Here is a 115,055-nt window from a genome sequence, read left to right on the forward strand (position 1 = left end):
TCGAACCGCCGACCCCCTCCTTGTAAGGGAGGTGCTCTCCCAGCTGAGCTAATCACCCCCGCTGTGTGGAGTCGCATTATAGGGAGAGTTGAAAATGAGTCAACGCCTTTTCTAAATAATTTGTTTGTTCGTCGTAAAATTAAACAAAACGATCGCAATGTCATCTATGGCGCATGATTTATAAACAAAAAGGGTAAAGCTTGACGTTGAAACGGTAACAACATTGAGGAATCAGCCCACGGTGTTAGAATATTCCTCCATAAAATCCAACGAACACTGCCGCATGTCGGCACCTTTATCAAACGTAAGGCCACTTCATGAAAATCAAAACTCGCTTCGCGCCCAGCCCGACAGGCTATCTGCACGTTGGCGGCGCGCGTACTGCTCTCTATTCCTGGCTTTTTGCACGTAACCACGGCGGTGAGTTTGTGCTGCGTATTGAAGATACCGATCTTGAGCGCTCCACGCCGGAGGCCATTGAAGCCATCATGGATGGTATGAACTGGCTGAGCCTGGAATGGGATGAGGGTCCGTACTTCCAGACCAAGCGTTTTGATCGCTATAACGCCGTCATTGATGAAATGCTGGAGGCGGGCACGGCCTATAAATGCTATTGCTCTAAAGAGCGTCTGGAAGCGCTGCGTGAAGAACAAATGGCAAAAGGCGAAAAGCCGCGTTATGACGGTCGCTGCCGCCATGGTCACGAACATCATGCTGATGATGAACCTTGCGTTGTTCGTTTTGCCAACCCGGAAGAGGGGTCCGTTGTTTTTGACGACCAGATCCGCGGTCCGATCGAATTCAGCAACCATGAGCTGGACGATCTGATTATTCGCCGTACCGATGGTTCTCCAACCTATAACTTCTGCGTCGTGGTTGACGACTGGGATATGGAAATCACCCACGTTATTCGTGGTGAAGACCATATCAACAATACACCGCGCCAGATTAACATCCTGAAAGCGCTGAATGCGCCTGTGCCGGTTTACGCCCACGTTTCGATGATTAACGGCGATGACGGTAAAAAATTATCCAAGCGTCACGGCGCGGTCAGCGTTATGCAGTATCGCGACGACGGCTACCTGCCGGAAGCGCTGCTGAACTATCTGGTGCGTCTGGGATGGTCAAGCGGCGACCAGGAAATTTTCTCTCGCGAAGAGATGATTAAGCTGTTTAGCTTGGGAGCGGTGAGCAAATCTGCGAGCGCGTTCAACACCGAAAAACTGCAGTGGCTGAACCATCACTATATCAACTCGCTGGCCCCGGAATATGTGGCAACGCATTTACAGTGGCACATTGAGCAGGAAAATATCGACACCCGTAACGGCCCGCAGCTGGCTGAGCTGGTTAAGCTGCTGGGCGAACGCTGCAAAACGCTGAAAGAGATGGCGGCGAGCTGCCGTTATTTCTATGAAGATTTTGCCGAGTTTGATGCCGATGCGGCGAAAAAGCACCTGCGTCCTGTTGCTCGTCAGCCGCTGGAAGTGGTACGCGATAAATTAGCCGCTATCAGTGACTGGACAGCGGAAAATGTTCATTACGCGATTCAGGCGACGGCTGATGAACTGGAAGTCGGGATGGGCAAAGTCGGGATGCCGCTGCGAGTTGCCGTAACCGGCGCAGGCCAGTCTCCGGCGCTTGATGTGACCGTGCATGCAATTGGCAAATCCCGTAGCGTAGAACGTATCAATAAGGCGCTGGCCTTTATTGCTGAACGCGAAAGCCAACAATCCTGATACTTGAAACAGACATTGCAAAACGGTGGGGATAGCTAACCCCGCCGTTTTTTTTGCCTGCTACTTTGCATCAGTAATACCAAGCCGGGAGAGAAATCCGCTAATCCCCTCGCGCGCAAGAAGATCGCGCAGGTGTAACTGTTCAGTCGGGGTCATCAGGTGCATGGTTTCGACAATCTGCCGCCATATGGCGTCAGCATCATTCACAAAGTATTTGACGGGCTGTTCAGCCAGCTGATTATCTATCGCCAGATGCCGTAGCGCCGGAATATTGGCGAGGAAATCGATAACCGGCCTGTCGATGACGATAAGACGAGCGCGCCCCCCTTTGACTCCGGGTATCGGTTCCGTCCGCCATTTTTGTTCTCTGGCCCAGCGGTTTATGGTTTGTCGGGCGAGGTTAAGACTCTCGGCGAGCTCCGCTGGCGTCATTTTATCTTTAAGTTTCATCATGCTTTCACCGATCGCGGATACCCAGTCGGTTGAGTAATCCTGTGATCCCTTCACGCAACAGCAGCGACATCAGCAACTTTTGCTCACCCGGCGTCATCTCTTTGCACAGCGTAAGAAGCAGAGATTCCAGTTCGTTATCCGTTGCGGAGTAGGGGACCGGGTTTTCGGCCACGCGCTGCGCGCTGCGTATGAATTCGCGAACCTGCTCATTGACATGTACGAGGCGCGCTTTACCGCCCTGAACGCCGGGGCGCGGGGAGGTTTGCCACCCCTCTTTACGTACCCATTTGTTTATGGTTTGCCGACTGAAGCCAGTCAGATGCGCTATTTCTTCAGGTGTCATTCGTTCCTTGAGCATACTATTTCCTGAGTAAATATGTGGGAATTAGTTGCACATGTTATAGCATCCTTTTACAGGAAAGAGTGACATGTTTAGCTTCTGGCTGCGATAAGGCTCGCAATGTCAGCCGTTTGCCTGCTTTTTCAGCGATCAAATTGCGGGGATTCATTTTGCCGTTGACACCTGACGAAGGAATTCATATTATGCCGCCCGTCAACACGACACGCTTTACGTTACGGGGCTATAGCTCAGCTGGGAGAGCGCTTGCATGGCATGCAAGAGGTCAGCGGTTCGATCCCGCTTAGCTCCACCAAATTCCGAACCCTCGCTGCGGCGGGGGTTTTTGTTTTTATCAGGGAAATGTAAAGTACTTTCTGAATAAGTCAGTAAATCTCCGCGTTAAGTAATTTCAGATTTTTTCACTATTTAAAATCTTGCCTGCCTTTATTAAGCAACATAATATTTGCTGCCTAAATATATTTGTTGCCGCAGGAGTTTTAATTAACAATAATGATTGATCATTTTAACATTAAGATCAAAAAAACTCTGCTGGCCCTTCTGGTCTGCTTTATAGCCATTCCGCTGTCCAGATTTATTTCTCCTCAAACTATTATTGACGGAAATCAAATTTATCTGGCATGGCTGCCGTTGAGCTTAATGTATGCTGTGCTTTTTATTTTTGGCCGCTATGCCGTTGCTCCATTGGTAGTCGCGTTTGCGATTACCAATGCCTGGATAATCGATCTGACCTTCACTCAGGCGGTTATCCTGCTTTTTTGCCAGCTCTTCTCGGTATTCCTCTCCTGCGCTATTGTCCGTTATCAGCTTGGAAGGCGCTGGCGCGCCGGGCTGACGGCGAAACATATGGGCGTGAGGGTTTTCTGGGGCGGTTTCTTCGCGCCAATTCTGCTCAAGATCACAATGTATCTGGCGGGGCGCTTCTTTTCGTTTCCGCTGGCGATTTCCAGCTATTTCGGCAATATGTCGGTTATCTACACCGTTATCGATATACAGAGCCTGATTAGCGCTGCGTTAATTTTTACGACCTTCTTTTATTATCCGTTGCGGATGATTATCAGTCCGCGATATGCGCGAGTATTCTGGCGCAATCTTTGTCATTCATGGCAAGTGCGCGAGCAGCGAGTATTTACGCTGTACTGGTTTGTAGCGCTGGCGGCAATATTACTGGTGCTATGTACGCCTTATGATTCTGTTTTTATTGCTGGTTATTTAGTTCCTCTTATTTTCATTTTGTACTTTATTGGTATTAGTCGTCTGGCGCATACGCTGATTCGCATTTCGTGGTCCGTTTCAGCATTTTTACTCGTGGCCTATAACCAGAATTTTTTGCATGGGGTACAAAGTGAATATTCCCTGTCATTTGTGCTTTCGGTGCTAATTTGTTTCACTATCTGTCTGTTTTATATGGCGGATATCTACGCGCGCAGTGAAAGAATGAAGTTCAGATGGCGAGACCAGGCGGAAGAAGATCCGCTAACCGGTTTGCCCAATTTGCGTGCGCTGGAGAGTCATCTGCAGCGTAACCCCGCGGTTGCTATAAGCAGCCTGCGAATACAGAATCTGGATTTCCTTAGCCGCCATTACGGCATGATGATGAGGGTTGAGAGCAAACGGCAAATCGCCTGTAAGCTACAGCCGCTATTGTCTCAGGGCGAGCGGATTTTTCAGCTTCCCGGCAGCGAGCTATTGCTGGTGCTAAACGGCCCTGAACCTGAGGCGCGTTTAAATCATATCGTTTCCACGCTTAACCATAAAAAGTTTAGCTGGAACAACCAGACGTTGGATCTCGAGTTTGGCGCATCGTGGGGAGGCTATAGCGGTACCGAATCGGATATTCACCCGATGCTTGGTCAGCTTAGCTGGCTATCGGAGCAGGCCGGCGCGGCTCGTCGCGTGTTAGCGCTTGACGCCGCTCAGGAACAGATTTCCGATCAAACAAGCGAACAGGTCCGGCTGCTGGCGCAGATTAAGCAGGCGCTTAACGAGCGCGGTCTGGTACTGTATGCCCAGCCCATCCGCGATGCCGCAGGAAAGGGATACTATGAAGTTCTTTGCCGTATGCGCTGCGGTAATAACATCATTACGCCCGATAAGTTTATTCCGCCGATCGCGCAGTTTAATCTGAGCCAGCGCTTTGATATGCAGGTACTGGAAACGCTGTTCAGCTCGCTCAGGCACCATCAAGGGCAGCACTTCTCCGTGAATCTGCTGCCCTATACGCTGATGCAAAAGGATAGCGCGACGCAAATTATCTCGCTTTTTAAACGCTATAACCTGTCGGCGGAGGCGATTACGATTGAAGTCACCGAAGAGCAGGCGTTTTCCGATGTGGAAACCAGTATGTATAACATACAGCAGCTGCGAGAATTCGGCTGCGCTATCGCTATCGATGATTTTGGCACCGGCTACGCTAACTATGAGCGGCTGAAAAGCCTGCAGGCCGATATTTTAAAAATTGACGGTTGCTTCGTGCGGGATATCGAAACCGATCCGCTGGACGCCATTATGGTCAAATCGATTATCGAAATGGCTAAGGTTAAAAAGATGAAGGTGGTGGCGGAATACGTTGAAACGCCGGAGCAGCGGGAAAAACTTCTTCAGCTAGGGGTCGATTACCTCCAGGGGTATCTGGTGGGTAAACCGCAGCCGCTGAGCGAGCTGCGGACGTAAAAAAGCCGGGACTTGCCCGGCTTTCTCTCTAGCGAAGAGGGATTACAGTACCAGCGCGGCGATAGACGCAGAGAGCACGCTCACCAGAGTAGAACCGTAAACCAGCTTCAGGCCGAAGCGAGAAACCACGTTGCCTTGCTCTTCGTTCAGGCCTTTAATTGCGCCAGCGATAATGCCGATAGACGAGAAGTTAGCGAAGGAGACCAGGAAGATAGAGATGATACCTTCCGCACGCGGTGAGAGCGTGGCGGCCACTTTCTGCAGATCCATCATGGCGACGAATTCGTTAGAAACCAGCTTGGTTGCCATAATACTACCTACCTGCAGCGCTTCGCCTGCCGGTACGCCCATGACCCACGCCACCGGATAGAAGATATAGCCGAGGATCCCCTGGAAGGAGATGCTATAGCCAAACCAGCCGGTAACGGTGGCGAACAGGGCGTTCAGCGCGGAGATCAGGGCAATAAAGCCAATCAGCATGGCGGCCACGATAATCGCCACCTTAAAGCCCGCCAGGATATATTCACCCAGCATTTCGAAGAAGCTTTGGCCTTCATGCAGATTAGACATCTGCAGATTTTCTTCGCTTTCGTCAACGCGATACGGGTTAATCAGCGACAGAACGATAAAGGTACTGAACATGTTGAGTACCAGCGCCGCAACAACGTATTTCGGCTGCAGCATGGTCATGTACGCACCTACGATAGACATGGATACCGTAGACATCGCGGTCGCAGCCATGGTGTACATGCGGTTGCGGGACATTTTGCCAAGAATATCTTTATACGCGATGAAGTTTTCAGACTGACCCAGAATCAGCGAGCTGACTGCGTTAAAGGATTCCAGCTTGCCCATACCGTTGATTTTGGACAGTACGGTACCGATCGCGCGAATGACGATAGGCAGAATACGAATATGCTGCAAAATACCAATCAGCGCGGAAATGAAGACGATAGGGCACAGAACTTTCAGGAAGAAGAAAGCCAGGCCTTTGTCGTTCATGTTGCCGAAGACAAAGTTTGTCCCTTCATTGGCAAAGCCGAGGAGTTTTTCGAACATCTCGGAGAAGCCCTTCACAAAACCCAGACCAATGTCAGAGTTCAGGAAGAACCAGGCCAGCAGCACTTCAATGACAAGCAGCTGAATGACATAACGAATACGAATCTGCTTACGGTTGTGGCTGACCAACAGGGCCAGAATAGCCACCACTACGATCGCGAGAATAAAGTGCAAGACGCGGTCCATATTTGCTCCAAATATGAGGCAGGTTAAATTTCTGTGCACATTCTATGTAACAAGCGCAAAGAAAACGAGAGCCAGCACACACTATTGCAAGGATATGTGACTAATGGCAAAAATAGTGATCAACCATGCATTTTTGTTATGTTACGTAAAAGTTTTAAAAGTTGCGCTGTTGTACTATTCTGATGACTGATTAAGAGAATTTATCAGTTCCCCGGTTTTAAGTTACTGACCTGCTATCGTTCCCCCTATCACAGCAATCATTATCATCGCTCCAAATGAACTTGATAATCATTCGCATTTTGATAGCATAAAACATAGCAAAGGCTATATTTCCAGAGGCAGAAAATGACAAACAGTCGCGTTGAGAATAGCAGCGGTCGCGCAGCGCGCAAGATTAAGCTCGCCCTGATGGGGCCTGCGTTCATTGCTGCCATTGGCTATATCGATCCGGGTAATTTCGCCACTAACATCCAGGCCGGCGCCAGCTTTGGCTACCAACTGCTATGGGTGGTCGTGTGGGCAAACCTGATGGCGATGCTGATTCAGGTGATGTCGGCGAAGCTGGGTATCGCTACCGGTAAAAATCTGGCAGAGCAAATTCGCGACCACTACCCGCGTCCGGTGGTGTGGTTTTACTGGGTGCAGGCGGAAATTATCGCTATGGCGACCGACCTTGCAGAGTTTATTGGCGCAGCCATTGGATTTAAGCTGGTGCTCGGCGTGTCATTGCTGCAGGGCGCGGTATTGACGGGGATCGCGACGTTCCTGATCCTGATGCTACAGCGCCGCGGACAAAAACCGCTGGAAAAAGTCATCGGCGGACTGCTGCTGTTTGTTGCGGCGGCTTATGTCGTTGAACTTATCTTCTCCCAGCCGGCGCTGGCGCCGCTGGCGAAAGGCATGCTCGTACCGTCTCTGCCAACCAGCGAAGCGGTATTCCTTGCCGCCGGGGTATTGGGGGCGACCATCATGCCGCATGTTATCTATTTACACTCGTCGCTCACTCAGCACCTGCACGGGGGGACGCGCAAAGAGCGCTATAACGCCACGCGCTGGGATGTTGCCATCGCTATGACCATCGCAGGTTTTGTTAACCTGGCCATGATGGCGACCGCCGCCGCGGCCTTCCATTTCAATGGTCACACCGGCGTTGCCGATCTCGATCAGGCCTATCTGACGCTGGAGCCGTTGTTGAGCCACGCGGCAGCCACCATCTTTGGGCTGAGCCTGGTCGCCGCCGGTTTATCCTCCACGGTTGTAGGCACCCTGGCGGGGCAGGTCGTAATGCAGGGTTTTATTCGCTTTCATATCCCGCTGTGGTTTCGTCGGGCCATTACCATGCTGCCTTCATTCATTGTGATTTTGATGGGGCTTGATCCGACGCGTATTCTGGTGATGAGCCAGGTCTTGCTGAGCTTCGGTATCGCCCTGGCGCTGGTGCCGCTGCTCATCTTTACCAGCAATGCGCGGCTGATGGGGGATCTGGTTAATTCCCGGTGGGTGAAAGTGCTGGGGTGGGCGATTGTCGCGGTGGTTGTGGTGCTCAACGGCTGGCTGATTGTTGGAACGCTGGTCGGTTAAGCAGGTAATTAAAAAGGGAGCCGGATGGCTCCCTTTTGCGATTAATGATGCCCGTGACCATGGCCGCGGCCGCCATGGCCTCGTCCCCAGCCGCCGCGTCGGTCGTCGCGATCTTTCCAGCCTTCGCGATAGCCGCGTTCGTAGGCTTTACCTTTATCCCAGCCGCGATGCCAGCCGTTATCGTGACGACGCCAGCGGTTATCGCGCCATTCATAGTGTTTACGCCAGTAATCACGGTCGCGCCAGCCGCCACCGTCCCAGTAGTTACCATAATTGTCGCGATCGCCAATTTGTAATTTTATTGATGGCAACAGGGTGATTTCACCAGCGTTAGCGACCAATGGCGCTGAAGCCAGAAGCACTGCAGCCAAAATCAGTGACCTGAACATACTCTTCTCCTTCACGATCGGGGCCGTTGTCGGCCTGTTAACCCGATATTACGGGGCAGTAAAGCCCCGTCGCATCGGAGGAACTCCTAAATCGCCAGTGAGAGCACTTTTTGCTAAAGTAAAAATGAATTTACACCGCAAGGATTGCGTCAATCGTTGCCTGTTCTTCGGCGGTGAAACGGCGGTTTTCCAGCATGCCAATCGCATCGTCGAGCTGCGTGGTTTTGCTGGCGCCAATCAATACCGAAGTCACTTTCTCGTCGCGCAGCACCCAGGCCAGGGCCATCTGCGAGAGCTTCTGCCCGCGGGCTTCGGCCAGTGCGTCAAGTTGACGAATCTTTTCCAGTTTGCTTTCGGTAAGCTGATCCGGTTGCAGGAATTGACTGCCGCTGGCGGCGCGGGAATCCGCCGGAATGCCGTGCAGATAACGGTTAGTTAACTGGCCGCCGGCAAGCGGTGAAAACGCTATACTTCCCACTCCTGCGCTCTGCAGGAAATCGAGTAACCCCCCCTCGACCCAGCGTTCGAACATGGAATATTTAGGCTGATGAATCAGACACGGTGTGCCCAGCTCGTTAAGAATATTGACGGCTTCACGGGCCTGTTCGAGAGGATAATTCGATAATCCAACGTACAGGGCCTTCCCCTGGCGGACGAGATGGTCCAGCGCGCGCATGGTTTCCTGCAGCGGCGTTTCAGGATCGGGACGGTGGTGGTAGAAAATATCGACATAGTCGAGGCCCATTCGTTTAAGGCTTTGGTCGAGGCTGGCAATCAGATATTTGCGTGAGCCCCAGTCGCCATAGGGGCCGTCCCACATGGTGTAACCGGCTTTACTGGAGATAATCAGTTCATCGCGATAGTGCAAAAAGTCCTCTTTCAGGATGCGACCAAAATTGCTCTCCGCGGAACCCGGCGGTGGCCCGTAGTTGTTGGCCAGGTCGAAATGGGTGATGCCGAGATCGAATGCGTGACGCAGAAGCTGACGGCTGGTTTCCACCCGCGTTTCGTCGCCGAAATTATGCCAAAGCCCAAGAGAAATTGCCGGTAGCTTTAGCCCGCTATGACCGCAACGGCGGTATTCCATCGTTTGATATCGCGTGGTGTTTGCCTGGTAAACCATACTTCCTCCGCACTTAAACAGGGTTGTGTATACGTTTACACTAAAGAATGTTTGCCGGCGAGTATACTCCCGGAACGCGTAAATTTTGCTTTCCACCGTCTTTGTTGAGTGCAATCTGGACAGCGCAACTGCTTATTCAATACTCAACTTACCTGCACGAGAGGAGAGTAAGGATATGCAACCGACTTATACCATTGGCGATTATCTGCTGGAGCGTCTCGTAGATTGCGGCATAGACCGCTTGTTTGGCGTACCTGGTGATTACAATTTACAGTTTCTCGATAGCGTTATTGCGCAGCAGAATTTAGGGTGGGTAGGTTGCGCTAACGAGCTAAACGCGGCCTACGCCGCTGATGGCTATGCGCGTATCAAAGGCGCAGGCGCGCTGTTGACCACCTACGGCGTCGGCGAACTGAGCGCGCTTAACGGTATTGCCGGCAGCTACGCCGAACATGTTCCGGTTCTGCATATTGTCGGCGCACCCTCAACCGGCGCGCAGCAGCGCGGCGAGCTGCTGCACCATACGCTGGGCGACGGTGATTTCAGCCACTTCTCGCGCATGAGCGAGCAGATTACCTGCTCTCAGGCGGTACTGGCGGCGGGAAATGCCTGCCATGAAATCGACCGCGTACTCAGCGAGATGCTCACCCATCATCGCCCCGGTTATTTGATGCTGCCTGCCGATGTGGCGAAGGCAAAAGCGACACCCCCTGCACATCCTTTGCTTATTCCGAGTCTGCCTGCCGATGAGAACCAGCTGGCGGGATTCCGCGAGCACGCGGAGCGGATGCTCAGAAGTCGTCGTCGCGTATCGCTGCTGGCTGATTTTCTTGCTCAGCGCTATGGGCTACAAAATGTTCTCCGAAAATGGGTCGCCAGCGTGCCCGTCTCCTGCGCCACGATGCTAATGGGCAAAGGGCTTTTTGATGAGCAACAAAGCGGTTTTGTTGGCACTTACAGCGGGATTGCGAGCGCAGAGGAAACCCGCGAGGCCATTGAAAACGCTGACACCATTATTTGTATCGGCACCCGTTTTACCGACACCATTACCGCGGGCTTTACCCAGCATCTGCCGCAGGAAAAAACGATTGAAATTCAGCCGTTTGCCGTTCGGGTAGGCGACCACTGGTTCAGCCGGGTTCCGATGGATAAGGCGCTCGAAATAGTCATCGAGCTCTCCGCAAGTCTGGCGGGGGAATGGGTGCCGCCGAATATTCAGGCGCCCGGGGTGAGCGGCGCGCCTGAAGGAAGCCTGACGCAGAAAAACTTCTGGAGTACGGTGCAGGAACAGCTCCGTCCGGGAGACATTATTCTTGCCGATCAGGGAACCGCGGCTTTTGGCGCCGCCGCGCTTAAGCTGCCCACTGACGCAACGCTGATTGTCCAGCCGCTATGGGGATCGATAGGTTTCACCCTTCCGGCAGCCTACGGGGCGCAAATAGCAGCGGCGGACAGAAGGGTCGTGCTGATTGTCGGCGATGGCGCAGCGCAGTTAACTATTCAGGAACTGGGATCGATGCTCAGGGATAAGCAACGTCCGCTGATTCTGTTGCTCAATAACGAAGGCTATACGGTGGAGCGCGCGATTCATGGCCCCGAGCAGCGGTATAACGATATTGCGCTCTGGGACTGGAATCGTCTGCCTGATGCTTTTGCTCCCGATGTCCCGTCCCGATGCTGGCGCGTGACTCGCACGCATGAGCTGAGAGAAGCAATGAACAGCAGCGTCGCCTCAGACAGACTGACGCTGGTGGAGGTGATGCTGCCCAAAATGGATATCCCCGACTTTCTGCGCACGGTCACTCAGGCGCTGGAAGAGAGGAACAGTCGCGTTTAATCGCTATGCTTTCTGGCAATCATCAACGGCTTTCCGGCCAGCAGCAACCAGGCCGGAAGCATAACGATGCACAGTAGCGGCAGTAGCGTGGTATCCGACACGACCACTGCCGCCATAAACAGGCTCAGCCAGCCATCACGCGTCACTACCAGCGTCAGGCCGAGGATAGCGCAGGAAACCGTGATGGCTGCCGGCACGGCGGGAACGTGTGCATGCAGCATCAGACCGAGCGCGACGCCGACGAACACGGCAGGAAAAATACGCCCGCCGCGAAAACCGCAGGCGGCGGCAAGTATCAGCGCCGCAAGCTTGATCACGGCAATAAGCAGGTAATCATTGGCGCCAAGCGTCAGGCTTACCGGCAACTGCTGCATCTCATCAAGGCCTTTAAATAGCGTGATATGCCCGCCGATGACGCCCAGAATCCCTAATAAAAACCCGCCGACGCCCAGCGTAAGCACAGGATTTTTCAGACGATGCATCAGCGTGTGTAGACGCGGCAGGCACCAGACGGCGACCATGCCAACGGCAATCGCGATAAGCGTCACGATGGCGCCGCTAATAATGTCGACGAAGCGCAGCTCCGACAGATAAGGCAGCGGTAGCGAAAAATGGGGGTGAAAAAACAGGCTGGTGGTCAGGGAACCCGCTGCCGCCGCAAGCAGCGGAGCGAATAGCTTGTCCCACAGGGGAACATCGTTGCTGCCGTTCAGCGTTTGCGAAAATATCAACGCCGCCGCGACCGGAGTGCCAAATAGCGCGCCGATGGTGCCGGAGGCGGCGAGAATCGTCCAGTCCAGAGGGGTAATGCGTGGAAACAGGCGACTGCCCGCCGCAGCCGCCAGGGCGATATTTACGACCATAATAGGATGTTCCGGCCCCAGGCTAACGCCGCCCGCCAGGCCCACTATCAGCGCCGCAAGCAGACCCGGCAGCGCGCTGGTGCTGACCGGTGCGCCTATCAGCGACTCTGTTGCCGGGTCCGGTCCCGCGTGCCCGGGACTAAAGCGCACGATCAGCCCAACGGCGATGCCGGTTCCGGTGAGAATAGCCATCGTCCACAAAGGGCCATCGGCATTGATGCCTACGCTCGCAGGCAGGCTGGTCCACAGGATATTTTGCAAAACGGCGGCTATTTTCATCGCCACGATTAAAACCAGACTGCAAGCAATACCAATGATGACTGCGGGTATCGATAATAGGAGCATGGTTCTGGCGCGCGGGTGCAGCATGAAAATATCCTTCTGAGTATCCTTGGCACTAATTTGCATGGACTCGTAAAGAGCGTCGACGCAAATGGTGCTGAAACGATAAAGTAATGATGCAACCTGAAAATTGTAAGCGCCAGGATGCTCAATTTTTCATGAATTTCAGTTCAATTGTGACGCAGATCGCTAAACCAGGGGCGCTTATGCGTTGGTCGTTGTTGTTAGCGCTTCATGAATTTAGAGTGTGCCAAAAGAATTATTTTGACTTTAGCGGAGCCGTAACGGAATGACAAAATTTGCTTTAGTAGGGGACGTAGGCGGAACGAATGCTCGTCTGGCGTTGTGCGATCTGGCAAGCGGGGAGATCTCCCGTGCAAAGACCTATTCCGGGCTCGATTATCCCAGTCTTGAAGCTGTTGTTCAGGTCTATCTGGAAGAGCATAACGTCAAGGTTGAGGACGGCTGTATAGCCATCGCCTGTCCCATTACCGGCGATTGGGTGGCGATGACCAACCACACCTGGGCATTTTCTATCGCCGAGATGAAAAAAAATCTGGGGTTCTCGCATCTGGAAATCATTAATGATTTCACGGCGGTGTCGATGGCGATCCCGATGTTGAAAGCCGAACATCTGATTCAGTTTGGCGGCGCGAAGCCGATTGAAGGCAAGCCGATAGCCGTCTATGGCGCAGGTACCGGGTTGGGCGTTGCTCATCTGGTTCATGTCGATAAACGCTGGGTGAGCCTGCCGGGAGAGGGCGGGCACGTGGATTTTGCGCCTAACAGCGAAGAGGAAGGCATTATTCTGGAAGAGCTGCGTACCGAGCTGGGTCACGTCTCCGCCGAGCGCGTACTTTCAGGGCCCGGACTGGTGAACCTTTATCATGCGATCGTTAAATCTGACGGACGTCTGCCCGAAAATCTGCAGCCTAAGGATGTGACTGAACGTGCGCTGGCCGATACCTGCATCGATTGCCGTCGCGCGCTATCGCTATTTTGCGTCATTATGGGCCGCTTTGGCGGTAACCTGGCGCTGACGCTCGGTACTTTTGGCGGCGTGTATATCGCTGGCGGCATTGTGCCGCGCTTCCTCGATTTCTTTAAAGCTTCAGGTTTTCGCGGCGGTTTTGAAGATAAAGGTCGGTTTAAAGCCTTCGTGCAGGATATCCCGGTCTATCTGATCGTCCACGACAATCCGGGGCTACTGGGATCCGGGGCCCACCTGCGTCAGACTCTGGGACAGGTTCTTTAATCCTGACGTTAACCCGGATAAATCGCTTATCCGGGTAACTTTCCTACAGATGCATGAGCTGGCGAAACTCTTTGACCTTGCTGCGGCTGACCGGAACCTGGAACTCCAGATCGCGAAGCCGCAGAATATAGGTGTTGTTAAACCAGGGTTCGATTTCGCGAATTTTGTTCAGGTTGACGCAGTACGAGCGGTGACAGCGGAAAAAGTGCGCCGTCGGTAGCTTGTTGCAGAACTCCGTAATATTCATCGGCATCACAAATGACTCTCTTCGGGTATAAACAAAAGTCATCTTTTCATGCGCTTCCGCATAGTAAATATCGTGAATGCTGGTGACGATAATCCGCTCATCTTTAATCAGATTAATGATGTCATTTTCCCTGGCCGGATTAGGCATCGCACCGGCGCTCGGCTGCTGCTGTTGCTGCCAGGCGCTGGTCAGCTTTTGCAACATATTAATGATGCGCGATTCCTGATAGGGCTTCAGGATGTAATCAAAGGCTTCCAGCTCAAAGGCTTCCACCGCATGCTCTTTCCACGCGGTAATAAATACGATAAAGGGCTTATGCGCGAACTGGCTGATATTTTGCGCCAGTAGTACGCCATCCAGCGAAGGAATATTGATGTCGAGAAAAATGGCGTCGACTTTGTTGTGTTGTAAAAACTTCAGTACGTCCAGCCCGTCGTCAAAGGTGCCGACAATCTCCATCTCGCTATGGGTGTTAATCAACCAGGTGAGCTCTTGCTGCGCAAGGAACTCATCTTCAACAATGATGACTTTCATTTTATCTCCGCTCATGACAGCAGCGACTCCCTGGCCGCCTGGGGCGCGTGCTGGTGAGGCACATAGAAGGCGATTTCGGTCCCTGGCGTCAGGCGTCGGATATGCAGGCCTTCGCCGTACAACAGCTTGACCCGATGATGAACATTGAGCAGGCCAATTTTATTTCCCGGTATTTCGTCAGCCTCGACTCTCGCCACTACCGCAGGGTCAATACCGTTCCCCGTATCGCGAACGCTAATTCGTACCCGATTTCCGCACTCATTAATGCCGATGGTCACCACCCCTTTACCTTTGCAGGGCTGAATTCCGTGGACAATCGCATTCTCCACCAGCGGCTGAATAAGCAGGCTGGGGATCATAAAGCTGACTTCATCATCAATATCATAAATCACCGTCAGCTTGTCGCCGAAGCGAGCCTGTTCAATGGCGATGTAATCCTTGATTTGATACAGCTCCCTTTTGATGTCTATCTGTTCATCATCTTTTAATTCAATGTTGTAGCGGAGATAGCGCGACAGATTAAAAATCAACTGGCGCGCGGTGTCCGGATTCATGCGAATCGACGACGAAATCGCGTTCAGGGCATTGAATAAAAAGTGGGGGTTAATTTTGCTTTGCAGCGCGCGCAGTTCGGCTTTATTAGCCATTTCACGAAGCTGCTCTGCGCGGGAGACCTCTAGCTGAGTAGAGATGATTTGCGACAGGCCAATCGCCATTTCCTGTAGCGATGAGGTTATGCGGTGAGCGTGGCAATAATAGATTTTTAACGTACCGGTGACGATGCCTTTTTCCCATAGCGGAATGACCAGCATAGAGTGTATTTCCGGCGTCCGATGAGCTTCGTCATTGTTTTTAATGATGATTTTTCCATAGCGAATCGCCTGTTGCGTTGTCGGGCTGATAAAGTCGTCGTTATCCCGGTAGTTGATTTCCCCGACGCCGACGTAGGCCATCACATGTTGAGTATTGGTAATGGCGACGGCATCGGCATTAATATCGCGGCGGATAATATCGCATACCTGACGCAGGGACTCGCTATTGACGTGGCGAAACAAGGGGAGCGTTTTGTTAGCGATGTCGAGCGCCAGTTTCGCCTGACGCGCGGCGCTGGCCTCCTTTTCCCCTTCAACGCTCTGCACCAGCAAAACGATAAAACCGATGCATACGCTGCCAAGGATCATCGGAATACCGATTTTTGACACGATATCTATCCCCAGCGAGAACGATGGAGCCCACGCCACCACGAGTATCATGGTTAAGGTTTCGCACAGCATCCCGGCGAGGATCCCCGCTTTCCAGCGCTGCGCTTTAGGGACTTTACGACTGATTAACCCGGAGAGTAGACCGGCGACAATGCTGGTGATAAAGCAGGGGATGGCGGTGACGCCATCAATATCGATTAGATAGCGATGTACGCCGGCAATGGCGCCCACTATCGCGCCTACCCAGGGGCCGAAGAGGATCCCGCCGGACATGACTGCGATAATACGCACGTTGACCAGTGAACCTTCGACCGGTACGCCGGACCAGGTACTGAAAAGGGCAAAGAGGGAGAAAATGGCGGTAACGGCCAGCAGCTCTTTTGGCGTGTGCGCGGATTTATGCAGAAGTTCACGAAACAGGCGCAGGCGAATGAGGAAAAAGAGACAAATCAGCATTAATGCCGCGCGGTCAAAAACCGCCAGCAGCATAGTAAAAATTTCGTGCATGTGTGCGCCGTGTTAATCGCGAGAAAGCAATATGATAGAAAACCTCGTCGCAGAAGACCAGCCGAAGAGAGGAATGAGGAAAAGTAACACAAATAAAAGGGGATTAATGACGGTGCGCTGAGTTTCAATAGCGTCTGCGCAGGCGATGATTTTTGCGTAAAATTAAAGATATCAATATGTTAAATTTAATGAGGAGTGTGATATCAACGTCGCTTCTTTCTGCCGTATTTAGCTGAAATGATGCACGTTTTTAGCGTGAAAAATTTTTTTTAATCCACCTCTCGACAGGAAGAAAATATTCGGGTTATTTTCTAAACGTGCTGCGGTTGCAGCCGCGTCGCTCGGACGGTCCGGGCGCTAACGTTAATCCGAGGAATCTATGGCTGAATTCAGTCCTGAACGCCGTTTTACGCGTATCGATCGTCTCCCCCCGTACGTTTTTAATATTACTGCCGAACTCAAAATGGCTGCGCGACGCCGCGGCGAAGATATTATTGACTTCAGCATGGGTAACCCCGATGGCGCGACGCCGCCGCATATCGTTGAAAAGCTATGTACCGTTGCCCAGCGCCCCGATACGCACGGTTATTCCACCTCTCGCGGCATCCCGCGACTGCGCCGGGCGATTTCTCGCTGGTATCAGGATCGCTATGACGTAGAGATCGATCCGGAATCAGAAGCGATTGTGACCATCGGTTCAAAGGAGGGGCTGGCGCATCTGATGCTGGCGACGCTTGACCATGGCGACACCGTGCTGGTGCCGAATCCCAGCTATCCAATTCATATTTACGGTGCGGTGATTGCCGGAGCTCAGGTTCGTTCAGTTCCCCTCGTTGAAGGCGTGGATTTTTTTAACGAGCTTGAGCGCGCTATTCGTGAGAGCTATCCGAAGCCGAAAATGATGATCCTCGGTTTTCCATCCAATCCGACAGCGCAGTGCGTTGAACTGGAGTTCTTCGAGAAAGTCGTCGCGCTGGCGAAGCGTTATGACGTACTGGTCGTGCACGATTTGGCCTACGCCGATATTGTGTATGACGGTTGGAAAGCGCCTTCTATTATGCAGGTTCCCGGCGCGCGCGATGTGGCCGTCGAATTCTTTACGCTCTCAAAAAGCTACAATATGGCAGGCTGGCGTATTGGCTTTATGGTGGGTAACAAAACGTTGGTTAATGCGCTGGCGCGCATTAAAAGCTACCACGATTACGGCACTTTCACTCCTCTGCAGGTTGCGGCTATTGCTGCGCTTGAAGGCGATCAGCAGTGCGTTCGCGACATCGCCGAACAGTACAAACGCCGCCGGGACGTGCTGGTGAAAGGGTTACATGAGGCGGGCTGGATGGTGGAGTGCCCGAAGGCCTCGATGTACGTATGGGCTAAGATCCCTGAGCAGTACGCGGCCATGGGGTCCCTGGAGTTTGCTAAAAAGCTGCTGCAGGATGCTAAAGTCTGCGTTTCACCCGGCATCGGTTTTGGTGATTACGGTGATACTCACGTACGCTTCGCTTTAATCGAAAACCGCGATCGTATCCGCCAGGCCGTACGCGGTATTAAATCAATGTTCCGCGCCGACGGGCTGCTTCCGGCAGCGGCTAAGTTAACCAGCGAAAGCAACGAATAAAAAAAGGAGCCGAGAGGCTCCTTTTTTTAACACCGTTAAAGCTAGATCATCAGGGCGAAAGTACCGGCCCAAACGATGACCATAAAAGAAATGCCCATTAAGAAATATTTCACGACTCATCACTCCGCGCTCTCGGCGAGACGCCTTACATGAATTTGCTCTTCATTGCCTGCTCAGCTATCGCTAACTAAAACGACACTTTTTTAGCCGGCGGTAGCTGTAAATTCTGAGCGTAAACGGCTCCAGATGGCGCTAATGTACGCCTAAAAAATGAGGGAAACAAGAGCCATTTTTTTATTAATTTTTAGTTACTTACGAGTGTCGTGATTCGGCGACACATTAATTTCATTCGGTATTAAATTTCATTCTGGCGACGGTCGTTAACAATGGTTTTTGTAGGGATATAGTTACTTGATTTTGGGCTTTTTTCTGTCTGAATACGGGATGGGGTAACCATCCCGTAAGAGGATTCGACGGGTTTAGCGAGTGGCAGAGTTCTGATGTTGCCACTCTTGCGGATAGCGTGCCGGGGCAAAACGCAATGTGAGGAGCATTAACGCCAGGACGCAGGCGGCGTGAAACATCCAGCCCGGAAGGAAATTGCCGTTTAAGCTCCGCAGCAGCCCTGAAAGCCAGGGGGAAATACCTGCAATAATAAAGCCCACTCCTTGCATAAAGGCCACCAGGCGACCCGCGATAGCGGGGTGCTTCGCGTGATCGAGCGCCAGTACCAGGCAGAGCGGAAACGCGCCGCCAAGTCCAATACCGCAGCAGATAGCCCAGGCAAGCGGTAGCTGCTGCGGTAGCCAGATAAAGCCGCAGAAGCCGATGAGCTGCAGCGCCAGCGCCAGCATCAGAAGCTTTCGCCGATCTTCATGCCTGGCCAGAACAGGCAGAAGTAGCGCTCCGCCAGTCTGGCCGACGGTCATTAACGCCAACAGGGTACCGCTAAACTGCGCGCTATAGCCTGACTGCATATAGTAGGGGGGCAGCCAGGCGATCAAACTGGCGTAACCGCCGTTTATCAAACCAAAATAGAGGCTAAGTATCCACGCTCGACGATGGCGAAAAACAGAGAGCTGTATTGTCGATGGCGTCTGGACAGGTAACGTTCTGCTTAGCGGCCACCAGCAAAGGAGCGCTGCCGCTGCGGGTAGCGCCCACCACGCAAGCGCGTGATACCAGATAGCGCTGTGCTGCGCCAGCCACGGCGTAAATGCGGCTCCCAGACCGCCACCGCCCATCAGCGCCGCTGACCAGAGTCCCATCACCTGAGGCGTCCGACGATGAAACCGGCGTTTTATTACCGCAGGAATGAGCGCCTGGATAATACCAATGCCGATCCCGCCAAGAAGCGCGCTGCTGAGTAATAGCGCGCTCTGCGGCGCCAGTTCGCGAAGTAAAGCTCCGGCGGCGATGATTAACAGACTGAAGGCGATACTTTGACGTTCGCTGAATCGGCTGTTAATCCAGCCGCCGGCAAGCGCCAGCAGACCCATCGCGATCACCGGGAGCGCAGTGAGCAGGGAGGCAAGCGTGAAGCTCATACCACTTGCCTGCTGTATCTGGGGAAGGAGCGGGCCTGGCGATGTCAGCAGCGGACGCATATTCATTCCGATAAGCACCAACACCAGCAGCATGGCGCCGTTACGTTGCGTCTGATTCATTGCCGGGTGACCGTGGCGTGTTGAGCGCTGAAGTAAGGATGGGGGGAATTCATTGCGATCTCCTGGGGCTATCAGTCAAAAGGCGCAGGGAGAGTACGCCTGTTGTTTGATAAGTTAAAATACTTATTTATGATTGAGTTCATTTGAATTGCTTATGAGTGAATTCATGTTGCTGCGACATCTCAATTACTTCATTGCCGTTGCTGAACAAGGTAGTTTTACGCGGGCCGCAGCGATACTGCATATTTCGCAGCCGGCTTTATCGCAACAGATTCGCCAGCTGGAGGAGTCTCTGGGCGTACGGCTTTTTGATCGCAGCGGGCGTCATACTTGTCTGACGGATGCCGGGAAGGTGTGGTTGACGTACGCGCACAGGGCGCGGCAGGAGCTCGCTGAGGGGCAGCGTGCGCTTCATGATGTGGAGGACCTGCAGCGCGGTTCGCTACGTATTGCGATGATGCCTACCTTTACGACTTACTTTGTGGGGCCGCTGGTGGCTTCGTTCTATCAACGTTACCCAAATATTACGCTGGATTTGCAAGAGATGACCCAGGAGCGAATGGAGGCCATGTTGCTCAATGATGAGCTCGATATCGGCATTGCTTTTGAAGGCAACGATGCGCGAGATATTGTTTATCAGCCGCTGCTTTCGGAAACCCTGGCGCTGGTGGTAGGCCGGCGTCACCCTCTGGCGACGGCCGATCGCGTCAAGCTGGCTGCGCTCAGTCAGGAATCTCTGATTCTGCTCAGTCGCGCTTTCGCGACTCGCCAGCAAATCGAACGTTACTGCCGGCAGCGTAATATTCCACCGAAAGTTCAGATGGAGGCTAACTCGATTAGCGCTCTCCTGGCCGTGGTAGAACGCACATCGCTGGCAACCCTGCTTCCGGCGTCCATTATTCTGGCGCGTGACGATCTCACTGCCATTGAACTCACCCCACCGTTACTCGCGAGAACCGCATGTCTGCTACAGCGAAAGGGCGCCTGGCAAAGCGCCGCGGCCCGCGAATTTATACTGATGGCGCATCGGGCTGCGATGAAGATCAGTGAAGGTCTTACAGATACTGAATAAGCGAGCTTTGTTGTTATGTTGATTTATGTTTATATGAAATGACTTATTAGCAGACTGGTAATTCATAAAGTATGGTCTTATTATGAAGTCAGGTTCATATCTGAAATTATATTGAAGGCCATTTGACGTTTAAAACTGAGGTATGCGCCACCGCTTCATGGCGCCAGAAAGGGTTTTTATTCTAATGTTTAAATTCACGGTTAGTCATTTGAGCGTGTATTCTGATGCCGGGAGATTAATGCTGCCGTAGCTGGAGACCACGCCTTCTGCCCTTAGTCTATCCATTGCGATATTGAATATTTTATTTTTATTGTTTTCCGTTGCGTTTAGAATATTATCACCAAAGTGTGGGTTGGCTTGAATGATGTGATTGATGAATTCAATGAGCAGTTTATTTTGAAGAATAATTGAGGGATTATGCACCTCTTTATCCTCAATTATATTTAGCGGTTTTTCTGCAAATTCCAGAGGGCGGCTGCTGATGGTATGCTCATAAATTTTCTCAATCGCCTGATTAGTGATGTAAAGCTTATTCATCGTGATGGTTGGCTTCTCATCCTCATCGGGGATGAAGTGACAGAAGAGGACGTTTCTTGCCGGTGAAATGATGCTGATCCGCTGTTCAGTAATGATGCTATCGGGGTTTTCTAGTACTTCCGTTAAATTCCTCGTGTGGCTGTACCACAGGCCAGATACGGAAACCCGGAGTTTTAACTGGGTAACAGGCGTTCCATATTGGGCATCCAGGTTCGGTTCACTTTCATTGAATCTAAAAATTTTGTTTATTTTGGAGTGAGGGGACCACGATCTTTCGCTTCTGCTCAATTCATCAATATTTGATGTGTTAAAAAAATAGGGTTTGTTGCCGCCCTGCTGATGGCGGATAGCACTCTTTAACGTTCCGTTGGTTCTGCCTAATTTGATACAAAGGCTTATTGCACCAATATCATGCCAATGAAGCAGATCTTCTAATTCACAATTTAATAATTTTTGAGCGCGAGAGATTGAACAATATTCCAGTGGCGGAAGGTTGTTGAGTTTCCATATGTTCCGTTCTTTTCTTTCCATGGTCATTATTATCTTATGAAAAATAGGTTGGCTTTTGAGTTTCTTAAGCTGAATTTTGTCTACGTATTGATGATTGTATGATGTTTAATTCATGCTAAATAATTTATCAGAGATGATGTTGTATATCAATTGGTGAATCGGGTCAGACCGTTATCTGTCGTGCAGTCTATCACTTTTTCTGCAGTAATTAAATATATCGCTAATAGAAAATTATAATTGATAGCTATTATTACAGGGAATGATTTGCATTTAATTATTTATGTGGTGAATTGAATCCGGAGGTGTATATGACGTTAATGACAATACGGGAGCGTGTGCTTTAGCTGGAGGAGGGAATTCTCAGGACGTAAACTGTTCGATAAACGCGGTTAACGAGCGTAGCTGGAAGGTTGAACAGCGGGCTGCCATCGCCTGCATCAGGTCTGCAACACGAAAATATCTCTAAAGGTGGCGGGGTGTCAGGCAGGAATTTCCCGATGTAACAAGGCAGAATGTCCCCTGCAGGAATCGAACCTGCAACTAGCCCTTAGGAGGGGCTCGTTATATCCATTTAACTAAGGGGACATGGCGCCGGGATTATAGCGTTATTTTCGGCGCACGTTAAGCTTGCGCGGCCCAACTGCTTAATCTATAGCCATTTAGCGCTTTTTTCTCTCTTCAGCCGCACGGGCTTTCTTCTCGTGGCTCATATCATTACGGATCTGAGCATGGCTTAATAACGCGAAAATAAAGGTCCCACCGCAAATGTTTCCGGCAAGGGTCGGGAGCGCGAACGGCCAGATGAATTCCTGCCACGGCAGCGTGCCGTTGAACACCAGGTAGAAAATCTCGACGCTGCCCACCACAATATGCGTAGTGTCAGCCAGGGCGATAAGCCAGGTCATCAGGATGATGACGATAATTTTCGCGGAGCCTGCGGCGGGAAACATCCACACCATGGTTGCGACCAGCCAACCGGAGATAATCGCATTGGCAAACATCTCCAGCGGAGGGTTTTGCATCACCTTCAGGCTGATTTTAAGAAAGGCTTCGCGAGTCGGTTCATCGAACACGGGCATGACATCGAACGCCCATGCTGCGATAGCGGTTCCAATTAAGTTACCCGCCAGTACAACACCCCATAAACGTAACAGCAGGCCGATATTGCTGAGCGTGGGTTTATGCATAATCGGCAGGACGGCGGTGACGGTATTTTCGGTGAACAGCTGTTGCCGAGCGAGAATGACGATAACAAAGCCAAAGGTGTAGCCGAGATTTTCCAGCAAAAAACCGCCGGGCAGCTCGCTGAGATGGACATGGAATATGCCTTTGGCAACCAGCGAAGCCCCCATTGAGAGTCCTGCTGCAATCGCTGACCAGAGGAGCGCCATGGCATCGCGCTCAAGCTCTTTCTCTCCTTCCTGGCGAATCACTTCATGCGTAGCCATCGCCTGTGAAGGCAGGCGTTCTTCATCCACCTCAATTTCTTCACCATTCTGTTTTTCTTCACTTTCAACCTCAACATCTTCACTATCATGGTGAGTTTGCGGCTTCATAACTTTTCCTCAACGGCTGGTCTTTATTATAATCGTAGAGCGGTTTCGGTTATTTGGAGTGGATAAGCTCCTAAATTCTTTGTAATGACAAGATTAGCAATACGGAAATTGCAAAATGTGTATAGAATCGGGGGCATCAACAACGATGCCAAAAAAGGCTATGCTGAAAGCAGGCACATGCTTACGGGCGATATCTTAATGGAGGCGGCTGTCCTCGGATAACCCCCAGCGATAGCTAAAATTAACAGGGAGATACCTATGAATTTTCGCCTGTCGGCGCTTGCGCTTGGCGCCACATTGCTGGTGGGGTGCGCCAGTTCTGGTTCTGGCGATCTACCGCAGGGGCGTTCAGATCCGCTTGAAGGTTTTAACCGAACCATGTTCAACTTCAACTACAATGTTGTCGATCCTTATGTTCTTCGGCCTGTTGCCGTAGCGTGGCGAGATTATGTTCCGCAGCCGGCGCGTAATGGTCTGAGCAATTTTACCAGCAACCTTGAAGAACCTGCGGTAATGGTGAACTCCTTCCTGAAAGGCGATCCTTATAAAGGTATGGTGCACTTTACGCGTTTCTTCCTGAACACTCTCCTCGGGATGGGTGGGCTGGTTGATGTAGCGGGAATGGCGAATCCAAAACTGCAGCGCGTTGAGCCTGCCCGCTTCGGTAGCACCCTGGGTCACTATGGCGTGGGATACGGCCCCTATGTGCAGTTGCCTTTCTACGGTAGCTTTACGCTGCGTGATGAGGGCGGTGATATGGCTGATGACTTGTATCCGGTTCTTTCCTGGCTGACATGGCCGATGTCTATTGGTAAATGGATGGTAGAGGGAGTCGAAACCCGCGCGCAGCTGCTGGATTCCGATGGCTTGCTCCGTCAGTCCTCCGATCCGTATATCCTGATGCGTGAAGCTTACTTCCAGCGTCATGATTTTATCGCCAACGGCGGTAAACTTTCTCCGAATGAGAACCCCAACGCTCAGGCGATTGAAGGCGATCTCAAAGATATCGATTCACAGTAACCGTCGGGATGAAAGTAAAAAGGGTGAACATGATGTTCACCCTTTTTTGTTGCTGCTGTTGATTAGAAACGGTAGTTAAAGTTCGCGCCGTACAGCCAGGCTTTACCTTCTGATTTAAAGGTATACGGCCCTTCTGTAAATTCGACGTGCTGACCGTGCATATAGGACACACCGACGTCGACGGAAGCGTCTTTATTAAAGGCGTAAGTCGTACCGGCGCTGAGCCACAGACGATCCTGATCCGGGATAGAGATGGAACGATTGGAAGCCGGAACCGGGCTATCATCAAAGGCGATACCGGTACGGAAGGTCCAGTTATCGTCATGGTAATAGGTGGTACCCAGAGCGATACGATAGGAATCTTTAAAACCTTCGTCTTTATAGAACAGCGTTTCGCCGCCGCTGGTTTTGGTGGCTTTCAGCTCCTGGAACTGGCTCCAGCTGGTATAAGCCAGGCTGTAGTGAACGGCCCATTTTGGCGCTACGCGGTTATAACCTGATATTTCCCACATTTCGGGCAGATTCAGCGTCAGAGAACCGCCGATTGTCGAACCACCAGTGCCGTAAGGCAGTCCCAGACCGAGGGCAGAGTTAATAGGGTTGAGGGATGACGGCAGACTGCTCTTATAATCTCCGTCAAAATCAACTTTGACCTCAGAGCGGTAGGTTAAGCCGTAGCGGTTGTTTTTATCGACTTCATATAAAATGCCCGCATTCCAGCCGAAGCCCCACTCATCACCCTTCAGACGAGCGATTTGCGTATCGCGGCTGATACCGCCAGCCTGTTGACCAATTGCCGCGGCCTGGGCCGGAGAGAGTTTGCCGGCTTTCACCATTCCCGGTAGCTGCGCGCCGATAATATCCGGTAAATCGCCCGCGTAGCGCTCTAGTTTAGCTCTGGCATAGACGGCGTCAAAGCCTAAACCAAAGCTCCAGTGATCGTTGAGACGATAGGCGCCGCTCAGATTGAGGTTGAGGGTTTCGAGGTCGGTTGTACCGCCCATTGAGCCCGCGGCAAAATCATTGTTGAACTCGGTGGCTAAACCATAGTTAGACGTCAGAGAAGCCCCCCAGCCAAACTGGTCGTTAATCGGCGCCACAAAGTGCAGATTGGGTACCCATGCGGTTGGCGCGATATTGTCCTGGCTGGCGTCATTACCGATAACTGAACTGCCGGTGACGTTGACATCAGGATCGACAAAAATAGCGCCGCCCGAGAAAGTCGGACGGTCGAACATCATAATCAATGCCGGGTTACGGCTGACGTTTCCAGCATCGTCAGCAATAGCTCCTTCACCTGAATAGGCGCGACCAAGGCCCGATGAAGAGAATTCGTTTAACTGAAAGCCTGCCGACCAGGCCTGGCTTGAAACAAGTGCTACAGCCACTGCAAGGGCAGATTGGGTAAGGCGGGTTTTCTGGCTCATGCCCATAACCTCATAGAGTTATTTTTATTTAAACAATGTTACATGCTGTAACAGGAGCGCGAAGTGTAGGGTCTGCTTTACGACAGAGAAATCAGACCAGTGCGCTGAGTATAGGTCTGACCAGATGATATGTTGCAAGTTTGTTTATAAGTTTTTTCAATTGTGATCTAAGAAACGCGATCCAGTTGGCAAATTTGCCGGGGTACCCGCAATCCAAAGTAGGCACTTTTTGTTTTGGATCATTTTTAAGTGTGATTTCGGTCACTTATCTCCTTTGTCGCCATTAACGACTGGAGGCAGGCATGCCCCGGGCGTAAAATAAGCACATTATTTGTCTGGCACCTTGAGTGCATATACAGAGGAAATCTACGATGAGTAAATGCAGTGCTGATGAAACCCCGGTTTGCTGCTGTATGGATGTTGGTACCATCATGGACAACACCGATTGCACCGCATCTTATAGCCGCGTGTTTGCGAACCGCGCCGAAGCGGAAGAAATGCTTGCCGCATTGAGTGAAAGAGCGCGTAATGTTGAATCGGAGCCGTGCAAAATCACCCCGACCTTTACTGAAGTTGATGGCGGCGTGAAGCTGGATATCGATTTCGTGTTCAGCTGCGAAGCTGAAACCCTGATTTTCCAGCTCGGCCTGCGTTAATCCCTTCCCAAACGCTCCTCCTCGCAGGGGCGTTATCTTTTCTAATCAATGTGTTTTGGCTCGCACTTTTTCTGTTCCCCGATTGGCTTAATGTAAAATATTAGTTAAAACTGTTATCAGGTCAGACCACTTTGTTTTATTGGTTAACAGGGGAGCGTTATGAGTCAGGCATTACCGCTAGTTACCCGTCAGGGCGATCGTATCGCCATCGTCAGCGGTTTACGTACGCCGTTTGCCCGGCAGGCGACGGCTTTCCACGGCGTTCCAGCCGTTGATTTAGGTAAGCTGGTGGTCGGCGAAATGCTGGCTCGCAGCAATATCCCCGCGGATATAATAGACCTGCTGGTATTTGGTCAGGTGGTACAGATGCCGGAAGCACCGAACATCGCGCGGGAAATTGTGCTGGGTACCGGTATGAGCGTACATACTGATGCCTATAGCGTCAGTCGCGCCTGTGCGACCAGCTTTCAGGCGGTGGCCAACGTCGCGGAGAGCCTGATGGCGGGAACCATTCATGCAGGCATCGCCGGCGGGGCCGACTCCTCTTCCGTATTGCCCATTGGCGTGAGCAAAAAACTTGCCAGAACGCTTGTTGATGCCAACAAAGCCCGCACTTTGGGACAGCGCCTCAAGCTCTTTTCCCGGCTGCGTTTCCGCGATCTTCTCCCTGTGCCACCAGCTGTTGCCGAATATTCCACCGGTCTGCGGATGGGCGATACCGCTGAGCAGATGGCGAAAACGTGGGGTATCACGCGTGAGCGGCAGGATGCGCTGGCGCTTCGTTCGCACCAGCTTGCGGCGAGGGCCTGGGAGGAAGGGAAATTAACGACAGAAGTCATGACTGCCTACACGCCGCCGTTCCGTGAACCTCTGGAACAGGATAACAACATCCGTAAGAATTCAACGCTGGCAGATTACCAAAAGTTACGTCCGGCCTTCGATCGCAAACACGGTAGCGTGACCGCCGCTAACAGTACGCCGTTAACCGATGGGGCGGCGGCGGTGATCCTGATGACCGAATCCCGGGCTAAAGCGCTTGGGTTAATACCGCTGGGCTACCTGCGCAGCTACGCTTTTACCGCGATTGATGTTCGTCAGGATATGCTGCTGGGTCCGGCGTGGTCGACGCCGCTGGCGCTGGAAAGAGCCGGGCTGACGCTGGCCGATTTAACCCTGATTGATATGCATGAAGCCTTTGCTGCGCAAACGCTGGCGAATTTGCAATGCATGGCCAGCGATCGATTTGCCCGTGAGGTGCTTGGCCGCTCTCAGGCTATCGGCGAAGTCGATGAGAGCAAATTCAACGTGCTTGGCGGTTCGATTGCCTACGGCCATCCCTTTGCCGCCACCGGCGCGCGAATGATTACCCAAACGCTGCATGAACTGCGGCGTCGCGGCGGAGGGTTTGGGCTGGTTACCGCCTGCGCGGCGGGTGGGTTGGGTTCAGCTATGGTTCTGGAGGCCGAATGATGGAAACCGTGTCGGCATTTACGCTTGAGGTTCGCCCGGACAATATCGCTGTCATCACCATTGACGCGCCAGGTGAAAAAATGAACACCCTGAAAGCTGAGTTCGCCAGCGAGGTGCGGGGAATTATCCGTCAGCTCCGCGACAATAAAGAACTGCGCGGCGCGGTATTTATTTCCGCAAAAGCGGATAACTTTATCGCCGGGGCCGATATCAACATGATTGCCCGCTGTCATTCCGCTCAGGAAGCGGAGGCGCTGGCCCGTCAGGGGCAGCAAATCATGGCCGAGATCCACGGGCTCCCCATTCCAGTGATCGCCGCAATTCACGGCGCATGCCTGGGCGGAGGCCTGGAACTGGCGCTGGCCTGCCACGGGCGGGTATGCAGCGATGATAATAAAACCCGGCTTGGCCTGCCGGAAGTTCAGTTGGGCCTGCTGCCAGGTTCTGGCGGCACCCAGCGTTTACCGCGATTAATTGGCGTCAGCAGCGCGCTGGAGATGATCCTGACCGGCAAACAGCTTCGCCCGCGCCAGGCTCTGAAGGCGGGACTGGTCGATGAAGTGGTGCCACAGACCATCCTGCTACAAACCGCAGTTGAACGGGCTCTTAAAGGTCGTCCGGCAAGCCGTACCGTCCCGGCGCGCGAACGTATTCTCGCAGGACCTCTCGCCCGCAGCCTGCTGTTTCGTCTGGTAGCGAAAAAGACGCATCACAAAACCCAGGGCAACTACCCGGCAACTGAGCGCATTCTGCAGGTGATTGAGACCGGACTGGCGCAGGGCTGCAGCAGCGGATACGCAGAAGAAGCCCGCGCTTTTGGCGAGCTGGCGATGACGCCGCAATCGCAGGCGCTACGATCGATTTTTTTCGCCAGCACCGATCTTAAAAAAGATCGCGGTGCGGATGCGCAGCCCGTCGCGCTGCGTAGCGTAGGCATTCTTGGCGGAGGACTGATGGGGGGCGGCATCGCCTACGTCACCGCATGCAAAGGAGAATTGCCGGTCCGCATTAAGGACATTCAGCCGCGCGGGATAAATCATGCATTGAAATACAGTTGGGATCTGCTCGATAAACAGGTGCGCCGCCGCTATCTGCGCGCCAGCGAGCGCGATCGCCAGATGGGGTTGATTACCGGTTCGCTGGATTACCAGGGCTTTGCCCATCGCGATGTGGTGATCGAAGCGGTATTTGAAGATCTGGCGCTCAAGCAGAAAATGGTCAGCGAAGTGGAACAACACTGCCACCCGGAGACGATCTTTGCCTCTAATACGTCGTCTTTACCGATCGCAGAGATCGCGGCGCAAGCGAGCAGACCTCAGCGGGTTATCGGCCTGCACTTTTTTAGCCCGGTAGAAAAAATGCCGCTGGTCGAAGTGATTCCACATCGTGGTACCGATCGGCAGACTATTGCCACGGTGGTAAAGCTGGCGAAGCTGCAGGGGAAAACGCCGATTGTCGTCGCGGATAAAGCCGGATTTTATGTTAACCGAATTCTCGCGCCCTATATTAATGAAGCCATGCGCCTGTTAATAGAAGGGGAGCCGATCGATCACATTGATAAGTCGTTGGTTCAATTTGGCTTTCCGGTAGGGCCAATTCAGCTTCTTGATGAAGTGGGGATCGATACCGGCACTAAAATTATTCCCGTTCTGGAGGCGGCATGGGGAGAGCGTTTTAGCCCGCCTGCAAACATCATTAGCGCAATTCTGAATGACGATCGCAAAGGGAGAAAAAATAACCGGGGTTTCTATCTTTATGCGGCAAAAGGGCGTAAAAGCAAAAAACGGCCCGACCCGGCGATTTACAACCTGCTGGGTATCGCTTCTCCACAGGCGCGCTTGTCCGCGCAGCAGGTGGCGGAACGCTGCGTCATGATGATGCTCAACGAAGCGGCGCGCTGCTTCGATGAGCAGGTTATTCGCAACGCTCGCGATGGCGATATCGGCGCCGTGTTTGGCATTGGCTTTCCGCCGTTCCTTGGCGGCCCGTTCCGCTATATGGATAGATTGGGGGCGGGGGAAGTCGCAGCGATTTTGCAGCGTCTGGCTGCTCAATACGGCCCGCGTTTTACACCATGTGACACTTTGTTACACATGGCCGAGCAGGGGGCGACCTTTTGGTCCGCTGATGAACGTACGACCTAAGTTGTGGTCAAAGAAGGTAAATCCGTTTGTGAATGGCGCAGTGCTTTGGCGATTTTGTAAGCGATAGTTGACTATACTTACGCCATTGAGGTAAAAAACAGCGTTTCATTCGTTGAATGGATCAGGCACAATGCCCGGCCACCGGGTCACCTGCGTATCGTCTACGTGGGTAAGACCGCGGTGCTTCTGGTTAACAAAAGCGGTGCAATATGCAAGTTTTTATCATGCGTCACGGCGACGCTGCCCTCGATGCAGCCAGTGACTCGGTTCGTCCATTAACCGTCTGCGGTTGCGATGAGTCTCGTCAGATGGCAACCTGGCTGAAAGGTCAAAAAGTGGATATTGAGCGAGTTCTTGTCAGTCCCTACCTGCGTGCAGAACAGACGCTGGAAATCGTTGGGGAGTGCATGAATCTGCCAAAAGATGTCGACGTGATGCCGGAACTCACGCCGTGCGGCGATGTTGGCATGGTCAGCGCTTATCTCCAGGCGTTGGCGAATGAAGGTGTGGCGACGGCGCTGGTCGTGTCCCACCTCCCTCTGGTGGGGTACCTCGTCTCAGAGCTGTGCCCGGGGGAAACTCCCCCGATGTTCACCACTTCGGCGATTGCCTGCGTTACGCTTGATGCCAGCGGCAAAGGCGAGTTCAACTGGCAAATGAGCCCCTGCAATTTGAAGATGGCGAAAGCTATCTGATTTCCTCCGGAGCCGACGTTTTACGGAAGCTCCGGCGGTTGCCACTCTTCAACTTCAATCAGTACCAGCAGTGCGGCGTCACCGCCGTACTCTTTTGGTGCCTGATGAAACGCCATGATATGCGGGTGCTGAGCCAGCCATAGCGGCGTTTGCTGTTTGAGAATATGCTTCCCATGCCCGTGCATTACGCAGGCGCAAAATACGTGCTCGCGACGGCAGGCGGCAATCAACGCCCCCAGCTCCTGCTTGGCCTGCTGCTGGGTCAAACCGTGCAGATCGAGAAACAGCTCCGGCGAATAATCACCCCGACGCAGTTTTTTCAGCTCAAAGTGGCTGACGTCAGCACGCACATACTTCACCGATCCTTCGGTATTCAGCAACGGCTGAAACTCATCGGAAAAGTAGTGGCTGTTATCGGCCTGCTCCTGGAGCAGCCGCTTGGGCGGTACTTCAGCGATTTTTTTGCGCTGCGGACGGTGAACAATGGTGTCCTGCTTAATCTGACGAGTGCCGGTCATTAGCTGCCGGAACAATGCCTGATCCTCCTCGCTTAGCGTTGTTTTCTTTTTCATTACCTGGTCTCATTTTTTCTTTGCCGGTAGTTTACCCGACTCGCCACGCATCCAGGCAAGGAAAACCTCTTTTTCCCCCTCAGCGTGACGTAAGAATGCTGATTTATCCCCGTCTTCGTGGCAAACTAGCCGCCGAATTTATAGCAGAGCGTGCCCTGGGGGATAGCGTGGATAAAATTTTTGTTGATGAAGCCGTTAATGAGCTTCATACCATTCAGGACATGCTGCGTTGGGCGGTTAGTCGCTTCAGCGCTGCAAATATCTGGTACGGACACGGTACCGACAACCCGTGGGACGAAGCGGTGCAGCTGGTGATGCCGTCGCTGTATCTGCCGCTCGATATTCCGGAAGATATGCGCACCGCGCGCCTGACTTCCAGTGAGAAACACCGCATCGTTGAGCGCGTGATTCGCCGCATTAACGAACGCATTCCGGTCGCTTATCTGACCAACAAAGCCTGGTTCTGCGGACATGAGTTTTACGTCGATGAGCGCGTGCTGGTGCCGCGCTCGCCGATTGGCGAACTCATTAATAACCATTTTTCCGGCCTGATTGACCACTATCCGCAGCACATCCTCGATATGTGCACCGGCAGCGGCTGTATCGCTATCGCCTGCGCTTACGCTTTTCCGGAAGCGGAAGTCGATGCGGTCGATATTTCCCCTGATGCGCTGGCCGTTACCGAGCAGAACGTAGAAGACCATGGCTTAATTCACCACGTGACGCCAATTCGCTCCGATCTGTTCCGCGACCTGCCGAAGGTGCAATACGATCTGATCGTCACTAATCCGCCGTACGTCGATGAAGAAGATATGTCCGACCTGCCGGGTGAATATCGTCATGAACCGGTTCTCGGCCTGGCGTCCGGTAGCGATGGCCTGAAGCTAACTCGGCGGATCCTGGCCTGCGCGCCGGATTATCTCAGCGATGACGGTATCCTGATTTGTGAAGTCGGCAACAGCATGGTACATCTGATGGAACAGTATCCTGACGTTCCATTTACCTGGCTGGAGTTTGAAAACGGCGGCGATGGCGTCTTTATGCTGACTAAACCGCAGCTGATTGCCGCCCGCGCGCATTTCGGCATCTATAAAGACTAAAACAACACGCAAACATAACGACAAGAACGGAGCCGTGATGGCAGGAAACACAATTGGACAACTCTTTCGCGTCACGACGTTTGGCGAATCGCACGGCCTGGCGCTGGGCTGTATCGTCGACGGCGTACCGCCCGGCATTCCGCTAACCGAAGCCGATCTGCAGCACGATCTCGATCGCCGACGTCCGGGAACATCGCGCTATACTACCCAGCGCCGCGAACCGGACCAGGTTAAAATCCTCTCCGGCGTATTCGAGGGGGTGACTACCGGGACCAGCATTGGTCTGCTGATTGAGAATACCGATCAGCGTTCTCAGGATTACGGCGCGATTAAAGACGTTTTCCGCCCGGGTCACGCTGACTACACCTACGAACAGAAATATGGCCTGCGCGACTATCGCGGCGGCGGTCGTTCCTCTGCCCGTGAAACCGCTATGCGCGTGGCTGCCGGAGCGATTGCCAAGAAATTCCTCGCCGCGAAATTCGGGATTGTGATTCGCGGCTGCCTGACCCAGATGGGGGATATTCCTCTGGCTATCAAAGATTGGGAACAGGTTGAACAAAACCCGTTCTTCTGTCCGGATCCGGAGAAAATTGAAGCGCTCGATGAACTGATGCGCGGCCTGAAAAAAGAGGGCGACTCCATCGGAGCGAAAGTAACCGTGGTGGCCGATGGCGTTCCGCCGGGGCTCGGTGAGCCGGTATTTGACCGCCTCGATGCGGACATTGCGCACGCGCTGATGAGCATTAATGCGGTGAAGGGCGTGGAAATTGGCGATGGTTTTGAGGTGGTGAAGCTTCGCGGCAGCGAAAACCGCGATGAAATTACCAAAGCGGGTTTCCAGAGCAACCACGCGGGCGGCATTCTCGGTGGTATCAGCAGCGGTCAGCAGATCGTGGCGAACATTGCGCTGAAGCCTACCTCCAGTATTACCGTTCCGGGACATACGATTAATCGCTCTGGCGAAGAAGTCGAGATGATCACCAAAGGGCGTCACGATCCCTGCGTTGGCATTCGTGCGGTACCGATTGCCGAAGCGATGCTGGCGATCGTGCTTATGGATCACTTTATGCGTCAGCGCGCGCAAAATGGCGACGTGACGACATCAATTCCACGCTGGTAATAGATGAAAAAAACCGTTATCGCACTGCTGGCGCTTCTCGCCAGCGGTACCAGCCTGGCGGCAACGCCGTGGCAGAAAATCACCCAGCCCATCAGCGGCAGCCCGCAGTCGATCGGTGCATTTGCCAATGGCTGCATCGTTGGCGCGCAGGCGCTGCCGTTAAACGCCACCGGCTATCAGGTGATGCGTACCGATCAGCGCCGCTACTTCGGCCATCCGGATCTCGTGCAGTTTATTCAGCGTCTAAGCAACCAGGCGTATAACAGAGGTATGGGAACGGTACTGATTGGCGATATGGGGATGCCGGCCGGGGGGCGTTTCAACGGCGGTCATGCCAGCCATCAGTCCGGGCTTGACGTCGATATTTTTCTGCAGCTTCCGCAGGCGCGCTGGAGTTCAGCTCAGCTGCTGAAGCCGCAGGCGCTGGATCTGGTGGCCCGCGATGGTCAGCGCGTCGTGCCGTCGTTGTGGAGCCCGCAAATTAGCCAGCTGATTAAGATGGCGGCGGAAGATAGCGACGTCACGCGTATTTTCGTCAACCCGGCAATTAAGCAGCAGCTGTGCCTGGATGCCGGTAACGATCGCGACTGGCTACGAAAAGTTCGCCCATGGTTCCAGCACAGGGCGCATATGCACGTGCGCCTGCGCTGTCCGGCAGGCAGCCTTGAGTGCGAAGATCAGGCTCCGCCACCGGCCGGCGATGGCTGCGGTGCGGAATTACAAAGCTGGTTTGAACCCCCTAAACCAGGATCAACCCCACCTGTGAAGAAGACGCCGCCTCCGCTGCCCCCTTCCTGCCAGGCGCTACTGGATGAGCATGTTCTTTAATGGATAGTTTTATCGATCTTTTTATGGTGTCGCCGACGGTAATGGTGGTGCTGTTTTTCGTGGCCATTCTGGCGGGATTTATTGATTCCCTGGCGGGCGGCGGCGGGCTATTAACCGTCCCGGCCCTGATGGCGGCGGGTCTTCCTCCAGCGCAGGCGCTGGCAACGAATAAGCTGCAGGCCTGCGGCGGGTCGCTGTCCGCTTCGCTTTATTTCATCCGCCGCAAGGTAGTGAATCTGGCCGACCAGAAGCTCAATATTCTGATGACCTTTCTCGGCTCGACCGGCGGCGCGCTGCTGGTCCAGCACGTCCAGTCTAATGTTCTCAAACAGATACTGCCAATCCTGGTTATCGGCATTGGCCTCTATTTTCTGCTGATGCCGAAACTCGGCGAAGAGGACCGGCAGCGACGTCTGTACGGTCTGCCGTTTGCCCTGGTGGCTGGCGGCTGCGTCGGTTTTTACGATGGTTTCTTTGGCCCGGGCGCCGGATCCTTTTACGCACTGGCTTTCGTCACCCTGGCGGGGTTCAATCTGGCGAAATCGACCGCGCATGCAAAATTGCTTAACGCGACGTCCAACGTTGGCGGCCTGCTGCTGTTTATTATTGGCGGCAAGGTGATTTGGGCGACCGGCTTTGTGATGATGGCCGGGCAGTTTATCGGCGCTCGCGCGGGATCGCGACTGGTGCTGAGCAAAGGACAGTCACTGATTCGGCCAATGATCGTTGTGGTGTCGGCGGTGATGAGCGCGAAACTTCTTTATGATAGCCATGGACAGGAGATCCTCCGCTGGTTGGGGATGAACTAATGAACAGTACGCATAAATACGAACAGCTGATCGAAATCTTCGACGGCTGTTTTGCCGTTGATTTTAATACCCGTCTGATTAAAGGCGATGACGAACCGATCTATCTTCCAGCAGATGACGAGGTGCCCTACAACCGCATCGTCTTTGCCCACGGCTTTTATGCCAGCGCGCTGCACGAGATTTCGCACTGGTGCATTGCCGGAAAGGCGCGCCGCGAGCTGGTTGATTTCGGTTACTGGTACTGCCCGGACGGGCGCGACGCGATGACCCAGTCAAAATTTGAAGACGTCGAGGTGAAGCCTCAGGCGTTCGACTGGCTGTTTTGCGTGGCGGCGGGATATCCGTTTAACGTCAGCTGCGACAATCTGGAAGGGGATTTTGAACCCGATCGGATCGCTTTTCAGCGGCGGGTACATGCCCAGGTCATGATCTATCTGGAGCAAGGGATCCCTGAGCGTCCCGCGCGTTTTATCAAGGCGCTGCAAGAATATTACCAAACGCCGCCTTTGACGGCAGAACAGTTCCCGTGGCCGGAAGACCTGCACTAAGGCCACGCTTTACATAATATGAGGAAAGAAGATGATCGCGGAGTTTGAATCACGCATTCTGGCGTTAATTGACAATATGGTAGACCACGCCAGTGATGATGAACTGTTTGCCGGCGGTTATCTGCGCGGCCACCTGACGCTGGCGGTGGCCGAGCTGGAAGGAGAAGGGGAGCATACTGCGCAGGCGGTGCATGATAAAGTGACCCAAAGCCTGGAAAAAGCCATCAGCGCGGGCGAACTGTCGCCGCCGGATCAGATACTGGTGCAGGGAATGTGGGACAGTTTGTATCAGAAGGCGATGCAGGCGTAGTTCTGTAGCGCTTCCTTAAGCCGACGCCCGGCGTTCATCCCGCCGGGCACGGTTCCTCCGCTATTATTTCACCGCTCTCCCTTTCAGCAGTTTTCTTACCCATAGCCGGTTCGGATTCAGCGCAGCTAGCGTCTCTTGATCCATCGGTAATGGCTCATTGCTCATTTGCGCCGCGAGGATCTCTGCCGCGAGCGGGGCGGAGCAGAGGCCGCGCGAACCCAGCGCTCCCAGCATATAAAGATTGCGGTAAACCGGCGCTGCTTCGGCCTTATCCTGATGTTCAGCCAGCGAGGCATATTCACTTAAGGTCGCGTCATAATCAGGCACGCTGCCGACCATCGGCAAATGATCGCGCGTCGCACAGCGCACGCCGCTGCGGGACTCATTCGCGCTTACGTCAACCTTCCGCGTCCATTGCGCCTGCGGGAAACAGTCTATCAGACGCTGTCGATTCTGCTGCTGATCGTCGGCGCTAAACGCGGTATCCGTCTGTCCACGATGATAGCTGGCGCCGATGCAGTGCTGCTGGTTGTGCGGGTTTTGCGGCGTCAGGTAGCCGTTGTAGCACAGCACCTGGCGTAAAGACGATAGCCCTGGCGTTGTTGGTATATGGCTGACCTGGCCGGCGACGGGATACATCGGAAGATGCTCCGTCTGGCTGAAGCGGGTTACCTGATGGCCATTGGCCAGCACCACGACTTCATGAAACTGACGATCGTTTAATTGCCAGCCGGTATTGTCCGCGCAGATAGTCTCTACGGGGTAGCGGTAGTGAACCCGTAATCCGCGAGTGGCGGCGAGCGCCAACAGTTCTGCGGTTAACTGCTGGGGGCACAGCCAGCCTCCGGCAGGATAGGTTATTCCTCCGCAGCCGGTTTCCACTCCTGTTTGTTCCGCAGCGCTCTGCGCATTAACGGGGAGGGCGATTTCCGGCGGCAGATTAAGCTCAACCATCTGGGCAATTTTATGCGCGCTTTTTTCATCCCAGCCCAGCTGCGTCACCCCGCACCAGTCATGATCGAACATGACCGGCAGATCGTCGTAGAGGCGGCGAGCGAAAGTAAATGCAGCGGGGAAAAAGCGGGCCAGGGCGGGGTCGTGCTGGCTGAGCAGCGGATAGAGTGCTCCCTGGCGATTGCCGGATGCGCCTTGTGCCGGAGCGTCATCGGCGCAGTATAGTGTCACCTGCCACCCGCGCCGCAGCAGCGCCAGAGCGAGCAGGGCGCTGGCGATCCCTCCGCCAACAATCGCTGCATCGCGCTGTTCGGTGCCGCTGCGGGCAAACCACGGCGCACGCGCGGGAAAGTTGAGTCGTTGATTCATTTCCCCGATGAGCATTTCTCGCTTGCGGCCAAAGCCCTTGCGTTTCTGCATGCTGAAACCGGCTTCCTCCAGCCCGCGGCGCACAAAACCTGCGGAGGTAAAGGTGGCCAGAGTGCCGCCGGGTCTCGCCAGGCGAGCCATTGCCGCAAAGAGTTCCGCCGTCCACATGTCCGGGTTTTTGGCGGGCGCAAAGCCATCCAGAAACCAGGCGTCTACCTGCTGATTGAGCGAGTCGTCCAGCTCGTTGGTCAGTTGGTTAATATCGCCAAACCATAAATCCAGCGTGACGCGGCCCTCGTCCAGCAGCAGTCGATGACAGCCGGCAAACGGCAGCGGCCAACGGGCCTGCAGCTGCTCGGCCCAGGGCGCAAGCTCCGGCCAGTGCTGGTGAGCGAGGCGCAGATCGTCCGCGCGCAGCGGGAATTTTTCGAAACTGATGAAGTGTAATCTTTGCAGGGTAGCCTGAGGGTTATCGCGGCGAAAAACGTCAAACGCCTGCCACAGCGTCAGAAAGTTAAGGCCGGTACCGAACCCGCTTTCGGCAACCACAAATAACGGACGTGAGTGTGTTGAAAAACGTTCGTTGAGCCGGTTGCCGTCGAGGAAAACGTAGCGCGTCTCTTCCAGACCGTTGTCATTGGAAAAGTAGACATCGTCGAAATCTCGGGAAACAGGTGTACCCTCAGCGTTGAATTCCAGGTTGGCAGGTTGTATGGCGTTTTGTTTCACGTAAGTTACTCGAATCACAAGGCGTAGAACGATCTTAACGATGTGTGCCTGAGGGCGCAAATTTATACACAAATTGGCTGATCGGACTTGTTCGGCGTACAAGTGTACGCTATTGTGCGACTCGAAACTTAATATAGTGCGACTTACAGAGGTATTGAATGAAACGTGCAGTGATTACTGGCCTGGGCATCGTTTCCAGTATTGGTAATAACCAGCAGGAAGTCCTGGCATCTCTGCGTGAAGGACGCTCCGGGATCACTTTCTCTGAAGAGTTTAAAGATTCGGGAATGCGCAGCCACGTATGGGGCAACGTTAAACTGGATACAACCGGTTTGATCGACCGTAAAGTGGTTCGTTTCATGAACGATGCCTCTATCTATTCCTATCTCTCCATGCAGCAGGCGATTGAAGATGCAGGCCTGAAAGATGAGGTCTATCAGCAAAACCCGCGCGTGGGCCTGATTGCCGGTTCTGGCGGTTCTTCTAAGTCTCAGGTTTTTGGCGCTGATGCCATGCGCAGCCCACGCGGTCTGAAAGCTGTAGGTCCTTATGTGGTGACCAAGGCGATGGCATCCGCGGTCTCCGCTTGCCTTGCAACACCTTTCAAAATTTACGGTGTGAACTACTCCATCAGCTCCGCCTGCGCAACGTCTGCGCACTGCATCGGTAATGCTGTGGAACAAATCCAGCTGGGCAAACAGGATATCGTGTTTGCCGGTGGCGGCGAAGAGCTGTGCTGGGAGATGGCGTGTGAGTTCGACGCGATGGGCGCGCTGTCCACCAAATATAACGAAACGCCGGATAAAGCTTCCCGTACTTATGATACCCACCGTGATGGTTTCGTTATCGCTGGCGGCGGCGGTATGGTTGTGGTTGAAGAGCTGGAACATGCTCTGGCGCGCGGCGCGCACATCTATGCTGAAATCGTTGGCTACGGCGCAACTTCCGATGGCGCAGATATGGTTGCCCCGTCCGGTGAAGGTGCGGTTCGCTGCATGAAGATGGCGATGGAAGGCGTAGATACGCCGATTGACTATCTGAACTCCCACGGTACCTCTACGCCGGTAGGCGACGTGAAAGAGCTGGGGGCGATTCGCGAAGTCTTCGGCGATAACAGCCCGGCTATCTCCGCGACCAAAGCGATGACCGGTCACTCCCTGGGCGCCGCTGGCGTACAGGAGGCTATCTACTCTCTGCTGATGCTGGAACACGGCTTTATTGCCCCGAGCATCAACATTGAAGAGATGGACGAACAGGCAGCTGGTCTGAACATTGTGACCGAGCCGACCGAGCGTGCGCTGACTACCGTAATGTCTAACAGCTTCGGCTTTGGCGGTACTAACGCCACGCTGGTGATGCGTAAATACAGCGCATAACGAGCATGCTTTGCAAGGGGAGCCTGCCGGCTCCCCTTTTTTGTATTCTTGACAGACCCCTGGGTGTAAAGGCAAACTCCTGCCACAACATTATTCTCTCAGATAATGCGTAAGCGTTTAACGTCATCCAACGCGCCTTAAACCTGATAATCAGGTGGAGAGGGCGTGGCCATCACCTCGCCTTACTCTGCGAACTGGAGTAAAGCATGTCCGCAGTCACTGAAACAAAAAAAATGCCTTCAGCGAATGGTTCGCTGTTGCGGATCACTTTCGCCGTTTTTCTTACCTATATGACCGTTGGCCTGCCGCTGCCGGTTATCCCCTTGTTCGTTCATCAGGAACTGGGCTTCGGCAACACCATGGTTGGTATCGCTGTTGGTATCCAGTTTCTGGCGACCGTATTAACCCGCGGCTATGCAGGTCGCCTGGCGGACCAGTACGGCGCGAAACGCTCTGTGCTACAGGGGATGCTGGCCTGTGCGCTGGCTGGAGGTGCCTGGCTATGCGCCGCGCTGCTGCCGGTCCCCGTAATGGCGAAGTTTGGCCTGCTGGTGCTGGGCCGTCTGATCCTGGGGTTTGGTGAAAGCCAGCTGCTCACCGGCAATTTAAGCTGGGGAATGGGGCTGGTGGGCCCGATGCGCTCAGGTAAAGTGATGTCGTGGAACGGTATGGCGATTTACGGCTCGCTGGCGGCCGGAGCTCCGCTGGGGCTGCTGATCTACAGCCATTACGGCGTTGCAGCGCTGGCCGGCGTCACCATGGTGCTGCCGCTGGTGGCGTGGGCGATTAACGGCACGGTGCGTAAAATTCCCGCCCTCGGCGGCGAGCGTCCGTCGCTGTGGAGCGTGGTGGGAATGATCTGGCGGCCCGGTATTGGTCTTGGACTGCAGGGCGTCGGTTTCGCGGTGATAGGCACGTTCGTCTCCCTCTATTTCGCCAGCAACGGCTGGGCGATGGCCGGTTTTACCTTAACCGCGTTTGGTGGAGCATTTGTGCTGATGCGCGTGCTGTTTGGTTGGATGCCGGACCGCTTCGGTGGGGTGAAAGTGGCCATCGTTTCGCTGTTGATTGAGGCGGTAGGCCTGGCGCTGCTCTGGCAGGCGCCCAATGCCTGGGTCGCGCTGGCGGGCGCGGCGCTAACCGGCTGCGGTTGCTCGCTTATCTTCCCGGCGCTGGGCGTAGAGGTTGTGAAGCGGGTACCGCCGCAGGTTCGAGGAACGGCGCTTGGCGGCTACGCTGCGTTTCAGGATATCTCCTACGGCGTCACCGGCCCGCTTACCGGATTGCTTGCGACTTCTTTAGGCTATTCTTCCGTCTTCCTGGCGGCGGCAATATGCGCCGTGCTGGGGATCCTCATTACGCTGGTATCGCTGCGTAAATAGGCCTTTTGTTCGGCCCGGTATACGGGCCGAACAGGCGGTTAAATCACTAACCACAGCAAAATAAGCCCCGCGAGCAGCGTCAACGCGATAGCCCACGGCTTTTTAAACGCCAGCCACGGCGATGAAGGCGGCGCCTGAACCGGTGGGATCGCCAGCGTCTCTTGCGCTCTGGCGACCCTGAGCACGAAAATTTTGTTCAGCAGCGTCAGCAGCTGGGCTGCGCTTAGCGGCGTTTGCGCCGTTGCGTGCCAGCTGGTTTGCGCAAAATCCATCACTCTTTGCCACTCCGCGGCTTCAAGCGGCTGCTTCAAGGCGGCCTGCAATGACATCAGCGTCGGCGTAGCCTGCGTGCTGAGCGTTTGCCGCGCATGGAGCCAGTAAGAGAGGGGAGTGAAGTGGGTCGCCGGGATCAGTTCCCCGCTTTTGACGCCGCTTAGCTCCAGCATCGACTGCCAGATGAGCTTGCTGGACTCCCCGGTAGCTGCTGCCAGTTTGGTCACCTGTTGATTGAGCGTATTGTGCTCCGCTGGCAGCAGTGGACGATGAGTTGGCGGGCGCTGCTGCGGCTGAGGAATCGAGAGCTGGCCGCTTTGCAGCAGTTGCAAAACGTTCTCCAGCTGCGGCTGGGTGAGCGCATGCAGCGCGGTTTGACCGTCATGCTGACGAATATAATCGCTGACCGCCTGACGATTATTACCCTGGTTCAGCAGTTCGCTCAGCTGCGCCAGGATTTGCCGGCGGTGGTGATTCTGTTGGGCAAGGATTAAGCGCTGGTTCAGGCTGTGTTCGGCGGCCGCAAAATGGCTTGCCAACAGCGGGGCGTCGTTTTTCAGGCTCAGATCGTGCTTTACGCAGGCCCACACTTCCGCACTTTGCTGCGATGTTAACGCCACCAGGCGCGTAATGAGCCGCTCAAGCGCGGTGCGCTGCTGGGTAGTGAGCGGAGGTTCGCCTGTCCCCGGAGGGCGATCGGACATACCTGAAACGGGATGCGTCATGATTAATCCTTTGCGTAGTGCTGTACTAAATTACTGTACTCAGGGCCGGGTGGTGATGTTCCTGGCGGGCAGATTATGGCACACTTCCCCGGTTTACTCTCGCTCTCAGACAGGTACTGAACCGTGAAAATCCTCGTTGATGAAAATATGCCCTATGCGCGTGAGCTTTTTAGCCGCCTGGGGGAAGTGAAGGCCGTTGCGGGTCGTCCCGTTCCGGTCGAAGCGCTCAATGACGCTGATGCGCTGATGGTGCGATCCGTCACCAAAGTTAACGAAGCGCTGCTCTCCGGCAAGGCTATCAAATTTGTTGGCACCGCAACGGCAGGCACCGACCATGTCGATCAGGCGTGGCTGCAGCGGGCGGGAATCGGTTTTTCCGCGGCGCCGGGCTGTAACGCTATCGCGGTGGTGGAATATGTCTTTTCAGCGCTGCTCATGCTGGCTGAACGCGATGGCTTTGCGCTGCGCGACCGTACCGTCGGGATCGTGGGCGTCGGCAACGTGGGCGGGCGCCTGCACAAACGTCTCGAGGCGCTGGGAATTAAAACGCTGCTTTGCGATCCCCCGCGCGCCGATCGCGGCGATGAGGGCGACTTCCGTCCTCTTGACGAGCTGGTGCAGGAAGCCGATATTCTGACTTTCCATACGCCGCTCTATAAGGAAGGGCAGTACAAAACGCTGCACCTGGCGGATGAGGCGCTGATTCGCCGCCTGAAGCCGGGGACGATATTAATCAACGCCTGCCGTGGGGCAGTGGTGGATAACGCTGCGCTGCTTAAACGACTACAGGAAAATCAGCCGTTAAGCGTGGTGCTGGATGTCTGGGAGCCGGAGCCGGACCTGAATATCGAGCTGCTCAAGCGGGTGGATATTGGTACGCCGCATATTGCCGGCTACACCCTTGAAGGAAAAGCGCGCGGTACGACCCAGGTTTTTGAGGCCTACAGCGCGTTTATTGGCCACCCGCAGCAGGTGGCGCTGGACACGCTGCTACCGGCGCCGGAGTTTGGTCGCATTACGCAGCACGGGCCGCTCGATCAGGCAACGCTAAAACGGCTGGCGCATTTGGTGTATGATGTGCGCCGCGATGATGCGCCGCTGCGAAAAGTCGCGGGCGTTGCGGGCGAGTTCGATAGGCTGCGCAAGAATTACCAGGAACGTCGCGAATGGTCTTCGCTGTACGTGCAGTGTAGTGATGCCCAGGCGGCGACGCTGCTGCGCCAGCTTGGCTTTAACGCCGTACATCATCCTGTTCGTTAATATCATCTTAATGCTCCTGCTGGATAATCCGGCAGGGCCGCTTTTTTTCTGGAGTACACCACCATGTCTGAAGGCTGGAATATTGCCATACTGGGCGCAACGGGCGCCGTAGGCGAAGCCCTGCTCGAAACTCTTGCCGATCGTCAGTTCCCGGTGGGGGATATTTATGCCCTTGCGCGTAGCGACAGCGCCGGTGAACATCTGCGTTTTGCGGGCAAGTCGGTTCTCGTTCAGGATGCGGCGGAGTTCGACTGGACCCAGGCCCAGCTGGCATTTTTTGCCGCGGGTGTAGAAGCGACCGCAGCGTATGTCGAAGAGGCCACGAACGCGGGCTGCCTGGTGATTGACTTAAGCGGTCTGTTTGCCCTGGAGCCGGATGTGCCGCTGGTGGTGCCGGATGTTAACCCGTTCGTACTGGCGGATTACCGCAACCGTAACGTTATCGCGGTAGCGAATAGCCTGACAAGCCAGCTGCTGTCGGCGTTAAAACCGTTGATCGATCAGGGCGGCCTGTCGCGTATAAGCGTAACCAGCCTGCTTTCTGCTTCCGCTCACGGTAAAAAAGCGGTTGATGCGCTGGCGGGCCAGAGCGCTAAATTACTCAACGGTATGCCAATCGATGACGATGATTTCTTCGGCCGCCAGCTGGCGTTCAATATGCTACCGCTGCTGCCCGATCGTGAAGGAAGCGTGCGCGAAGAGCGACGTATCGTCGATGAAGCCCGCAAGATACTGCAGGATGACGGTCTGATGATCTCCGCTAACGTCGTGCAGTCGCCGGTGTTCTATGGCCACGCGCAGATGGTGAGCTTTGAAGCGCAGCGTCCACTGGCGGCCGAAGAGGCGCGCGATGCCTTTAGCCGCGGGGAAGATATCGAGCTGTCCGAAGAGGGCGAATTCCCGACGCAGGTCGGGGATGCTTCCGGCAACGCCCGCCTTTCCGTCGGCTGCGTGCATAACGACTATGGTATGCCTGAACAGGTGCAGTTCTGGTCAGTCGCCGATAACGTTCGTTTTGGCGGCGCGCTGATGGCGGTGAAAATCGCTGAGAAGCTGGTTCAGGAGTATTTGTACTGATGTCTGAGATGGAGCAGCCGCCGGTCTACAAAATCGCGCTGGGCATCGAATACGATGGCAGCAAGTACTACGGCTGGCAGCGGCAGAACGAAGTCCGCAGCGTGCAGGAGAAGCTGGAAAAGGCGCTCTCGCAGGTAGCGAACGAGCCTGTTAACGTTTTTTGCGCGGGCCGTACGGATGCCGGCGTGCACGGAACCGGTCAGGTCGTGCATTTTGAAACGCGCTCGCAGCGTCAGGATGCCGCATGGACCCTGGGCGTCAATGCCAATTTACCCGGCGATATCGCGGTTCGCTGGGTGAAGCGGGTTCCAGAGGATTTTCACGCCCGCTTCAGCGCCACCGCGCGCCGCTATCGTTATGTTATCTATAATCATCGTCTGCGGCCGGCGGTATTGAGCCGCGGCGTAACCCATTATTATCACCCGCTGGATGCAGAACGGATGCAGCGCGCCGCTCAGTGCCTGCTGGGAGAGAATGATTTCACCTCGTTTCGTGCGGTGCAGTGCCAGTCGCGCACGCCGTGGCGGAACGTGATGCACATTAACGTCACCCGTTATGGTGCATATGTGGTGGTGGACATCAAAGCGAATGCCTTTGTACATCATATGGTAAGGAATATTGTCGGCAGTCTGATGGAAGTAGGTGCCGGTAACCAGCCAGAGAGCTGGATTGCAGAACTTCTGGCGGCAAAAGACAGGACGCTTGCCGCCGCAACGGCAAAGGCGGAAGGATTGTATCTGGTGGCGGTGGATTACCCGGCGCGCTACGACCTCCCTGTCATGCCGATGGGCCCGCTGTTTTTGGCGGACTAACCTGGTCATTAAGGGCTAACGCAAATTATGGATCTGATTCACTTTTTAATCGATTTTATCCTGCACATTGATGTGCATCTGGCTGAGCTGGTCGCGGAGTACGGTATTTGGGTATACGCGATTTTGTTTTTGATTCTGTTCTGCGAAACCGGCCTGGTGGTCACGCCGTTTCTGCCGGGGGATTCTCTGCTGTTTGTGGCAGGAGCGCTCTCCGCGCTGCCGACTAACGATCTCAACGTCCATTTAATGGTGCTGCTGATGGTCATTGCGGCGATTGTTGGCGATGCGCTGAACTACACGATTGGCCGGCTGTTCGGTGAAAAGCTTTTCAGCAACCCCGATTCGAAAATATTCCGCCGCAGCTATCTGGATAAGACCCATAGCTTCTACGAACGCCATGGCGGCAAAACCATCATCCTGGCCCGTTTCGTGCCGATTGTCAGAACGTTTGCGCCGTTTGTTGCGGGAATGGGGCATATGTCCTATCGTCATTTTGCGATGTATAACGTCGTTGGCGCGCTGCTTTGGGTACTGTTATTTACCTATGCGGGTTATCTGTTTGGCGATTTGCCGATCGTACAGGAAAACCTTAAGCTGCTGATCGTCGCGATTATTGTTCTGTCCGTACTGCCTGGCGTCATTGAAGTCATCCGCCACAAGCGGGCGGCGGCGAAACAGGCGAAATAACGCGGCGACGATCTTCGGACGGTATGCCGCCGTCCGAAGAGTGAAGTGTGAGCGGTTCGACCACTTTTTTATCCCATGTTACGGGATGTTATGATTTAATGTGCAACATTCATGGTCTGTGAGGGGCAAAAATGGCATTATGCGCCCCTTGCGACAAAACTGGCATCGACCAGGTTCAGGTAGAAAGGTTATCAATGAGCTGGATTGAACGAATTAAAAGCAATATAACCCCCACCCGTAAGGCAAGTATCCCTGAAGGTGTATGGACCAAGTGCGACAGCTGCGGTCAGGTATTGTACCGCGCAGAGCTGGAGCGCAACCTGGAGGTTTGCCCTAAGTGCGATCACCACATGCGTATGTCGGCGCGCAACCGCCTGCATAGCCTGCTGGACGAAGGTTCCCTCGTGGAGCTGGGAAGCGAGCTCGAGCCGAAAGATGTGCTGAAGTTCCGCGATTCGAAAAAGTATAAAGACCGTCTGGCCTCAGCCCAGAAAGAGACTGGCGAAAAAGACGCGCTGGTGGTCATGAAAGGCACTCTGCATGCTATGCCGGTTGTTGCCGCAGCTTTCGAATTCTCCTTTATGGGCGGGTCAATGGGCTCTGTGGTCGGCGCGCGCTTTGTCCGCGCGGTTGAGCAGGCTCTGGAAGACAACTGCCCGCTGATTTGCTTCTCCGCATCCGGCGGCGCGCGTATGCAGGAAGCGCTGATGTCGCTGATGCAGATGGCGAAAACCTCCGCTGCGCTGGCGAAAATGCAGGAGCGCGGATTGCCGTATATCTCCGTGCTGACTGACCCCACCATGGGCGGTGTCTCGGCGAGCTTTGCGATGCTGGGCGATCTGAATATCGCCGAGCCGAAAGCGCTGATCGGCTTTGCCGGTCCCCGCGTTATCGAGCAGACCGTTCGCGAGAAACTGCCGGCAGGATTCCAGCGCAGTGAGTTCCTGATTGAGAAAGGGGCGATCGACATGATCGTACGCCGCCCGGAAATGCGTCTGAAGCTGGCCAGCATTCTGGCGAAGCTAATGAATCTTCCGGCGCCAAATCCGGAACCCGCTCACGAAGGTGAGGTGGTGCCACCGGTGCCGGATCAGGAACCAGAGGCCTGATAATGCAGAGGGCAGGCCTGACGGCGCTGCCCTTTTTTATACGCGTAGTTATCCTAACTCTTGCCGGACATCATGGAAAAACAACCTATTCCTCAGGCCACGTCGCCCCTGGCTACGTGGCTTTCTTATCTGGAACATCTGCACAGCAAAACTATCGATCTTGGGCTGGCGCGCGTCAGCGAGGTCGCGCAGCGGATGGCGGTAATAAAACCTGCGCCGTTTGTCTTTACGGTCGCAGGGACCAACGGCAAAGGCACCACCTGCCGTACCCTGGAATCGGTGCTGATGGCGGCGGGCTACAAGGTTGGCGTATACAGTTCGCCGCATCTGGTGCGCTACACCGAGCGGGTGCGCGTGCAGGGCGAAGAGCTGCCGGAACTCGCGCATACGACCTCTTTTGCCGAAATTGAAGCCGCGCGCGGCGAGATTTCCCTGAGCTATTTCGAGTTCGGTACTCTCTCTGCGCTGTGGTTGTTTCAGCAGGCGCGACTGGATGTGGTGATTCTTGAGGTGGGCCTGGGCGGCCGCCTTGATGCTACCAATATCGTCGATGCTGACGTGGCGGTGGTCACCAGTATTGCCCTCGATCATACTGACTGGCTGGGGCCCGATCGCGAAAGTATCGGTCGTGAAAAGGCGGGGATTTTCCGCTCAGGCAAACCGGCCATCGTCGGCGAACCCGATATGCCGTTGACCATCGCAGAGGTGGCGAGCGAAAAAGGGGCGCAGCTCCTGCGCCGTGGCGTTGACTGGCAGTACGACGCCAGTGAACAAGGCTGGTCCTTCCGCGATCGGCAGGGGACGTTAAACGATCTGCCGCTGCCGCAGGTACCGCTGCCGAATGCGGCAACCGCGCTCGCGGCCCTGCGCGCCAGCGGGCTTAAGGTGAAGGAGCAGGCGATGCGCGACGGCATTCAAAACGCGATGCTGCCTGGGCGTTTCCAGATAATCAGCGAAGCGCCGCGGACGATCCTTGACGTTGCTCATAACCCGCACGCGGCGGCCTATCTCGCCGGGCGTCTCAAAACCTTATCGAAAACGGGGCGCGTACTGGCGGTTGTTGGTATGCTGCATGATAAGGATATCGCAGGTACGCTGGCGAATTTGCAGGCGGAAGTTGACGACTGGTACTGCGCGCCGCTGGAAGGGCCGCGCGGAGCCACGGCGGAGCAGCTGCTGGAACATTTACGCGCAGGTAAAGTCTATACCAGCGTTGCGCAAGCGTGGCATGCGGCGATGGCGGATGCCAGACCTGAAGATACGGTGCTGGTCTGTGGTTCATTCCACACGGTGGCGCATGTAATGGAAGAAATAGACGCGGGGAGAACCGGTGGCAAGTAAGTTTCAGAACCGTTTAGTCGGGACGATTGTGCTGGTAGCGCTGGGGGTGATTATCCTGCCAGGGCTACTGGATGGTCAGAAAAAACATTATCAGGATGAGTTTGCCGCCATTCCTCTGGTGCCCAAACCAGGGGACCGCGATGAGCCGGATATGCTGCCAGCGGCGACTCAGGCGCTGCCTTCGCAGCCTCCGGAAGGGGCGGCGGAAGAGGTGAGAGCCGGTGACGCCGCGGCGCCATCGTTGGATCCGTCGCGCATACCGGTGAACAACAACAGTTTTGATGTGGTTCAGGAGCCGGTTGTCGCGCCAAAACCGCAGGCGCAGCCGAAACCTCAGCCGAAGCCGGTAGAGAAACCACAGCAGCAGCAGGTTGCGGCGCAGACGCCGCCGCCTAAGCCACAGCAGCAGGCTGAAATCCCGGCGCCGACCGGTAAAGCATACGTAGTGCAGCTGGGCGCGTTAAAGAACGCCGATAAGGTCAACGAAATTGTGGGCAAGCTGCGCGCTTCCGGTTTTAAGGTTTACACATCGCCTTCGACACCGGTGCAGGGTAAAATTACCCGTATTCTTGTGGGGCCGGATACCTCAAAGGATAAGCTTAAAGGCCAGCTTGGAGAACTGAAGCAGCTTTCAGGACTCAGCGGCGTGGTCATGGGCTACAGCCCGAACTAACTCTCTCTTTTTTAAAAAGTAGCGAGCTGAAACCCCTGTCTGACGTGCCCTGAAGAGGCGAAAGGCAGTATGGCGTTGAATGTTTTTTCAGCGCCATTTTTATTTATGTAGGGCACGGAAATCCCTACGCAAACGTTTTCTTTTTCTGTTAGAATGCGCCCCGAACCGGACGACAGGGCGTAAAATCGTGGGACGTATATGGTCTGGATTGATTACGCCATAATTGCGGTGATTGGTTTTTCCTCACTGGTTAGCCTGATCCGCGGCTTTGTTCGTGAAGCTTTATCGCTGGTAACCTGGGGATGTGCTTTCTTTGTTGCCAGTCATTACTACACTTACCTGGCTGTCTGGTTCACGGGCTTTGAAGACGAACTGGTCCGAAATGGGATTGCTATCGCGATACTGTTTATCGCAACGCTTATCGTCGGCGCTATCGTAAACTTTGTGATAGGTCAGCTGGTGGAGAAAACCGGCCTGTCGGGTACCGACAGGGTCTTAGGGATCTGCTTTGGCGCCCTGCGCGGTGTGCTAATCGTCTCAGCGATTCTGTTCTTTCTCGATAGCTTTACCGGTATGGCGAAAAGCGAAGACTGGCAAAAGTCTGAGCTTATCCCGCAGTTCAGTTTCGTTATCAGATGGTTCTTTGACTATCTGCAGAGCTCGTCAAGTTTCTTGCCCAAAGCATAAGCGTTGGGATGTAGCTTAACGAGGAAAAGACGTATGTGCGGTATTGTCGGTATCGCCGGTGTCATGCCGGTAAACCAGTCGATTTATGACGCGTTAACGGTGCTTCAGCATCGTGGCCAGGATGCCGCAGGCATCATCACCATTGATGCGAACAACTGTTTTCGTTTGCGTAAGGCGAACGGACTGGTGAGCGATGTTTTTGAAGCTCGCCATATGCAGCGTATGCAGGGCAATATGGGGATTGGTCACGTTCGTTACCCGACGGCTGGCAGCTCCAGCGCCTCTGAGGCTCAGCCTTTCTACGTCAACTCACCGTATGGTATTACGTTGGCGCACAACGGTAACCTGACCAACGCTCACGAGCTGCGTAAAAAGCTGTTTGAAGAAAAACGCCGCCACATCAACACCACCTCCGATTCCGAAATCCTGCTCAATATCTTTGCCAGCGAGCTGGACAACTTCCGCCACTACCCGCTGGAAGCCGACAATATTTTTGCGGCGATTGCCGCCACCAACCGCCAGATTCGCGGCGCTTACGCCTGCGTGGCGATGATTATCGGTCACGGCATGGTGGCCTTCCGCGACCCGAACGGCATCCGTCCGCTGGTGCTGGGCAAGCGCGATATTGGCGATGGCCGTACCGAGTATATGGTCGCTTCGGAAAGCGTGGCGCTCGATACGCTGGGCTTTGAGTTCCTGCGCGACGTGGCGCCTGGCGAAGCGGTGTATATCACCGAAAAAGGCCAGCTGTTTACTCGCCAGTGCGCGGAAAACCCGGTCAGCAACCCGTGCCTGTTCGAGTACGTGTACTTTGCGCGTCCGGACTCCTTCATCGACAAAATTTCCGTTTACAGCGCCCGCGTCAATATGGGCACGAAGCTGGGCGAGAAAATTGCCCGCGAGTGGGAAGATCTGGATATCGATGTGGTCATTCCCATTCCGGAAACCTCCTGCGATATCGCGCTGGAAATCGCCCGCATCCTCGACAAGCCGTACCGTCAGGGGTTTGTTAAAAACCGCTACGTAGGCCGAACCTTCATCATGCCGGGCCAGCAGCTGCGCCGGAAATCGGTGCGGCGTAAGCTTAACGCCAACCGCGCCGAGTTCCGCGATAAGAACGTGCTGTTGGTGGATGATTCCATCGTGCGCGGCACTACCTCTGAGCAGATTATTGAGATGGCGCGCGAAGCCGGGGCGAAGAAAGTCTACCTGGCTTCCGCTGCGCCGGAAATTCGTTTCCCGAACGTGTATGGCATCGATATGCCGACCGCCAATGAGCTGATTGCTCACGGGCGTGAAGTGGATGAGATTCGCCAGATCATCGGTGCGGATGGCCTGATTTTCCAGGATCTGGACGATCTGATTGACGCGGTGCGCGCTGAGAATCCGGATATCCAGCAGTTTGAATGTTCGGTCTTCAACGGTATCTACGTCACTAAAGATGTTGATCAGACCTATCTGGATTTCCTTGACTCTCTGCGCAACGACGACGCAAAAGCGGTTCAGCTGCAGAACGAAGTGGAAAACCTGGAGATGCACAACGAAGGGTAATGCCTTGATTCGCTGGAAGCCCGCGGTCCGAAGACTGCGGGCTTTTTGTTTTTAGAGGTCAGGCCTCGTTGATCCAAATTCGCATCTCGCCTTCGCCACGATTGGCCCAGCTAAACCATGGAATAAAGGTTAAGGTCTGTTTCTCTACCGCCGTCTGGCGATGGTCGAAGCTGTAGAGCGGCTTATCCTCCTGGGCGGTCAGTACCCGAAGCCCCTCCGCCTGCAGCACGATTTTTCCTTTTAGCACCCCGGTCCCTGGAATCTCGCGTATCTGACTCGCTTTGGGCAGCGACAGGTTGTGCAGTTCGGCGCCGTTATCAACCTCTTCCAGGCAGTAAACCAGCGGTCCGCGCTGAATGGCGACTTTACCGGCGTTATGGCGAACCAGTGGGTTGGCGTAGACCCGGCGGAGGGTCATCGGCAGGCGCAGCGTAATGATATCCCCCTGCTGCCATTGGCGCGTAATATGCAGATAGCCTTTCAGTTGTTCGCCCTGCGCGGCTTCGCCGTTGATGAGCACCTGCGGCGCTTCACACCATTCCGGCAGGCGCAGCGCCAGCGTATGCTGAACGGCCTGCGGGTGGCTGAAAGTGATGTTGACCTCCTCATCCCATGGATAGTTACCGCTGATTTTTAGCGCCAGCGGCTGGTCATTAATGGTGAACTGCGCTTCGCTTCCGGCGTAGAAATTGATAAACAGCGCATCCCGGCGCGGCGTGAACAGGTAGTGCCCGATAGCCACCAACGTGCGGGCGATATTTGGCGGGCAGCAGGCGCAGCCAAACCAGCGCTGGCGAACCGGTTTGATATGGTCGTAAATATGGTTATGCGGAATGCTTTTCGGATAGGTTTCCAGCGGGTTAACATAAAAGAAGTGTTTACCGTCCAGCGCCATCCCGCCGAGTACCGTATTGTAAAAAGCGCGTTCCATCACGTCGGCATAGTGCGCATCGCCTTCCATTTCCAGCATCCGACGGGCGAACATCATCAGGCCAATTGAAGCGCAGCTTTCACCGTAGGCGGTATCGTTGGGCAGATCGTAGTCGCTGGTAAAAGCTTCGCCGATCCCCTGAGAGCCGATTCCTCCGGTGATATACATCCGACGCTGCACCATGTTGTTCCAGATCCGCAGGCAGGTCTGACGTTTCTCTTCGTCATTTGTCATACGGGCGATATGCGCCAGGCCGGTCATCAGATAGACCGAACGTACGGCGTGGCCGACCGCTTCGTTCTGTTCAGCGAGCAGTTTGTGCGCATGGGTGTAAGTTTTGTCTTTGATCATTCCTGGCCAGGCGTCGCCCCAACCGATCCAGTGCCGGGTACCGCCGCGTTTTTCGAACTCGATATCGTAATAGTAGGGCTGCTTCCCACGTTCTTCGACGAAGAAGCAGGCCAACGCCTGATAGCGAGGTTCCCGGGTGACTTCATACAGGCGCATCAGCGCCAGTTCGATTTCCGGATGTCCCGGATAGCCGCGAAGCTGTCCGGGGTTAGGCCCGAAGACGGTATCAATGTGGTCGGCAAAGCGGCAGGAGATTTCCAACAGACGACGTTTACCGGTGGCGCGATAAAAAGCGACAGCTGCTTCAAAAAGATGCCCGGCACAGTACAGTTCATGACACTCTGCCAGGTTAGTCCAGCGCTGACCCGGTTCTTTTACGGTATACCAGGTATTGAGATAGCCGTCTTCACACTGCGCTTGCGCCAGCAGTTCGATCACTTCGTCAGCGGTTTGTTCGAGCGTCGCGTCAGGTTTTTGGCTTAACGACCAGGCGACCGCCTCAAGCCATTTGGTGACGTCGCTATCCTGAAAAACCATTCCGTAAAATTGGCCATCCTCTTGTCCCGCGGCAATGCGATAGTTGGCCAGCGCGTGGCTGGGCTCCGCATCGGGAATATTGTCGTTCAGCGCTTGCCACTGATAAGGAATGACGACATCACGAATCAAACGCTGATACTCTCCCAGGAAAGGATCGGTAACGGTAATTCTGTTCAGGTCGGCTTCAATTACATCGGACTGCATCATGTTTACCTCAGGAAATTTGGCTATGTCTTTGGTTAAGATCGGTGGAGATACGTTTCATCATTGGGCCGTCCAGCCGGCACTTCAGCAGACACAGGGCCAGCACCAGATGGAAAATTGCCGGTATTACGGTTTGCAGCAGGGTGATGCCCTGAATAGACGCGGCAGTTTGATTTTCCAGGCCTGGACGGTACGCGACCAGAATCAGCAACAGGCTGATAATGCCGCCGGATGAGGCCCAGGAGAGCTTGATAAAAAAGAGGTTAAAGGCGAAGTTCATACCGGAGGAACGCACGCCATTCTTCCATTCACCGTAATCATCGGCGAAGGCCATAATCGAGAAGTGCAGCGGCAGGGTGAAACCAAGCACAACGTTGTTGATCAGGATACAGACCAGCCATAGTGTCTGATGCTGCGGGCCGGTGGGCAGGAACCACATCGCCACGCCGAAAATAACCAGCACCAGGTTAGTGCGGAAGTACAGCGTAACCATGTCGACGCGGCGTGAAAGCGGGTTGACGATCACCGCGCCAATAATCGCAGCCACGGTGACGATGGCAAAAAACAGCGACATAAAGCCGGCGCTGCCCTGCAGCGCGTAGGAGATAAAGTACATGTAGCCGCCGCCGCGAATGCACAGAATATTCACCAGCAGGAAGGACATCACCAGCATCAGCAGTAATTGGTCGTTCTTACGCAGCCCTTGCAGATGCTGGCGCAGCGTGAATTTTCCGGCCAGCGACAGCGGAACCCGCTCTTTGACCCAGAAAAAGCAAAGTAAAAACATGATCATACCAACGGCGCACAGCACGGCCACGCCGTACTGGTAGCCTTTAGCCAGATTGCCCTGGCCAAAAAGCTCGACCATCCATGGCAGCCCGACGGAGACCAGGAAGCCGGCGATACCGCTTAAGACAAAGCGCCAGGACTGGCAGGACATTACCTGATCGTGACGGTTGGTCATGGCGTTTATCAGGGCGCAGTAGGGGACGTTATTGGCGGTATAGCCAATAGAGAGCAAAAAATAGGTCCCGAACGCCCAGGCAATTTTCATGTTTGGGCTCATGTCTGGCACGGTAAACGTCAGGATGCCGATAACCGCAAGCGGCACGGCAGTCCAGAGCTGCCACGGGCGAAAGCGGCCCCAGCGGCTGCGGGTTCTGTCAGCAATAACGCCCATAACCGGGTCTGATATCGCATCAAAAATTCTCAGGGTAAAGAACATTGCCCCGACGATGGCCGGGCTGAGGCCGAACACATCGGTGTAGAAAAAAAGCAGGAAGCCGCTGATTAAGTCAGAGATGCAGTGTCCACCGGCATCTCCCAGCCCATAGCCTATTTTTTCGCGGGTGGAGAGCGTTTCGCCCGCATCAACCATCTGCACATTCGTGTCCAGATTATCGACTGTAGCCATAACCAATCCTTATTTGCTAAGCAGAGTGTGAGGGTACACAGGTCATTACGATCTGTTTTTATGTTTTTAGTAAACTTCATACGCTGCCGAGCATAGATCTAATCTTCTCTTTTCGTACATTTTTGACTTTTGTGCTTGTGATTTTGATCTTTATTTTTACTATAAATTATTTTTAATGCCGATCTTGATCACATTTATCCGTGAAGGATGCCGGGATTTTTTGCGTTATTCGCTAAGCTGAGCATCATTTTTACGAGAAAAGGTCGAATTAAATGCATTTAGGAATGGATATCGGTGGGACCAAAGTTGAGACTGTCGTGCTGGATGACAAGGGAAAACTGGTCTGGCAGCAGCGCATTGCGACACCGAAAGCCAGTATTGAGCAGTTCTTACAGGGTATCATTGGAGAAGTCCATGCCGCGCAGGATTGGGCAGGCGAAAAGCTAAGCCTGGGATTCGGTTTGCCCGGCGCGATTGACACCGCTACTTGTTTAGTAAAAAATTCAAATATTCAGGTGGTCAATGGGCATCCGCTGCATGATATCCTTAGCGACTATTTTTCCCAGCCGGTGGCTGTCGCAAACGATGCTAACTGTTTCGCGCTGTCGGAAGCGATAGATGGCTGCGGCGCCGGTCATGAAGTGGTGTTTGGGGCGATCCTTGGTACCGGATGCGGCGGCGGTGTGGTGGTGCATCAGCGTTTGCTGACCGGGCCGAATGCCTGCAGCGGTGAATGGGGGCATAATCCTTTGCCGCACTATTCCCCGGAACACGATGGGCCTTCGCACTTGTGCTATTGCGGTCAGCATAACTGCGTAGAATCGTTTATCTCTGGCAGCGGGCTGGCCCGACAGTTTCGCTTACATAATGAAGGACGCGGAACCGCTGAAGAACTGGTGTTGAAGATGCGTGAAGGACACCCTCAAGCGCTGGCGCTGTGGCGGCAATTCCGTAATCAGCTGGCGCGCGCCTTCGCAAACGTCGTGAATATGCTCGATCCGGATGTGATAGTGATAGGTGGGGGGCTGTCGGGCGTCGATGAGCTGTATAGCGATTTATCGGCTGAAATGGCAAAGTACATATTCGGTGGACGCTGCGTGACGCCGGTTCTGCCGGCAAAGCATGGCGACAGCAGCGGCGTACGCGGCGCTGCATGGGCTGGAGAGCAGGCGCTGCAGGGATAATCAGCGTAAACCCCGTAAAACAGGTGAAAACGAACGGAATGGTAAAAAAGACCAGAATTAAAGATATTGCGGCGGCCTGCGGCGTGTCGATTGCCGCAGTATCAAGAGCGCTAAAAGGGCAGCCGGGGCTTAGCGAGGAGACTCGTCAGCGGATCCTGTCGATAGCGGAAGCCGAAGGCTATGATTTTAGCCGCTTGCGCAACGGTCGCATCAAGCGGCTGCTGTTTTTAATGCACAGGGAACACAATATTGCCAGCGCTCTGCCGTTCTATTCGACCGTCATGCTTGGCGTTGCTGACGCTTGTAGAGAAAATGAAATTGCCATGAGCTTCCAGCCCATTGGTCCGGGAGATTCAGTTGGCGAGTTGATTAATCTCCATCAGCCTGACGCGTTGATCTGCGCGGGTTATCTTGAAGCAGAGATACTGGCGGAATTGAAAAAAACGGCGCTCCCCGTTGCCCTGGTTGATTTGTGGGCGGCGGATTTTCCCTGTGCCAATCCTGACAACTATCACGGCGGATTTATCGCCACCCGCCACCTGCTTGAACAGGGAAGAAAGCGTATTGCCTTACTCGGCCATTCGCAGCACCATTACAGCATCCGTCAGCGTACAGAAGGCTATCTGCAGGCGCTGTTTGATGCCGGAATTTCTCTGGCCGAGGAGTATCGAGTCGAAGTCCCCCCGGTCAAGGAGATAGAAAAACCGCTGGTAGAAGGCATGGAGAAACTGCTGGCGCTACCGCAGCCGCCGGATGCTATCTTTGCTTATAACGATATGGCGGCGCTGGTGGCGATGAGAGTTTGCGCGCGGAAGGGCATCAAGGTGCCGGATGAGATTGCGATCGTCGGTTTCGATGATATTGAAGCTGCTGCATGGGCCTGGCCGCCGTTAACCACGGTGGCCATTGATAAGCGTGAGCTTGGCCGCGATGCGTTCCGTCTTTTACTCAGCGATGAGGGTGACAGAAACCTGTTGTTGCCGGTGCGGTTAGTGGTTCGTGAGAGTTCATTGCGGTTGCGTCCGCAGGCATAATCCGGCAAAGTCTGCGCCATCGTGTGAAAGGGGCAATCATCGTGAAGCGACTCATTATCGGTATCTCTGGCGCCAGCGGCGCAATTTACGGCGTACGCCTGCTCCAGGTTTTGCGCGAGGTGCCTGATGTCGAAACCCATCTTATTTTAAGCCAGGCCGCCCGTCAGACGCTGGCGCTGGAGACGGACTTCTCCCTGCGCGAGGTGCAGGCGTTGGCCGACGTAGTGCACGATGCCCGTGATATCGCCGCCAGTATCTCTTCCGGCTCTTTTAAAACCGCCGGGATGGTGATTTTGCCATGTTCAATGAAAACGCTTTCCGGCATTGTTCATAGCTATACCGATGGGCTGCTGACCAGAGCGGCGGACGTGGTGCTTAAAGAGCGTCGCCCGCTGGTGCTGTGCGTTCGGGAAACGCCGTTCCACCTCGGCCATCTGCGTCTGCTGGTCCAGGCGGCGGAAATGGGCGCAGTGATTATGCCGCCGGTTCCGGCGTTCTATCATCGTCCTGAAAGCCTTGACGATGTGATCAATCAAACGGTCAATCGCGTTATCGATCAGTTTGATATCTCTCTTCCTGCAGACCTCTTTACCCGCTGGCAGGGCGCGTAGGGCGCACTAACATAGTGCGCTTTCTTCACCTCTGCGCTCCTGCAGTGCAATTTTGTCGCCTCGATCAAATCCTCAACATTTAATTTGTTTTTTTGCGCTACGGCGCTGCGGTTTATCCATTATTGCTGGTATCTTCCCTTTCAAGACAAACTTGCAACCTTTATTTAACAAATTTAACGCCGTTTCCAGCACGCACTGAGAGAATGGCATAAAACGTGCAAGATTTGTCGGCAGCACCAATAACAAGACAACGCATGACATAACAACATCACGACACTTAAGGGTAACCTATGAAGAAGACGGTCCTGGCTTTCTCTTTAATGATGGGCATTTGCAGCGCTTCCAGCGCCTTCGCCGCGCTGCCGCAGAGTATTCGCATTGGCACCGATGCCACCTACGCGCCTTTTTCTTCTAAGGATGCGAAAGGGGATTTCGTGGGTTTTGACATTGATTTGGGTAATGAGCTCTGTTCGCGCATCAAAGTAAAATGTACCTGGGTTGGCAGCGATTTCGACTCCCTGATCCCATCGCTGAAGGCGAAGAAAATCGACGCCATCATCTCTTCGTTATCGATCACCGAAAAACGCCAGCAGGAAATCACGTTCTCTGACAAGCTCTACGCGGCGGACTCTCGCCTGATTGCCGCCAAAGGCTCACCGATTCAACCGACGCTGGAATCTCTGAAAGGCAAGCACGTCGGCGTTCTGCAGGGCTCCACCCAGGAGGCCTACGGCAATGAACGCTGGCGTAGCCACGGGGTAGACGTCGTGGCTTATCAGAATCAGGACTTAATCTACTCAGACCTCGCTGCGGGCCGCCTGGATGCCGCCTTGCAGGATGAGGTCGCCGCCAGCGAAGGCTTCCTCAAGCAACCAGCCGGTAAAGATTTTGCCTTTGCCGGACCTTCTGTTAAAGACAAAAAATTCTTCGGAGATGGCACCGGTATTGGCCTGCGTAAGGACGATAGCGAACTGAAGGCCGCTTTTGATAAAGCCCTGGCTGAGCTTCGCAAAGACGGCACCTACGACAAAATGGCGAAGAAATACTTCGACTTCAACGTTTACGGTGATTAAGTCGCCCGCTGGCCCGGATTCCGGGCCACGAGTATCTATTTCTGTCTGATATTGGTGCAACGGTGCTTTAAGCGGATCAATTTGGTGCAGGAAATTGCGCACTCTATGTTAAAAAGTGCATAGTTAAGCGTTTCCGATGCGAAAAAATTTGCTTTCCGGCGCAGAATGCTTTGCCTTACCGGGGCGAATAATGGCACGATAACTGCCGTAAGTACTTCTAATAAATCCATTAGAATGACAGTCTGTTGAGGATAGTTATGAAAAAACTGGCGTTGTCTCTCTCCTTAGCGCTGGCCCTTTCCAGCGTTTCCACCGTATTCGCAGCAATTCCGCAAAAAGTCCGCATTGGCACCGATCCTACTTATGCCCCGTTCGAATCAAAGAATGCACAGGGTGAATTGGTTGGTTTTGACATCGATCTGGCAAAAGAGCTGTGTAAGCGCATCAATACGCAATGTACCTTCATTGAGAACCCGCTGGACGCGCTGATCCCTTCTTTAAAAGCGAAGAAGATCGACGCCATTATGTCTTCGCTTTCGATCACCGAAAAACGCCAGCAGGAAATTGCCTTCACCGACAAACTTTACGCGGCTGATTCTCGCCTGGTCGTCAAAAAAGGCAGCGATATCACGCCAGACCTTGCGAAGCTGAAAGGTAAGCGCATTGGCGTTCTGCAGGGCACCACACAAGAAACCTATGGCAATGAACACTGGGCGCCGAAAGGTATTGAAATCGTTTCCTATCAGGGTCAGGACAATATCTATTCCGATTTGACCGCCGGACGTATTGACGCGGCGTTCCAGGATGAAGTTGCCGCCAGCGAAGGCTTCCTCAAACAGCCTATCGGCAAAGATTATCAGTTCGGCGGCCCGTCGATTAAAGACGAGAAGCTGTTTGGCGTCGGCACCGGAATGGGGCTGCGCAAAGAGGATAATGAGCTGCGTGAAGCATTAAATAAAGCCTTTGCCGAGATGCGCCAGGACGGCACCTACGACAAGCTGGCGAAGAAATATTTCGATTTTAACGTGTACGGCGACTAACCATCCCGCGTACCCCATCGCGCGTGACTTAGCGCGCGATGGTTGATGACAGACAGGGCAGACAGCATGCTGTACGGTTTTTCTCAGGTTATTTTTCAGGGCGCGCTGGTCACCCTTGAGCTGGCGTTAAGCTCGGTCGTTCTGGCAGTGCTTATCGGCCTGGCAGGCGCGGGGGCGAAACTTTCCAGTAATCGTCCGCTGGCGCTGATTTTTGAAGGCTATACCACCTTAATTCGCGGCGTACCCGATCTGGTGCTGATGCTGCTGATTTTCTACGGGTTGCAGATCGCGCTCAACGCGCTGACCGATGCGCTTGGCCTCGCGCAGTTTGATATCGACCCCATGGTCGCGGGGATTATCACTCTGGGCTTTATTTACGGCGCTTACTTCACCGAAACCTTTCGCGGCGCCTTCCTGGCGGTACCGAAGGGACATATTGAAGCGGCAACGGCCTTCGGCTTCAGCGGCGGGCAGACCTTTCGCCGCATTCTGTTTCCGGCAATGATGCGCTATGCGCTGCCCGGAATTGGCAATAACTGGCAGGTGATCCTCAAAGCGACTGCACTGGTCTCATTGCTGGGGCTGGAAGATGTGGTTAAGGCAACTCAGCTGGCGGGTAAAAGCACCTGGGAGCCTTTCTACTTCGCTATCGTCTGCGGCCTGATTTATCTGGTGTTTACCACGGTTTCCAATGGTGTGCTGCTGATGCTCGAACGCCGTTATTCTGTTGGCGTGAAGAGGGCTGACCTGTGATTGATATTATTCAGGAGTACTGGAAATCTCTGCTGTGGACCGACGGCTATCGCTTCACCGGCGTAGCGATTACGCTCTGGCTGCTGATCTCTTCAGTCGTGATGGGCGGCATACTCGCGGTTTTTCTTGCCATAGGCCGGGTATCGAGCAACAAATTTATCCAGTTCCCAATCTGGCTTTTCACCTATATCTTTCGCGGTACCCCGCTGTATGTGCAGCTGCTGGTGTTCTATTCCGGTATGTACACGCTGGAGATCGTCAAAGGTACAGAACTGCTGAACGCCTTCTTTCGTAGCGGTCTGAACTGTACGGTGCTGGCGTTGACGCTGAATACCTGCGCTTATACCACGGAGATTTTTGCCGGAGCGATTCGTTCAGTGCCGGCGGGAGAGATCGAAGCCGCCCGCGCGTACGGTTTTTCTGCGGTCAAAATGTATCGCTGCATTATTTTGCCTTCCGCGCTGCGTATTGCTCTGCCTGCCTACAGCAACGAAGTGATCCTGATGCTGCATTCCACCGCGCTGGCCTTTACCGCCACGGTGCCGGATCTGCTGAAAATTGCCCGTGATATCAACTCGGCAACCTACCAGCCGTTTACCGCTTTTGGCATTGCCGCAGTTCTGTATTTAATTATCTCCTATGTGCTGATTAGCTTATTCCGCAGGGCGGAAAAGCGCTGGCTGCAGCATATCAAACCTTCTTCGACGCATTGAGAACGCCATGTCCGACAATAAATTAAATGTAATCGATCTGCATAAACGTTACGGCGAACACGAGGTGCTGAAAGGCGTTTCGCTGCGGGCGAAAGCCGGGGACGTGATCAGTATTATTGGCTCATCCGGTTCCGGTAAAAGCACCTTTCTGCGCTGCATTAACTTTCTTGAAAAGCCCAGCGAAGGGACGATTGTGGTTAACGGGCAGAACATTGGTCTGGTTCGTGATAAAGACGGTCAGCTTAAAGTGTCGGATAAGAACCAACTGCGTCTGCTGCGGACTCGCCTGACGATGGTGTTCCAGCATTTCAATCTCTGGAGCCATATGACGGTGCTGGAAAACGTGATGGAAGCGCCGATTCAGGTTCTGGGCCTGAGCAAACAGGAAGCGCGCGAGCGGGCGGTGAAATATCTGGCGAAGGTGGGGATTGACGAACGCCAGCAGATTAAATATCCGGTGCATCTCTCCGGCGGCCAGCAGCAGCGCGTGTCCATCGCCCGCGCGCTGGCGATGGAACCCGATGTGCTGCTGTTTGATGAACCGACGTCGGCGCTTGATCCTGAACTGGTGGGCGAAGTGTTGCGCATTATGCAGCAGCTGGCGGAAGAGGGGAAAACCATGGTCGTGGTCACCCATGAGATGGGTTTTGCGCGCCACGTCTCCTCTCACGTAATCTTCCTGCATCAGGGCAAGATAGAAGAAGAGGGGCACCCTGACGAAGTCTTCGGTAATCCGAAAAGCCAGCGCCTGCAGCAGTTCCTGAAAGGCTCTTTAAAGTAATCCCTGTCCTGCTCCCGGCGGAATACTCTCCGTCGGGGCGGCTAACGCTCCAGCCGATATACCCAGTCGTCGTAATCAATTCCGTTCAGGCGATAGGCTTTTTCGAGCACCTGAATGCGGATAAAACCGTGTTTTTCCAGCAGACGAGAGGAACCAGCGTTACTGCCCAGCACCCAGGCATTGATGGCGTGAACGCCGAGCTGCTGAAAACCGTAGTCGCAAATCGCTTTTAGCGCTTCGCTGGCGTACCCTTTCCCCTGAGCTTCGGGCAGGAGTGCGTATCCGACATCCGCTTCGTGCGGGTTTTTACTGCTGATGCGCAGCCCGACATCGCCAATTGCCGCGCCGCTGGCATCACGTAAAACGAATACGCCAGGGTCTGCGCAGCGGGACTCAAACAGCGTCCGCAGCGCCGGCTCCTCAAGAAGCTCTCCCATATAGCGCATCACTTCGGTATCTCGCCGTAAGCGCAGAAAAAAAGGCCAGTCGGATGCGTTAAACCCAGAGAGACGCAGGCGCGGAGTGGTGAGTGTTATCATAAAGCAGTCCATACAAGTGGATTCCTCCGCCACCTTAACACCATAAAGCCGCGGAATGTTTATGCCTTTAAGCAACCGTCGGTGAAGCCTGGCGCTGACTTTCCAGCCCGCTAAGATAGTGCAACACGGTTTTGCTCTCCCGCGTAGCCCTCAGCTGCAGCGCCAGATTGAGATCGTCCAGCACCTCGGCGTGGGCGACCAGCGCTGAGTCTTCAGCAAGTCGTCCCTCCGTTACCAGCCAGCCAACGATAGTTTTCCAGCGCCATAGCGGCGAATTGCCTTTAACGCGCTGCACCGGTCCCGGAAACTGGCCCGAGCCTCGTGCGCCATCTTTCAATAAGGCGACGGCCTGTCGCGTCAGGCCGGTGAGTTCGGCAATATCGCTTAATCCTACCAGCGCGGAATCAACGGATTCGACTCGCGCATTCAGAGCCGGAGCGGATTCGATATCAGCAATGGCTGACAGAATAGCCTGCTCAAGAGAGTCTCTTTCGCGATCGAACTCCAGATAGACCGCCGTTCCGTAAAAACAGACCAGGGCGTCAGCGCAGCCTGCGGCATGCAGTGCATCTTCCAGACCCACGGTACGAGAAGTTACGCCGGAAAGGGTGAGCGTAAAATTATACAGCGCCATTGTTTAATCCTTCTTGTGGTTGATCTGACCCGAGGCAGGCGGCTGGCAGCGGTCGACCATTCTGATAATTTGCCTGGCGTGGTTAATGGGTACCGCAGGCGTTGACCAGATGCTCATCATATGTTCCCGGTGCCGGGCCGTCCCACACATCAACCTGCCAAAACAGTGAACGCTTTTGCCGCCAGTGATAAAAATCCAGCCCCGTACCAGCGCGTAGTCAATAGCTGCTCTGATATGTTTATCCGGATGTTCCTTCATCAATTCATCCTGGTAATATTGAATAAGTTGTTGACGAATGTCAACGGTGTGGTGGTGTTAAATTACACACAGGGGTTATGGCAGAGTGAAAGGCATATCACTGGAATAAGATTCACAGTTAAGGCGACAGAGGAATGGTGATTTTTGCGCGCTGCGAGGCGGGTTCAACAAATTAATTAATCAGGGAGAGCGATACTCTCCCTGAGAGACCTGGACTACCGCAGCACGTCGGCCAGCGCCTCTTCCAGATCGTACCAACGAAAGCCAAATCCGGCCGCTTCCAGGCGTTTAGGCAGCGCGCGCTGGCCGCCGAGTACCAGAACGGAAGATTCTCCCATCAGCAGACGAATAGCCGCCGCCGGGACGCGGAAAATCGCCGGACGGTTTAGCGCATGGCCCAGCGCATGAGCGAACTGCTCGTTACGAACCGGGTAAGGGGAAACCATATTAAACGGCCCGCGCAGGTCGTTATCAAGCAGCCACAGTATACCGTTGACCATATCGTCGATGTGGATCCAGGCCAGATACTGTCTGCCGCTGCCGATAGGGCCGCCGAGGCCAAGCTTAAAGGCGGGCGCCATTTTGGCCAGAATGCCGCCTCGCGGCGCCAGCACCACCCCGGTACGCAGCAGGCATACGCGGGTGCGATCGCTCTGCGCTTCGCAGGCAATCTGCTCCCAGCGGGCGCAAAGCTTGTGGGTAAACTCATTATGCGGCGGCTCTTCTTCGGTGACGACAACTTCGCCGAGATCGCCATAATAGCCGGCGGCTGAACCGCTAATCAGCACCGCGGGCGGCGCGTCGCTGGCGTTGATTAGGGTGACCAGCTTTTGGGTGATATCCCAACGGCTGTGGCAGAGGCGCTGCTTCTGCTCCGCCGTCCAGCGTTTATCGGCGATGGGTTCGCCTGCCAGATTGATGACGGCATCAAAACCGTTAAGATTCACCTGATGCTCAAAAGCGCGCCACAGAGTGACGCGAGAATCGAGGCGGTTTTTCGCCTTTTCAGGGCTGCGGGTTGAAACCGTTACGCGATGCCCCAGCTCCAGCAGCCGGGGTATCAGATGCCGGCCAATCAGGCCGGTACCGCCAGTAAGCAGAACGTTCATAGCGCCTCCCGAAGATGCATCTAGCGCCGCCAGCTCATCGTCATGGAGACGGAATCGGCGTAGCGCAGGGCATGCAGTTTGTCGATCTCTACTTCAGCATATGTGACCCAGTGATGTTCGCGTGCGATGTCGAGCACATCCTGAGTTAATTTTTCCAGTAGAGAAAAGCGGTTGTTTTCGATATGACTAATAATGCGCTTAGTAATGGTGCGGTAGTTCAGCGCATCGTTAATATCTTCGCTGTTGCGTGATTTCTCCGCCGGATAGTGGATAGCGACGTTGACCACCACATCCTGGCGGTTGGCGATCTCTTCCTCTTTAATTCCGATAAAAGTACGCAGGCGCAGGTTCTTAATTCGAATAATGGCGTCTGGTTGAGACATTGCAGGCTTCCTCCGGGTAGTAATTTCCGCCATCATACATCAAAGCTTCCCGGCCGAGCAGGGGGTTACCAGGCTTCTGTTTTCAGAAGCGCCTCAACGGTCGCCGGGCGATGACGAATGCGTTCAAACCAGTTGTGAACCGCCGGAAAACTGGCGAGGTCGATGCGCTGGCGCTGATGGGCATTCACCCACGGCCAGCAGGCGATATCGGCGATACTGTAGTGGTTGCCGCCCAGCCAGGGGCTCTCGCCAAGGCGCCGGTTGAGCACGCCGTACAGCCGCTGAGTTTCTACCTGATAGCGCTCGATGGCATAGGGTACCGCCTGCGGGGCGCAGTGGTTAAAGTGGTGGTTTTGCCCGAGCATCGGCCCTAAACCGCCGACCTGCCAGAATAACCACTGGAGCGTAGCGTGGCGCTCGCGGAGCTCACCGCTCAGTAACTTGCCGCTTTTTTCTGCAAGGTAGAGCAGGATTGCTCCGGACTCAAACAGGTTTAACGGGCCACCGCCGTCGGCGGGTTCATGGTCAACGATCGCCGGGATCTTGTTATTTGGCGAAATCGCAAGGTAGGAGGGTTGGAACTGCTCCCCTTTGCCGATATCCACCCGGATGAGACGATAGGCCAACTGAGCTTCTTCGAGGAAGAGCGTGATTTTGTGGCCATTGGGAGTGGGTGCGTAGTAAAGATCGATCATGAAAATCCCTCGCCGTTACGGGTCGCAAACTTTTCGAGTATAGGTGAACTGACGTTATCCGGCAGGCTAACCGAATCCGGGATGATTTTTGCCAGGCAAGTTCACCGCAATTAAGTATGTAAGATCCTCAAGGCGACGGTCAGTGACATCTTCTGAAAGACAGGCTATGTTGGCTTATCGCCCCATTACATTAGCCATTGAGGATGCTATGAGCCAGTCCGCGATTACCCTGTGGTCCGACGCCGATTTTTTCTCGCCCTATGTGATGTCCGTGTACGTTGCCCTGCAGGAAAAGAGCCTGCCTTTTACTCTAAAAACCGTCGATCTCGACAGCGGCGAGCATCTGCAAAGCGGCTGGAAAGGTTACAGCGTGACGCGGCGCGTACCGCTGCTGGAGGTCGGTGAGTTCTTCCTGAGCGAATCCTCCGCGATTACCGAATATCTCGATGAACGCTTCGCGCCTCCGGAGTGGGAGAGGCTGTATCCGCATGACCTGCAAAAGCGCGCGCGGGCGCGTCAGGTGCAGGCCTGGCTGCGTAGCGATTTAATGCCGATTCGTGAAGAACGCTCGACGGCCGTGGTTTTTGCCGGAGAAAAGAAACCGCCGCTCAGCGAAGCCGGGAAAAAAAGCGCCGGCAAGCTGTTTGAAACGGCTGGCGTTCTGCTATCCCATGGCGGGCAGAATTTATTTGGCGAATGGTCTATAGCCGATACCGATCTTGCGCTGATGCTCAATCGTCTGGTTCTGAACGGCGATGAGGTTCCGACCGCGCTGGCTGATTATGCCACCTTCCAGTGGCAGCGAGCGTCAGTCCAGCGCTACGTCGCACTCTCAGCCAAACGAGCGGGCTGATAAGCGTCAGCGGTTCCGTTATCATAGCGGCATCGTAATGCGTGGAGATGAATTGTATGAAGCTGATGTTTGCCTCGGATATCCATGGCTCTCTACCTGCAGCCGAACGCGTGCTTGAGCTGTTCGCGCGAAGCGGGGCGCAGTGGCTGGTTATTCTCGGTGATGTGCTGAATCACGGACCGCGTAACGCGCTTCCTGAAGGTTATGCCCCGGCCCAGGTCGCAGAGGCGTTAAACCGCGTAGCGGAGCGGGTGATTGCCGTTCGCGGCAACTGCGACAGCGAAGTCGATCAGATGCTGCTCCATTTCCCCATAACCGCCCCCTGGCAGCAGGTTTTGAGCGAGCGAACCCGCCTGTTTCTCACTCACGGACATCTGTACAGCCCCGATAATTTGCCTCCACTCGCCGCTGGCGATGTGCTGGCTTACGGCCATACTCATATTCCGGTAGCCGAGAAACGCGGCGAGATTTTTCTCTTCAATCCCGGCTCGGTCAGCATCCCTAAAGGGGGATTTACCGCCAGCTACGGTCTGCTGAACGAGGGGCGATTGCAGGTTTTAGCACTCGATGATCATCAGGTTATTGCAGAGGTCGCAATTTACCCGTAATTTACCCCTCAATCGTATAGACGCGCCGCGAGAGCGCTTTAAAAAGTAAGGTTTCCTGATGGCGGAACAGAATCATTTGGCAAGCACAGAATGGGTCGATATTGTTAATGAAAACAACGAGGTGATAGCACAATCCAGCCGCGAACAAATGCGCGCGGAGTGTCTGCGTCATCGCGCGACCTACATTGTTGTTCATGATGGGATGGGCAAAATCCTGGTGCAGCGTCGTACCGAAACGAAAGATTTCCAGCCGGGCATGCTGGACGCCACCGCCGGTGGCGTAGTGCAGGCTGATGAGCAAATGCTGGAGTCCGCGCGCCGCGAGGCGGAAGAAGAGCTCGGCATTGCCGGCGTGCCCTTCGCTGACCACGGGCAGTTCTACTACGAAGATAAGCACTGCCGCGTCTGGGGCGGTCTGTTTAGCTGCGTATCGCACGGACCGTTCGCGCTGCAAGAAGAAGAAGTGAGCGAAGTGTGCTGGCTGACGCCGGAAGAGATCACCGCCCGCTGCGATGAGTTCACTCCGGATTCATTAAAAGCGCTGGCGCTGTGGATGACCCGCAATGCCAACAATGAGCCAACAAAAGCCGAAAAACAGGAAGAGGCGGAATAGCCTTTAGCAGCTATCCCGCATGCATAAACTGGACGCGATGGGTTTCCTGTCGCTCCAGTTTCCCTCATTAAAACGCTCCAGAAGGGCTCGCCCGGCTTCTATACCAATCTTGTGGTGCGGCACTGCCATGGTCGTTAACGGCGGCTGGCACACCCGACTCACGTCACTGTCGCCAAAGCCGACGACGGCTAAATCATCAGGCACCTTGATACGCCGACGCTGGCACTCATACAGCGCCCCGCATGCCAGCTCATCGGAAACGCAGACCAGCGCATCGAGTTCTGGCCATGCCAGCAAAAACTCCGGCAGCTGCGAAGCGCCGGTGGAAAAGTTGGCCGGTAGCGCAGCGTTAATCACCCGGTTAGGCGACATATGATGGCGCAGCATGGCCTTGTACCACCCCTGCAAATGCTGCTGAAAAATCCACTGTTCCTGATTGGCGCACAGTAGACCGATATTCTGATAGCCGCGGTGAATGAGCATCTCCGTCAGCTCGAACATCGCCGCTACGTTATCAATGCCGATATTCATGTCGATAGGATCGGCGCGCATCGCCCCCATTTCCACCACCGGAATCGAGGCGTTTTGCAGCCAGTGGCGTACGGTATCGCTATGTTCAACGCTAAGCAGAATGGCGGCGGCGATATTCGAAGCCAGCAGCGTTTCCAGCAACTTTTCTTCCTGCTCAAGACGGTGCTGCGATTCCGCGAGCATGATTTGATAACCCGCCGGCTGTAGTACCTGCTGAAGCCCGGCAAACATCGCTGAGCAGCCCGCCTCCGCCAGATTGGGGACCACCATCGCGATAGTTCTTGAAGAGGCTGATGCCAGGGCGCTGGCGGCGAGGTTAGGCATATACCCGAGTTCTTGCACCGCCGCTTCGATTTTTTCACGGAGTTTATCGGAAACTTGTTCCGGCGTGCGAAGCGCGCGGGATACGGTCATGGTTCCCACACCTGCCAGCTGAGCAACATCGGCGATCGTCACTTTACCGGTACTACGCCGTTTTCGGGTTAGAGACATACATATTCCTGCTAAACAGACGTTTTTTATTTTCATCCATTACTTCACGTGTCAGGGAGTATACGCCTTAACCGGGGCTTTTTGCTGCGTTTTCACAGGATGATTGTGAATTGATAGCGCTATCACAAATCTGAATGTTCCTTTTTGGTAGCGCTATCTTTGTGATCGTTCTCGCAGATAACTCTTCCCTGCTTGCATAAAGTTTGCCCATCTTTTGCTAAAAGACGGGGGATAAAATGCTCAACACATGGCTCTCTGATGCCACCATTGCGCTGCGGCAGAATGTAGACAGCTGGCCCCAGGCGCTGGATATCTGCGCCCGGCCGCTGCTCGAGGCCGGCGTTATCGAACCTGCTTACGTGAAGGCGATCGTGGAGCAGCATCGTAGGCTGGGGCCGTATTACGTGCTGGCGCCGGGACTGGCGATGCCGCATGCGCGGCCAGAGGAGGGGGCAAAGGGCTTAGGACTATCGCTGTTGAAACTGGAACAGGGCGTATCGTTTGGCTCTGAGGAGTTCGACCCGGTTGATATTATCATTATGCTTGCGGCACCGGATAAACATAGCCATCTCGAAATGATCGCGGCTCTGGCGGAATTATTTTCCAGCGATGAAGATATGCATCAATTACATCAGGCGACCGGCCTTGAGGAGATTAAAAAAATCATCGCACGCTTCTGAGTTAATTTAAACATCCGACTTATCGGACATTACGCGCCTGCGTGATGCGGACCTACTCTACCCAAAAAAGGTGATAACAATGAAAATTATGGCAATTTGCGGTTCTGGCCTGGGCAGCAGTTTTATGGTTGAAATGAATATTAAAAAAGTGCTTAAAAAGCTCGAAATCGAGGCCGAGGTAGAGCACTCCGATCTGTCGTCGGCAACTCCTGGCGCGGCGGATCTGTTTGTGATGGCTAAAGATATTGCTGCCAGCGCCAGCGTACCGGAAAGCCAGCTGGTGGTGATTACTAACATCATCGATATTAATGAACTCGAAGCGCAGCTGCGCGCGTGGTTCGCCAGACAATAACTATTTATAGCGAGGTGGATATGTTTATCCTTGAAACGCTGAATTTTGTTGTTGATATTCTTAAAGTCCCTTCAGTACTGGTCGGTTTAATTGCGTTAATTGGTCTGGTGGCGCAAAAAAAATCTTTCTCCGACGTTGTGAAGGGAACAATTAAAACTATTCTGGGCTTTATCGTTCTCGGCGGTGGCGCGACGGTATTAGTCGGCTCGCTGAATCCACTGGGGGGGATGTTTGAACACGCATTTAATATTCAGGGAATTATCCCTAATAATGAGGCGATAGTTTCTATTGCGCTGGAAAAATATGGTGCTTCAACCGCGCTGATTATGGCGTTTGGGATGGTGGCAAATATTGTGGTCGCCCGGTTTACGCGCCTGAAGTACATTTTTCTCACCGGGCACCACACCTTCTATATGGCCTGCATGATTGGCGTGATTCTCACCGTGGCGGGTTTTGAGGGGGTCGGGCTGGTATTTACCGGTTCGCTGATCCTTGGCCTGGTCATGGCATTCTTCCCGGCGTTGGCCCAGCGCTATATGAAGCGTATTACCGGAACCGATGACATTGCTTTCGGCCACTTCGGCACTCTGGGCTACGTACTGTCGGGGTGGATCGGTAGCGTTTGCGGTAAAGGCTCGCGTTCAACAGAAGAGATGAACCTGCCGAAAAACCTGAGCTTCCTGCGCGACAGCTCCATCTCTATTTCGCTGACCATGATGATCATCTATCTGATTATGGCGGTGAGCGCAGGGCGTGAATACGTTGAAAGCACCTTCAGCGGCGGCCAGAACTACCTGGTCTACGCCATCATTATGGCGATCACCTTCGCTGCCGGGGTGTTCATCATCCTGCAAGGGGTACGCCTGATTCTGGCGGAAATCGTACCGGCTTTTACCGGGTTTTCGGAAAAGCTGGTGCCGAATGCCCGTCCGGCGCTGGACTGTCCGGTTGTTTATCCCTATGCGCCCAATGCGGTACTGATTGGCTTCCTGTTTAGCTTCCTCGGCGGGCTGGTCGGGCTGTTCCTCTGCGGGCAATTTAAGTGGGTGTTGATTCTGCCCGGCGTGGTGCCGCATTTCTTTACCGGCGCGACCGCTGGCGTGTTTGGCAACGCGACCGGCGGGCGGCGCGGGGCAATGATCGGCGCGTTTGCCAACGGTCTGCTGATCACCTTCCTGCCGGTGCTGCTCCTGCCTGTACTGGGGGCGATTGGTTTTGCCAATACCACTTTCTCGGATGCTGATTTCGGCGTCGTCGGCATCGTGCTGGGTAATCTGGCCCGCTATCTGTCGCCGTTTGCGATAACTGGCCTGGTTGTGGCGTTGTTCGTACTGCTGGTGGCGTACAACGTTTTTGCGAAAAAGAAATCTGTGGGCCGCGGCGCGCAGGAGAACAGCGGAGCGAAATCATGAATGTGCAAGAAGTGACTAAACTGGCGCGAGACATTCGCGTCGCAACCCTTAAATCGCTGACGGATCTCGGTTTCGGCCACTATGGCGGCAGTATGTCGGTCGTGGAAACGCTGGCGGTACTGTACGGCGCGGTGATGAAAATTGATCCCGCCGATCCGGACTGGCCCGAGCGCGACTACTTTGTGTTATCGAAGGGCCATGCCGGCCCGGCGCTGTACAGTACGCTGGCGATAAAGGGATATTTCCCGATGGAGGAACTAAGCACGCTGAACCAGAACGGTACGCGGCTGCCAAGCCATCCGGATCGGCTAAAAACGCGCGGCGTAGACGCCACAACGGGGTCGCTGGGGCAGGGGATTTCCATCGCTGGCGGGATGGCGCTGTCGCATAAGCTGGCGGGACGGACGAATCGTGTGTTCTGTATCGTTGGCGACGGGGAACTGAATGAAGGCCAGTGCTGGGAAGCATTCCAGTTTATCGCCCATCATCGCCTGAATAACCTGACCGTGTTTGTTGACTGGAACAAGCTACAGCTTGACGGCAGGCTGGATGAGATCATTCGCGCTTTTAATCTGGAAGATAAATTCCGCGCCTTTGGTTTTGATGTCGTGACCGTTAAAGGCGATAACGTTCCCGGACTGCTGGCTGCGGTACAGCCCGTTCCGCCCCTCGATGCGCGACCGCGGGTAGTCATTCTCGATAGCGTGAAAGGCCAGGGCGTGCCGTATCTCGAAAATCTCAGCAACAACCACCATTTGCGCCTGACGGGCGAAATGAAAGAGACGCTAAACGAGGCGATTCGCCAACTGGAGGCCGAACATGATTAAGCTTGCACCAGCAGGGCAAAAAGATGCCGTAGAGATGCGTAAGGTTTATGCCGGGTTCGTCGCAGAGCAGATTGCAGACAAGAGCTCAATTATCGCGCTGGAAGCGGATTTGATGAGTTCCATGGCGATGGACGGCGTCGCGCGGGAGCATCCGCAGCACGTCATCAACTGCGGCATCATGGAAGCCAACGTGATAGGCACTGCCGCCGGGCTATCGTTGACCGGACGCAAGCCGTTTGTGCACACCTTTACCGCTTTTGCCAGCCGCCGCTGTTTCGACCAGCTGTTTATGTCGCTCGATTATCAGCGGAATAACGTCAAAGTGATTGCTTCCGATGCGGGGGTGACCGCCTGCCATAACGGCGGAACCCATATGTCGTTTGAAGATATGGGGATTGTGCGCGGCCTGGCGCATTCGGTCGTGCTGGAAGTGACCGATGCGGTGATGTTCGATGAGATTCTGCGTCAGCTTATCGATCTCGACGGCTTCTACTGGGTTCGCACCATTCGCAAACAGGCGCCGAGCGTGTACGCGCCGGGTTCAACGTTCACCATTGGCAAAGGGAATGTGCTGCGCGAAGGTGAAGATATCACGCTGATTGCCAATGGGATTATGGTGGCGGAAGCGCTGGAGGCGGCGCGCCAGCTTGAGCAGGAAGGCGTTAGCGCGGCGGTGATTGATATGTTTACCCTGAAGCCCATTGACCGCATGCTGGTGAAAAATTACGCCGAAAAAACCGGGCGCATCGTGACCTGCGAAAACCACAGTATTCACAATGGACTGGGATCGGCGGTGGCGGAGGTGCTGGTGGAAACCTGTCCGGTACCGATGCGGCGCGTAGGAGTGAAAGAGCGCTACGGTCAGGTGGGAACGCAGGAGTTCTTGCAGAAGGAGTATGGCCTGACGGCGCATGATATTGTCTCAGCGGCGCGCGAGCTGCTGTAAATAAAAAAGGCGACCATCCGGTCGCCTTTTTTCATGCAGCGGGCAGATTATGCTTGCTGCTGGGACGACTGAATAGCGGTCAGGGCGATGGTATAGACGATATCGTCAACCAGCGCGCCGCGGGACAGGTCGTTCACCGGCTTACGCATGCCTTGCAGCATCGGCCCGATGGAGATCAGGTCGGCGGAACGCTGTACGGCTTTGTAAGTGGTGTTACCGGTGTTCAGATCCGGGAAGATGAACACGGTAGCGCGTCCGGCAACCGGGGAGTTCGGCGCTTTGGATTTCGCAACGTCAGCCATTACCGCAGCATCATACTGCAGCGGGCCGTCGATCATCAGGTCAGGACGTTTTTCCTGCGCCAGACGAGTTGCTTCGCGAACTTTCTCTACATCGCTGCCTGCGCCTGAAGTGCCGGTGGAGTAGGAGAGCATGGCCACGCGCGGCTCGATGCCAAAGGCAATTGCGGATTCAGCAGACTGAATGGCGATTTCGGCCAGCTGCTCAGCGGTCGGATCCGGGTTGATCGCGCAGTCGCCGTAAACGTAAACCTGTTCCGGCAGCAGCATGAAGAATACGGAGGAGACCAGAGAGCTACCAGGGGCCGTTTTGATCAGCTGCAGTGGCGGACGGATGGTGTTGGCGGTGGTGTGAACCGCGCCGGAGACCAGACCGTCAACTTCGTCTTGCTCCAGCATCAGGGTGCCAAGAACCACGTTGTCTTCCAGCTGCTCGCGAGCAACCGCTTCGGTCATACCCTTGCTCTTACGCAGCTCGACCAGGCGAGCTACGTAGCTTTCGCGAACCACTTCCGGATCGACGATTTCAATCCCGGCGCCCAGCTCTACGCCCTGAGACGCGGCAACGCGGGTGATTTCTTCGGGGTTGCCCAGCAGGACGCAGGTGGCGATACCGCGCTCGGCGCAGATAGCGGCGGCTTTAACGGTACGCGGTTCGTTACCTTCCGGCAGAACAACGCGCTTGCCTGCTTTACGCGCCAGCTCGGTGAGCTGATAGCGGAAGGCTGGCGGAGAGAGGCGACGGCTACGCTCGGAAGTCGCGGTGAGCGACTCGATCCAGTCAGCGTTAATGTAGTTAGCCACGTATTCCTGAACTTTCTCGATGCGCTCGTGATCGTCAACCGGAACTTCCAGGTTGAAGCTCTGCAGGCTCAGGGAGGTCTGCCAGGTATTGGTGTTGACCATAAATACCGGCAGGCCGGTCGCGAATGCGCGTTCGCACAGCTTGCTGATGCGCTCGTCCATTTCGTAGCCGCCGGTCAGCAGGATGGCACCGATTTCCACGCCGTTCATCGCGGCCAGGCAGGCGGCGACCAGAACGTCGGGACGGTCTGCGGAAGTGACCAGCAGCGATCCTGCGCGGAAGTGCTCCAGCATGTGTGGAATGCTGCGTGCGCAGAAGGTCACGGACTTCACGCGGCGGGTATTAATGTCGCCTTCGTTGATGATGGTGGCGTTCAGGTGACGCGCCATATCGATCGCGCGGGTGGCGATCAGATCGAAGCTCCACGGCACCGCGCCCAGAACCGGTAATGGGCTACCGTTCTGCAGCTGAGCCGGATCGATCTTCACGACTTTCGCTTTGGAAGAGTCGTCGAAGATTTCTGACAGGTCAGGGCGAGTACGGCCCTGTTCGTCAACTGGCGCATTCAGCTTGTTGACGATTACGCCGGTAATGCTGGTGTTTCTCGCGCCGCCGAAGCTGCTGCGAGTCAGCTCAACGCGTTCTTTCAGCTGTTCCGGAGTATCGGTACCCTGGGACATGACGAAGACGATTTCAGCGTTCAGCGTTTTGGCGATTTCGTAGTTCAGCGACTGGGCAAACTGATGTTTGCGGGTCGGGACCAGACCTTCAACCAGCACCACTTCAGCATCCTGAGCGTTGGCGTGGTAGTTGGCGATGATCTCTTCCATCAGCACGTCTTTCTGGTTGCTGGAGAGCAGCGACTCAACGTGGCTCATCTTCAACGGTTCTGCGGCCGGAAGGTCGGAGTTCGCGCGAATGATGGTCGTCGTCTGGTCTGGCGCATCGCCACCGGCGCGCGGTTGAGCGATTGGTTTAAAGACGCTCAGGCGCACGCCTTTACGTTCCATAGCACGGACAACACCGAGGCTGACGCTGGTCAGGCCTACGCTGGTTCCGGTAGGGATCAGCATAATTGTACGGGACACGATATATCCTCTTTCGTTACCGCCAGTATCAGGCGGGATACAAAACTGCACCACCAGCTTCCCGTCATACTTCAAGTTGCATGTGCGTTGGCTTTACTTGCTCACCCCAGTCACGTACTCCTCATACGCTCCTGGGGATTCGCTGCGTCGCCGCCTTCCTGCAACTCGAATTATTTAGGGTTATGGCTGGCGGTGTGGAATCAGGCGGTCAGACGGTTGGCGTCTTGCGCGATGACCAGCTCTTCGTTGGTCGGAATGACGATAGCCGGGCGAGTGCCTTCTTTGTTGATGAAGCCAGACTTGCCGAAACGGGCAGCCAGGTTGCGCTCGTGATCAACTTCAAAGCCCAGTACGCCCAGTTTGCCCAGAGACAGTTCGCGAACCATCGCCGCGTTCTCACCGATACCGCCGGTGAAAATAACCGCGTCCAGACGGCCATCCATCAGCGCGGTGTAGGAACCGATATATTTTGCCAGGCGGTGGCAGTAAACGTCCATAGCGCGTTTAGCATCCGCTTTGTCCTGGTAGTTGTCTTCAACATAGCGGCAGTCGCTGGTCACTTCGGTCAGGCCGAGCAGACCGGACTCTTTGGTCAGCATTTTGTTGATGGCGTCTACGCTCATGCCCAGGGCATCGTGCAGATGGAAAATGATTGCCGGGTCGATATCGCCAGAACGCGTACCCATAACCAGGCCTTCCAGCGGAGTCAGACCCATAGAGGTGTCAACGCATTTACCGTTACGGATAGCGGAAACGGAACCACCGTTGCCCAGATGGCAGGTGATGATGTTCAGCTCTTCAACCGGTTTGTTCAGAACTTTCGCAGCTTCCTGAGTCACATAGAAGTGGCTGGTACCGTGCGCGCCGTAGCGACGTACGCCGTGTTCTTTGTACAGGCTGTACGGCAGGGCATAGAGGTAAGATTCTTCCGGCATGGTCTGGTGGAACGCGGTGTCGAACACGGCAACGTTCTTATCTTTCAGATGCGGGAAGGATTTCAGTGCTTCAGCGATACCGATCAGGTGCGCAGGGTTGTGCAGCGGAGCGAAAGATGCGGAATCTTTAATGCCCTGAATGACCGAGTCATCGATAACAACGGAGCTGGTGTATTTCTCACCGCCGTGAACGATACGATGGCCGATTGCGGTCAGCTGAGCAGACAGTTCTGGTTTTTGTGCCAGAATAGTGTTAACGATAAAGTTCAGCGCTTCACTGTGAGCAGCGCCAGCGCCTAGCTCGGCTTCTTGTTTGCTGCCATCCATTTTCCATTTGATACGGGCTTCTGGAAGATGGAAACATTCTGCTAAACCGGACAGGTATTCGTCACCGTTGACGGCATCAAGGATAGCGAATTTCAGAGAGGAGCTACCGCAGTTCAGAACCAGTACTAACTTACTCGACATGGAAGTACCTTTTATGATACGTGGCTAAAAAAACGTCAGTGTGTCACAAAGCGTAGCGCAGGATGACATCGACATTTATGATTAACATCATGCCTTGCACTGTTTTCGGCACGATGGGAGAAGTACATTTGATTTTATGTCATTTTGCATAATTTTCAGCCAGTGGCAGAATATGCGATAATTTGACTAACCTGGTAAAAGGGTCTAACCGCCCCTCAGGTGCGCACAGAATACCTGATTGAGGCCGCCATTGCCAAAATCTTTTGAACGTTGTCATACACAGTTGGTGTTTTGCACAAATTTTTTAAGTTTTATATGTAAAGTTGAGGTAAGCCATGTCTGGTCCAGAGAATCGCCCTGTAAGTTTCTTCGGCTTGTTTCGCCACGGGCAGCATTATGCAAAGACCTGGCCTCTGGATAAGCGCCTTGCCCCGGTGTTTATCGAAAACCGTATTATTCGCGCCACGCGCTATGCGATTCGTATCATGCCGCCCGTAGCGATTTTCACGCTGTGCTGGCAAATCGCCCTTGGCGGCCAGCTTGGCCCGGCCGTGGCTACCGCGCTGTTTGCGCTGAGCCTGCCGATGCAGGGATTATGGTGGTTGGGCAAGCGCTCGGTGACGCCGCTGCCGCCGTCGATTTTAAACTGGTTTTATGAAGTGCGCGGTAAATTGCAGGAGGCCGGACAAGCATTAACGCCGGTCGACGGTAAGCCTGATTATCAGGCTTTAGCTGACACGCTTAAGCGCGCCTTCAAACAACTGGATAAAACTTTCCTGGATGATTTGTAATTGCATCAGGAAAACGCATATAAAAGAAGGCGCATAATTCATGCGCCTTCTTTTTTCACGCCGTAAAAAGTGCAACAGGAGTCAAAAATGGAAATGACCAATGCGCAACGTCTGATTCTGTCGAATCAGTACAAGATGATGACGATGCTCGACCCGGACAACGCCGAACGCTATCGCCGTCTACAGACCATCATTGAGCGTGGATACGGGCTGCAGATGCGCGAGCTGGACCGCGAGTTTGGCCAGCTTACCGAGGAAACGTGTCGTACCATCATTGATATCATGGAGATGTATCATGCGCTGCATGTCTCCTGGACCAACCTGAAGGACGCCAGCGGAATCGACGAGCGTCGGGTCACATTCCTCGGTTTTGACGTTGCCACCGAAGCTCGCTATCTCGGCTACGTTCGCTTTATGGTCAACGTTGAGGGACGCTACAGCCACTTTGACGCCGGGACTCACGGCTTTAACTCCCAGACCCCGATGTGGGAAAAATACCAGCGTATGCTGAGTACCTGGCACGCCTGCCCGCGTCAGTATCATCTGAGCAGTAACGAAATTAATCAAATTATCAACGCCTGATGGAGGTCCCCGTGCAGTGTAAAGGTTTCCTGTTTGATCTTGACGGGACATTAGTCGATTCGTTGCCGGTGGTGGAGCGTTCGTGGTGCAAATGGGCGGATCGATTCAGTATCCCTCATGATGAGGTGCTGAACTTCATTCATGGCAAGCAGGCAATCACCTCGTTGCGTCACTTTCTCCCCGGCCGCAGCGAAGAAGAGATTCAGGCTGAATTCACCCTGCTGGAAACGGTAGAAGCGACGGATACCGATGGCGTTACGGCGCTGCCGGGTGCGGTTGCGTTGCTCAAAACCCTGGATGAAGCCGGGATCCCCTGGGCGATTGTGACGTCGGGTTCGATACCCGTGGCCCACGCTCGTCACCGTGCCGCAGGTCTGCCTGAAGCTGAGGTGTTCGTCACTGCCGAGCGCGTAAAGCACGGGAAACCCGCTCCGGATGCCTATCTGCTGGGGGCCGAACTGTTGGGCCTGGCCCCGGCGGATTGCGCCGTCGTGGAGGATGCCCCTGCCGGTCTGCTTTCCGGCCTGAATGCCGGCTGTCGGACCATCGCGGTCAACGTGCCCGCCGATGCACCGCGTCTTGATGAAGCGGATTTAGTATTAACGACGCTGGAAAGCCTGCAGGTTGAGCGTCTGCCTGACGGCAAGGTGAATGTTAGCCTTAAAAACTAATCTCATGATTTAGCCCCGCGTTGGCGGGGCTTTTTTATGCCAAACTTCCAACTCCATCTTCTGACAAGGATAAGTTGTGAACGGTGAATTGATTTGGGTGTTATCTCTTCTTGCCGTAGCCGTCGTGCTCTTTGCCACCGGAAAAGTGCGCATGGACGCTATTGCTTTGCTGGTGATTGTCGCGTTTGTCCTCAGCGATACCTTGACGCTCAGCGAGGCCTTCTCCGGTTTTAGCGATCCCAACGTTATCCTTATTGCCGCGCTTTTCATTATTGGCGATGGGCTGGTGCGTACCGGGGTTGCCACTAAAATGGGTTCCTGGCTGGTGAAGGTTGCCGGTAACAGCGAAACCAAAATGCTGGTTTTTTTGATGCTGACCGTTGCCGGGCTGGGCGCTTTTATGAGCTCGACGGGCGTGGTGGCCATTTTTATTCCGGTGGTGCTCAGCGTATCAATGCGCATGAACACCTCGCCTTCGCGGTTAATGATGCCGCTCAGTTTTGCCGGGCTTATCAGCGGGATGATGACGCTTGTCGCCACGCCGCCCAACCTGGTCGTCAACAGCGAACTATTACGCGAAGGGCTGCAAGGATTCAGCTTTTTTAGCGTCACGCCGATAGGCCTGGTGGTGCTGGTTCTGGGCGTTTTCTATATGCTGGTGATGCGCTTTATGCTTAAGGGAGATGAAAGCGAACAGGTCAGAGATGGGCGTAAACGCAGCACCTTTCGCGATCTCATCAAAGATTATCATCTGACCGGCAGGGCGCGTCGCCTGGCTATTCGCCCCGGCTCGCCGATGATTGGCCAGCGCCTGGACGACCTGAAACTACGCGAGCGCTATGGGGCGAACGTCATCGGCGTTGAGCGCTGGCGGCGCTTTCGACGGGTTATCGTGAACGTTAATGGGGTATCAGAATTCCGCGCCCGTGACGTTTTGCTGATCGATATGTCGGCTTCGGACGTTGATTTACGCCAGTTTTGCGGCGAGCAGATGCTTGAGCCGATGGTGCTGCGCGGTGAATATTTTTCCGATCAGGCGCTGGACGTAGGGATGGCGGAAGTCTCTCTGATCCCGGATTCAGAACTGATTGGCAAGTCGGTGCGCGAAATCGCTTTTCGTACCCGTTTTGATTTGAACATCGTGGGCCTGAAGCGCGATGGCAAAGCCATTGACGGCGCAGTCACCGATGAACCCCTGCAGCTTGGCGATATCATGCTTGTGGTTGGCAACTGGCGGCAGATAGCCCTGCTGGCCAAGCGGGGGCGGGACTTCGTGGTGCTGAATATGCCCATTGAGGTCAATGACGCCTCGCCGGCGCACAGCCAGGCGCCGCACGCCATTTTCTGTCTGGTGCTGATGGTGGCGCTGATGCTGACTGACGAAATACCTAACCCTATAGCGGCCATCATTGCCTGCCTGCTGATGGGTAAATTCCGCTGCATCAACGCGGAAAGCGCCTATAAAGCCATCCACTGGCCGAGCATTATTTTGATCGTCGGAATGATGCCTTTTGCCCTGGCGCTGCAGAAAACCGGCGGGGTGGATCTGGTTGTGAAAGGCCTGATGGACGTGGCGGGGAGTAAAGGGCCCTATCTGATGCTGGGCTGCCTGTTCGTGATGTGCGCGGCTATCGGCCTGTTTATTTCCAATACCGCTACCGCGGTGCTGATGGCGCCGATTGCGCTGGCTGCGGCGAAGTCGATGGGCGTATCGCCATATCCCTTTGCGATGGTCGTGGCTATGGCGGCTTCTGCGGCGTTTATGACGCCGGTATCCTCACCGGTGAACACGCTGGTGCTGGGGCCAGGTAAGTACTCATTTAGCGATTTCGTCAAAATTGGCGTACCGTTTACCATCATGGTGATGGTGGTGTGCGTACTGCTAATCCCGGTACTGTTCCCGTTTTGATAGCGCTGTAAAAATTCCCGGTCAGGCGCGCGCCGGCCGGGAAGTGATTTATAAAGGCGAATCCTGGCTAATTTCATCAAGGGAAAGATGGAAGCTCGGTACAAATACCCGCATAAAGTAGTCCATCTCTGGACTGCGGCGCGATTCCAGCGTTTTCTCCAGGCGGCCCTTGGCCAGCAGAAATTCATTGTTACCCGCCGATAGCTCTTCCAGACACTTCAGGTAGGCGCAAAGCGCATCGGCCTGTTTGACAATGGATTTTTCCTCTTCGCTATAGTGATGTTCGTCAATGAGTGGCGCAAAAATGTCGCGCAGCTCGTCAGGAACCATATCGACCAGCTTCTGCTGGGCGATTTTCTCGATGGCTTTGTACTCTTGCGCAATTTGCGAATTGAAATACTTCACCGGCGTCGGCAGATCGCCGGTCAGCACTTCCGAAGCATCATGATACATCGCCAGCAGCGCGATTCGCTCAGCGTTAACCTGGCCGCCAAATTTGCGATTTTTAATCGCCGCCAGCGCATGGGCAACCATGGCGACCTGTAAGCTGTGTTCGGAGACGTTTTCTGTGCGGACATTGCGCATCAGCGGCCAGCGGTTGATCAGTTTCAGGCGGGAGAGGTGGGCAAAGAAATGACTCTGACTCATAGGAACCCTTAATCAGTTACGACGTCGGGTGCCATTGTGCGCAGGGATCGCCGCCGGATGCAAATACCGGCGGCTGGACAGGCTAAATCAGAGCTGATGGTAGCCGGAAAGGAAGCGTCCGAAGCGGGTAATCGCCATTTCAAGATCGTCTTCGCGCGGGAGGGTCACAATACGTACGTGATCCGGCCACGGCCAGTTAAAGGCGGTTCCCTGAACCAGCAGGACTTTCTCCTGCAGCAGAAAATCGAGCACCATTTTTTGGTCATCGTGAATATTAAAGCGTTTAGCGTCGATTTTCGGGAACATATACAGCGCGCCTTTCGGCTTAGTGCACGAGACGCCGGGGATTTCGTTAATCAGCTCCCAGGCGCGATTACGCTGTTCATATAAACGGCCGCCGGGAACGATAAACTCGCTGATGCTCTGATAACCGCCGAGGGCCGTTTGAATTGCATGCTGGGCCGGAACGTTGGCGCACAGGCGCATGGAAGCCAGCATCTCCAGGCCTTCGATGTAGCCTTTAGCGTGTTTCTTCGGGCCGTTAAGCACCATCCAGCCCTGGCGGAAGCCGGCGACGCGGTAGGTTTTTGACAGACCGTTAAAGGTTACGGTGAGCAGATCCGGGGCCAGTGGGGCTATCGAATGGTGCTGCGCATCATCGTAGAGGATCTTATCGTAGATCTCGTCGGCGAAAATAATCAGGTTATTCTGCCGGGCGATCTCTACGATCTCCATCAGCAGCTCTTTTGAGTATACCGCCCCGGTTGGGTTATTCGGGTTGATAATCACAATGCCGCGGGTGCGCGGGGTGATTTTGGCGCGAATATCGTCGAGATCCGGGAACCAGTCGGACGATTCATCGCAAAGATAATGCACCGCTTTACCGCTGGAAAGCGCGACTGCGGCGGTCCAGAGCGGATAATCCGGCGCCGGAACCAGCATTTCATCACCGCTGTTCAGCAGGGCCTGCATGGCCTGGACGATAAGCTCGGAAACGCCGTTACCGATATAGATGTCTTCGACCGTCACATCGCGCATACCGCGGGCCTGATAGTGCTGCATGATGGCCTTACGCGCGGAATAAAGACCTTTTGAATCGCTATAGCCCTGGGATGTGGGGAGATTGCGGATGACGTCAACGAGGATTTCGTCAGGAGCGTCAAAGCCGAACGGCGCTGGGTTGCCGATGTTCAGCTTCAGGACTTTATTGCCTTCTTCTTCAAGGCGTTTCGCCTCTTTCAGAACCGGGCCGCGGATGTCGTAACAGACGTTATCTAACTTGCTGGATTTTTCGATGGGGGACATGAACCTTGACCTTTTAGCTGTTATCGCCACTCCCTGCCGTGGAAGTCAGCACGGAACAATGTACTCCGCATCCCCGCTGTTTTGAAGGGTTAACAGGAGAAGATTTTGCTATTCATGTTTTTTTGGTTTAATCAATTTCCCTGGCGTCAGGCGATTTTGTTTATACATTATGCCTTCTCTGGTTTTATAATTGGTCTTATATTGTGTGATGTCATGTTTTTGCGAACGTTTATATGGTTTTTTCTGCCTGGAGGATGAGCGGATTATTTTTTGCGCAATAAAGCGTCTCTTAAATGAGAACGTTTATTTCACAATACACAGCAGGTTGTAACAACTTGACGCGCTATTTTTAATGAAAGTATTTAATCGATAAATGAGCTTTATTTTACATAAGGAATATTCTTAGATTTGTTAATTTAATTAAGGTTCTGAAAAGCGTTTAAAATTAGCTGAGTTAATACTGATTAACTCTTATAAATATTGTGGTTTTCGGTTAGAATATCGCCGTTAATACGGACGTAGAGCTATACCCGGTAGCTAGTCTTTTTATTAATACATTGTTATTGCAGGTTTTTGTTATCTTCCTGAGGGCTATGGCAAGTTTGTCGCCCGTGAGGATGCCGAAGATGGCCATCGCTGGCTGTTTTTTTGCGTCACATCACAAAAAGCCAGCGCGTCGTAATTAAAAGCGCTTAGGCCTACGAACAAAATATTACTCAGAAATTCCGCACATTTGCTGCGGATGAGTGCTTTCTAATGCAATAACGTTCGTCCAGTTGTTCATTCGCCTCTCTCCTGGCGGATAACGCGAAGCTGAAGGATTAGCCGGAAGCCTGGAGCACAGCATCAACAAGGCAGGTAAGCATTAGCCGCCTGAAAGTGAAGCAAATATGATAAATGAAAATCGTTCGATACTAAATTTAGACCTCGACCTCTTGAGAACCTTTGTTGCCGTCGCCGATCTCAGTACATTTGCCGCTGCCGCCGTTGCGGTGTGCCGGACTCAGTCAGCGGTAAGCCAGCAGATGCAGCGGCTGGAGCAGTTGGTCGGCAAAGAACTTTTTGCTCGCCACGGGCGCAATAAACTCCTGACAGAACAGGGTATTCAGCTGTTAGGCTATGCGCGGAAGATTCTGCGTTTTAACGATGAAGCCTGTATGTCGCTCATGTTCGGCAGCCTCCAGGGGACGCTGACAGTGGGTGCTTCTGATGAGACAGCGGATACCATTTTACCGTTCTTATTAAATCGGATCGGCAGTTTTTATCCCAAGTTGACCCTTGAAATTAAAGTCCTCAATCATCCCGATATAGTAGATATGCTGAACAATGGGGCGATCGATCTCGCGCTAACTACCCGACCAACGAAGGGTTCGGAAATGCTGACGCTGCGCACTTCGCCAACCCTGTGGTACTGCGCGGCGGATTACGTTCTCCCGCAGGGCGAGTCGGTCCCGCTTGTATTGCTGGATGCCGCAGATCCGTTTCGCGAAGATATCACTACGGTACTCGATGTTGCCCGGGTTCCCTGGCATCTGTCCCATACGGCGTCATCAATGGCTGGGGTCAAAGCGGCGGTGAAAGCCGGACTTGGCGTAACCGCGCAGCCGGTAGAGATGATGAGCCCGGAGTTTCGCGTGCCGGGCAGAAGCGACGGGTTACCGGTGCTGCCGGATACCCACTACATGTTGAACTGTAACCCTCAGAAGGCAAGCGAGCTCACTCAGGCGATTTTCCAGTCGTTGAGCACGGAGTACCAGCCATGGTCTAGCCAGCGTATTTATACCCCTGAAGGGGGAGATAATTCCCTTGTTTCCTGAAGGGAAAAAGCTAACAAACATCACAAAAACTGGTAACAAAATGTAAGTGCAAAAACGAACCACAGACCTGCAAAATCGCCACTGTGGTTCGTTTTTTTCAAATTTTATTGATGAATTAAATGTTTTGTTGATTTCTTTGCATGTAAATCAGTGGCTTAGTTCTGCTCTTCCTCTCATTTCTCCACTTTTCTCTGCACTTTCAATACTTCCTGCTAATGTTAAAAAACCATCTGGTTTGTTGCTGTTTTCTTGGTTGAATTAACAAAAGCGTGTCGCAGATCAAGAAAATACCCCTCCTTAGGGGGAGGAATCGTGTCTGAATCCTGTCAAAATAGACGGGTAATTTTGATTTACGGCGGAAACGGACACGATTCAACAACACTAAAGCCGAACAGTATGCAAGGTTATTCCGCATGAAAGGGCATTTAATGTTAATGAAAAAAATCCAATGTAAATTAATGTTGTGAAAACTTTTGTTAAAGTTGACAAAAGGTTAATGAAAGGAGTAAAAAGCCACCGCAACTGGCCTTCCACATCACCCAGGGACGCTTTTTTGCACGGCATTTTTTTTATTCCTCCCCGTGAAACGCTGTGGCGTTCATCTGCCAGTAAGAGCAGAGGGTTTTAGCGCTACACTTTTTTGGTTAAGCAATGCGTATGTCAACATCCACTGAAGTCATCGCTCATCATTGGGCATTCGCTATATTTCTCATCATCGCTATCGGCCTGTGCTGCCTGATGCTCGTCGGCGGCTGGTATCTTGGCGGACGCGCGCGCGCGCGTAGCAAGAACACGCCGTTTGAATCCGGGATCGACTCCGTCGGTTCGGCTCGCTTACGTCTTTCTGCGAAGTTTTATCTGGTAGCCATGTTCTTCGTGATTTTCGACGTGGAAGCCCTGTATCTCTACGCATGGTCGGCCTCTATCCGTGAAAGCGGCTGGGTCGGCTTTGTGGAAGCCGCAATTTTCATTTTAGTGCTACTGGCTGGTCTGGTTTACCTCGTTCGTATCGGCGCACTGGACTGGACGCCTGCGCGCTCCCGTCGCACGCTGGTTAACCCGGAAACAGACAGTCCCACTAACCGTCATACGCAGTAAAAGCGAGGCAATAAGATGGATTATACGCTCACCCGCATCGATCCTAACGGTGAGAACGACCGTTACCCCCTGCAAAAACAGGAGATCGTAACCGACCCCCTGGAGCAAGAAGTCAATAAAAGCGTGTATATGGGGAAACTCGAACACGCCTTGCATGACATGGTGAACTGGGGCCGTAAGAACTCAATCTGGCCTTATAACTTCGGCCTTTCTTGCTGCTACGTGGAAATGGTGACGTCATTCACCGCGGTGCATGACGTTGCGCGCTTTGGTGCGGAAGTATTACGTGCCTCCCCGCGTCAGGCTGACCTGATGGTGGTTGCGGGTACCTGCTTCACCAAAATGGCGCCGGTCATTCAGCGTCTTTATGACCAGATGCTGGAGCCGAAGTGGGTTATCTCGATGGGCGCATGCGCCAACTCCGGCGGAATGTACGATATTTACTCCGTCGTCCAGGGCGTGGATAAGTTTATTCCGGTCGATGTTTACATCCCGGGCTGTCCACCGCGTCCGGAAGCTTACATGCAGGCGCTGATGCTGCTGCAGGAATCCATTGGTAAAGAACGCCGTCCGCTCTCGTGGGTGGTAGGCGATCAGGGCGTGTACCGCGCCAATATGCAGTCGGAACGCGAGCGTAAACGCGGCGAGCGTATTGCAGTGACCAATCTGCGGACTCCGGACGAGATTTAACTTGCGCCTGCGGGCGGGATAAAAACTTCGCAAATCAATCTACTACAGCGCGAAGCCTCGCCAGCAGTCACCACGGACCTTTTGCAATGGTGAACAATATGACCGATTTAACCGCGCATGACGCCGCACCAGCCTGGCAAACCCGCGATCACCTTGATGACCCGGTGATCGGCGAACTGCGCAACCGTTTTGGGCCGGATGCCTTTACCGTTCAGCCTACCCGCACCGGCGTTCCGGTGGTTTGGGTTAAGCGCGAACAGCTGCTTGAGGTGGGTGATTTCCTGAAGAAATTGCCGAAGCCTTACGTGATGCTGTTCGACCTGCACGGCATGGACGAACGTCTGCGCACGCACCGCGACGGTTTACCCGCCGCGGATTTTTCCGTTTTCTATCACCTGATTTCAATAGACCGCAACCGCGACATCATGCTCAAGGTTGCCTTGTCTGAAAACGATCTGCATCTGCCGACCTTCACCAAACTATTCCCTAACGCTAACTGGTATGAGCGTGAAACCTGGGAGATGTTTGGCGTGACCTTCGACGGCCACCCGAACCTCAGGCGCATCATGATGCCGCCGACATGGGAAGGCCATCCGCTGCGTAAAGACTATCCGGCGCGCGCCACCGAATTTGACCCGTTTGAGCTGACCAAAGCCAAACAGGATCTGGAAATGGAAGCGCTGACCTTCAAACCGGAAGAGTGGGGCATGAAGCGCGGGACCGAAAACGAGGACTTCATGTTCCTTAACCTCGGCCCGAACCACCCTTCAGCGCACGGTGCGTTCCGTATTATTCTGCAGCTCGATGGCGAAGAGATTATCGACTGCGTACCCGATATCGGTTACCACCACCGCGGCGCGGAGAAGATGGGCGAACGCCAGTCCTGGCATAGCTACATTCCTTATACCGACCGTATTGAATATCTTGGCGGCTGCGTTAACGAAATGCCGTACGTACTGGCGGTAGAGAAACTGGCGGGTATTACCGTGCCGGACCGCGTCAACGTGATCCGCGTGATGCTCTCCGAGCTGTTCCGCATCAACAGCCATCTGCTGTACATCTCCACCTTTATCCAGGACGTCGGGGCGATGACGCCGGTATTCTTTGCCTTTACCGACCGCCAGAAGATCTACGATCTGGTGGAGGCGATTACCGGTTTCCGTATGCATCCGGCCTGGTTCCGCATCGGCGGCGTCGCGCACGACCTGCCTCGCGGCTGGGATCGCCTGCTGCGCGAATTCCTCGAGTGGATGCCGAAGCGTCTGGATTCCTATGAGAAAGCCGCGCTACGCAACACTATCCTGATCGGTCGTTCGAAAGGGGTTGCCGCCTATAATGCGAAAGAAGCGCTGGAGTGGGGCACCACCGGCGCGGGCCTGCGCGCCACCGGCATCGGCTTCGACGTACGTAAATGGCGTCCCTATTCTGGCTATGAAAACTTCGACTTTGAGATCCCGACCGGCGGTGGCGTCTCCGACTGCTATACCCGCGTGATGCTGAAAGTGGAAGAGCTGCGCCAGAGCCTGCGCATTCTTCAGCAGTGCCTCGATAACATGCCGGAAGGCCCGTTCAAGGCGGATCACCCGCTCACGACGCCGCCGCCGAAAGAGCGCACGCTGCAGCATATCGAAACCCTGATTACGCACTTCCTGCAGGTTTCCTGGGGCCCGGTGATGCCGGCGCAGGAATCCTTCCAGATGATTGAAGCGACGAAGGGGATTAACAGTTACTACCTGACCAGCGACGGCAGCACCATGAGCTACCGTACCCGCGTGCGTACGCCGAGCTTCGCGCACCTGCAGCAGATCCCGGCCGCCATTCGCGGCAGTCTGGTCTCTGACCTGATTGTCTATCTGGGTAGTATCGATTTTGTTATGTCAGACGTGGACCGCTAATTATGCACGAGAATCAACAACCACAAACCGAGGCTTTTGAGCTGAGTGCGGCAGAGCGTGAGGCGATTGAGCACGAGAAGCACCACTACGAAGACCCGCGTGCGGCGTCCATTGAAGCGCTGAAGATCGTTCAGAAGCAGCGCGGCTGGGTGCCGGACGGCGCAATCTACGCTATCGCCGATGTGCTGGGGATCCCGGCCAGCGACGTAGAAGGCGTGGCGACGTTCTATAGCCAGATTTTCCGCCAGCCGGTAGGGCGTCACGTGATTCGCTACTGCGATAGCGTGGTGTGCCATATTACCGGGTTCCAGGGCATTCAGTCGGCGATCGAGAAGAAGCTGGATATCAAACCGGGTCAAACGACCTTTGATGGCCGCTTCACTCTGCTGCCGACCTGCTGTCTGGGCAACTGCGACAAGGGGCCGACGATGATGATTGATGAGGACACTCACAGTTATCTGACGCCGGAAGCGATTCCTGACCTCCTGGAGCGGTATAAATGAAAACCATTATTCGTACTGCCGAAACCCATCCGCTGACCTGGCGGCTGCGCGACGACAAGCAGCCGGTCTGGCTGGATGAATACCAGAGCAAAAATGGCTACGCCGGGGCGCGTAAAGCGCTCTCCGGGATGGCGCCGGATGAAATCGTCACGGCGGTAAAAGACGCTGGCCTGAAAGGGCGCGGCGGCGCGGGCTTTTCCACCGGTTTGAAGTGGAGCCTGATGCCGAAAGACGAATCCATGAACATCCGTTATCTGCTGTGTAACGCCGATGAAATGGAGCCGGGTACCTATAAAGACCGCCTGCTGATGGAGCAGCTGCCGCACCTACTGGTGGAGGGTATGCTGATCTCCGCTTTTGCGCTGAAAGCTTACCGCGGCTACATCTTCCTGCGCGGAGAATATGTTGAAGCGGCTCAGCATCTGCGCCGGGCGATTGCCGAAGCGACCGAAGCGGGCCTGCTCGGTAAAAACATACTCGGCACCGGTTTTGACTTCGAGCTGTTCGTCCATACCGGGGCAGGGCGCTATATTTGCGGTGAAGAAACCGCGTTGATTAACTCTCTCGAAGGCCGCCGCGCGAACCCGCGCTCTAAGCCGCCGTTCCCGGCCAGCTCCGGCGTATGGGGCAAACCGACCTGCGTTAACAACGTTGAAACCCTGTGCAACGTGCCGGCGATTCTGGCTAACGGCGTTGAGTGGTATCAGAACATTTCCACCAGTAAAGATGCTGGCACCAAGCTGATGGGCTTCTCCGGGCGGGTGAAAAATCCGGGCGTCTGGGAGCTGCCGTTCGGCACCACCGCGCGCGAGATCCTCGAAGATTACGCCGGCGGCATGCGCGATGGCCTGAAGTTCAAGGCCTGGCAGCCGGGCGGCGCGGGTACCGACTTCCTGACTGAAGCGCATCTTGACCTGCCGATGGAGTTCGAAAGCATCGGTAAAGCGGGAAGCCGCCTGGGGACATCGCTGGCGATGGCCGTTGACCACGAGATCAACATGGTATCGCTGGTGCGCAACCTCGAAGAGTTTTTCGCCCGCGAGTCCTGCGGCTGGTGCACGCCTTGCCGGGACGGTCTGCCGTGGAGCGTGAAAATTCTGCGCGCTCTCGAGCGCGGCGAAGGGCAGCCGGGGGATATCGAGACGCTTGAGCAACTGTGTCGATTCCTCGGACCGGGTAAAACCTTCTGCGCGCACGCGCCGGGTGCGGTTGAGCCGCTACAGAGCGCGATTAAATATTTCCGCGAAGAATTCGAAGCTGGCATTAAACAGCAGTTCAGCAATACCCATGCAATCAACGGGATTCAGCCGAACCTGCTTAAGACGCGCTGGTAATGTATCCACAAGATCATTCAGGTTGCATCAAGGCGGCAACTGAGTGAACCCCCAGGACTTACTACAGTAAGTGACCGGGGTGAACGAAGGCAGCCAACGCAGAGGCCGCCTGAATGAAGAAGTGGAAAAGATTTTTTTACTTTGGAAGCACGCTAATGGCTACGATTCATGTAGACGGCAAAGAGTACGAGGTCAACGGAGCGGACAACCTGTTAGAAGCTTGTCTCTCTCTGGGTCTTGATATTCCTTACTTTTGCTGGCATCCGGCGCTGGGAAGCGTTGGTGCTTGCCGCCAGTGTGCGGTGAAGCAATATCAGAACGCGGAAGACACGCGTGGCCGCCTGGTGATGTCCTGTATGACTCCGGCATCCGACGGCACTTTTATTTCTATCGACGACGCAGAAGCGAAGCAGTTTCGCGAAAGCGTAGTTGAGTGGCTGATGACCAACCACCCGCACGACTGTCCGGTGTGCGAAGAGGGCGGCAACTGTCACTTACAGGATATGACCGTGATGACCGGTCATAGCTTCCGTCGCTACCGCTTTACCAAGCGTACCCACCGTAACCAGGATCTGGGGCCGTTCATCTCCCACGAAATGAACCGCTGCATCGCCTGCTACCGCTGCGTTCGCTACTATAAAGACTATGCCGACGGTACCGACCTGGGCGTCTATGGCGCTCACGATAACGTCTACTTCGGTCGCCCGGAAGACGGCGTGCTGGAGAGCGAATTCTCCGGCAACCTGGTTGAAGTCTGTCCGACCGGCGTCTTTACCGATAAAACACACTCCGAGCGCTATAACCGTAAATGGGATATGCAGTTTGCACCAAGCATCTGCCAGCAGTGTTCCATCGGCTGTAACATCAGCCCCGGCGAGCGCTACGGCGAACTGCGTCGTATCGAAAACCGCTATAACGGTACCGTTAACCGTTACTTCCTCTGCGACCGCGGACGTTTTGGCTACGGCTATGTGAATCTGAAAGATCGCCCGCGTCAGCCGGTTCAGCGTCGCGGCGACGATCTGATTACCCTTAACGCCGAGCAGGCGATGCAGGGGGCGGCAGATATTCTGCGCCAGTCGAAGAAAGTGATTGGTATCGGCTCCCCGCGCGCCAGCATTGAAAGCAACTTTGCGCTGCGTGAGCTGGTCGGCGCCGACAACTTCTATACCGGCATCGCGAAGGGCGAACAGGAACGCCTGCAGATGATGCTGAAAGTGCTGCGCGAAGGCGGTATTCATACCCCGGCGCTGCGTGAGATCGAATCTTACGATGCGGTGCTGATCCTCGGTGAAGATATTACCCAGACCGGCGCGCGTATCGCGCTGGCGGTGCGTCAGGCGGTGAAAGGCAAAGCGCGCGAAATGGCGGCGGCGCAGAAGGTCGCCGACTGGCAGATCGCCGCGATCCTTAACATCGGCCAGCGTGCGAAGCATCCGCTGTTCGTGACCAACATCGACGACACCCGTCTTGATGACATTGCGGCATGGACCTATCGCGCGCCGGTGGAAGATCAGGCGCGTCTTGGCTTCGCCATTGCCCACGCGCTGGACGATAGCGCGCCGGCGGTCGAAGGTCTGAGCAGCGAGCTGAAAGGCAAAATCGAGGTGATCGTTCAGGCGTTAGCCGGAGCGAAAAAACCGCTGATTGTTTCCGGAACTAACGCCGGCAGCATCGAGGTGATTCAGGCTGCAGCGAACGTGGCGAAAGCCCTCAAAGGCCGCGGCGCCGATGTTGGCGTGACCATGGTCGCCCGGGCAGTGAATAGCGTTGGTCTCGGGATGATCGGCGGCGGCTCGCTTGAAGAGGCGCTGAGTGAACTGGAAACCGGCGCAGCCGATGCGGTTATCGTGCTGGAAAACGATCTGCACCGCCACGCTTCAGCCGCCCGCGTAGATGCGGCGCTGGCGAAAGCGCCGCTGGTGCTGGTGGTTGACCATCAGCGTACGGCGATTATGGAAAAAGCGCATCTGGTGCTCTCCGCGGCAAGCTTTGCGGAAAGCGATGGCACCGTGGTCAACAACGAAGGTCGCGCCCAGCGCTTCTTCCAGGTTTACGACCCGGCCTATTACGATGCGAAAACCGTGATGCTGGAAAGCTGGCGCTGGCTGCACTCGTTGCACAGCACAGTGAACAATCGTCAGGTTGACTGGACGCAGCTGGACCACGTGATTGACGCCGCCATTGCCGCCCTGCCGCAGCTGGCCGGGATCAAAGACGCCGCGCCGGATGCGACCTTCCGCATTCGCGGTCAGAAGCTGGCTCGTGAACCGCACCGCTACAGCGGACGTACGGCGATGCGCGCCAACATCAGCGTGCATGAACCACGTCAGCCGCAGGATAAAGACACCATGTTCGCCTTCTCTATGGAAGGGAACAACCAGCCGTCCGCGCCGCGTTCGCAAATTCCGTTTGCCTGGGCTCCGGGCTGGAACTCCCCTCAGGCGTGGAACAAGTTCCAGGATGAAGTGGGCGGTAAACTGCGCCACGGCGATCCGGGCGTGCGTCTGATTGAAGCCTCCGCCAGCGGTCTTGAGTACTTTACCGCGGTACCGGCAAGCTTCCAGGCTGAAGAAGGGAAATGGCGTATCGCGCCTTACTACCATCTGTTCGGCAGCGACGAGCTGTCGCAGCGTGCTCCGGTATTCCAGAGCCGCATGCCGCAGCCGTACGTTAAGCTCAACCCGGCAGATGCCGCGAAGCTTGGCGTGAACGAAGGGGCGATGGTTTCCTTCAGCGTTGATGGCCAGGCGCTTAGCCTGCCGCTGGTAATCTCGGCGGGGCTGACGGCAGGGCAGGTTGGCTTACCGATGGGCTTGCCAGGGATTGCGCCGGTGCTGACCGGAGCGCGTATTGATACTCTGCAGGAGGCGAAAGCATGAGTTGGTTAACTCCCGATCTCATCGACATTCTGTTAGGCATCCTTAAGGCGGTAGTGATTCTACTGGTGGTGGTCACCTGCGGCGCGTTTATGAGCTTTGGCGAACGTCGTCTGCTGGGCCTGTTCCAGAACCGTTACGGACCTAACCGCGTGGGCTGGGGCGGTTCGCTGCAGCTTGTCGCCGACATGATCAAAATGTTCTTTAAAGAGGACTGGGTTCCGCGCTTCTCGGATCGCGTGATCTTTACTCTGGCGCCGGTGATCGCCTTTACTTCGCTGCTGCTGGCCTTCGCCATCGTGCCGGTCAGCCCGACGTGGGTGGTGGCCGATCTGAACATCGGTATCCTGTTCTTCCTGATGATGGCGGGCCTGGCGGTCTATGCGGTGCTGTTCGCCGGCTGGTCGAGCAACAACAAATACTCGCTGCTTGGCGCGATGCGTGCTTCTGCCCAGACCCTGAGCTACGAAGTGTTCCTCGGCCTTTCCCTGATGGGCGTAGTGGCGCAGGCCGGTTCATTCAACATGACCGATATCGTCAATAACCAGGCGCATCTGTGGAACGTCATCCCGCAGTTCTTTGGTTTCGTGACCTTTGCGATTGCGGGCGTGGCGGTATGTCACCGTCACCCGTTTGACCAACCGGAAGCGGAACAGGAGCTGGCTGACGGTTACCACATCGAATACTCCGGCATGAAGTTCGGTCTGTTCTTCGTCGGTGAATATATCGGGATTGTTACCGTATCGGCGCTGATCGTGACGCTGTTCTTCGGCGGCTGGAATGGCCCATGGTTACCTCCTTTCATCTGGTTCGCGCTGAAAACCGCGTTCTTTATGATGATGTTCATTTTGATCCGCGCATCATTACCGCGTCCGCGCTATGACCAGGTAATGTCCTTTGGCTGGAAGGTATGCCTGCCGTTAACGCTGATCAACTTGTTGGTAACGGCGGCTGTCATTCTCTGGCAGGCGCAATAAGGGGTGAATTGACCATGACCTTAAAAGAATTATTGGTAGGGTTTGGCACCCAGGTCCGCAGTATCTGCATGATCGGGATGCACGCCTTTGCCAAACGTGAAACTCGGATGTACCCGGAAGAGCCGGTATATCTGCCGCCGCGCTACCGTGGCCGCATCGTGCTGACGCGCGATCCGGACGGCGAGGAGCGCTGCGTTGCCTGTAACCTGTGTGCGGTAGCTTGTCCGGTAGGCTGTATCTCTCTGCAAAAAGCCGAAACTAAAGACGGCCGCTGGTATCCGGAGTTTTTCCGCATCAACTTCTCACGCTGCATTTTCTGCGGTCTGTGCGAAGAAGCATGCCCGACGACGGCGATTCAGTTGACCCCGGACTTTGAGCTGGGCGAATACAAACGTCAGGATCTGGTGTACGAAAAAGAGGATCTGCTGATTTCCGGTCCGGGTAAATACCCGGAATATAACTTCTACCGGATGGCGGGTATGGCAATCGACGGCAAAGATAAGGGCGAAGCAGAGAACGAAGCTAAGCCTATCGACGTCAAGAGCCTGTTACCGTAAGGAGAGGGCAATGGAATTCGCTTTTTATATCTGTGGCCTGATAGCCATCCTCGCTACTCTGCGGGTGATCACCCACACCAATCCGGTGCATGCGCTGCTGTACCTGATCATTTCGCTGTTGGCGATCGCCGGGGTGTTCTTCTCGCTAGGTGCTTACTTTGCCGGTGCGCTGGAAATTATCGTCTACGCCGGGGCCATTATGGTGCTGTTCGTGTTCGTGGTGATGATGCTCAATCTGGGCGGCAGCGAAATCGAGCAGGAGCGCCAGTGGCTGAAACCCGGGATCTGGATTGGCCCCGCCATCCTCTCTGCGGTACTGCTGGTGGTTATCGTTTACGCCATCCTCGGTATTAACGATCAGGGAATTGACGGTGCGGCGATTAACGCCAAAGAGGTCGGTATTGCGCTGTTTGGTCCGTACGTTCTGGCGGTGGAGCTGGCCTCCATGCTGCTGCTCGCGGGCCTGGTTGTTGCCTTCCATATCGGCCGCGAAGAGCGCGCCGGGGAAGTGCTGAGCAACCGCCCGAACGACAGCGATAAAAGAAAAACGGAGGAACACGCATGATCCCCTTAACACATGGACTGATCCTCGCCTCTGTCCTGTTTGTCCTCGGCCTGACGGGGCTGGTTATCCGCCGCAATCTGCTGTTTATGCTGATTAGCCTGGAGATCATGATCAATGCCGCGGCGCTGGCTTTCGTGGTTGCAGGAAGCTACTGGGGCCAGACCGATGGCCAGATAATGTATATCCTCGCCATCACCCTCGCCGCCGCGGAAGCGAGTATCGGCCTGGCGCTGCTGCTGCAGCTCCATCGTCGTCGCCAGAACCTGAACATCGATTCAGTAAGTGAGTTGCGCGGATGAACATGCTTACCCTAACCATTCTTTTGCCATTGATTGGCTTTGTTTTGCTGGCCTTCTCTCGCGGACGCTGGTCGGAGAATTTATCCGCCACCGTGGGGGTGGGTTCGGTCGGTCTGGCGGCGCTGGCGACGGCGTTTGTTGGCGTCGACTTCTTTGCCAACGGCAAACAGGCGGTCAGCGTTCCGCTGTGGACCTGGATGTCGGTGGGCGACTTCAATGTTGGCTTCAACCTGGTGCTGGACGGTCTCTCTCTGACCATGCTGTCCGTGGTCACCGGCGTCGGTTTCCTGATCCACATGTTCGCCTCCTGGTATATGCGCGGTGAAGAGGGCTACTCCCGCTTCTTCGCTTATACCAACCTGTTTATCGCCAGCATGGTGGTTCTGGTGCTCGCTGATAACCTGCTGCTGATGTACCTCGGCTGGGAAGGCGTGGGCCTCTGCTCCTATCTGCTGATCGGTTTCTACTACACCGATCCGAAGAACGGCGCGGCGGCAATGAAAGCGTTCGTAGTGACCCGCGTCGGCGACGTGTTCCTGGCGTTCGCGCTGTTCATTCTCTACAACGAACTGGGCACCCTGAACTTCCGCGAAATGGTTGAGCTGGCGCCTGCGCACTTTGCCGCCGGTAATAACATGCTGATGTGGGCAACCCTGATGCTGCTGGGCGGCGCGGTGGGTAAATCTGCGCAGCTGCCGTTGCAGACCTGGCTTGCGGACGCGATGGCTGGTCCAACGCCGGTCTCCGCGCTGATCCACGCCGCCACCATGGTGACCGCCGGCGTCTACCTGATTGCGCGCACGCATGGCCTGTTCCTGATGACCCCGGAAATTCTGCATCTCGTCGGGATCGTCGGAGCGGTAACGCTGGTGCTGGCAGGCTTCGCCGCGCTGGTGCAGACCGATATCAAACGCGTACTCGCATATTCCACCATGAGCCAGATTGGCTACATGTTCCTCGCGCTCGGCGTGCAGGCGTGGGATGCGGCGATTTTCCACCTGATGACCCATGCGTTCTTCAAAGCGCTGCTGTTCCTGTCGTCCGGTTCGGTGATCCTCGCCTGCCACCACGAACAGAATATCTTCAAGATGGGCGGCCTGCGTAAGTCTATTCCGCTGGTGTACGTCTGCTTCCTGGTGGGTGGCGCGGCGCTGTCCGCACTGCCGCTGGTGACGGCAGGCTTCTTCAGTAAGGATGAGATCCTGGCGGGCGCGATGGCGAACGGCCATCTGAATCTGATGGTGGCCGGTCTGGTCGGGGCATTTATGACCTCCCTGTACACCTTCCGTATGATTTTCATCGTGTTCCACGGCAAAGAACAAATTCATGCTCACGCAGGGAAGGGGATTACCCATCATCTGCCGCTGATTGTGTTGCTGGTGCTCTCAACCTTCGTTGGCGCGCTGATTGTGCCGCCGCTGGATGGCGTACTGCCGCAGACCACCGAGCTTGAGCATGGACGCGTCATGACCCTGGAGATTGCCTCCGGAGTGATTGCCATCGCCGGTATTCTGATTGCCGCCTGGCTGTGGCTGGGTAAACGCACATTGGTCACATCGATTGCCAACAGCGCGCCGGGTCGTCTGCTCGGGACCTGGTGGTACAACGCCTGGGGCTTTGACTGGCTGTACGACAAAGTGTTCGTCAAGCCGTTCCTCGGCGTGGCGTGGCTGCTGAAGAGCGATCCGCTGAATGCGCTGATGAACATTCCGGCGATCCTTTCCCGCTTCGCAGGTAAAGGCCTGGTGGTAAGCGAGAACGGCTATCTGCGCTGGTATGTGGCTTCAATGGGCATTGGCGCTGTCGTGGTGCTGGCGTTACTGATGGTATTGCGCTGAGTTTGAGGATTGTGGGCGTTGTCGGTTAACCCGACTTACAAGCAGTAGGCCCGGCAAGCATAGCGCTGCCGGGCAATAACACCCGCAATCCGAAGTGAATTTTCTGTGAGAATTCGTTGAAAATCGGTCCTGAACGGGACTTTAACAAGGAATAAAGATCGCCATGTTATTACCCTGGCTAATATTAATTCCCTTCATCGGCGGCTTCCTGTGCTGGCAGACTGAACGCTTTGGCGTAAAGGTGCCGCGCTGGATCGCGCTGATCACTATGGGATTGACGTTTCTGCTTGGCCTGCAGTTGTGGATGCAGGGCGGCTATTCTCTCACGCAATCTACCGGTATTCCGCAGTGGCAGTCGGAATTCGTGATGCCGTGGATCCCGCGATTCGGGATTAGCATTCATCTGGCTATCGACGGTCTGTCGCTGCTGATGGTGGTGCTGACCGGGCTGCTCGGCGTGCTGGCGGTGCTCTGTTCATGGCGCGAAATCGAGAAATATCAGGGTTTTTTCCATCTTAACCTGATGTGGATCCTCGGCGGCGTGATCGGCGTATTCCTGGCTATCGACCTGTTCCTGTTCTTCTTCTTCTGGGAAATGATGCTGGTGCCGATGTACTTCCTGATCGCGCTGTGGGGCCATAAGGCTTCCGACGGTAAAACGCGTATCACGGCGGCAACCAAGTTCTTCATTTATACCCAGGCGAGCGGTCTGGTGATGCTGATATCCATCCTGGCGCTGGCGTTTGTGCACTTCAACGCTACCGGCGTATGGACCTTCAACTATGAAGAGCTGCTGAAGACGCCGATGTCGCACGGCGTGGAATACCTGCTGATGCTGGGCTTCTTTATCGCTTTCGCGGTAAAAATGCCGGTGGTTCCGCTGCACGGCTGGCTGCCGGATGCGCACTCTCAGGCGCCGACCGCGGGTTCCGTTGATCTCGCGGGGATCCTGTTGAAAACCGCGGCCTACGGCCTGCTGCGCTTTGCGCTGCCGCTGTTCCCGAACGCTTCCGCCGAATTTGCGCCGATCGCGATGTGGCTTGGCGTCATCGGTATTTTCTACGGCGCGTGGATGGCCTTCAGCCAGTACGATATTAAGCGTCTGATCGCTTACACCTCCGTCTCCCATATGGGCTTCGTGCTGATTGCTATCTACACCGGCAGCCAGCTGGCTTACCAGGGGGCGGTGATTCAGATGATCGCTCATGGTCTGTCAGCAGCCGGTCTGTTTATCCTTTGTGGTCAGCTTTACGAGCGTCTGCATACGCGCGATATGCGCCAGATGGGCGGTCTGTGGAGCAAAATTAAGTGGCTGCCGGCGCTGTCGATGTTCTTTGCGGTAGCGACCCTCGGGATGCCGGGCACCGGTAACTTCGTCGGCGAATTTATGATTCTGTTCGGTAGCTATAAGACCGTGCCGGTGATTACCGTTATTTCTACCTTTGGTCTGGTGTTCGCTTCCGTGTACTCGCTGTCGATGCTGCATCGCGCGTACTTCGGTAAAGCAAAAAGCGAAATCGCCGCCAAAGCGCTGCCGGGAATGTCCCTGCGTGAACTGTCGATCATCCTGCTGCTGGTTGTTCTGCTGGTGCTGCTGGGCTTCTTCCCGCAGCCGATTCTGGACACCTCGCACTCTGCGATGAGCAACATTCAGCAGTGGTTTGTTAATTCTGTTTCTACTACAAGGCCGTAATTCGCCATGACAATAACTCCACAACAACTGATCGCACTGCTACCGTTGCTGATCGTCGGCTTGACGGTGGTAGTTGTGATGCTCTCCATTGCGTGGCGACGCAATCATTTCCTTAATGCCACGCTGTCGGTTCTCGGCCTTAACGCCGCGCTGATCTCACTCTGGTTCGTAGGCCAGAACGGGGCGATGGACGTCACGCCGCTGATTCGCGTTGACGGCTACGCCATGCTCTATACCGGCCTGGTGCTGCTGGCCAGCCTGGCAACCTGCACCTTTGCCTACCCGTGGCTTGAGGGTTACAAGGACAATAAAGAAGAGTTCTATCTGCTGGTGCTGATTGCCGCGCTGGGCGGCATTCTGCTGGCGGGCGCGAACCATCTTGCGGCGCTGTTCCTCGGCATTGAACTGATTTCGTTGCCGCTGTTTGGCCTGGTCGGCTACGCTTTCCGCCAGAAACGTTCGCTGGAGGCCAGTATCAAATATACGATCCTGTCCGCCGTTGCCTCTTCGTTCCTGCTGTTCGGTATGGCGCTGGTGTATGCCAATTCCGGTAACCTCTCCTTCCTGGCGCTCGGTAAGAGCCTGACGGATGGCATGCTGCATGAGCCGCTGCTGCTGGCCGGTCTCGGCCTGATGATTGTCGGTCTTGGCTTTAAGCTGTCGCTGGTGCCGTTCCATCTGTGGACGCCGGACGTCTACCAGGGCGCGCCTGCCCCGGTATCGACCTTTCTGGCCACCGCCAGCAAGATTGCTATCTTCGGCGTGGTCATGCGTCTGTTCCTTTACATGCCGGTGGGCGACAGCGAAGCAGTGCGGGTGGTTCTGGGTCTGATCGCCTTTGCATCGATTATCTTTGGTAACCTGATGGCCCTGAGCCAGACCAACATCAAACGTCTGCTCGGCTACTCTTCTATTTCCCATCTTGGCTATCTGCTGGTGGCGCTGATTGCCCTGCAGAGCGGTGAGATGTCGATGGAAGCGGTGGGCGTCTATCTGGCCGGATATCTGTTCAGCAGCCTCGGCGCTTTCGGCGTGGTGAGCCTGATGTCCAGCCCGTATCGCGGACCGGATGCGGATTCGCTCTACTCCTATCGCGGCCTGTTCTGGCACCGACCTATTCTGTCGGCGGTGATGACGGTGATGATGCTGTCTCTTGCCGGTATCCCGATGACGCTGGGCTTTATCGGTAAGTTCTACGTGCTGGCGGTGGGTGTGCATGCGCACCTGTGGTGGCTGGTCGGGGCGGTGGTCGTGGGTTCGGCGATTGGCCTCTACTACTATCTGCGCGTGGCGGTGAGCCTCTACCTCAGCGCGCCGGAGAAACTGAATCGCGATGCGCCGTCTAACTGGCAGTACAGCGCCGGCGGTATCGTCGTGCTGATCTCCGCGCTGCTGGTGCTGGTGCTCGGCGTGTGGCCGCAACCGCTCATCAACATCGTACAGCTGGCGACGCCGCTGATGTAATGCTGCACGCAGGTTGGGAACGAACAAGGACCGCTTCGGCGGTCCTTTTTTTATCTCTACCAGCAAGCGATGGGAATTTTCTTTAATATTGCCTATTTTTCGTATTATTCATGCTTTTTATCATATTAATCTCACTTTACGTTTCCACTCATCCTCTTATTTTCCGTACTATTATTGATACGCACACTGTTGTGTTCTGTAGATGGAGAAAGTGAATGAAAACAAGGCGTAAGCATTTGACTGTCGGTGAAGTTCAGCGTTTGGTTGATGCAGCCAGACGGGGGGCTAACCCGGAACGCGATGTCTGTTTATTGTGGATGTGTTTTAATCATGGATGCAGGGTGAGTGAAATTCGTCACTGGAAGCTCTCGGATATCGATATTCAAAGCGGGGTTATTTATATTCGACGGTTAAAAAATGGCTTTTCAACGACCCATCCCATATATAAACAAGAGGTGAAAGTTCTTAAGGAATGGCTGCGTGTGCGTAAGGATTATCCCGGTAATCATTCCGGCTGGCTCTTTTTATCGCGCAATGGTCAACCTTTATCCCGGCAGCGAATATATCAGATGATGAAGAACCTGAGTCTTGTCGCCCAGCTGGAGATCAGCGCTCATCCCCATATGCTGCGCCACGCCTGCGGTTTTGCGCTGGCTAACAACGGTGTCGATACGCGATTAATCCAGGATTTTCTCGGCCACAGGAATATTCAGCATACGGTCATTTATACGGCAAGTAATGATGCAAGATTTAGAGAGGTTTGGTAAATGAAATAGTCATTTTGTATCAAACTGTCTCCTATGCTATCCACAGGTGGTAACAATGTCAATTTATGATTAACAATATTTTTTGTTATGTTTTTCATATGCTTAAATTATATATTGGTGTCATTTATTCTTGGGGTTATTTAAATTAGCTTAATGCATGAGTTGTCTCTCCTCCCGACCCTTAGTGTTTTATCGTGTTTATTAAGGTTTCACCTGGCAAATATAAAATCAAATATGCCTTCCCTGGCAATTTATATTTCAATTAATTGAAGTGGTCAAATTGATACAAAATGACCACTTCAAAATATTATATCCATTCATGGGTCAATGTTTTGAAGCGTTATTAATATCAAGCGTAAATAAAAGGATGCGCTCAGTATTGCGCTTTTAAATTAATGCATTGACTGCATTGAAAAGGATAAATCATGAAAAAAACATTACTTGCTGCTGTAGTTGCCGGTTGCGCGGCGTTCTCTGGTGCTGCGCTGGCGGATGACGGTCAGGTGAAGTTTCTCGGCGAAATCATCGATACTGGCTGTGACGTGATTAATAACATGACCAACCCGCTGGAAGTTCAGATGGGGCAGATTGCCAAGACCGCGTTTAGTGGTACCGGTTCTACTGCGGCTGAACAGGATTTCTCGATCAAACTGGAAAACTGCCCGACGACCGTCGCCAAAGCATCGGTACTGTTCTCCGGCCCTAACGTCAACGGTGATAATGAAAAACTGGAGCTGACCGGCGCCGGTACCGATCCTGACGTTGCCGAAGGCGTGGCCCTGCAGCTGGTTGATGGCAGCAACAACAATACCCTGCCGCTGTTCACCCGTTCCACCAGCCTGAATATTCCGGCTACCGGCAAAATCGATCTGCCGTTCCGCGTTCGTTATATCCAGACTGATACCACAGTGGTTGCCGGTAAGGCAGACGGTAGCGCGAACTTCACTATCAGCTACAACTGATTCTCCGTTTGTATGACAGTGTTAGCGAGCCCTGCGTGGCTCGCTTTTCCAGGGAGCTGGAGATGAAACGATACCTGAAAGTGCTAATGGCTGGATGGCTGTTAGTGGGCGCTGCGGCACATGCGGGCGTCGTCACCGGGGGCACTCGCCTGATATATCCCGGGGGCAAAAAAGAATCCTCTCTGAGCGTTACCAATACCGATGCTACGCCTTATCTCATTCAAAGCTGGGTAGAAGCTGCGCAGGGGGCCGCCCCTTTTCTGTTGACTCCGCCTTTATTTCGCCTGGATGGTGAGCAGCAAACCCGTCTGCGAGTGATTTATAGCGGCGGCCTGCCGGAAAACAAAGAGAGCATGTTCTGGATGAACATCAAAGCGATTCCCTCTTCGCAAGCGAAAGCCGGGGCCAACACCCTGCAGATCGCGATCAAAACGCGCATCAAACTTATCTATCGACCTAAATCCGTCGTGGGTTCGCCGGAGATGGTAACGGAACAGCTTCGCTGGGCGCGTAGCGGTAACACGCTCCAGGTAACTAATCCGACCGCGTTCTATATGAATTTCGCCGAGGTCAAAATAGGCGGGGCCGAAGTCAAGGACGCCAACTGGGTGGGGCCAGGGGAAACGGCGCGCTTTGAACTACCGCGCGGCAGCGCCGGCGCTTTGCAGTGGAAGCTGATTAACGATTACGGCGGAATCGGCGCGCAGCACCGCGCTAATTTGTAGAGGCTGTCTGGCCAGGGAGTTCCAGAGAAAATGAAAAATAATCATAAAAAATGGCGGCTTAACCGGATAGCCGGAGCTCTGGCCGTTGCGCTGTTACCGCTGTGTGACGAGGTCCTGGCGCGGGATGTTTTCAACCCGGCCCTGTTGGAAATGGATGGACCTCAGACGGGCATCAGGGATTTATCAGCCTATGAGCAGGTCGGAGGCCAGCAGCCGGGCAGCTATCGGGTGGATATTTACCTTAATAACGTTTTTATGGATACCCGCGATGTGACTTTTCAGCAGGGTGAAGGCGCCGGGAAAACGGAACTGCAGCCGTGCCTGAAGGTTGAAGAGCTTGCGGAATGGGGCGTGCGCGTCTCCCGATTTCCAGAGCTGGGGCGTAAGTCAGCAAACTGTGCGGATATGAGCGTCATACCGCAGGCGAAAGCCGAGTTTCGTTTCAGCCAACAGCGGCTGTTATTAAGCTTCCCTCAGGCGGCAGTGTCCAGCGCAGCCCGGGGCTGGGTCGATCCTAAACAGTGGGATGACGGAGTGACGGCGCTGCTGCTGAATTACGCTTTTAGCGGAGCCAACAACTGGTCGCGCAAGAACGACACGCCGGATAGCGATAATCAATACGTTAACCTCCGTCCCGGTATTAACATCGGACCGTGGCGTTTGCGTAACTACACGACCTGGACCCGCAGCAGCGGCGGCGGCGAGTCGAGTAACAGCTGGGATACGGTCTACACCTATGCGCAGCGCAATATTAATGCTCTGCAAGGGGTGATGACGCTGGGCGACAGTAGCACCGACGCCGACGTTTTTGAAGGTATTCCCTTTCGCGGAGCGATGCTGGCTTCCGATGACGATATGCTGCCGGAAAGCCTGCGCGGCTATGCGCCGGTTGTGCGCGGGATCGCGCGGACTAACGCCCAGGTCATTATTCGCCAGAACGGCTATGAGATTTATCAGACCTACGTCTCCCCCGGGGCATTTGAAATCACCGATATGTATCCGACCGGGGGTTCTGGCGATCTGTCGGTGACTATCAAAGAGGCCGATGGCAGCGAGCAGAACCTGATCGTGCCCTATGCTTCACTCCCCGTTCTGCAGCGTGAAGGGCGTCTGAAATATAGCGTAACTACTGGGGTGTATCGCGCCTACGACAACAGTATTGACGAGACGCCTCTCTCTCAGGCAACGGCCATCTACGGTCTGCCATGGGGATGGACGTTGTACGGCGGCGGTCAGTTTAGTAGCAAATATCAGTCGCTGGCGTTGGGTATGGGCAAAAACCTCGGCGAACTGGGGGCCGTATCGACCGACGTTACCCAGGCCTGGTCGAATCGCCAGGATAAAGATAAAGAGAGCGGTCAGTCGGTTCGTGTTCGTTACAGCAAAGATCTTCCGGGATTAGGGACCAACGTCAGCCTGGCAGGATATCGCTATGCCACCAGCGGTTACTGGGATATGCAGGAGGTGCTGGATACCTATCGCGATGACGCCTATACGCCTTCAGTGGAACGGCGGCGCAACCGGGGAGAGGTGACGATCAGCCAGAGTCTTGGTGATGAGATGGGGTCGCTGTCGCTAAGCTATATTCGCGAGGACTACTGGAACACCGGTCGTACCATGGAGTCAGTGGGCGTCGGTTACAACAATAGCTGGCGCGGCATCAGCTATAGCATGAACTATAGCTACAATCGCAATACCACCGATCAGAACACCGGTAAACGTAATGATGAAGACCATCTGTTCGCCTTAAGCATCAGCATACCGCTGGGCGAATGGCTGCCTAATCCGGTCTATGCTAACTACTCCCTTAACAGCAGCAAAAATGGCTCGACTACCAACAACCTGGGCCTCTCCGGTACCTTGCTGGAGCGTAACAACCTGAGCTGGAGCGTACAGGAAGGTTACACCAGCCAGGGAAGAGGGGAGAGCGGCAGCGTTAACGCCGACTGGCGTGCGACCTACGCGGAACTGACCGGCGGCTACAGTCATGATAAATACAGCCACCGCCTGAACTACGCCCTGCGCGGCGGAGTACTGGCGCATGAGAATGGGCTGACGCTCGGGCAGCCATTTGGTGAAACCCTCGCTTTAGTTAAAGCCCCGGGCGCCGCGGGCGTTGGCATCAACAACCAGACCGGCGTCAGAACCGACTGGCGGGGCTATGCCCTGGTACCTTACACCTCGCCGTATCGTAAAAACACCTTAACGCTTGATACCAGCATGATGCCGGATGATGTCGACCTTGAGCTAACGACGCAAACGGTGGTGCCAACCCGCGGGGCGGTAGTGCGCGCTAATTACGCTACCAGCGTCGGTAGCCGGGTGCTGATGACGGTGCGTCAGGATAACGGGCGGCCGGTGCCTTTTGGCGCCATGGTCAGCATTCCTGGAGCCGCGTCATCTGAGCAAGCTTTTATCGTTGGCGATAGCGGCCAGGTCTATCTGACCGGGCTGGAATCTAGCGGGGTACTTAACGTGAAATGGGGGGCCAGCGCGCAAGATCGCTGCCGGGTCCAGTATGCGCTGCCGTCAGGGAAAAGCCTCACCGGCATTATCGTAGCCCAGGGGCTATGCCGTTAATCGAAAGGATGCAGAGACAATGAAACGATTTTCATGGGGATTACTGACCGGTCTGGCGGCGCTGGCGATATCGCCGCAGACTATGGCGGAAACGGGCTGGTGTCAGAATACGGGTAATGGCGGAGCTCCTTTCCAGGACAGCTTTTCATTTATTGAAACTTTTACTAACCCTTCGCAAAACCAGGCCGGAATGGCGTTCCCTCGTCTGTACCATTGGACTACCGGGGGAACCTATCAGGCGAAATGTGATTGCGGTAGCGATGTTACTGGTACTACGTATTTTCGAGCCACTGTTCCGGGATTAGTCGCGACGCAAACCCGAAGCGGCTTGAATTATTATCAGCTGAATAAATACCTGGAAATCGCCAGCGAGCTATTTATTGCCGGCGGGGTGAATCAGTATTTACCGACGCCCATTCAGGATAAAAGCAATCTAAATAATCAGGGTTATGCCTGTAACCCGGGCGGTACGCTGTTTAATACCGGTTCAGTGGGATATATCTCGCTCTACTTTACCCGGCCGTTCGTCGGTCAGGTGACGATCCCGCCAACGGTGATCCTGAACGTTTACGGGTCGCGGAAAACGGGGAGCTATAGCAGTATTCCTCTCACGCAGATCTCAATGAGCGGCTCGGTAACAGTACCGCAGTCCTGCGAGATTAATACCGGTCAGCCGATTAATATCGACTTCGGCGATATTGCCGCGAATAACTTTAAAACTTCAGGTCAGATGCCGACGGGCTTTACGCCGCATGTTGTCAATATGACGGTAGCCTGTACTAATATTTCCTCAGGGGTAAAAATTGCGCTTTCCTTCCAGGGAACGGCGGATACGAATGACAGTACCGCGCTGGCGACCACAAATAGTGATATTGCGGTTCGTATAGAAAATATTACTGGTGTCAAAATCCCCGTTATATCCGGAATGCTGCCGGTCAATCTGAATTACGCGACCCAGAAAGGGGACACGACCATGAAAATCTATCCGATTAATACCACCGGGAATGTACCCGATGGTGGCGGATTTACGGCGACGGCAACCATTCAAGCAGAAATCGAATAGCAGGAGTGAATAATGAAAAAGGCGCTATGGCTGGCATTGCTGCTGCCTGTTTTTTCATCCTGGGGCGGCATCCCTCTGAACGTGATGGGTAATATTTATTATCTCCCCTGCGACGTTAGCACCGACACGAAGTATCAGGAGGTGAATTTCGGCACGCTGCTGAATATCGATTTTCAAACTGCCGGCACCGCTTCTGAGTGGAAAACCTTTAGCCTGAATGTTGAAAATTGCCCGGCGGGTACGACGAAAGCGACGGTGAAATTTGATGGCGTGACCGACGGCGATGATGCCACGCATTTCGCCAATATGGCCGCCAGCGATGCGGCGCAAAATATCGCGCTGCAGATAACCAATACCGATCATTCCACAACCTATAAAAACCAGGATCGGATGACTATTGCTATTAACGGTAGCACCGGCAAAGGCGAATTCACGCTGGCCGCGCGCTTATATTCAACGCAGGGCGGAGCAAAAGTGGGAAAATTCGAGTCGGTGGTGCAGCTGACTTTTACCTATCAGTAATTGTATGTATTAAATGGATGAAAAGGAATGTCATATGCAGGATGAGACGGAATATCTGAGCGTTAAAGACGTTGAGCGCCTGGTGCTTGCCGCACATTATTGTGCGCACCCCGAGAGAAATAGCTGCATGATCCAAATGTGCTTTTTGCACGGTTGTCGGATTAATGAAATTACCGCATTAACTTTGCGGGATGTCGACCTGCCGGGAAAACGAATTTATATTCGCCGGGCGCGTCACGGGATCTCGGGGTATCATCCATTACAACCCAAAGAGATTATCTCATTACAGCGCTGGCTGTTGGCCAGAGAGTGTTATCCAGCCCATAATGATTTACTCTTTATCTCTTCGCGGGGAAATCAGATGACTCGCCAGCGTTTTTATCAAATCATTCGTGAATGCTGTGAGCTGGCGAAACTGAAGCAAAATATTCACCCGCGGATGCTGCGCCATGCTTGCGGATATGAATTGGGTAAAAAAGGCATAGATGATGACTCTATCCAGGATTATCTGGGCTATCGCAATTTAAAATCTATTCTACGTTATAACGGTTATGTTGAAGAGTAATTTTTGGCGTAATCGCGGGTAGCGTTCATCTCCCGCGTTACGCCTATTTTTTTATTCGATGTTATAAACCAGAAAATCTTCCGCCAGCACGGTAGGGGGAAAGACCTCCCGACACTCAGCCAACAGCCGCTGACAGCCTTCGGCATCATAGCGCGAGCTAAAATGAGTGGCGATAAGCGTCCCGACGCCTGCTTCCCTCGCTAACGCCGCCGTTTGCTGGCTGGATGAATGCCCGCGACCGTTGGCTTTTTCCGCCATCGCCTGTTCGAGCGTAACCTCATGAACCATAACGTCCACGCCGCGCGCCAGCTCCAGCGCCTCCGGGCAGGGGGCGGTATCGCCGAAAATCGCCAGCTTCTTACCGGGCGTTGCCGGCCCAAGGTAGCGGCTGCCGTCAATCAACTGACCATCTTCCAGTTCAACCGTCAGCCCCAGTTTTAAGCGGTGGAACAACGGACCGGGAGGCACGCCCTCGGCGATAAGCTGTGCGGCATCAAGGGTACCCGGCTTATCATGCTGTTCGATCCGATAGCCGTAGCACTCAACCGGATGGTTTAACGGCCAGGCGGTGACCCGGAAACCGGCTTCATCAAATACCAGACCCGGTTCGACTTCGACGATTGCCAGTGGATAATCGGTCCAGGAACCGCTAAGACGCAGGGCGGTTTCCACAAACTCCTTAAGCCCCTTTGGCCCGTATAGCGTTAACGGCAGAGAATTACCCTGCATTGAGCGGCTGCACAGCAGGCCGGGAAGACCGAACAGATGATCGCCATGTAAATGGGTAATAAAGATCTTATTCAGCTTGCCGGGATGATAAGGGGTGTGGAGAAACTGATGCTGCGTTCCCTCCCCGCAGTCGAACAGCCACATCTCCGCCATAGTTGGCTGTTGCAAATTCAGCACCATCGACGTCATATTACGCGTACGGGTTGGCACGCCAGCGGATGTCCCCAAAAAGAGTAATTCCATCGTCCAGTGTCCTCAGGGCGTGGGTCAAAAAACAAAGTATACCAACTAAGGAACCGCAGATGATGACATGGCAGGATCTTCACCACGCTGAACTGACCGTCCCCCAGCTCTATGCTGTGCTGAAATTACGCTGTGCGGTGTTCGTTGTCGAACAAACCTGCGCCTATCAGGATATCGACGGCGACGACCTGGTAGGGGAAAACCGCCATCTTCTCGGCTGGCGCGGCGATGAACTGGTGGCCTATGCGCGCATTCTCAAGAGCGATGATGAATATGAGCCGGTCGTGATTGGCCGGGTGATCGTCAGCCCGGCGGTGCGCGGCGAAAAGCTGGGCTATCAGCTGATGGAGCAGGCGCTGGCCAGCTGCCGTCAACACTGGCCGCAAAAGGCCATCTATCTTGGCGCCCAGGCGCATCTGCAAAAATTCTACGCCAGCTTCGGCTTTGTGCCGGTGACCGACGTCTACGACGAGGACGGCATCGACCATATTGGCATGGCATACGAAATCGCCACCCACTAGCCGCCGGGCTGATTAAAAGCCGCTCCCTCATCGTGGGTACTGCTATTCCGCAGCAGTACCCCGTATAATGTGGGGTTTTTACTCCGTGGAGGTTTGCGTGCTGTCTGTGTCCACCGCGCTGGAAAGCCTGTACCGCTGCCTGGATGAAGCGTTTCCGCCATCGCCCGGCTGGCGCATCTTCGATATCCCCTTCGCGCTGAATGACGCTTTTGATCCGCTTCTGTGGTGTACCCATCAGCAGCAGTGGCCGCAGTTCTACTGGCAGCAGCGCAGCGGCGATGAAGAGCTGGCCGCTCTGGGGGCGGTAAAAATCTTTTCCTCTCTGCCGCAGGCGCACGCTTTTCTTCAGCAACAAGCGCGTGACGATCTGCGGATTTGCGGCCTTAATGCGTTTGATCCGCAGCGCGGCATGCTGCTGTTGCCGAGGCTGGAGTGGCGTCGGCTTGGCGGTCACGCCACGCTACGCCTGACGCTGTATAGCGATACCTCACTGCGTGACGATGCCTGCGCGGCGCGCGAGTTTCTCCGCTCGCTGACGACCCGGCAAGCGCAGCCCGGCACGCTTCCTTCTCTGCTCAGTGAGCAGCATTTCCCGGCTTATTCGCAGTGGCGAGATCTGGTTGCACAGGCGACACAGGCGATAGCGGCAGGGGAGATGGATAAAGTCGTGCTGGCGCGCGCCACCGATTTGCAGTTTGCCGCCCCGCTGAACGCCGGGGCGATAATGGCCGCCAGCCGCCGCAGCAATCTGCACTGTTTTCATTATCTGATGGCCTTTAATCCGCAAGAAGCCTTCTTCGGCTCAACGCCGGAACGGCTATGGCGACGGCGCGGCGCGCTGATGCGTACCGAGGCGCTGGCGGGAACAGCGGCCAGCCATGAGGACGATCGCCAGGCGCAGCGCCTGGGCGACTGGCTGATGGGCGATGACAAGAACCAGCGGGAAAATATGCTGGTGGTTGAGGATATCTGTCAGCGTATGCAGGCGGAGACGCGCGCGCTGGAGGTGCTGCCGCCGCAGATCGTCCGTTTGCGTAAAGTGCAGCATCTGCGGCGCTGTATATGGGCCGAGCTGGACGTCCCCGATGATGCCCGCTGTCTGCGCCAGCTCCAGCCCACGGCGGCGGTCGCCGGGCTGCCGCGTCAGGTGGCGCTGGATTTTATCACCCGGAACGAGCTTTTTACCCGCGACTGGTATGCGGGCTCTGCCGGTTATCTGTCGCTGGCGCAAAGCGAATTTTGCGTTTCGCTACGCTCGGCGAAGGTACAGCAGCATACGCTCAGGCTCTACGCCGGAGCGGGCATCGTCAGCGGCTCTGACCCGGAGCACGAGTGGCAGGAAATTGAAAATAAAGCTGCAGGCTTGCGTTCGTTACTGCTCACAGAAGCAGAGATAAAACGATGCATATCAAAACGGCAATAACGGGCTTTATCTATACTTAGCGTCAATATTTGATATCGGACAAATTCATGTCAGTAAGCGCATTTAACCGACGCTGGGCGGCGGTGATCCTCGAAGCTTTAACGCGCCACGGCGTGCAGCATATCTGCATTGCGCCCGGATCGCGCTCGACCCCTTTGACCCTGGCGGCGGCGGAAAACCGCGCGTTTATTTACCATACCCACTTTGATGAACGCGGCCTTGGCCATCTGGCGTTAGGGCTGGCAAAAGCCAGCGGCCAGCCGGTGGCGGTGATTGTCACTTCCGGCACCGCCACGGCCAACCTCTATCCTGCGCTGATAGAAGCGGGTCTGACCGGCGAAAAACTCATTTTACTGACCGCCGACCGGCCGCCGGAGCTCATCGACTGCGGTGCGAACCAGGCCATTCGTCAACCGGGCATGTTTGCTTCGCATCCCTCGCAGACCCTGGCCCTGCCGCGCCCGTCGCAGGATATCTCCGCCCGCTGGCTGGTCTCGACCCTCGACCAGGCGCTCGGCGCGCTGCACTGCGGCGGCATTCATATTAACTGTCCTTTTGCCGAACCGCTGTACGGCGATATGGACGACACCGGGGTCGCGTGGCAGCAGCAGCTCGGCGACTGGTGGCAGAGCGACAAGCCCTGGCTGAGTCACAATCTGCATCTGGAAAGCGAAAAGCAGCGCGACTGGTTTTTCTGGCGGCAAAAACGCGGCGTCGTGGTTGCCGGACGAATGAGCGCGGAAGAGGGCCTGAAGGTTGCCGAATGGGCGAAAACGCTCGGCTGGCCGCTGATTGGCGATGTCCTTTCGCAAACCGGGCAGCCGCTGCCCTGCGCCGATCTGTGGCTCGGTAACGGTCAAGCGGTTAGCGAACTGGCGCAGGCGCAAATTATCGTTCAGCTGGGCAGCAGCCTGACCAGCAAACGCGTTTTGCAGTGGCAGGCCACCTGCGAACCTGAAGAGTACTGGCTGATCGACAACCTGCCGGGTCGTCTGGATCCCGCCCAACATCGTGGTCGCCGACTGGTGTGCGCCATCGACCGCTGGCTTGAGCAGCATCCGGCGGAAAAGCGGCAGCCGTGGGCTACCGTCATTCCTGCGCTTTCACGCCAGGCATGGCAGGCGGCTGTCGCCAGCAGCGAGGATTTCGGCGAGGCCCAGCTGGCGCAGCGAATCCGTCGCTACCTGCCGGATCAGGGCCAGCTGTTTGTCGGCAACAGTCTGGTGGTGCGCTTAATTGACGCCCTGTCGCAGCTTCCCGCAGGCTACCCGGTCTACAGCAATCGCGGGGCCAGCGGAATAGATGGTCTGCTGGCGACGACGGCTGGCGTGCAGCGCGCCAGCGCGCGTCCGACCCTGGCCATCGTCGGCGATCTCTCGGCGCTTTACGACCTCAATTCGCTGGCGCTGCTGCGTCAGGCCTCCGCGCCGCTGGTGCTGATTGTCGTCAACAATAACGGCGGGCAGATTTTCTCCCTGCTGCCAACGCCGCAGGAGCAGCGCAGCCAGTTCTATCTGATGCCGCAGAATATCCATTTTGCGCACGCGGCGGCGATGTTCGACCTGACTTATCATTGCCCCGCGGACTGGAGTGAGCTGGAGCGCGCGCTGGACGTTGCCTGGCGAGCGCCCGGCGCAACGCTGATCGAGCTGGTGGTTAATGAAACCGACGGTACGCAAACCCTCCAGCAGCTGCTTGCGCAGGTGAGTCAGCTATGATTCTGCACGCGCATGCGGAACGCGGGCAGCCGGGCTATCCCTGGCTGGTCTTCTTGCATGGTTTTGCCGGGGATAGTCATGAGTGGCGCACGGTGGGGCAGGCGTTCGGCGCGTATCCGCGTCTCTATCTTGACCTGCCGGGCCACGGCGGCTCGGCGGATAGGGCAGTTAACCGCTTTACGGATGTCTGCGAGCTGATTAAGAATACGCTAATTAGTTACAACATGCATAAGTACTGGCTGGTGGGGTACTCCCTCGGCGGACGGGTGGCGATGTATTATGCCAGCCAGTCGCATGAGGGGCTCTGCGGGCTGGTCGTCGAGGGAGGGCATCCGGGTCTGGCGGACGATAATCAGCGTGCGCAGCGCCGGCGCAGCGATGCCGCCTGGGCTGAACGCTTTCGCCGAGAGCCGCTTACGCAGGTCTTTGCCGACTGGTATCAGCAGCCGGTCTTCGCCTCCCTGGACGCAGCGCAGCGTGCGGCGCTGGTTGCGCTACGCAGCTGCAACAACGGCAGGGCGTTAGCCGCGATGCTGCAGGCCAGCTCACTGGCTGAACAGCCCGATCTGCGCGAGGCATTACGGGCGCGCGATTTCCCATTCCATTACCTTTGCGGCGAACGCGACGGCAAGTTTCGCGCCCTCGCCGATGAGCTATCCGCCATCACGCACGTGATTAATCATGCCGGACACAACGCGCATCGGGAAAACCCCGATGCAGTCGTGGCTTGTCTGGCGCAGTTTTTAGCGAGTTAACCGAAGGACACTTTATGATCTCTCTTGATGAAGCAATGCTTTACGCTCCGATTGAATGGCAGGACTGCTCCGAAGGCTACAGCGATATTCGCTACCACAAATCGGCGGACGGGATTGCCAAAATAACCATCAACCGCCCGCAGGTACGTAACGCGTTTCGTCCGCTGACCGTCAAAGAGATGATTCAGGCGCTCTCGGATGCCCGCTATGACGACAATATCGGCGTGATCGTCCTGACCGGTGAAGGCGATAAAGCTTTTTGCGCCGGCGGCGATCAGAAAGTCCGCGGCGACTACGGCGGCTATCAGGATGACTCCGGCGTTCATCATCTCAACGTACTCGATTTTCAGCGCCAGATCCGCACCTGTCCGAAACCGGTAGTGGCGATGGTGGCGGGGTACTCCATCGGCGGCGGCCACGTTCTGCATATGATGTGCGATCTGACCATCGCGGCGGAAAACGCAATCTTCGGTCAGACCGGCCCGAAAGTTGGTTCTTTTGACGGCGGCTGGGGCGCCTCCTATATGGCGCGCATTGTCGGGCAGAAAAAAGCCCGTGAGATCTGGTTCCTGTGCCGCCAGTACGACGCGCAGCAGGCGCTGGATATGGGGCTGGTCAATACCGTCGTGCCGCTGGCGGATCTGGAAAAAGAGACCGTGCGCTGGTGCCGTGAAATGCTGCAGAACAGTCCGATGGCGCTGCGCTGCCTGAAGGCCGCGCTGAACGCCGACTGCGATGGTCAGGCGGGACTGCAGGAGCTGGCGGGCAATGCCACCATGCTGTTTTACATGACCGAAGAGGGTCAGGAGGGACGCAACGCTTTCAACCAGAAGCGCCAGCCGGACTTCAGCAAATTTAAACGGAATCCGTAATGCGGCAGGCGCAGGTCTACCGCTGGCAGCTACCGATGGACGCGGGAGTGGTGCTGCGTGAACGGCGGTTAAAAACCCGCGATGGCTTGCTTCTGCAGCTGCGCGATGGCGAGCGCGAAGGCTGGGGGGAGATTTCTCCCCTGCCTGGATTCAGCCTGGAAACGCTGGATGAGGCGCAGGCAGCGCTGCTGGCATGGGCGAACGCCTGGCGCGAAGGCCAGGATGGCGCGTTGCCGACGCCGCCTTCAGCCGCCTTCGGGATAAGCTGCGCACTGGCGGAGCTGGGCGGTGAGCTGCCGCTGGCGGCGGATTATCGCGCCGCGCCGCTCTGTTCCGGCGATCCGGATGAACTGTTCGCCAGGCTTTCGCAGATGCCCGGCGAGAAGGTCGCCAAGGTCAAGGTCGGCCTGTATGAGGCGGTGCGCGACGGCATGGTGGTCAATCTGCTGCTGGAAGCGATTCCCGATCTGACGCTGCGTCTCGACGCTAACCGCGCCTGGACGCCGTTGAAGGCGCAGCAGTTCGCTAAATACGTGAGCCCGCACTATCGCAACCGTATCGCCTTTCTCGAAGAACCCTGCAAAAACCGCGATGATTCGCGCGCGTTTGCCCAACAAACGGGCATCGCTATCGCCTGGGATGAGAGCCTGCGCGAAGCGGACTTTACGTTTGCTGCCGAGCCGGGTCTGCGCGCGGTGGTGATTAAACCGACGTTGACCGGCAGTCTGCAAAAGGTCCAGCAGCAGGTCGCGCAGGCTCATGCGCTGGGGCTGACGGCGGTTATCAGTTCAGCCATTGAGTCCAGCCTTGGCCTGACGCAGCTGGCGCGAATTGCCGCCTGGCTGACGCCGAATACCATTCCCGGTCTGGATACCCTGAGCCTCATGCGCGGCCAGCTGGTTCGCTGCTGGCCGGAAAGCGAGCTGCCGTGTCTGACCGTCGATGAACTGGAGCCGCTGCTGTGACCTTTAGCGACTGGCCCTGGCGCCACTGGCGCCAGCAGCGAGGGGAGGCGCATGCGCTGCGCCTGAACGAGCGGCGGCTAAGCTGGCGGGAACTGTGCGCGCAAATCGATGCGCTGGCGGCAGGACTGCACGCCCAGGGCGTTCGCGATGGTGATGGCGTACTGCTGCGGGCTGACAACCAGCCCGATGTTTTGCTGGCATGGCTGGCGCTCCTGCAGTGCGGTGCGCGCGTGTTGCCGCTGAATCCGCAGCTGCCCGGGCCACTGCTGGCTGAACTGCTGCCGACCCTGGACCTGCGCCACGCGCTGGTGCTGAACGGCGGCGATCTTCCGGTAACGCTTAATCCACTGACTCTGTACCCTGTCGACGGCGAGCGCGCGGCTGACTGGCGAGAAGATCGTATGGCTTCCATGACGCTGACTTCGGGGTCGACGGGGCTACCGAAAGCGGCGGTACACGCTTTTCGCGCCCATATTGCCAGCGCTGAAGGGGTACTGGCGTTGATACCCTTTGCGCCGCAGGACGACTGGCTGCTGTCGCTGCCGCTGTTTCACGTTTCCGGCCAGGGTATTCTCTGGCGCTGGCTGGTTGCCGGCGCAGGCCTGACGGTGCGCGACAAACAGCCGCTGGCGCTGGCGCTACGCGGCTGTACTCACGCCTCCCTGGTGCCAACCCAGCTCTGGCGGCTGCTGAGCGGCGATGACGAGGTGTCGTTAAAAGCGGTTTTGCTCGGCGGCGCGGCCATCCCGGTGGCGCTAACCGAACAGGCGCGCAGGCGCGGTATCCGCTGCTGGTGCGGCTACGGACTGACCGAGTTTGCCTCCACGGTATGCGCAAAGGAAGCGGATGGCCTGGCGGATGTCGGGCTGCCGCTGCCGGGGCGCGAATTGCGCATCGTGGATGGCGAAGTGTGGCTTCGATCGGACAGCATGGCCGCAGGCTACTGGCGAGGCGGCCAAACGATA

108 protein-coding genes and 2 tRNA genes (1 of these 110 running past the window's edge) are annotated in these 115,055 nt (G+C 55.0%); 79 read left to right on the plus strand and 31 right to left on the minus strand.

What is annotated here, in order from left to right:
• Positions 1–317: 317 nt before the first annotated feature.
• The gene (gltX, locus tag IAE27_RS16130; protein ID WP_200092665.1) at positions 318–1,736 is read left to right on the plus strand and encodes a glutamate--tRNA ligase; all 1,419 of its coding nucleotides are present in this window, start codon (positions 318–320) and stop codon (positions 1,734–1,736) included.
• 60 nt (positions 1,737–1,796) lie between these two features.
• Here gltX and IAE27_RS16135 read toward each other — a convergent pair whose 3' ends face one another.
• Both IAE27_RS16135 and IAE27_RS16140 read right to left on the minus strand, forming a co-directional pair.
• Complete coding sequence (locus IAE27_RS16135) at positions 1,797–2,189, minus strand: YfeC-like transcriptional regulator (RefSeq protein WP_004104316.1); 393 nt, start codon at positions 2,187–2,189, stop codon at positions 1,797–1,799.
• Between the two features lie 4 nt (positions 2,190–2,193).
• Positions 2,194–2,547, minus strand: coding sequence for a YfeC-like transcriptional regulator (locus tag IAE27_RS16140; protein WP_004104315.1), 354 nt, complete (start codon positions 2,545–2,547; stop codon positions 2,194–2,196).
• A gap of 219 nt (positions 2,548–2,766) precedes the next feature.
• Between IAE27_RS16140 and IAE27_RS16145 the strand changes: the two genes are divergently transcribed.
• A tRNA-Ala gene (locus tag IAE27_RS16145) sits at positions 2,767–2,842 on the plus strand.
• 197 nt (positions 2,843–3,039) lie between these two features.
• Positions 3,040–5,220, plus strand: a complete 2,181-nt coding sequence (locus IAE27_RS16150; protein ID WP_200092668.1) for an EAL domain-containing protein — start codon at positions 3,040–3,042, stop codon at positions 5,218–5,220.
• 42 nt (positions 5,221–5,262) lie between these two features.
• On the opposite strand, the gene IAE27_RS16155 is transcribed toward IAE27_RS16150, so the two are convergent.
• Positions 5,263–6,465 carry a NupC/NupG family nucleoside CNT transporter gene (locus IAE27_RS16155; RefSeq protein ID WP_004104312.1) on the minus strand — a complete coding sequence of 401 codons (1,203 nt, stop codon included), beginning with the start codon at positions 6,463–6,465 and terminating at the stop codon, positions 5,263–5,265.
• A gap of 345 nt (positions 6,466–6,810) precedes the next feature.
• Here IAE27_RS16155 and IAE27_RS16160 point away from each other — a divergent pair, with 345 nt between their 5' ends.
• A complete protein-coding gene (locus tag IAE27_RS16160) occupies positions 6,811–8,046 on the plus strand; it encodes an Nramp family divalent metal transporter (protein ID WP_004114311.1) in 1,236 nt (411 codons plus the stop codon).
• Positions 8,047–8,087: 41 nt separating this feature from the next.
• Here the strand turns inward: IAE27_RS16160 and IAE27_RS16165 are convergent, their stop codons facing one another.
• Both IAE27_RS16165 and mgrA read right to left on the minus strand, forming a co-directional pair.
• On the minus strand, positions 8,088–8,435 hold the full coding sequence (locus tag IAE27_RS16165) for a DUF2502 domain-containing protein (protein WP_004104306.1): 348 nt from the start codon (positions 8,433–8,435) through the stop codon (positions 8,088–8,090).
• Positions 8,436–8,565: 130 nt separating this feature from the next.
• A complete protein-coding gene (mgrA, locus tag IAE27_RS16170) occupies positions 8,566–9,558 on the minus strand; it encodes an L-glyceraldehyde 3-phosphate reductase (protein ID WP_200092670.1) in 993 nt (330 codons plus the stop codon).
• A 175-nt stretch (positions 9,559–9,733) separates the two neighbouring features.
• Here mgrA and IAE27_RS16175 point away from each other — a divergent pair, with 175 nt between their 5' ends.
• Complete coding sequence (locus IAE27_RS16175; RefSeq protein WP_154022301.1) at positions 9,734–11,395, plus strand: alpha-keto acid decarboxylase family protein; 1,662 nt, start codon at positions 9,734–9,736, stop codon at positions 11,393–11,395.
• Here IAE27_RS16175 and IAE27_RS16180 read toward each other — a convergent pair.
• The gene (locus tag IAE27_RS16180; RefSeq protein WP_135800587.1) at positions 11,392–12,627 is read right to left on the minus strand and encodes an ion channel protein; all 1,236 of its coding nucleotides are present in this window, start codon (positions 12,625–12,627) and stop codon (positions 11,392–11,394) included. The genes IAE27_RS16175 and IAE27_RS16180 overlap by 4 nt on opposite strands.
• A gap of 262 nt (positions 12,628–12,889) precedes the next feature.
• Here IAE27_RS16180 and glk point away from each other — a divergent pair, with 262 nt between their 5' ends.
• Positions 12,890–13,855: a glucokinase gene (gene glk, locus IAE27_RS16185; protein ID WP_004104302.1), complete on the plus strand. Its 966-nt coding sequence runs from the start codon at positions 12,890–12,892 to the stop codon at positions 13,853–13,855.
• A 43-nt stretch (positions 13,856–13,898) separates the two neighbouring features.
• Here glk and IAE27_RS16190 read toward each other — a convergent pair whose 3' ends face one another.
• Entirely contained in the window at positions 13,899–14,636 is a 738-nt protein-coding gene (locus tag IAE27_RS16190; protein WP_200092671.1) for a LytR/AlgR family response regulator transcription factor, read from the minus strand.
• 11 nt (positions 14,637–14,647) lie between these two features.
• The gene (locus IAE27_RS16195) at positions 14,648–16,327 is read right to left on the minus strand and encodes a sensor histidine kinase (RefSeq protein WP_162556175.1); all 1,680 of its coding nucleotides are present in this window, start codon (positions 16,325–16,327) and stop codon (positions 14,648–14,650) included.
• A gap of 397 nt (positions 16,328–16,724) precedes the next feature.
• Here IAE27_RS16195 and alaC point away from each other — a divergent pair, with 397 nt between their 5' ends.
• Entirely contained in the window at positions 16,725–17,963 is a 1,239-nt protein-coding gene (gene alaC / locus IAE27_RS16200; RefSeq protein ID WP_004104296.1) for an alanine transaminase, read from the plus strand.
• 41 nt (positions 17,964–18,004) lie between these two features.
• On the opposite strand, the gene ypdK is transcribed toward alaC, so the two are convergent.
• Both ypdK and IAE27_RS16210 read right to left on the minus strand, forming a co-directional pair.
• On the minus strand, positions 18,005–18,076 hold the full coding sequence (gene ypdK / locus IAE27_RS16205) for a membrane protein YpdK (protein ID WP_077777854.1): 72 nt from the start codon (positions 18,074–18,076) through the stop codon (positions 18,005–18,007).
• Positions 18,077–18,442: 366 nt separating this feature from the next.
• Positions 18,443–19,630 (minus strand): cyanate transporter, encoded by a 1,188-nt coding sequence (locus tag IAE27_RS16210; protein WP_265092165.1) that lies wholly within the window; start codon positions 19,628–19,630, stop codon positions 18,443–18,445.
• A gap of 166 nt (positions 19,631–19,796) precedes the next feature.
• Between IAE27_RS16210 and cynR the strand changes: the two genes are divergently transcribed.
• A complete protein-coding gene (gene cynR, locus IAE27_RS16215; RefSeq protein ID WP_115239339.1) occupies positions 19,797–20,702 on the plus strand; it encodes a transcriptional regulator CynR in 906 nt (301 codons plus the stop codon).
• A gap of 204 nt (positions 20,703–20,906) precedes the next feature.
• Here cynR and IAE27_RS16220 read toward each other — a convergent pair whose 3' ends face one another.
• The 3 genes from IAE27_RS16220 to IAE27_RS16230 all read right to left on the minus strand — a co-directional run bounded on the left by IAE27_RS16220 (position 20,907) and on the right by IAE27_RS16230 (position 23,305).
• Positions 20,907–21,776 carry a hypothetical protein gene (locus IAE27_RS16220; protein WP_108704711.1) on the minus strand — a complete coding sequence of 290 codons (870 nt, stop codon included), beginning with the start codon at positions 21,774–21,776 and terminating at the stop codon, positions 20,907–20,909.
• Between the two features lie 486 nt (positions 21,777–22,262).
• A tRNA-Arg gene (locus IAE27_RS16225) sits at positions 22,263–22,334 on the minus strand.
• Between the two features lie 74 nt (positions 22,335–22,408).
• Positions 22,409–23,305: a formate/nitrite transporter family protein gene (locus tag IAE27_RS16230; protein WP_004104191.1), complete on the minus strand. Its 897-nt coding sequence runs from the start codon at positions 23,303–23,305 to the stop codon at positions 22,409–22,411.
• A gap of 258 nt (positions 23,306–23,563) precedes the next feature.
• On the opposite strand from IAE27_RS16230, the gene mlaA reads away from it, so the two are divergent.
• Positions 23,564–24,325 (plus strand): phospholipid-binding lipoprotein MlaA, encoded by a 762-nt coding sequence (gene mlaA, locus IAE27_RS16235; protein ID WP_004104189.1) that lies wholly within the window; start codon positions 23,564–23,566, stop codon positions 24,323–24,325.
• Positions 24,326–24,387: 62 nt separating this feature from the next.
• Here the strand turns inward: mlaA and fadL are convergent, their stop codons facing one another.
• A complete protein-coding gene (fadL, locus tag IAE27_RS16240) occupies positions 24,388–25,752 on the minus strand; it encodes a long-chain fatty acid transporter FadL (RefSeq protein ID WP_004104187.1) in 1,365 nt (454 codons plus the stop codon).
• A gap of 371 nt (positions 25,753–26,123) precedes the next feature.
• On the opposite strand from fadL, the gene IAE27_RS16245 reads away from it, so the two are divergent.
• The 4 genes from IAE27_RS16245 to sixA all read left to right on the plus strand — a co-directional run bounded on the left by IAE27_RS16245 (position 26,124) and on the right by sixA (position 30,717).
• A complete protein-coding gene (locus IAE27_RS16245) occupies positions 26,124–26,408 on the plus strand; it encodes a YfcZ/YiiS family protein (RefSeq protein WP_004114294.1) in 285 nt (94 codons plus the stop codon).
• Positions 26,409–26,567: 159 nt separating this feature from the next.
• Complete coding sequence (gene fadI, locus IAE27_RS16250; protein WP_070555645.1) at positions 26,568–27,878, plus strand: acetyl-CoA C-acyltransferase FadI; 1,311 nt, start codon at positions 26,568–26,570, stop codon at positions 27,876–27,878.
• Positions 27,878–30,022: a fatty acid oxidation complex subunit alpha FadJ gene (gene fadJ / locus IAE27_RS16255; RefSeq protein WP_154022312.1), complete on the plus strand. Its 2,145-nt coding sequence runs from the start codon at positions 27,878–27,880 to the stop codon at positions 30,020–30,022. The genes fadI and fadJ overlap by 1 nt, the downstream gene beginning before the upstream one ends.
• Before the next feature lie 209 nt (positions 30,023–30,231).
• Complete coding sequence (sixA, locus tag IAE27_RS16260) at positions 30,232–30,717, plus strand: phosphohistidine phosphatase SixA (RefSeq protein WP_014230284.1); 486 nt, start codon at positions 30,232–30,234, stop codon at positions 30,715–30,717.
• Positions 30,718–30,737: 20 nt separating this feature from the next.
• Here sixA and smrB read toward each other — a convergent pair whose 3' ends face one another.
• The gene (smrB, locus tag IAE27_RS16265; protein WP_004104178.1) at positions 30,738–31,289 is read right to left on the minus strand and encodes an endonuclease SmrB; all 552 of its coding nucleotides are present in this window, start codon (positions 31,287–31,289) and stop codon (positions 30,738–30,740) included.
• A gap of 167 nt (positions 31,290–31,456) precedes the next feature.
• On the opposite strand from smrB, the gene prmB reads away from it, so the two are divergent.
• The 6 genes from prmB to IAE27_RS16295 are packed head-to-tail and all read left to right on the plus strand — an operon-like array spanning position 31,457 to position 36,007.
• The gene (gene prmB, locus IAE27_RS16270; protein WP_024274529.1) at positions 31,457–32,389 is read left to right on the plus strand and encodes a 50S ribosomal protein L3 N(5)-glutamine methyltransferase; all 933 of its coding nucleotides are present in this window, start codon (positions 31,457–31,459) and stop codon (positions 32,387–32,389) included.
• Positions 32,390–32,426: 37 nt separating this feature from the next.
• Positions 32,427–33,512 carry a chorismate synthase gene (gene aroC, locus IAE27_RS16275; RefSeq protein WP_004104176.1) on the plus strand — a complete coding sequence of 362 codons (1,086 nt, stop codon included), beginning with the start codon at positions 32,427–32,429 and terminating at the stop codon, positions 33,510–33,512.
• A 3-nt stretch (positions 33,513–33,515) separates the two neighbouring features.
• Positions 33,516–34,340, plus strand: coding sequence for a penicillin-insensitive murein endopeptidase (gene mepA, locus IAE27_RS16280; protein ID WP_004104171.1), 825 nt, complete (start codon positions 33,516–33,518; stop codon positions 34,338–34,340).
• Positions 34,340–35,149: a sulfite exporter TauE/SafE family protein gene (locus IAE27_RS16285; RefSeq protein ID WP_070555643.1), complete on the plus strand. Its 810-nt coding sequence runs from the start codon at positions 34,340–34,342 to the stop codon at positions 35,147–35,149. The genes mepA and IAE27_RS16285 overlap by 1 nt, the downstream gene beginning before the upstream one ends.
• Positions 35,149–35,697 (plus strand): elongation factor P hydroxylase, encoded by a 549-nt coding sequence (locus tag IAE27_RS16290; protein WP_064344162.1) that lies wholly within the window; start codon positions 35,149–35,151, stop codon positions 35,695–35,697. The genes IAE27_RS16285 and IAE27_RS16290 overlap by 1 nt, the downstream gene beginning before the upstream one ends.
• 31 nt (positions 35,698–35,728) lie before the next feature.
• The gene (locus IAE27_RS16295) at positions 35,729–36,007 is read left to right on the plus strand and encodes a YfcL family protein (RefSeq protein WP_004104165.1); all 279 of its coding nucleotides are present in this window, start codon (positions 35,729–35,731) and stop codon (positions 36,005–36,007) included.
• A 63-nt stretch (positions 36,008–36,070) separates the two neighbouring features.
• On the opposite strand, the gene mnmC is transcribed toward IAE27_RS16295, so the two are convergent.
• Positions 36,071–38,059, minus strand: coding sequence for a bifunctional tRNA (5-methylaminomethyl-2-thiouridine)(34)-methyltransferase MnmD/FAD-dependent 5-carboxymethylaminomethyl-2-thiouridine(34) oxidoreductase MnmC (gene mnmC, locus IAE27_RS16300; protein ID WP_187326116.1), 1,989 nt, complete (start codon positions 38,057–38,059; stop codon positions 36,071–36,073).
• A gap of 158 nt (positions 38,060–38,217) precedes the next feature.
• Here mnmC and fabB point away from each other — a divergent pair, with 158 nt between their 5' ends.
• Together fabB and IAE27_RS16310 are read left to right on the plus strand one after the other, a co-directional pair.
• On the plus strand, positions 38,218–39,435 hold the full coding sequence (gene fabB / locus IAE27_RS16305) for a beta-ketoacyl-ACP synthase I (protein ID WP_004104161.1): 1,218 nt from the start codon (positions 38,218–38,220) through the stop codon (positions 39,433–39,435).
• A gap of 206 nt (positions 39,436–39,641) precedes the next feature.
• Complete coding sequence (locus IAE27_RS16310; protein ID WP_154022295.1) at positions 39,642–40,817, plus strand: MFS transporter; 1,176 nt, start codon at positions 39,642–39,644, stop codon at positions 40,815–40,817.
• Between the two features lie 38 nt (positions 40,818–40,855).
• Here the strand turns inward: IAE27_RS16310 and flk are convergent, their stop codons facing one another.
• On the minus strand, positions 40,856–41,815 hold the full coding sequence (gene flk / locus IAE27_RS16315; RefSeq protein ID WP_023321382.1) for a flagella biosynthesis regulator Flk: 960 nt from the start codon (positions 41,813–41,815) through the stop codon (positions 40,856–40,858).
• A gap of 123 nt (positions 41,816–41,938) precedes the next feature.
• Between flk and pdxB the strand changes: the two genes are divergently transcribed.
• The 9 genes from pdxB to purF all read left to right on the plus strand — a co-directional run bounded on the left by pdxB (position 41,939) and on the right by purF (position 51,012).
• Positions 41,939–43,075, plus strand: coding sequence for a 4-phosphoerythronate dehydrogenase PdxB (gene pdxB / locus IAE27_RS16320; RefSeq protein WP_142475420.1), 1,137 nt, complete (start codon positions 41,939–41,941; stop codon positions 43,073–43,075).
• 63 nt (positions 43,076–43,138) lie between these two features.
• Positions 43,139–44,152, plus strand: a complete 1,014-nt coding sequence (locus tag IAE27_RS16325) for an aspartate-semialdehyde dehydrogenase (protein WP_004104155.1) — start codon at positions 43,139–43,141, stop codon at positions 44,150–44,152.
• The gene (gene truA / locus IAE27_RS16330) at positions 44,152–44,964 is read left to right on the plus strand and encodes a tRNA pseudouridine(38-40) synthase TruA (RefSeq protein WP_004104154.1); all 813 of its coding nucleotides are present in this window, start codon (positions 44,152–44,154) and stop codon (positions 44,962–44,964) included. Before IAE27_RS16325 ends, truA begins: the two co-directional genes overlap by 1 nt.
• Before the next feature lie 27 nt (positions 44,965–44,991).
• A complete protein-coding gene (locus tag IAE27_RS16335) occupies positions 44,992–45,651 on the plus strand; it encodes a DedA family protein (RefSeq protein WP_004104153.1) in 660 nt (219 codons plus the stop codon).
• 194 nt (positions 45,652–45,845) lie between these two features.
• A complete protein-coding gene (accD, locus tag IAE27_RS16340; protein WP_016808402.1) occupies positions 45,846–46,760 on the plus strand; it encodes an acetyl-CoA carboxylase, carboxyltransferase subunit beta in 915 nt (304 codons plus the stop codon).
• A gap of 72 nt (positions 46,761–46,832) precedes the next feature.
• A complete protein-coding gene (gene folC / locus IAE27_RS16345) occupies positions 46,833–48,101 on the plus strand; it encodes a bifunctional tetrahydrofolate synthase/dihydrofolate synthase (protein WP_154022294.1) in 1,269 nt (422 codons plus the stop codon).
• Entirely contained in the window at positions 48,091–48,774 is a 684-nt protein-coding gene (dedD, locus tag IAE27_RS16350; protein ID WP_004114272.1) for a cell division protein DedD, read from the plus strand. Before folC ends, dedD begins: the two co-directional genes overlap by 11 nt.
• Positions 48,775–48,972: 198 nt before the next feature.
• The gene (cvpA, locus tag IAE27_RS16355; protein WP_004104143.1) at positions 48,973–49,461 is read left to right on the plus strand and encodes a colicin V production protein; all 489 of its coding nucleotides are present in this window, start codon (positions 48,973–48,975) and stop codon (positions 49,459–49,461) included.
• A 33-nt stretch (positions 49,462–49,494) separates the two neighbouring features.
• Positions 49,495–51,012, plus strand: a complete 1,518-nt coding sequence (purF, locus tag IAE27_RS16360) for an amidophosphoribosyltransferase (protein WP_004104140.1) — start codon at positions 49,495–49,497, stop codon at positions 51,010–51,012.
• A 58-nt stretch (positions 51,013–51,070) separates the two neighbouring features.
• Here the strand turns inward: purF and IAE27_RS16365 are convergent, their stop codons facing one another.
• Positions 51,071–53,038: a glycoside hydrolase family 127 protein gene (locus IAE27_RS16365; RefSeq protein ID WP_135800589.1), complete on the minus strand. Its 1,968-nt coding sequence runs from the start codon at positions 53,036–53,038 to the stop codon at positions 51,071–51,073.
• 7 nt (positions 53,039–53,045) lie between these two features.
• The gene (locus IAE27_RS16370) at positions 53,046–54,449 is read right to left on the minus strand and encodes an MFS transporter (RefSeq protein ID WP_004114267.1); all 1,404 of its coding nucleotides are present in this window, start codon (positions 54,447–54,449) and stop codon (positions 53,046–53,048) included.
• A 272-nt stretch (positions 54,450–54,721) separates the two neighbouring features.
• Here IAE27_RS16370 and IAE27_RS16375 point away from each other — a divergent pair, with 272 nt between their 5' ends.
• From IAE27_RS16375 to hisP, 8 genes are all read left to right on the plus strand, one after another.
• Positions 54,722–55,633 carry an ROK family protein gene (locus tag IAE27_RS16375; protein ID WP_070555631.1) on the plus strand — a complete coding sequence of 304 codons (912 nt, stop codon included), beginning with the start codon at positions 54,722–54,724 and terminating at the stop codon, positions 55,631–55,633.
• Positions 55,634–55,671: 38 nt separating this feature from the next.
• Positions 55,672–56,667 (plus strand): LacI family DNA-binding transcriptional regulator, encoded by a 996-nt coding sequence (locus IAE27_RS16380; protein ID WP_004104128.1) that lies wholly within the window; start codon positions 55,672–55,674, stop codon positions 56,665–56,667.
• A 41-nt stretch (positions 56,668–56,708) separates the two neighbouring features.
• Positions 56,709–57,278 (plus strand): UbiX family flavin prenyltransferase, encoded by a 570-nt coding sequence (locus IAE27_RS16385; protein WP_004104126.1) that lies wholly within the window; start codon positions 56,709–56,711, stop codon positions 57,276–57,278.
• A gap of 290 nt (positions 57,279–57,568) precedes the next feature.
• Positions 57,569–58,351, plus strand: a complete 783-nt coding sequence (argT, locus tag IAE27_RS16390; RefSeq protein ID WP_064355768.1) for a lysine/arginine/ornithine ABC transporter substrate-binding protein ArgT — start codon at positions 57,569–57,571, stop codon at positions 58,349–58,351.
• A gap of 257 nt (positions 58,352–58,608) precedes the next feature.
• Complete coding sequence (gene hisJ / locus IAE27_RS16395; RefSeq protein WP_023321376.1) at positions 58,609–59,391, plus strand: histidine ABC transporter substrate-binding protein HisJ; 783 nt, start codon at positions 58,609–58,611, stop codon at positions 59,389–59,391.
• 66 nt (positions 59,392–59,457) lie between these two features.
• Positions 59,458–60,144, plus strand: coding sequence for a histidine ABC transporter permease HisQ (locus IAE27_RS16400; RefSeq protein ID WP_004104120.1), 687 nt, complete (start codon positions 59,458–59,460; stop codon positions 60,142–60,144).
• A complete protein-coding gene (gene hisM / locus IAE27_RS16405) occupies positions 60,141–60,857 on the plus strand; it encodes a histidine ABC transporter permease HisM (protein ID WP_004104118.1) in 717 nt (238 codons plus the stop codon). Before IAE27_RS16400 ends, hisM begins: the two co-directional genes overlap by 4 nt.
• Before the next feature lie 7 nt (positions 60,858–60,864).
• Complete coding sequence (gene hisP / locus IAE27_RS16410) at positions 60,865–61,638, plus strand: histidine ABC transporter ATP-binding protein HisP (RefSeq protein ID WP_004104116.1); 774 nt, start codon at positions 60,865–60,867, stop codon at positions 61,636–61,638.
• Between the two features lie 41 nt (positions 61,639–61,679).
• On the opposite strand, the gene IAE27_RS16415 is transcribed toward hisP, so the two are convergent.
• From IAE27_RS16415 to yfcG, 6 genes are all read right to left on the minus strand, one after another.
• Positions 61,680–62,177, minus strand: coding sequence for a GNAT family N-acetyltransferase (locus IAE27_RS16415; protein WP_154022292.1), 498 nt, complete (start codon positions 62,175–62,177; stop codon positions 61,680–61,682).
• A 67-nt stretch (positions 62,178–62,244) separates the two neighbouring features.
• Entirely contained in the window at positions 62,245–62,811 is a 567-nt protein-coding gene (locus tag IAE27_RS16420) for a hypothetical protein (protein ID WP_004104113.1), read from the minus strand.
• A gap of 3 nt (positions 62,812–62,814) precedes the next feature.
• Positions 62,815–63,069 carry a hypothetical protein gene (locus IAE27_RS16425; RefSeq protein ID WP_070555629.1) on the minus strand — a complete coding sequence of 85 codons (255 nt, stop codon included), beginning with the start codon at positions 63,067–63,069 and terminating at the stop codon, positions 62,815–62,817.
• Positions 63,070–63,284: 215 nt separating this feature from the next.
• Positions 63,285–64,178 carry a TIGR01777 family oxidoreductase gene (locus tag IAE27_RS16430; RefSeq protein WP_047720818.1) on the minus strand — a complete coding sequence of 298 codons (894 nt, stop codon included), beginning with the start codon at positions 64,176–64,178 and terminating at the stop codon, positions 63,285–63,287.
• Between the two features lie 20 nt (positions 64,179–64,198).
• Complete coding sequence (folX, locus tag IAE27_RS16435) at positions 64,199–64,561, minus strand: dihydroneopterin triphosphate 2'-epimerase (protein WP_004104107.1); 363 nt, start codon at positions 64,559–64,561, stop codon at positions 64,199–64,201.
• A 65-nt stretch (positions 64,562–64,626) separates the two neighbouring features.
• Positions 64,627–65,256 (minus strand): GSH-dependent disulfide bond oxidoreductase, encoded by a 630-nt coding sequence (gene yfcG, locus IAE27_RS16440; RefSeq protein ID WP_004104106.1) that lies wholly within the window; start codon positions 65,254–65,256, stop codon positions 64,627–64,629.
• A 208-nt stretch (positions 65,257–65,464) separates the two neighbouring features.
• Here yfcG and yfcF point away from each other — a divergent pair, with 208 nt between their 5' ends.
• The 3 genes from yfcF to yfcD are packed head-to-tail and all read left to right on the plus strand — an operon-like array spanning position 65,465 to position 67,330.
• Complete coding sequence (gene yfcF, locus IAE27_RS16445; RefSeq protein ID WP_004104105.1) at positions 65,465–66,109, plus strand: glutathione transferase; 645 nt, start codon at positions 65,465–65,467, stop codon at positions 66,107–66,109.
• 56 nt (positions 66,110–66,165) lie between these two features.
• Positions 66,166–66,717, plus strand: a complete 552-nt coding sequence (gene yfcE / locus IAE27_RS16450; RefSeq protein WP_004104104.1) for a phosphodiesterase — start codon at positions 66,166–66,168, stop codon at positions 66,715–66,717.
• A 58-nt stretch (positions 66,718–66,775) separates the two neighbouring features.
• Positions 66,776–67,330 (plus strand): NUDIX hydrolase YfcD, encoded by a 555-nt coding sequence (gene yfcD, locus IAE27_RS16455; protein ID WP_004104103.1) that lies wholly within the window; start codon positions 66,776–66,778, stop codon positions 67,328–67,330.
• Between the two features lie 3 nt (positions 67,331–67,333).
• Here yfcD and IAE27_RS16460 read toward each other — a convergent pair whose 3' ends face one another.
• Complete coding sequence (locus IAE27_RS16460) at positions 67,334–68,353, minus strand: LacI family DNA-binding transcriptional regulator (RefSeq protein ID WP_004104102.1); 1,020 nt, start codon at positions 68,351–68,353, stop codon at positions 67,334–67,336.
• Between the two features lie 236 nt (positions 68,354–68,589).
• Between IAE27_RS16460 and IAE27_RS16465 the strand changes: the two genes are divergently transcribed.
• From IAE27_RS16465 to IAE27_RS16485, 5 genes are all read left to right on the plus strand, one after another.
• Positions 68,590–69,033: a PTS sugar transporter subunit IIA gene (locus tag IAE27_RS16465; RefSeq protein ID WP_023321372.1), complete on the plus strand. Its 444-nt coding sequence runs from the start codon at positions 68,590–68,592 to the stop codon at positions 69,031–69,033.
• A 79-nt stretch (positions 69,034–69,112) separates the two neighbouring features.
• Positions 69,113–69,385, plus strand: a complete 273-nt coding sequence (locus IAE27_RS16470) for a PTS sugar transporter subunit IIB (RefSeq protein ID WP_004104098.1) — start codon at positions 69,113–69,115, stop codon at positions 69,383–69,385.
• Between the two features lie 20 nt (positions 69,386–69,405).
• Complete coding sequence (locus IAE27_RS16475; protein WP_004104096.1) at positions 69,406–70,797, plus strand: PTS ascorbate transporter subunit IIC; 1,392 nt, start codon at positions 69,406–69,408, stop codon at positions 70,795–70,797.
• Complete coding sequence (locus IAE27_RS16480) at positions 70,794–71,624, plus strand: transketolase (RefSeq protein WP_200092672.1); 831 nt, start codon at positions 70,794–70,796, stop codon at positions 71,622–71,624. The genes IAE27_RS16475 and IAE27_RS16480 overlap by 4 nt, the downstream gene beginning before the upstream one ends.
• Positions 71,617–72,570, plus strand: coding sequence for a transketolase family protein (locus IAE27_RS16485; protein ID WP_004114249.1), 954 nt, complete (start codon positions 71,617–71,619; stop codon positions 72,568–72,570). The genes IAE27_RS16480 and IAE27_RS16485 overlap by 8 nt, the downstream gene beginning before the upstream one ends.
• A gap of 47 nt (positions 72,571–72,617) precedes the next feature.
• Here IAE27_RS16485 and pta read toward each other — a convergent pair whose 3' ends face one another.
• The gene (gene pta / locus IAE27_RS16490; protein WP_200092674.1) at positions 72,618–74,762 is read right to left on the minus strand and encodes a phosphate acetyltransferase; all 2,145 of its coding nucleotides are present in this window, start codon (positions 74,760–74,762) and stop codon (positions 72,618–72,620) included.
• Positions 74,763–74,962: 200 nt separating this feature from the next.
• Positions 74,963–76,165 carry an acetate kinase gene (gene ackA, locus IAE27_RS16495; RefSeq protein ID WP_004104091.1) on the minus strand — a complete coding sequence of 401 codons (1,203 nt, stop codon included), beginning with the start codon at positions 76,163–76,165 and terminating at the stop codon, positions 74,963–74,965.
• Between the two features lie 335 nt (positions 76,166–76,500).
• On the opposite strand from ackA, the gene yfbV reads away from it, so the two are divergent.
• The 4 genes from yfbV (at position 76,501) to IAE27_RS16515 (ending at position 80,118) form a co-directional block, all read left to right on the plus strand.
• Complete coding sequence (gene yfbV / locus IAE27_RS16500; protein ID WP_004104090.1) at positions 76,501–76,956, plus strand: terminus macrodomain insulation protein YfbV; 456 nt, start codon at positions 76,501–76,503, stop codon at positions 76,954–76,956.
• A gap of 87 nt (positions 76,957–77,043) precedes the next feature.
• Positions 77,044–77,538 carry a YfbU family protein gene (locus tag IAE27_RS16505; RefSeq protein WP_004104089.1) on the plus strand — a complete coding sequence of 165 codons (495 nt, stop codon included), beginning with the start codon at positions 77,044–77,046 and terminating at the stop codon, positions 77,536–77,538.
• An 11-nt stretch (positions 77,539–77,549) separates the two neighbouring features.
• Positions 77,550–78,209 (plus strand): sugar phosphatase, encoded by a 660-nt coding sequence (locus tag IAE27_RS16510; protein WP_016808374.1) that lies wholly within the window; start codon positions 77,550–77,552, stop codon positions 78,207–78,209.
• A 76-nt stretch (positions 78,210–78,285) separates the two neighbouring features.
• On the plus strand, positions 78,286–80,118 hold the full coding sequence (locus IAE27_RS16515; protein ID WP_004104087.1) for an SLC13 family permease: 1,833 nt from the start codon (positions 78,286–78,288) through the stop codon (positions 80,116–80,118).
• A gap of 48 nt (positions 80,119–80,166) precedes the next feature.
• On the opposite strand, the gene yfbR is transcribed toward IAE27_RS16515, so the two are convergent.
• Together yfbR and alaA are read right to left on the minus strand one after the other, a co-directional pair.
• On the minus strand, positions 80,167–80,766 hold the full coding sequence (gene yfbR, locus IAE27_RS16520) for a 5'-deoxynucleotidase (protein ID WP_004104086.1): 600 nt from the start codon (positions 80,764–80,766) through the stop codon (positions 80,167–80,169).
• Between the two features lie 87 nt (positions 80,767–80,853).
• A complete protein-coding gene (alaA, locus tag IAE27_RS16525) occupies positions 80,854–82,071 on the minus strand; it encodes an alanine transaminase AlaA (RefSeq protein ID WP_004104085.1) in 1,218 nt (405 codons plus the stop codon).
• Between the two features lie 890 nt (positions 82,072–82,961).
• Here alaA and IAE27_RS16530 point away from each other — a divergent pair.
• The 22 genes from IAE27_RS16530 (at position 82,962) to IAE27_RS16635 (ending at position 106,864) form a co-directional block, all read left to right on the plus strand.
• A complete protein-coding gene (locus IAE27_RS16530; RefSeq protein WP_004104083.1) occupies positions 82,962–83,888 on the plus strand; it encodes a LysR family transcriptional regulator in 927 nt (308 codons plus the stop codon).
• A 46-nt stretch (positions 83,889–83,934) separates the two neighbouring features.
• Entirely contained in the window at positions 83,935–84,150 is a 216-nt protein-coding gene (locus IAE27_RS16535) for a hypothetical protein (protein WP_101836956.1), read from the plus strand.
• A gap of 389 nt (positions 84,151–84,539) precedes the next feature.
• On the plus strand, positions 84,540–84,986 hold the full coding sequence (gene nuoA, locus IAE27_RS16540) for an NADH-quinone oxidoreductase subunit NuoA (protein WP_004104081.1): 447 nt from the start codon (positions 84,540–84,542) through the stop codon (positions 84,984–84,986).
• Positions 84,987–85,001: 15 nt separating this feature from the next.
• Complete coding sequence (nuoB, locus tag IAE27_RS16545; protein ID WP_002913178.1) at positions 85,002–85,676, plus strand: NADH-quinone oxidoreductase subunit NuoB; 675 nt, start codon at positions 85,002–85,004, stop codon at positions 85,674–85,676.
• A gap of 86 nt (positions 85,677–85,762) precedes the next feature.
• Positions 85,763–87,571, plus strand: coding sequence for an NADH-quinone oxidoreductase subunit C/D (gene nuoC, locus IAE27_RS16550; RefSeq protein ID WP_004104077.1), 1,809 nt, complete (start codon positions 85,763–85,765; stop codon positions 87,569–87,571).
• Positions 87,572–87,573: 2 nt separating this feature from the next.
• On the plus strand, positions 87,574–88,074 hold the full coding sequence (gene nuoE, locus IAE27_RS16555; RefSeq protein ID WP_004104075.1) for an NADH-quinone oxidoreductase subunit NuoE: 501 nt from the start codon (positions 87,574–87,576) through the stop codon (positions 88,072–88,074).
• Positions 88,071–89,408 (plus strand): NADH-quinone oxidoreductase subunit NuoF, encoded by a 1,338-nt coding sequence (nuoF, locus tag IAE27_RS16560; RefSeq protein ID WP_004104072.1) that lies wholly within the window; start codon positions 88,071–88,073, stop codon positions 89,406–89,408. Before nuoE ends, nuoF begins: the two co-directional genes overlap by 4 nt.
• Before the next feature lie 155 nt (positions 89,409–89,563).
• On the plus strand, positions 89,564–92,290 hold the full coding sequence (gene nuoG, locus IAE27_RS16565) for an NADH-quinone oxidoreductase subunit NuoG (RefSeq protein WP_016808372.1): 2,727 nt from the start codon (positions 89,564–89,566) through the stop codon (positions 92,288–92,290).
• Positions 92,287–93,264: an NADH-quinone oxidoreductase subunit NuoH gene (gene nuoH / locus IAE27_RS16570; RefSeq protein ID WP_004104068.1), complete on the plus strand. Its 978-nt coding sequence runs from the start codon at positions 92,287–92,289 to the stop codon at positions 93,262–93,264. The genes nuoG and nuoH overlap by 4 nt, the downstream gene beginning before the upstream one ends.
• Positions 93,265–93,278: 14 nt before the next feature.
• Entirely contained in the window at positions 93,279–93,821 is a 543-nt protein-coding gene (gene nuoI, locus IAE27_RS16575) for an NADH-quinone oxidoreductase subunit NuoI (RefSeq protein ID WP_004104066.1), read from the plus strand.
• 10 nt (positions 93,822–93,831) lie between these two features.
• Complete coding sequence (nuoJ, locus tag IAE27_RS16580; RefSeq protein ID WP_004104064.1) at positions 93,832–94,386, plus strand: NADH-quinone oxidoreductase subunit J; 555 nt, start codon at positions 93,832–93,834, stop codon at positions 94,384–94,386.
• Entirely contained in the window at positions 94,383–94,685 is a 303-nt protein-coding gene (nuoK, locus tag IAE27_RS16585) for an NADH-quinone oxidoreductase subunit NuoK (protein WP_004104062.1), read from the plus strand. The genes nuoJ and nuoK overlap by 4 nt, the downstream gene beginning before the upstream one ends.
• The gene (gene nuoL, locus IAE27_RS16590; protein WP_004104060.1) at positions 94,682–96,523 is read left to right on the plus strand and encodes an NADH-quinone oxidoreductase subunit L; all 1,842 of its coding nucleotides are present in this window, start codon (positions 94,682–94,684) and stop codon (positions 96,521–96,523) included. The genes nuoK and nuoL overlap by 4 nt, the downstream gene beginning before the upstream one ends.
• 163 nt (positions 96,524–96,686) lie before the next feature.
• On the plus strand, positions 96,687–98,216 hold the full coding sequence (gene nuoM / locus IAE27_RS16595) for an NADH-quinone oxidoreductase subunit M (RefSeq protein WP_004114239.1): 1,530 nt from the start codon (positions 96,687–96,689) through the stop codon (positions 98,214–98,216).
• 6 nt (positions 98,217–98,222) lie between these two features.
• Positions 98,223–99,680: an NADH-quinone oxidoreductase subunit NuoN gene (gene nuoN / locus IAE27_RS16600; RefSeq protein ID WP_004104058.1), complete on the plus strand. Its 1,458-nt coding sequence runs from the start codon at positions 98,223–98,225 to the stop codon at positions 99,678–99,680.
• Positions 99,681–99,895: 215 nt separating this feature from the next.
• A complete protein-coding gene (locus IAE27_RS16605; RefSeq protein WP_024274515.1) occupies positions 99,896–100,447 on the plus strand; it encodes a tyrosine-type DNA invertase in 552 nt (183 codons plus the stop codon).
• A 425-nt stretch (positions 100,448–100,872) separates the two neighbouring features.
• The gene (locus IAE27_RS16610) at positions 100,873–101,409 is read left to right on the plus strand and encodes a fimbrial protein (RefSeq protein WP_200092676.1); all 537 of its coding nucleotides are present in this window, start codon (positions 100,873–100,875) and stop codon (positions 101,407–101,409) included.
• Positions 101,410–101,471: 62 nt separating this feature from the next.
• Positions 101,472–102,134, plus strand: a complete 663-nt coding sequence (locus IAE27_RS16615; RefSeq protein WP_004104055.1) for a molecular chaperone — start codon at positions 101,472–101,474, stop codon at positions 102,132–102,134.
• 30 nt (positions 102,135–102,164) lie between these two features.
• Entirely contained in the window at positions 102,165–104,714 is a 2,550-nt protein-coding gene (locus IAE27_RS16620; RefSeq protein ID WP_200092677.1) for a fimbria/pilus outer membrane usher protein, read from the plus strand.
• A 19-nt stretch (positions 104,715–104,733) separates the two neighbouring features.
• Complete coding sequence (locus tag IAE27_RS16625) at positions 104,734–105,777, plus strand: fimbrial protein (RefSeq protein ID WP_134883988.1); 1,044 nt, start codon at positions 104,734–104,736, stop codon at positions 105,775–105,777.
• A gap of 12 nt (positions 105,778–105,789) precedes the next feature.
• Positions 105,790–106,299: a fimbrial protein gene (locus IAE27_RS16630; protein WP_200092678.1), complete on the plus strand. Its 510-nt coding sequence runs from the start codon at positions 105,790–105,792 to the stop codon at positions 106,297–106,299.
• Between the two features lie 34 nt (positions 106,300–106,333).
• Positions 106,334–106,864 (plus strand): tyrosine-type recombinase/integrase, encoded by a 531-nt coding sequence (locus IAE27_RS16635; RefSeq protein ID WP_004114230.1) that lies wholly within the window; start codon positions 106,334–106,336, stop codon positions 106,862–106,864.
• Positions 106,865–106,915: 51 nt separating this feature from the next.
• On the opposite strand, the gene rnz is transcribed toward IAE27_RS16635, so the two are convergent.
• A complete protein-coding gene (gene rnz / locus IAE27_RS16640) occupies positions 106,916–107,836 on the minus strand; it encodes a ribonuclease Z (RefSeq protein ID WP_200092680.1) in 921 nt (306 codons plus the stop codon).
• A 59-nt stretch (positions 107,837–107,895) separates the two neighbouring features.
• Between rnz and IAE27_RS16645 the strand changes: the two genes are divergently transcribed.
• The 7 genes from IAE27_RS16645 to menE all read left to right on the plus strand — a co-directional run.
• A complete protein-coding gene (locus IAE27_RS16645) occupies positions 107,896–108,357 on the plus strand; it encodes a GNAT family N-acetyltransferase (RefSeq protein ID WP_004104042.1) in 462 nt (153 codons plus the stop codon).
• A 97-nt stretch (positions 108,358–108,454) separates the two neighbouring features.
• Positions 108,455–109,780: an isochorismate synthase MenF gene (menF, locus tag IAE27_RS16650; RefSeq protein ID WP_115240129.1), complete on the plus strand. Its 1,326-nt coding sequence runs from the start codon at positions 108,455–108,457 to the stop codon at positions 109,778–109,780.
• A gap of 47 nt (positions 109,781–109,827) precedes the next feature.
• On the plus strand, positions 109,828–111,498 hold the full coding sequence (gene menD / locus IAE27_RS16655) for a 2-succinyl-5-enolpyruvyl-6-hydroxy-3-cyclohexene-1-carboxylic-acid synthase (protein ID WP_004104038.1): 1,671 nt from the start codon (positions 109,828–109,830) through the stop codon (positions 111,496–111,498).
• Positions 111,495–112,253, plus strand: a complete 759-nt coding sequence (menH, locus tag IAE27_RS16660; RefSeq protein ID WP_200092681.1) for a 2-succinyl-6-hydroxy-2,4-cyclohexadiene-1-carboxylate synthase — start codon at positions 111,495–111,497, stop codon at positions 112,251–112,253. Before menD ends, menH begins: the two co-directional genes overlap by 4 nt.
• Before the next feature lie 14 nt (positions 112,254–112,267).
• On the plus strand, positions 112,268–113,125 hold the full coding sequence (gene menB / locus IAE27_RS16665) for a 1,4-dihydroxy-2-naphthoyl-CoA synthase (RefSeq protein ID WP_004104035.1): 858 nt from the start codon (positions 112,268–112,270) through the stop codon (positions 113,123–113,125).
• A complete protein-coding gene (gene menC, locus IAE27_RS16670; RefSeq protein WP_024274512.1) occupies positions 113,125–114,090 on the plus strand; it encodes an o-succinylbenzoate synthase in 966 nt (321 codons plus the stop codon). Before menB ends, menC begins: the two co-directional genes overlap by 1 nt.
• Positions 114,087–115,055, plus strand: partial view of an o-succinylbenzoate--CoA ligase gene (gene menE / locus IAE27_RS16675; protein WP_200092682.1) — the 5' portion only. It continues 423 nt past the right edge of the window; 969 of the gene's 1,392 nt are visible here — the first part of the coding sequence; the start codon lies at positions 114,087–114,089; its stop codon lies off the right edge, out of view. Before menC ends, menE begins: the two co-directional genes overlap by 4 nt.

The organism is Klebsiella sp. S69 (assembly GCF_016516145.1).
GTDB classification, from domain to species: Bacteria; Pseudomonadota; Gammaproteobacteria; order Enterobacterales; family Enterobacteriaceae; genus Klebsiella; species Klebsiella oxytoca.

Excerpts from the sequence above, each read along its gene's own strand:
- IAE27_RS16630 (WP_200092678.1), top strand. The coding sequence starts at position 105,790 with ATGAAAAAGGCGCTATGGCTGGCATTGCTGCTGCCTGTTTTTTCATCC.
- folC (WP_154022294.1), top strand. The coding sequence starts at position 46,833 with ATGGAAAAACAACCTATTCCTCAGGCCACGTCGCCCCTGGCTACGTGG.
- fadJ (WP_154022312.1), top strand. The coding sequence starts at position 27,878 with ATGGAAACCGTGTCGGCATTTACGCTTGAGGTTCGCCCGGACAATATC.
- IAE27_RS16400 (WP_004104120.1), top strand. The coding sequence starts at position 59,458 with ATGCTGTACGGTTTTTCTCAGGTTATTTTTCAGGGCGCGCTGGTCACC.
- IAE27_RS16135 (WP_004104316.1), bottom strand. The coding sequence starts at position 2,189 with ATGATGAAACTTAAAGATAAAATGACGCCAGCGGAGCTCGCCGAGAGT.
- IAE27_RS16380 (WP_004104128.1), top strand. The coding sequence starts at position 55,672 with ATGGTAAAAAAGACCAGAATTAAAGATATTGCGGCGGCCTGCGGCGTG.
- menH (WP_200092681.1), top strand. The coding sequence starts at position 111,495 with ATGATTCTGCACGCGCATGCGGAACGCGGGCAGCCGGGCTATCCCTGG.
- argT (WP_064355768.1), top strand. The coding sequence starts at position 57,569 with ATGAAGAAGACGGTCCTGGCTTTCTCTTTAATGATGGGCATTTGCAGC.
- nuoJ (WP_004104064.1), top strand. The coding sequence starts at position 93,832 with ATGGAATTCGCTTTTTATATCTGTGGCCTGATAGCCATCCTCGCTACT.
- IAE27_RS16195 (WP_162556175.1), bottom strand. The coding sequence starts at position 16,327 with ATGCTGCTGGCGGTTTTTGACCGCGCGGCATTAATGCTGATTTGTCTC.
- IAE27_RS16625 (WP_134883988.1), top strand. The coding sequence starts at position 104,734 with ATGAAACGATTTTCATGGGGATTACTGACCGGTCTGGCGGCGCTGGCG.
- IAE27_RS16615 (WP_004104055.1), top strand. The coding sequence starts at position 101,472 with ATGAAACGATACCTGAAAGTGCTAATGGCTGGATGGCTGTTAGTGGGC.
- IAE27_RS16245 (WP_004114294.1), top strand. The coding sequence starts at position 26,124 with ATGAGTAAATGCAGTGCTGATGAAACCCCGGTTTGCTGCTGTATGGAT.
- yfbR (WP_004104086.1), bottom strand. The coding sequence starts at position 80,766 with ATGAGTCAGAGTCATTTCTTTGCCCACCTCTCCCGCCTGAAACTGATC.
- fadI (WP_070555645.1), top strand. The coding sequence starts at position 26,568 with ATGAGTCAGGCATTACCGCTAGTTACCCGTCAGGGCGATCGTATCGCC.
- IAE27_RS16620 (WP_200092677.1), top strand. The coding sequence starts at position 102,165 with ATGAAAAATAATCATAAAAAATGGCGGCTTAACCGGATAGCCGGAGCT.
- yfcE (WP_004104104.1), top strand. The coding sequence starts at position 66,166 with ATGAAGCTGATGTTTGCCTCGGATATCCATGGCTCTCTACCTGCAGCC.
- IAE27_RS16150 (WP_200092668.1), top strand. The coding sequence starts at position 3,040 with ATGATTGATCATTTTAACATTAAGATCAAAAAAACTCTGCTGGCCCTT.
- IAE27_RS16285 (WP_070555643.1), top strand. The coding sequence starts at position 34,340 with ATGGATAGTTTTATCGATCTTTTTATGGTGTCGCCGACGGTAATGGTG.
- IAE27_RS16290 (WP_064344162.1), top strand. The coding sequence starts at position 35,149 with ATGAACAGTACGCATAAATACGAACAGCTGATCGAAATCTTCGACGGC.
- IAE27_RS16190 (WP_200092671.1), bottom strand. The coding sequence starts at position 14,636 with ATGAAAGTCATCATTGTTGAAGATGAGTTCCTTGCGCAGCAAGAGCTC.
- yfcD (WP_004104103.1), top strand. The coding sequence starts at position 66,776 with ATGGCGGAACAGAATCATTTGGCAAGCACAGAATGGGTCGATATTGTT.
- IAE27_RS16480 (WP_200092672.1), top strand. The coding sequence starts at position 70,794 with ATGAATGTGCAAGAAGTGACTAAACTGGCGCGAGACATTCGCGTCGCA.
- IAE27_RS16230 (WP_004104191.1), bottom strand. The coding sequence starts at position 23,305 with ATGAAGCCGCAAACTCACCATGATAGTGAAGATGTTGAGGTTGAAAGT.
- nuoN (WP_004104058.1), top strand. The coding sequence starts at position 98,223 with ATGACAATAACTCCACAACAACTGATCGCACTGCTACCGTTGCTGATC.
- nuoF (WP_004104072.1), top strand. The coding sequence starts at position 88,071 with ATGAAAACCATTATTCGTACTGCCGAAACCCATCCGCTGACCTGGCGG.
- IAE27_RS16220 (WP_108704711.1), bottom strand. The coding sequence starts at position 21,776 with ATGACCATGGAAAGAAAAGAACGGAACATATGGAAACTCAACAACCTT.
- fadL (WP_004104187.1), bottom strand. The coding sequence starts at position 25,752 with ATGAGCCAGAAAACCCGCCTTACCCAATCTGCCCTTGCAGTGGCTGTA.
- IAE27_RS16310 (WP_154022295.1), top strand. The coding sequence starts at position 39,642 with ATGTCCGCAGTCACTGAAACAAAAAAAATGCCTTCAGCGAATGGTTCG.
- IAE27_RS16485 (WP_004114249.1), top strand. The coding sequence starts at position 71,617 with ATGATTAAGCTTGCACCAGCAGGGCAAAAAGATGCCGTAGAGATGCGT.
- IAE27_RS16180 (WP_135800587.1), bottom strand. The coding sequence starts at position 12,627 with ATGCTGCACCCGCGCGCCAGAACCATGCTCCTATTATCGATACCCGCA.
- IAE27_RS16295 (WP_004104165.1), top strand. The coding sequence starts at position 35,729 with ATGATCGCGGAGTTTGAATCACGCATTCTGGCGTTAATTGACAATATG.
- IAE27_RS16210 (WP_265092165.1), bottom strand. The coding sequence starts at position 19,630 with ATGAATCAGACGCAACGTAACGGCGCCATGCTGCTGGTGTTGGTGCTT.
- IAE27_RS16140 (WP_004104315.1), bottom strand. The coding sequence starts at position 2,547 with ATGCTCAAGGAACGAATGACACCTGAAGAAATAGCGCATCTGACTGGC.
- aroC (WP_004104176.1), top strand. The coding sequence starts at position 32,427 with ATGGCAGGAAACACAATTGGACAACTCTTTCGCGTCACGACGTTTGGC.
- IAE27_RS16335 (WP_004104153.1), top strand. The coding sequence starts at position 44,992 with ATGGATCTGATTCACTTTTTAATCGATTTTATCCTGCACATTGATGTG.
- mlaA (WP_004104189.1), top strand. The coding sequence starts at position 23,564 with ATGAATTTTCGCCTGTCGGCGCTTGCGCTTGGCGCCACATTGCTGGTG.
- IAE27_RS16530 (WP_004104083.1), top strand. The coding sequence starts at position 82,962 with ATGATAAATGAAAATCGTTCGATACTAAATTTAGACCTCGACCTCTTG.
- glk (WP_004104302.1), top strand. The coding sequence starts at position 12,890 with ATGACAAAATTTGCTTTAGTAGGGGACGTAGGCGGAACGAATGCTCGT.
- IAE27_RS16415 (WP_154022292.1), bottom strand. The coding sequence starts at position 62,177 with ATGATAACACTCACCACTCCGCGCCTGCGTCTCTCTGGGTTTAACGCA.
- IAE27_RS16610 (WP_200092676.1), top strand. The coding sequence starts at position 100,873 with ATGAAAAAAACATTACTTGCTGCTGTAGTTGCCGGTTGCGCGGCGTTC.
- cvpA (WP_004104143.1), top strand. The coding sequence starts at position 48,973 with ATGGTCTGGATTGATTACGCCATAATTGCGGTGATTGGTTTTTCCTCA.
- IAE27_RS16160 (WP_004114311.1), top strand. The coding sequence starts at position 6,811 with ATGACAAACAGTCGCGTTGAGAATAGCAGCGGTCGCGCAGCGCGCAAG.
- IAE27_RS16425 (WP_070555629.1), bottom strand. The coding sequence starts at position 63,069 with ATGAAGGAACATCCGGATAAACATATCAGAGCAGCTATTGACTACGCG.
- IAE27_RS16430 (WP_047720818.1), bottom strand. The coding sequence starts at position 64,178 with ATGAACGTTCTGCTTACTGGCGGTACCGGCCTGATTGGCCGGCATCTG.
- accD (WP_016808402.1), top strand. The coding sequence starts at position 45,846 with ATGAGCTGGATTGAACGAATTAAAAGCAATATAACCCCCACCCGTAAG.
- nuoI (WP_004104066.1), top strand. The coding sequence starts at position 93,279 with ATGACCTTAAAAGAATTATTGGTAGGGTTTGGCACCCAGGTCCGCAGT.
- nuoG (WP_016808372.1), top strand. The coding sequence starts at position 89,564 with ATGGCTACGATTCATGTAGACGGCAAAGAGTACGAGGTCAACGGAGCG.
- nuoM (WP_004114239.1), top strand. The coding sequence starts at position 96,687 with ATGTTATTACCCTGGCTAATATTAATTCCCTTCATCGGCGGCTTCCTG.
- IAE27_RS16155 (WP_004104312.1), bottom strand. The coding sequence starts at position 6,465 with ATGGACCGCGTCTTGCACTTTATTCTCGCGATCGTAGTGGTGGCTATT.
- menC (WP_024274512.1), top strand. The coding sequence starts at position 113,125 with ATGCGGCAGGCGCAGGTCTACCGCTGGCAGCTACCGATGGACGCGGGA.
- alaC (WP_004104296.1), top strand. The coding sequence starts at position 16,725 with ATGGCTGAATTCAGTCCTGAACGCCGTTTTACGCGTATCGATCGTCTC.
- yfbV (WP_004104090.1), top strand. The coding sequence starts at position 76,501 with ATGTCTGGTCCAGAGAATCGCCCTGTAAGTTTCTTCGGCTTGTTTCGC.
- fabB (WP_004104161.1), top strand. The coding sequence starts at position 38,218 with ATGAAACGTGCAGTGATTACTGGCCTGGGCATCGTTTCCAGTATTGGT.
- IAE27_RS16325 (WP_004104155.1), top strand. The coding sequence starts at position 43,139 with ATGTCTGAAGGCTGGAATATTGCCATACTGGGCGCAACGGGCGCCGTA.
- IAE27_RS16645 (WP_004104042.1), top strand. The coding sequence starts at position 107,896 with ATGATGACATGGCAGGATCTTCACCACGCTGAACTGACCGTCCCCCAG.
- menD (WP_004104038.1), top strand. The coding sequence starts at position 109,828 with ATGTCAGTAAGCGCATTTAACCGACGCTGGGCGGCGGTGATCCTCGAA.
- alaA (WP_004104085.1), bottom strand. The coding sequence starts at position 82,071 with ATGTCCCCCATCGAAAAATCCAGCAAGTTAGATAACGTCTGTTACGAC.
- IAE27_RS16165 (WP_004104306.1), bottom strand. The coding sequence starts at position 8,435 with ATGTTCAGGTCACTGATTTTGGCTGCAGTGCTTCTGGCTTCAGCGCCA.
- IAE27_RS16465 (WP_023321372.1), top strand. The coding sequence starts at position 68,590 with ATGCTCAACACATGGCTCTCTGATGCCACCATTGCGCTGCGGCAGAAT.
- flk (WP_023321382.1), bottom strand. The coding sequence starts at position 41,815 with ATGACGCATCCCGTTTCAGGTATGTCCGATCGCCCTCCGGGGACAGGC.
- IAE27_RS16475 (WP_004104096.1), top strand. The coding sequence starts at position 69,406 with ATGTTTATCCTTGAAACGCTGAATTTTGTTGTTGATATTCTTAAAGTC.
- IAE27_RS16370 (WP_004114267.1), bottom strand. The coding sequence starts at position 54,449 with ATGGCTACAGTCGATAATCTGGACACGAATGTGCAGATGGTTGATGCG.
- IAE27_RS16365 (WP_135800589.1), bottom strand. The coding sequence starts at position 53,038 with ATGATGCAGTCCGATGTAATTGAAGCCGACCTGAACAGAATTACCGTT.
- menB (WP_004104035.1), top strand. The coding sequence starts at position 112,268 with ATGATCTCTCTTGATGAAGCAATGCTTTACGCTCCGATTGAATGGCAG.
- mepA (WP_004104171.1), top strand. The coding sequence starts at position 33,516 with ATGAAAAAAACCGTTATCGCACTGCTGGCGCTTCTCGCCAGCGGTACC.
- IAE27_RS16605 (WP_024274515.1), top strand. The coding sequence starts at position 99,896 with ATGAAAACAAGGCGTAAGCATTTGACTGTCGGTGAAGTTCAGCGTTTG.
- IAE27_RS16635 (WP_004114230.1), top strand. The coding sequence starts at position 106,334 with ATGCAGGATGAGACGGAATATCTGAGCGTTAAAGACGTTGAGCGCCTG.
- nuoL (WP_004104060.1), top strand. The coding sequence starts at position 94,682 with ATGAACATGCTTACCCTAACCATTCTTTTGCCATTGATTGGCTTTGTT.
- nuoA (WP_004104081.1), top strand. The coding sequence starts at position 84,540 with ATGCGTATGTCAACATCCACTGAAGTCATCGCTCATCATTGGGCATTC.
- ackA (WP_004104091.1), bottom strand. The coding sequence starts at position 76,165 with ATGTCGAGTAAGTTAGTACTGGTTCTGAACTGCGGTAGCTCCTCTCTG.
- hisP (WP_004104116.1), top strand. The coding sequence starts at position 60,865 with ATGTCCGACAATAAATTAAATGTAATCGATCTGCATAAACGTTACGGC.
- IAE27_RS16175 (WP_154022301.1), top strand. The coding sequence starts at position 9,734 with ATGCAACCGACTTATACCATTGGCGATTATCTGCTGGAGCGTCTCGTA.
- folX (WP_004104107.1), bottom strand. The coding sequence starts at position 64,561 with ATGTCTCAACCAGACGCCATTATTCGAATTAAGAACCTGCGCCTGCGT.
- rnz (WP_200092680.1), bottom strand. The coding sequence starts at position 107,836 with ATGGAATTACTCTTTTTGGGGACATCCGCTGGCGTGCCAACCCGTACG.
- mgrA (WP_200092670.1), bottom strand. The coding sequence starts at position 9,558 with ATGGTTTACCAGGCAAACACCACGCGATATCAAACGATGGAATACCGC.
- IAE27_RS16375 (WP_070555631.1), top strand. The coding sequence starts at position 54,722 with ATGCATTTAGGAATGGATATCGGTGGGACCAAAGTTGAGACTGTCGTG.
- truA (WP_004104154.1), top strand. The coding sequence starts at position 44,152 with ATGTCTGAGATGGAGCAGCCGCCGGTCTACAAAATCGCGCTGGGCATC.
- gltX (WP_200092665.1), top strand. The coding sequence starts at position 318 with ATGAAAATCAAAACTCGCTTCGCGCCCAGCCCGACAGGCTATCTGCAC.
- cynR (WP_115239339.1), top strand. The coding sequence starts at position 19,797 with ATGTTGCTGCGACATCTCAATTACTTCATTGCCGTTGCTGAACAAGGT.
- smrB (WP_004104178.1), bottom strand. The coding sequence starts at position 31,289 with ATGAAAAAGAAAACAACGCTAAGCGAGGAGGATCAGGCATTGTTCCGG.
- yfcG (WP_004104106.1), bottom strand. The coding sequence starts at position 65,256 with ATGATCGATCTTTACTACGCACCCACTCCCAATGGCCACAAAATCACG.
- IAE27_RS16420 (WP_004104113.1), bottom strand. The coding sequence starts at position 62,811 with ATGGCGCTGTATAATTTTACGCTCACCCTTTCCGGCGTAACTTCTCGT.
- nuoH (WP_004104068.1), top strand. The coding sequence starts at position 92,287 with ATGAGTTGGTTAACTCCCGATCTCATCGACATTCTGTTAGGCATCCTT.
- nuoC (WP_004104077.1), top strand. The coding sequence starts at position 85,763 with ATGGTGAACAATATGACCGATTTAACCGCGCATGACGCCGCACCAGCC.
- nuoK (WP_004104062.1), top strand. The coding sequence starts at position 94,383 with ATGATCCCCTTAACACATGGACTGATCCTCGCCTCTGTCCTGTTTGTC.
- yfcF (WP_004104105.1), top strand. The coding sequence starts at position 65,465 with ATGAGCCAGTCCGCGATTACCCTGTGGTCCGACGCCGATTTTTTCTCG.
- purF (WP_004104140.1), top strand. The coding sequence starts at position 49,495 with ATGTGCGGTATTGTCGGTATCGCCGGTGTCATGCCGGTAAACCAGTCG.
- nuoE (WP_004104075.1), top strand. The coding sequence starts at position 87,574 with ATGCACGAGAATCAACAACCACAAACCGAGGCTTTTGAGCTGAGTGCG.
- IAE27_RS16505 (WP_004104089.1), top strand. The coding sequence starts at position 77,044 with ATGGAAATGACCAATGCGCAACGTCTGATTCTGTCGAATCAGTACAAG.
- IAE27_RS16460 (WP_004104102.1), bottom strand. The coding sequence starts at position 68,353 with ATGTCTCTAACCCGAAAACGGCGTAGTACCGGTAAAGTGACGATCGCC.
- sixA (WP_014230284.1), top strand. The coding sequence starts at position 30,232 with ATGCAAGTTTTTATCATGCGTCACGGCGACGCTGCCCTCGATGCAGCC.
- hisJ (WP_023321376.1), top strand. The coding sequence starts at position 58,609 with ATGAAAAAACTGGCGTTGTCTCTCTCCTTAGCGCTGGCCCTTTCCAGC.
- nuoB (WP_002913178.1), top strand. The coding sequence starts at position 85,002 with ATGGATTATACGCTCACCCGCATCGATCCTAACGGTGAGAACGACCGT.
- IAE27_RS16470 (WP_004104098.1), top strand. The coding sequence starts at position 69,113 with ATGAAAATTATGGCAATTTGCGGTTCTGGCCTGGGCAGCAGTTTTATG.